The sequence below is a fragment of the Streptomyces sp. NPDC042346 genome (assembly GCF_055581845.1).
Window position 1 is genome coordinate 284,460 of the sequence record NZ_JBVJEH010000009.1, and the last position, 110,503, is coordinate 394,962.

Below are 110,503 nucleotides of genomic sequence, written 5' to 3' on the forward strand. Positions count from 1 at the left end.
AACAAGTTCGCCTCGCTGAACACGGCCGTGTGGTCCGGCGGCTCGTTCATCTACGTGCCGAAGGGCGTCCAGGTCGAGATCCCGCTCCAGGCCTACTTCCGTATCAACACGGAGAACATGGGCCAGTTCGAGCGGACGCTGATCATCGTCGACGAGGACGCCTACGTCCACTACGTCGAGGGCTGCACCGCCCCGATCTACTCCTCGGACTCGCTGCACAGCGCCGTCGTCGAGATCATCGTGAAGAAGGGCGGCCGCTGCCGCTACACGACCATCCAGAACTGGTCGAACAACGTCTACAACCTGGTGACCAAGCGCGCCGTCGCCTACGAGGGCGCCACCATGGAGTGGGTCGACGGCAACATCGGCTCCAAGGTCACCATGAAGTACCCGGCCGTCTACCTCATGGGCGAGCACGCCAAGGGCGAGACGCTGTCCATCGCCTTCGCGGGCGAGGGCCAGCACCAGGACGCCGGCGCCAAGATGGTGCACATGGCCCCGAACACCTCCTCGAACATCGTCTCCAAGTCGGTGGCGCGAGGCGGCGGCCGCACCTCCTACCGCGGTCTCATCGAGATCGGCGAGGGCGCCCCGGGCTCCAAGTCCAACGTGCTCTGCGACGCGCTGCTCGTCGACACGATCTCCCGCTCGGACACGTACCCCTACGTGGACGTGCGCGAGGACGACGTCTCCATGGGCCACGAGGCCACCGTCTCCAAGGTCTCCGAGGACCAGCTCTTCTACCTGATGAGCCGCGGCCTCACCGAGTTCGAGGCCATGGCGATGATCGTCCGCGGCTTCGTCGAGCCCATCGCCAAGGAGCTCCCGATGGAGTACGCCCTGGAGCTCAACCGGCTGATCGAGCTGCAGATGGAAGGCTCGGTCGGCTAAAGCCGCCCCGCAGCCCTTCGCCCCGCAGCGACCGACTTCGTACGTACGCAGGAAGAGAGCAAGACGACAGCCATGGCTGAGGCTCAGAACATCCCGGCGGGCTCCACCACCGCCGGCTCGATCGCGGTGGCCGCCGAGTCCACCGTCGCCACGCGCATGAGCGCGCCCCCGTCCTTCGACGTCGCGGACTTCCCCGTCCCGCACGGCCGTGAGGAGGAGTGGCGGTTCACGCCGCTGGCGCGACTGCGCGGCCTTCACGACGGCACCGCCGTCGCGTCCGGCGAGGGCGTCAAGGTCGAGATCGAGGCCCCCGAGGGCGTCACCGTGGAGACCGTCGGCCGCGAGGACGAGCGGCTCGGCAAGGCGGGCAAGCCCGTCGACCGCGTCGCCGCCCAGGCGTACTCCTCCTTCGAGAAGGCCTCGGTCGTCACCGTCGCCAAGGAGGCCGTCCTCACCGAGCCGATCCGCATCGCCGTGCGCGGCGAGGGCGGGGTCGCCTTCGGCCACCAGGTGATCGAGCTCGGCGCCTTCGCCGAGGCCGTCGTGGTCATCGACCACACCGGTGACGCGGTGCTCGCCGCCAACGTCGACTACGTCCTCGGTGACGGCGCCAAGCTGACCGTCGTCTCCGTCCAGGACTGGGACGAGAAGGCCGTCCACGTCGCCCAGCACAACGCGCTGGTCGGCCGCGACGCCTCCTTCAAGTCGGTGATCGTCACCTTCGGCGGCGATGTCGTCCGCATCCACCCCCGCGTGTCGTACGCGGCCCCCGGCGGCGAGGCCGAGCTCTTCGGCCTGTACTTCACCGACGCCGGCCAGCACCAGGAGCACCGCCTCCTGGTCGACCACAACACCCCGCACTGCAAGTCCAACGTGGCCTACAAGGGCGCGCTGCAGGGCCAGGACGCGCACGCCGTCTGGATCGGCGACGTGCTCATCCAGGCCGCCGCCGAGGGCACCGACACGTACGAGCTCAACCGGAACCTGGTCCTCACGGACGGCGCCCGGGTCGACTCCGTGCCGAACCTGGAGATCGAGACCGGCGAGATCGCCGGTGCCGGTCACGCCTCGGCCACCGGCCGCTTCGACGACGAGCAGCTCTTCTACCTGATGTCCCGCGGCATCTCGCAGGCCGAGGCCCGCCGCCTCGTCGTCCGCGGCTTCTTCGCGGAGCTGGTCCAGCAGATCGGTCTGCCGGACGTCCAGGAGCGCCTCCTCGCCAAGATCGAGGCCGAGCTGGAGGCCTCCGTCTGATGGCCTTCGTCCGAGTCTGCGCACTGAGCGAGCTGGAGGCCGACACCCCGAAGCGGGTCGAGGTCGACGGCACGCCGGTGTCGGTCGTGCACACCGAGGGCGAGGTGTTCGCGATCAACGACATCTGCTCGCACGCGAACGTCTCCCTCTCGGAGGGCGAGGTCGAGGACTGCGCCATCGAGTGCTGGCTGCACGGGTCGAGCTTCGACCTCCGCACGGGCAAGCCCTCCGGCCTTCCCGCGACGCGCCCCGTGCCCGTTTACCCCGTCAAGATCGAAGGGGACGATGTGCTCGTCTCCGTCACCCAGGAGTCCTGAGTCACCCATGGCAACGCTTGAAATCCGCAACCTGCACGTCTCCGTCGAGGCCGAGAACGGCCCCCGCGAGATCCTCAAGGGTGTCGACCTGACCATCAAGCAGGGCGAGACCCACGCCGTCATGGGCCCCAACGGCTCCGGCAAGTCGACCCTGGCGTACTCGCTCGCCGGCCACCCGAAGTACACGGTCACCGGCGGCACCGTCACCCTCGACGGCGAGGACGTCCTGGAGATGTCGGTCGACGAGCGCGCCCGCGCCGGCGTCTTCCTGGCCATGCAGTACCCGGTCGAGGTCCCCGGTGTCTCGGTCTCCAACTTCCTGCGCACCTCCGCCACCGCCATCCGCGGCGAGGCCCCCAAGCTGCGCACCTGGGTGAAGGAGGTCAAGTCCGCGATGGAGCAGCTCCAGATGGACCCGGCCTTCGCCGAGCGCAACGTCAACGAGGGCTTCTCCGGCGGTGAGAAGAAGCGCCACGAGATCCTCCAGCTGGAGCTCCTCAAGCCGAAGATCGCGATCCTCGACGAGACCGACTCGGGCCTCGACGTCGACGCGCTGCGCCAGGTCTCCGAGGGCGTCAACCGCGTCCGCGAGACCGGCGAGGTCGGCACCCTGCTGATCACGCACTACACGCGCATCCTGCGCTACATCAAGCCCGACTTCGTTCACGTCTTCTCCGAGGGCCGCATCGTCGAGTCCGGTGGCGCCGAGCTTGCCGACAAGCTGGAGAACGAGGGCTACGAGGCCTACAGCACGAAGGGTGGCGCATCCGCGTGACATCTGCCCATCAGGGGCTCTCCGGCCTCCTCGACACCGAGGCGATCCGCAAGGACTTCCCGCTCCTGGATCGCGTGGTCCACGACGGCAAGAAGATCGTGTACCTGGACTCCGCGGCGACCTCGCAGAAGCCGCGCCAGGTCCTCGACGCGCTGAACGAGTACTACGAGCAGCACAACGCCAACGTGCACCGTGGCGTGTACCTGGTCGCCGAGGAGGCGACGGCGCTGTACGAGGGCGCCCGCGACAAGGTCGCGGCGTTCATCAACGCGCCGAGCCGCGACGAGGTGATCTTCACCAAGAACGCCTCGGAGTCGCTCAACCTCGTGGCCAACATGCTGGGCTGGGCCGACGAGCCCTACCGCGTGGACCACGAGACCGAGATCGCCATCACGGAGATGGAGCACCACTCCAACATCGTGCCGTGGCAGCTGCTCTCGCAGCGCACGGGCGCGAAGCTGAAGTGGTTCGGCCTCACCGACGACGGCCGTCTCGACCTCTCGAACATCGAAGAGGTCATCACCGAGAAGACCAAGATCGTCTCGTTCACGCTGGTCTCGAACCTGCTGGGCACGATCAACCCGGTCGAGACGATCATCCGTCGCGCCCAGGAGGTCGGTGCGCTCGTCTGCATCGACGCCTCGCAGGCGGCTCCGCACATGGTCCTGGACGTGCAGGCGCTCCAGGCCGACTTCGTGGCCTTCACCGGCCACAAGATGTGCGGTCCGACGGGCATCGGCGTCCTGTGGGGACGGCAGGAGCTCCTGGAGGACCTCCCGCCCTTCCTCGGCGGCGGCGAGATGATCGAGACCGTGTCGATGCACTCCTCGACCTACGCTCCGGCCCCGCACAAGTTCGAGGCGGGTACGCCCCCGATCGCCCAGGCCGTCGGCCTCGGCGCGGCCGTGGACTACCTGTCGGCGATCGGCATGGAGAACATCGCGCGCCACGAGCACGCGATCACCGAGTACGCCGTCCGGCGCCTCCAGGAGGTCCCGGACCTGCGGATCATCGGCCCCACCACGGCCGAGGACCGCGGCGCGGCGATCTCCTTCACGCTCGGCGACATCCACCCGCACGACGTGGGTCAGGTGCTCGACGAGGAGGGCATCGCGGTCCGGGTCGGCCACCACTGCGCGCGGCCGGTCTGCCTGCGGTACGGAATTCCTGCGACCACGCGGGCGTCGTTCTATCTGTACTCCACCCCGGCCGAGGTCGACGCCCTCGTCGCGGGTCTGGAGCACGTACGGAACTTCTTCGGGTAGGGGTTGGGTCGTGAAGCTGGATTCGATGTACCAGGACGTCATCCTGGACCACTACAAGCACCCGCACGGGCGCGGTCTTCGGGACGGCGATGCCGAGGTGCACCACGTCAATCCGACGTGCGGCGACGAGATCACGCTCCGCGTGAAGTACGAGGGCTCGCGCATCGCGGACGTCTCGTACGAAGGTCAGGGCTGCTCGATCAGCCAGGCTTCGGCCTCGGTGCTGAACGAGCTGCTCGTCGGCAAGGAGCTGGCAGAGGCGCAGAAGATCCAGGGCACCTTCCTGGAGCTGATGCAGTCGAAGGGCCAGATCGAGCCCGACGACGCGATGGAGGAGATCCTGGAGGACGCGGTCGCGTTCGCGGGCGTCTCCAAGTACCCGGCCCGTGTGAAGTGCGCGCTGCTCAGCTGGATGGCGTGGAAGGACGCGACCGCCCAGGCGCTGGGTGACGCGGAGAGGAAGTCGGCATGACCGAGAACGCTGGGGCCACGATGAAGCCGGCCTCCGAGGAAGAAGTCCGCGAGGCGCTGTACGACGTCGTCGACCCCGAGCTGGGTATCGACGTGGTCAACCTCGGGCTGATCTACGGCATCCACATCGACGACTCGAACGTCGCGACGCTGGACATGACCCTGACGTCGGCGGCCTGCCCGCTGACCGATGTGATCGAGGACCAGGCGAAGTCCGCGACGGACGGCATCGTCAACGAGCTGAAGATCAACTGGGTCTGGATGCCGCCGTGGGGTCCGGACAAGATCACGGACGACGGCCGCGAGCAGCTGCGCGCGCTCGGCTTCAACGTCTGAGACACGGATGTGCGAGAACGGCCGTGCCCTTCGGGGCACGGCCGTTTCGCATGTCCGGACACCCGGCCGCGGGGATCCGGGAAGCCGTTAGTACAGGCCGGCGGAGCGGGCCAGGTCCGGGGCCAGGTTCTCCTTGCGGATGCGCAGGTCGACGTAGAGCAGGGCCGTCACCATCGGGGGAAAGACGGAGACGACCAGCTGGCTGACGATCTGTCCGGCGAGCAGGAACGCGATGACCACGGCGGAGGCGGCGATCATCGCGCTCGGGTCGTCGCCGGAGAAGTCGATGGCCGCCATCGGCGCCGACGCCACCAGCGAGAGGACCTGCTGGATGATCCAGCCGACGAAGCTGGTCGCCACCGCCACGAGCAGCAGGATGCCGAACGCGCGCCACCAGGTACCGCGGACGAGGGCCGAGGAGCGGCGCATCGAGGCGATCGCGCCCTGGCCCTCCATCACCGCGGCCGCCGGGGCCAGGCTGAACTTCACCCAGATCCAGAGCGCGAGCGGGGTGACGAGCAGCGCCAGGAGGAAGGCCAGGGCGGGCACGAGGATCCAGTTGCCGTCCGCGAGGCCGCTCGAGGTGTTCGAGGCCGCGAACAGGGCCAGGAGCATGCCGACGAAGCCCACGACGAGGAGCGCGAAGGGGATCACCAGGGCGAGGCTCGTCAGGAACACGGTGCCGAGGACGGCCGGCATCCGGGACCAGGCGCGGCGCCAGAGCGCGCGGAAGGTGACCGGGCGGCCGAGGACGGCTTCCTGGATCACGGCCGGGCAGGCCGCCGCCATCAGGGCGTTGGCGCAGAGGAGCGCGAGCAGGGCGGCGATCCAGACGCAGACGAAGGCGACGATCATCGGCCGGACGTCGTCCCACGCCGGTTCCTGACCCGTGGGCAGGTCGAACACGGCGTCGAAGAGGTCGCCCACGGCGGCGAACGCGATGCCGATCGCCGCGACGACGAACAGGAGCGTCGTGCCGTAGACGGCGGCGGTGAAACCGAGCAGCTGCTTCCAGTGGCGCCCGAAGGCGGAGAAGGTGCCGGAGAGGATCGCGCCGAGGGTGAGCGGTGCCAGGGGTATGACCCCGGGTCTCGGGGGCGGAGGCGGGTAGCCGTAGCCGTAAGGCGGCGCTGGGGGAAACGTCATGCCGGATACCGTAGCGGTCGCCGATGTGTACGCCCGTACGCATGATGTGTACTCTCGTACACATGGGTTACGGACTGCTGGCGGGCGCCATCGTGGCGGAAATCCTCGCCACCACCTCGATGAAGTACAGCGACGGCTTCTCCAAGCTCTGGCCCTCGCTGATCACCGGCGCGGGCTACCTGATCGCCTTCGCGCTCCTCGCGCAGGCCCTCAAGACCCTCCAGGTCGGCACCGCGTACGCCATCTGGTCCGGGGTCGGCACCGCCGCCGTCGCCACGATCGGCATCCTCTTCCTCGGCGAGACCCTCAGCCTCGCCAAGATCGCCGGGATCGTCCTCATCGTCGCCGGGGTCGCCGTCCTCCAGCTCGGCGGCGCGCACTGATGGCCCGCGCCCGCCGCCACGACCCCGAGCGGCGCGAGCGGATCGTCGGCGCGGCCCTCCGGGTCGTCGGGCGGTCCGGCATCGCCGGGCTGAGCCACCGCACGGTGGCGGCCGAGGCGGACGTGCCGCTCGGCTCCACCACGTACCACTTCGCCTCCCTCGACGAACTCCTCGTCGCCGCGCTCCGCCAGGCCAACGAGGGCTTCGGGCGGCAGCTCCGCGAAAGCCCCGCCCTGGCCGAGCCCGACGCCCCCCTCGCCGCCCCCCTCGCCCGGCTCCTCGGGGAGTGGATGGGCGGCGAACGCACCGGCGTGGAGCTGGAGTACGAGCTCTACCTCGCGGCCCTGCGCCGCCCCGCCCTGCGCCCGGTCGCCGCCGAATGGACCGAGGCCGTCGTCGCCACGCTCGCCGCCCGGACCGATCCCGCCACCGCGCGCGCCGTGGTCGCCCTCATGGACGGCATCTGCCTCCAGGTGCTGCTCACCGACGGCACGTACGACGAGGAACACGCGCGCGAGATGCTGGCGCGGGTCCTGAACGAAGCACCCAAGGCACCGGTCCGGGACTCGTCGGAACCGCCGACGCGCTCGACCGACACCTGAGACCGGTTGGCCCGCGCGGGGGCCCGACCGTTAGGTTTTCCGTCATGACCACTGCTCCTCGCACCACCGGCGCCGTCGCCGCCGGCCTCGCCACCATCGCCGGTGACGGCTCCGTTCTCGACACCTGGTTCCCCGCCCCCGAGCTGACCGACGCGCCCGGCCCCGCCGGCACCGAGCGGCTCACCCCCGAAGAGGCCGTGAACGCCCTCGGCGACGGGGCCGCCAAGGCCCTCGGCGTGGACGCCCGCCGCGGCGTCGAGGTGGTCGCCGTCCGTACCGTCATCTCCTCGCTCGACGACAAGCCGCTCGACGCGCACGACGCCTACCTGCGCCTGCACCTGCTCAGCCACCGGCTCGTCAAGCCGCACGGCCAGAGCCTGGACGGCGTCTTCGGCCTCCTCACCAACGTCGCCTGGACCTCGCTCGGCCCGGTCGCCGTGGACGACATCGAGAAGGTGCGGCTCAATGCCCGCGCCGAGGGCCTGCACCTCGCCGTGACCAGCATCGACAAGTTCCCGCGCATGACCGACTACGTCGTGCCCGCCGGGGTCCGCATCGCCGACGCCGACCGTGTGCGCCTCGGCGCCCACCTCGCCGCCGGTACCACCGTCATGCACGAGGGCTTCGTCAACTTCAACGCCGGCACCCTCGGCACCTCGATGGTCGAGGGCCGGATCTCCGCCGGCGTCGTCGTCGGCAACGGCTCCGACATCGGCGGCGGCGCCTCCACCATGGGCACCCTCTCCGGCGGCGGCAACGTCGTCATCTCGATCGGCGAGCGCTGCCTGATCGGTGCCGAGGCGGGCGTCGGCATCGCCCTCGGTGACGAGTGCGTCGTCGAGGCCGGCCTGTACGTCACGGCCGGCACCCGGGTCACCATGCCCGACGGCCAGGTCGTCAAGGCCCGTGAGCTCTCCGGCGGCTCGAACATCCTCTTCCGCCGCAACTCGGTCACCGGCGCCGTCGAGGCCCGCCCGAACAACGCGGTCTGGGGCGGACTGAACGAGATCCTCCACAGCCACAACTGATGTGGTGACTCTGCGTTAACAGGGCGCGCGCCCGGCAGGGCGCGGAGTCACTGGACGCAGACAAGGCGAGGAGTCGACATGAGGACGAAGCCCACGGTCGCCGGAGTGCTCACGGCGGTGGCGGTGCTGCTGCCGGCCGGCACGGCCCAGGCGGACGAGACGCACACGCACAACGGCCCGACCGTCACGAACGGCCCCAGTCTCTCGCTCCACACCGGGCAGATCGACGACCCGCTGGAGGACGTCCTGGAGCACGCCGCGATCCTCGGCCGGACCTACACGACCGACTCCGCCTGAGCTCCTCGCAGCAGCGCTTCGAGCGCACCCCGCAGCCCGTCGACCGTCTCCCGGTCGGCGGGCTGCAGCGGTTCCCGCACCGGTCCGCCGAGCAGCGCCTTGGCGGTCACCGTGCCGGGCAGCCCCGAGGCCATCATCAGCTCGGCGAGCGGCAGCGTCAGGGCGTTGAGGCGGGCGGCCTCGGCGGTGTCCCCGGCGTCGAAGGCGTCGAGGACCGCGCGCAGCTGACGGGGGGCCACGTTCGCCACCGTACTGACGTAGCCGGCGCCGCCGACCGCGTACAGCGGGAGGTTCAGCTCCTCGCAGCCCGAGTAGTACGCCAGCCCGGTCTCCGCGATCAGCCGGGCCGCGGCCAGGAAGTCGTACGAGCAGTCCTTCACCGCGACGATCCGCGGGTGCTCGGCGAGCCGCCGCATCGTCGCCGGTTCGACGCGCGTGCCGGTGCGGCCGGGGATGTCGTAGACCATCACCGGCAGCTCCGTCGCGTCCGCGACCTTCAGGAAGTGCGCCTCGACGGCCGCCTGCGGAGGGCGGCTGTAGTACGGGGTGACGACGAGCAGTCCGTCGGCGCCCGCCTTCTCGGCCTGGCGGGCCAGCTCCGCGGTGTGCCGGGTGTCGGCGGTGCCGATGCCCGTGAGGACCGACGGGACCGGGCCGATCGCCGCCCGGACGGCGGAGACGAGCGCGGCCTTCTCGGCGTCGGTGGTGGTCGGCGACTCGCCGGTGGTGCCGTTGAGGACCAGGCCGTCGCAGCCCTCCGCGACGAGACGGGCGGCCAGCTCGCCCGCCCGGTCGAGGTCGAGCGTGCCGGCGGGGGAGAAGGGCGTGACCATCGCGCAGAGCGCGCGGCCGAAAGGACGTTCAGTGCTCATCAGGGAAGTCTGTGCGCAACGGACGGTGAAGGTCCACTTAGATCTGCTTGGTTCGAGCGATAAGCGCTACTGAAGGGTGGTGCCGGTCTGACATGATCGGCGGGCGCGACAGGGGGACATGGAGAACACCACAGCATGAGCTCACACCGCACGACCGAAGAGCGCGTCGCGCTCGTCACCGGCTCGTCCTCGGGGATCGGGGCCGCCGTCGCCCGCCGCCTCGCCGAGGCCGGCATCCGGGTCGTCGTCAACTCCGCCCGGTCCGTCGAGGCCGGGGAACGCCTCGCCGCCGAACTGCCCGGCGCCGTCTACCTCCGGGCGGACGTCTCCGACGAGACCCAGGCCAAGGAGCTCGTCGAGCGGACCGTGGAGCGCCTCGGCCGCCTCGACCTCCTCGTCAACTGCGCGGGCACCACCCGCTTCATCCCGCACGACGACCTCGAAGCCGCCTCGCCCGACGTGTGGCGGCACCTCTACGACGTCAACGTCATCGGCGTCTGGCAGACCGTCACCGCCGCCGTCCCGCACCTGCGGAAGACCCGCGGCAGCGTCGTGACGATCTCCTCCCAGGCCGGCGTCCGGCCGGGCGGCAGCTCCATCCCGTACGCGGTCTCCAAGGCCGCCGTCAACCACATGACGAAGCTCCTCGCCAAGGCCCTCGGCCCCGACGTCCGGGTCAACGCGGTCGCGCCCGGCCTCATCGACACCCCTTGGTTCGACGGGGTCGACGGCGCGGACGAGGCCAAGGAGCACGTCGCGGGCGTCGTCCCGCTGCGCCGCGTCGGCCGCCCCGAGGACATCGCGCAGGCCGTCTTCGACCTGGCCCACGCCTCGTACATCACGGGCGAGGTGCTCCTCGTGGACGGCGGCGGGCACCTGCTCGGCTAGTCGGGCTCCGCGCGGTCGACGTCAGAAGCGCAGCTTGAACCCGTCGTGGCTGCGCGCGAAACCCAGCGAGGCGTAGAAGCGGTGGGCCTCCGTCCGCCGCTTGTCGCTGGTCAGCTGGACGAGCGCGCAGCCGCGTGCGCGGGCCCGCGCCACGGCCCCCTCCATCAGCCCCCGCCCGAGACCGCCGCCCCGCCGGTCGGCCCTGATCCGTACCGCCTCGATCAGGGCCCGCTCGGCGCCGCCCTTGCCGAGCCCGGGGATGTACGTGATCTGGAGGCAGCCCACGACGAGTTCGCCGTCCACGAGGACCAGCATCTCGTTGCGCGCATCGGCCTCGATGTCGGCGAAGGCCCGCTCGTACGCCTCGGTGACGACGACCGAGGCGGGGTCCACGACCGTGTCCTCGTCGGCCAGGAGCGCGAGGACGGCGGGAAGTTCGGCACGGGTCGCGGGGCGCAGGGTCAGGTCGCGAAGAATCATGGCGCGAAGTCTCGCACGGGAACGGGGGTTGACCTCAACCAAGGTTGAGGGACGACGGTGGAGTCATCCGAGGAACCCCCGAGGAACAGGAGACCCCCATGAACGCCGTCGCCCACCCCGATGCCCGCCCCGACCTCCACCGCCCCGGAGTCGGCGCCGTCCTCGTCAGCACCTGGCGGGTCGGCACCCCCGAGCGCCAGCGCGCGGCCGTCGACGCCATCCGCAGGACCTGGGAGAGCAGGGAATGGCCCGACCTCGGGCTGCTCTCGTACAGCGTCTACGCCGGGACCGACGGGGACACGCTGCTGCACTACTCGCAGTGGACCGCCGAGCAGGCCTACGAGGACTTCCTCCGCACCTACCGCGACGACCGGAACGCCGAGATCGACGCCGCCGTGCCCGGCATCGAGCGGGTGGAGCTCCGCCGTTACGCGCCGATCCACCGCTCCGCCGTCCGCGACGGGTCGGGCACGGGGCAGCTGCCCGGGATCGTCGTGGTCGTCGAGGCCGACTTCGGAGGGCCCGAGGCGGGGAGCCGGGAGGACTGGGTGGACACCGTGTTCACCGCCATGGACGAGGACACGACGATGCGGCCGGGGTCCGGCGGAACCAGCGTCCAGTTCCATCTGTCCACCGACGGCGGCCGGGTCCTGAACTACGCCGAGTGGGAGAGCGAGCGGGCCCATGTGGAGTGGCTGGCGGACGACGCCCGGCTGGGCGAGGCCTGGACGCGGGTGCGCCACTACCCGGCGCTCGTGGGCGGCCGGGTGAAGCGGTACACGCCCGCGCTCAGCCTGAGCGCGGGCGTGTGACACGGCCGGACGGCCCGGAGCGGCTCGTCGCCGCCCCCGGGCCGCCCCGGGTGACTACGGGCGGAAGCGGACGACCTGCGGGTCGTGGTCGCTGTCCTGGTCGGCGAACTCCGCGTTGATGTGGACGCTGTCGTACACGAAGTGGTGCACGCCCGGGCTCGTCAGGATCTGGTCGAGGACCTGGCTGTTGCCCTGGTACACGTACGAGTACCGCTCGGAGCGCGGCAGCGACTTCACGGCCGGGTACAGCGCGCCGCCGTCCGTCAGCGCCTGCGTCGTGCCGGAGAACTCGAAGTCGTTGATGTCGCCGACGACGAGGACGTCCGCCTGCTTCTCCAGGGCGACGATGTCCTTCACGAAGGCGTTGACGGCCTGCGCCTGGAGCAGTCGCTTCGCCTCGGAGGAACGGTTCGGCGGCTGGTGGTGCGAGACGATGGACTCGTCCCCGCCCTTCGAACCGAAGTGGTTGGCGATCACGAAGACCGTGCGGCCACGGAAGACGAACTCGCCCGCGAGCGGCTTCCGGCTGCTCTCCCAGGCGGTGTTCGCCGGGTCGATGCGGCCGGGGGAGAGGGTCAGCGCGGCGCGGCCCTTCTCGCCCGTCACGGCGGTGCCGGTGACGGCGTCGCCGCCCGCGCGGTCCGTGAAGGAGACCCGCGCGGGGTTGAAGAGGAAGACCTGGCGGATGTTGCCGCCGGGCTCGCCGCCGTCCTTGTTGTTCTGCGGGTCGACGGAGCGCCACTCGTACGCGGGGCCGCCGGCCGCGACGATCGCGTCCGTGAACTTCTTGACCGTCTGGTCGGCGGCGACCGTACCGTCGTTCTTGGCGCCGTTGTTGTCCTGGATCTCCTCCAGGGCGAGGATGTCGGGCGACGCGAGGTTGTCGACGACCGCCTTCGCGAGGGCGTCGAACTTCTCCTGCGGGTCGCTCGGGTCGAGGTTCTCGACGTTGTACGTCGCCACGGCCAGCTCGTTCTTGTGCTGCTTGTCCGTGGTCTCGCGCTCCAGGCCGCGGTCCTCGACCGTGCCGAGGGTCCGCGCGGTCAGCGTGTAGCCGCCGAACTGGTTGAAGTCGAGCGGGCCCTCGGTCGTGCCCGTCAGCCGGTCGCCCACGTTCGCCTTCGGGAAGGGCTGCTGGGCGAGCGGGGTCAGCGACTGGATCTGGAGCCGGCCGGTGTTCTGGGACTCGTACGAGCCGTAGACCGTGCCGCCGCGCCAGTTGCGGTTCTCGAACGGCTTCACCGTCACCCACAGCTCCGCGTACGGGTCGGTGGCGCCGACCACCCGCGAGGAGCCGATCCGGACGTTGGTGCCCTCCAGGGACTCGTAGTAGTCCAGGGCGTACGTCTCCGGGTCCAGCGGCAGACCGTTGATCGAGCCGGCGGCGGCCGGGTCGCCCTTCGGGGCGTACGCGTCGGGGACGGACCAAGCGGAGATCGTCACCGGGGCCGGGACCGGGTTGCCCTGCGAGACCACCGTGACGACCGGCTTGGAGAGCTGCGTCAGCGACTGGTTGCCGGAGGTCAGGCCGCCCGGGACGTACTCGGTGACCGTGCCGTTCAGGCTGACCGCGTCGCCGACGGCGACGGTCGGGACCGAGCTGGTGAAGACGAACAGGCCCTCGCTGGTGGCCGGGTCGGCGTCGGCCTCGGGGTCCTGGATCCAGAAGCCGCGCGAGCCGTACGTGCGGACGCCCGTGACGATGCCCGTGACACCGGTGACCTGCTTGCCCACGAGGGGGGAGACGCGGGTGGTGCCCTGGATGTCGTGGATGCGGACGCCGGCGGCGCTGTCCTCGGTGGCGGCGCTCGCCGAACCGGCGAGGAGGCCGGCGGCGAGAGCGGCGGCGACGACGGCCGAGATGGAGGCGTATCTCGGTATGGAGGAAGGCATCAGGGCTCCGGAGGGTGCTTGGAGGAACGGCAGATGAATCTACGCGCGTCAATCTCTTGTGAGAGTGGGGAACTTGTCAAGAGTCGACGGGTGTACGAAGGCTGACGGATCCGTGAACCGGCGGACGCCCTCCCGGATGCGTCTACGCTGAGTACCGCTCTTTCCCCGCAGTCCCCCACCCCCGTCCCACCCGTACGCGTCGAGGAGACACCCCACATGTCAGCGGAGCAGCCCACCCTTCCCCCCGTTCGGCTTCCCGCGGACGCGGAGCTGGCGCGGGACGCCCTGGCCGCGCCCCTCCTCGCCCGCGCCGTGCGGCTCGCCCGCTGGGCCGGGCCCGAGACGCGGGTCGGCGCGGGCGGCGAGCTCGTCGACGCGCAACTCCCGGACGCCGTCGAGGTCCTGGGCCTCACCGTCGACGCCGACGGCACGGACGGGGCCGGCGGCGGCTCCTTCGCGGACACCGAGGCCTTCGAGGAGGCCGTCGAGGAGGCCGAGATCCTGGCGGCCGACGCCTGGCGGCTCGCCGTCGACACCGGCCTCGTGACCGTCGAGGACGGCGCGGACGACGAGACTCCTGGCGGGGCGGGGCCCGGCGAGAACCTGGCGCTGATCACCGGCGGTTCGCCGCAGGACGTCCTCGCGATCTGGCTGGACGGCTTCGACGCCGTCTTCGCGGACGCCGTCGTGCCCGTCCTCGACGACCTGGAGACCCTCGTCGGCGAGGACGGCGAGATCGACCTGGAGTCGCTGGACTGGGACCCCGAGATGGAGGGCGAGTTCCTGGAGGGCGTGCTCGGCAACCTCTACCTGCTGACCGTCAGCGAGGGCGGACCCGGCGACGGGCCCGTACCGCTGCCCGCGCTCGCCGCGTCGATGGTCGTCCCCGACGACATGGGCGAACCGACCGACGACGTGCTGGAGCAGGTCTCGGACGCGATGATGCGGCTCGACGAGCAGTTCCGCCTCCTGGAGGCGATCGGGCTCGTCGAGTACCAGCCCGTCGACGAGGCCCTGATGGCCGAGGAGGGTGAGGAGCCCGCCGCGCCGGTCGACGACGAGGACGTCTCGCGGTACGGCATGGTCCGGCTCACCACGCTCGGGCTCTACGGCGTCCGGGCCCGGATGCTCGACGCCGGTGTCGACGCGCCCGCCGTGGGCGACCTCGCCGACAAGGGCGCCGACGCGCTCCTCGGCGGGATCGCCGGCTACCCGGAGGCCGCCGCGCGCGCCGAGACCACCGCGTGGCTCTCCGGCCGCGACGTGGTGACCGCGGCGCGGGAGCTGCTGCACGCGGCCCGGGGCGCGGACGCGGGCTCGCCGCTCCGCCGCCTCCACTGCCAGCAGGCGCTCTCGCTCGTGGGCGCGGAGGCGGAGCCCGCGGTCCGGGAGGTCCTGGACGACGCGGAGCTCGGCGGCCTGGCGCGGGTCTGGCTCGCGGAGCGAGGCGCGGCGGACGTGCCCGCGCCCTCGGAGACGATGATCTTCTGGCTGGCGATCGACACGATCGCGGCGCAGCTCGACTCGGACGGCGACCTGGAGGAGCTCCAGGAGCTGATCGAGGGGCTCACGGGCCGGCACAGCGGCTTCTTCGAGGCGGCCTGGCGGGTGGAACACCCGGCGACGGCCGAGGTCCTGGAGGCGATGGGCCGGCTGCACCGCGACAAGACGGCGGCGAAGGAGGCCCGCAAGTCGGCCTTCAAGGCCCGCTCGCGGTCGGGTTCCTGAGCTCGCTGGCCGGGTGGCCGGGTGGCCGGGTGGCCCGGTGACCCGGTGACCCGGTGACCTGGTGGCCGGGTGGAGCCGGTGGGCCGGTGGCCCGGTGGGTCCGTTGGCCCGGATCCGGTGATCTCCCTCGGCTGGTTCTCGCTCGTGTGGCGCCCGGCGGGCGTTCCCGCGGTGTTTAGCTCGTGTTCGCGGGGGCACGGGAGGGTGGCCCCGCGAGATCCGGCCGTCACAGGGAGACCCGTACACCATGCCTCTCCACCGCAGGGAGTTCACGAAGCAGTCCGCCGTCGCCGGTGCGGGGCTCGTCCTCACCGGCGTCGTCGGCGCTCTCGCCACGGCGCCCGAGGCGCTGGCCTCCGACGAGCCGGAGGTGTACGGAGCGGGGCACGGCGAGGGACACGGGCACGCACACGGGCACGTGCTCGGCTACGGGCCGCTCGTCGCCGACCCCGAGGGGATCCTCGCCCTGCCCGCCGGGTTCTCGTACCGCGTCGTCACGCACAGCGGTGTCACGCGCCTGGAGAGCGGCGAGTTCACGCCGAACAACCACGACGGCACCGCGGCCTTCGCCGGCCCGCGCGGCACCACGTACCTGGTCAACAACCACGAGCTCTACGGCCCCCGCGCGAACTGGCCCCACCCCGTCCCGCTCACCGAGGGCCTCGTCTACGACCCGACCGCCCCCGGCGGCTGCACCGTCGTCGAGGTGCACCGGGACGGCACCGTCGCCGAGTGGGTCGGACTCGCCGGCACCTCCACCAACTGCGCGGGCGGCAGCACCGCCTGGGGCACGTGGCTGACCGGCGAGGAGAACTCCGACCTCGCGGGCGTCAACGGCATGACCAAGGACCACGGCTACGTCTTCGAGGTCGACCCGCACGACCGGCGCGCCAACCTCGACCCCAAGCCGATCAAGGCCTTCGGCCGCTACGACCACGAGGCCGTCGTCATCGACCCCAAGCGCGGCCACGCCTACCTCACCGAGGACGCCGCGCTGCCCTTCGGCCTGTTCTTCCGCTGGGTGCCGCCGAAGGGCTTCGAGCACGGGCGCGGACAGCTCCGTACGCTCGCCGACGACGCCGGTGTGCTCCAGGCCTTCAAGTGCACGGACTCCGGGGGCCGTTTCGTCGAGGACCTGTCCCAGGCCACCCGCATCGGCACGGTCTACGGTGTGGACTGGGTCGACGTCCCCGACCGCGACGCCCGCACCGTCGCCGTCCGCCGGCAGTTCGGCCCCGGCCAGGTCACCCGCGGCTGCAAGCTGGAGGGCATGTGGTGGGCCGACGGCGGTGCGTACGTCGTCTCCTCCTTCGCGCGCGAGGAGTGGAGCCCCGGCCCCTCGCACGACGGCCAGGTCTGGTTCTACGACCCCCGGCGCCGCACCCTCACCCTGAAGGTGCTGCTCGGCGTGAACCCGGCGCCCGGTGAGGACGGCGTCTACGACGGCCCCGACAACATCACCGTCTCCCCGTACGGCGGGATCGTCATCGCCGAGGACGGCCGGGGCGTGCAGCACCTCTTCGGCGCCACCGACTCCGGCCGGACGTACCCGATCGCCCGGAACGAGCTCAACGACGGCGAGTTCACCGGGGTCTGCTTCTCGCCCGACGGCGGCACGCTGTTCGCCAACATCCAGACTCCGGGCATCATGGTCGCGATCACCGGCCCCTGGCGCCGCCAGCCCCGCCGCTGAACCCCTCTGACCCCTGGTCAGGTCCATGGGCTGACATCTAACATGTCAGCCCATGGACGCACTGCGGCCCGTGGGCCGGACCCTTCTGCGCGACCGGGCTTACGAGGCACTGCGCGAGGCCATCGTGCGCGGCGACCTCGCCGCCGGCGCCTCCCTGAAGGACGCCGACCTCGCCGACCGCCTCGGGCTCTCCCGCGCACCCGTGCGCGAGGCCCTGGCCCGGCTCTGCGACGAGGGCCTCGTCGAGACCAAGCCGCAGAGCTACACCCGGGTCACCCGCCCGGTCAGCCGGGTCGTCCGCGACGCCGCCTCCGTCGTGCGCGTGATGCACGAACTCGCCGCCCGCACCGGCGTACCGCTGCTCGGCCCCGAGGGCGTCCGGGCCATGCGCGAGGCCAACGAGCGCTTCGCGGCGGCCGTCCGCGCCTCCGACGTCGAGGCCGCCCTCCGCGCCGACGACGAGCTCCACCAGGTCCTCGTCGTCGCCAGCGGCAACCACGCGATCGCCGCCACCATCGCGCGCTACACCCCACTCATCCGCCGCGTCGAGCGGCGGCTCTTCGGCGACTCCGGCAGCTGCGGATCGGCCGAGCTGCACGCCCGGCTGATCGACGCCTGTGCGAGCGGGGACGCGGAGGCGGCGGTCCGGATCACCACCGAGATCTGGGCGGCGCTCGAACAGCTCGCGGACGAGGCCGTCGAGGTGGCCGAGGTCACCGGCATCCCGGCCCCTCAGGCCCCTCAGTCACCTCAGGCCCCGCGGGCCCCTCAGGCTCCCCAGGTTCCTCAGGACACCCTCTAACAGCCTCACCCACCGGGAGCCGTCTTGCCGATCACCGATTTCGCACGCTACCCGCTCCTCTTCGGACCCTCCCCGGTCCACCCCCTCGAACGGCTCACCCACCACCTCGGCGGCGCCACGCTCTGGGCCAAGCGCGAGGACTGCAACTCCGGTGTCGCGTACGGCGGGAACAAGACCCGCAAGCTGGAGTACCTGGTCGCCGACGCCCTCGCGCAGGGCTGCGACACCCTCGTCTCCATCGGCGGGGTCCAGTCCAACCACACCCGCCAGGTCGCCGCCGTCGCCGCCCGCGCCGGGCTGCGCTGCGTGCTCGTGCAGGAGAGCTGGGTCGACTGGCCGGACCCCGTCTACGACAAGGTCGGCAACATCCTCATCAGCCGCCTCGCCGGCGCCGACGTGCGCCTCGTGCGGGCGGGCTTCGGCATCGGCTTCAAGGAGAGCTGGGAACAGGCCCTGCGGGAGGTCGAGGAGGGCGGCGGGAAGCCGTACGCGATTCCGGCGGGCGCCTCCGACCACCCGCTCGGCGGTCTCGGCTTCGCGAACTGGGCGTACGAGGTGGCCGAGCAGGAGCGCGAGCTCGGCGTCTTCTTCGACACGGTGGTCGTCTGCTCGGTGACCGGCTCCACCCAGGCCGGGATGGTCGCCGGCTTCGCCGCGCTCGCCGAGGAGGGCGGACGGGCCCGCCGGATCGTCGGCGTCGACGCCTCGGCGAAGCCCGGCCCGACGCACGAGCAGATCACCCGGATCGCCCGGGACACCGCCGCCCTCATCGGTGTCGAGCGCGAGGTGACGGCGGCCGACGTCGAGCTGGACGACCGCTACCACGGCGGGGTGTACGGCATCCCGGACGAGGCCACCCTCGAAGCGATGCGGCTCGCCGCCCGCACCGAGGGCATGATCACCGACCCCGTGTACGAGGGGAAGTCGATGGCGGGCCTGGTCGACCTGGTGGACCGGGGAGAGATCGGCCGGGAGTCGACCGTTCTCTACGCCCACCTCGGCGGCCAGCCCGCCCTCAACGGTTACAGCGCCCTGTTCTCGTAGGGGCGGCGGGGCCTGCCGCTCAGAGCGACTGGGCGGCCGGCTTCACCATGCCCCGGACCGTCTTCGACTTCACGAACTCGCCCATCGCCGTCATCTCCCACTCGCCGGTGAACTGCTTGATCAGCTTGGCCATCATCACGCCGGTCTGCGGCTCGGCGGTGGTGAGGTCGAAGCGGACCAGCTCCTCGCCGGTCGCGGCGTCCATCAGCCGGCAGTAGGCCTTGGCGACCTCGGTGAACTTCTGGCCGGAGAAGGAGTTGACCGTGAAGACGAGGCCGGTGGCGTCGGCGGGCAGCCGGCCGAGGTCGACGACGATCACCTCGTCGTCGCCCGCGCCCTCGCCCGTGAGGTTGTCGCCGGAGTGCTTGATCGAGCCGTTGAGGATCGACAGCTTGCCGAAGTAGCAGCTGTCCAGGTGGTTGCGCTGCGGCCCGTACGCGATGACGGAGGCGTCCAGGTCGATGTCCTTGCCGCGGTAGGCGGGCTCCCAGCCGAGGCCCATCTTGACCTGGGAGAGCAGCGGCCGGCCGCCCTTGACCAGGGACACCGTCTGGTTCTTCTGGAGGCTGACCCGGCCCTTGTCGAGGTTGATCTTGCCGGTGGAGACGGGGGCGGCGGCCGGGGGAGCGGCCGGTGCCGGGGGCGCCGAGGCCGCGATCCGCGGGTCCAGCGGGGTGCCGGCGGGCGGCGTGGGCGGCGCGGGCGGGACCGGCGGGGCGACGGGGGCCGCGGCGACGGGCGCCGGGGCGACCGGCGTCGGAGCGACCGGCGTCGGGGCCGGGGCGGCGGCGGGCGCGTCGTCCACGGAGACGCCGAAGTCCGTCGCGATGCCGGCCAGCCCGTTCGCGTATCCCTGGCCCACGGCGCGGGCCTTCCACGCGCCGTTGCGCAGGTAGATCTCGACGACGACCAGGGCGGTTTCGGTGGCGAGCTGCGGCGGTGTGAACGTGGCGAGGACGCTGCCGTCGTCCGCGTTGCGCACGGTGGCCGTGGGCTCGATGCCCTGGAAGGTCTGGCCCGGGGCGTCGGGGCTCGCCGTGACGACGATCCTCTCGATGCCGGCCGGGAGCGCGCCCGTGTCCACCACGATCGCATCGGGCGCGGTGCCGCCGCCGGAGCGGTAGGTCACACCGGGCCCGGCGGGCTGGTTGTAGAAGATGAAGTCGTCGTCCGAGCGCACCTTGCCGTTGGCGCCGAGCAGCAGGCCCGAGACGTCGAGCCGCACCGGGGCGGCGACGTCCACCGCCACGCGCGCGGCGGTGAGAGGGATGTTCGAGCCGGGGGTCATAGCGGTCATGCCAGGGGTAACGATCCGGACGGCTTTGCCGTTCCCTTACCCGCGCCCGGTTCGGCCACCCTGGTTACGCGGATGGCTCCTGGCCTGCCGTTCGTTGCCGAAGCGGTACGCGCCCGTCCACCGGGCCATGACCAGCTGGGCGTCCCCCGACTCCACCTCCGCGAGGAACTTCTCGGCCCGCCCGCCGCGCAGCACGCCCGCGGCACGCCCGTGGTGGGTGAGGACGACGGAGCCGTCGCGGCGGCGCTCGTAGGTGAATCCCTGGGGTCTCGGCATGGCGGGCATCCTGCCGTTCCCGGTCCGATCCGTCATACGAATATTCTTTTGCATACTCTTTCGGCCCATGGGTGCAGTGGGTGGGAGTTCGTTCCGCACGGGGGACGTCGACGAGGCGCGCGAGGAGCTCGACGCGCGCTACTACGCGAACCGGATGGACGTCGTCGACCGGGAGCGGCGGCCCTTCGCGGCGCGGTTCGACACCGTCTCGCTCGGGCCGCTGGTCATCGGCGACCTGAGCTGCGGGGCCGACGTGCGGATGAGCTTCGGGGAGCTCGGCGCGTACCACCTGAACGCGCCGCTCAGCGGGACGATGGAGATGCGCCAGGGCAGCCGCCCGCCGGTCGTCGCGACGGCCACGGAGGCGCTGCTGCTCGACCCGGCAGGGGACACCTTCCTCGACCGCTGGAGCGGGGACTGCCGGACCCTCTCGGTGAAGATCGGCGCGGCGGAGCTGCGCGACCGCCTGGAACGGCTGCTCGGCCGCCCGGCGACCGGCCCGCTCACCTTCGTGCCCCGCCTGGACATCACGCGCGGCCCCGGCCTGAGCTGGGTCCGCTTCGCCCGCCAGGTCGCCTTCGAGGCGCTCGCGGGGGAGGGGCTCGCCCGGCACGAGCTGGTCGCGCGGCCGCTCCAGGAGGCGCTGCTGAACGGGCTGCTCCTGGCCGCCGAGCACCCCTGGCGCGAGGCGCTCGCCCACCCGGGGGAGGCGCGCCGCCCGGCCCCGGTCAAGCGCGCGATGGACGCGGTGCGGGAGCGCCCCGAGCACCCGTTCACGACCACCGAGCTCGCCGCCCTGGCCCGGGTGAGCGTGCGCCGCCTCCAGGAGTCGTTCCGGGAGTACGTGGGGATGTCACCGATGGCGTACGTACGGGAGGTCCGCCTCGACCGGGTCCGCGAGGAGCTGCGGGCGGCCGCGCCGGACGAGGTGACGGTGAGCGAGGTGGCCTGGCGCTGGGGCTTCGCCCACCAGGGCCGGTTCGCCGCTCGCTACCGGGAGAAGTACGGCGAGTCCCCGTCCCGTACCCTGCGCGCGTCCGGCTGAGGGGCGGATCGGCCGAGCGGGCCGCGCAATCCGGACAGAGGCCGCGTTCCGCGGCTCGCGATGATCTTCGTCGGCACTTAACGTGGACATGTCCGGTCTGCCAGCGCGCGCCGTGACCCGGGCCCCGGCCGGCTCCCCCGTATTAAGTCCGGCCGGGTCCTGTGTACCCCCTGCTCAGGCCAGACCGCCGTTGCTCATCAGCAGCTGGCCGTTGATCCACTGCCCCTCGGGCGAGCAGAGGAAGTCCACCAGGTGCGCGGTGTCCCGCGGGGTGCCGAGGCGCCCGAGCGGTGTCTGCCGGACCATCTCCTCCCGCAGTCCCTCCGTCATCCAGCCGGTGTCCACCGGGCCCGGGTTGACGACGTTGGCGGTGACTCCGAGGTGGGCGAGCTCGCGAGCGGCGGCCAGGGTGATGCGGTCCAGGGCGCCCTTGCTGGCCCCGTAGGGAAGGTTCCCCACGGTGTGGTCGCTGGTCAGGGCGACGATCCGGCCGGCGCCGTGGGGGCCGGCGAAGCGCCGGCCGTACTCCCGGATCAGCAGCCACGAGGCGCGGGCGTTGACGGCGAAGTGGCGGTCGAAGCTCTCCACCGTCGTGTCGAGCAGTCCGGAGTCGACGGACTCGCAGTGGCACATGACCAGGGCGGTGACCGGGCGCCCGAGTCCCTCCTCGGCGGCGTCGAAGACGCGCGCGGGGGCCTCGGGGTCGGCGAGGTCGGCCTCGACGGCGAGGGCCGTCGCGCCCCGGTCGGCGAGGTCCCCGGTGATCGCCTCCACGGCCTTCGCTTCGACGCCCCAGGGCATGCGCAGGTCGTAGGGGGTCCAGTAGGTGAGGGCGAGGTCCCAGCCGGACTCCGCGAGGCGGTGGGCGATGCCCGCGCCGATGCCGACGGTCCGGCCGACTCCGGTCACCAGGGCGAGGGGGCGGGGGCCGGGCACGACGGCCCTCCTTCCGTTCCGATCCGTTCCGTTCCGTTCCGGGGCAACCCCGGGTCCGGCGGTTCAGGTCTACCGGATCAGTGCGGCCAGCGGGGCGGGTTCACGCAGAAGTGGCCGCCCAGGTAGAGGTCGTCGGCGCTGCCCTCCTCGGGGAGGCCCTGCTCGGCGATCAGTTTCTCCGCGTAGGCCTCCGAGTCGTCCTGCGGGTCGAAGCCGAGCGCCCGGGCCGTGGAGAGGTCCCACCACAGGCGGGTGTTGGCGGAGGAGCCGTACACCACGGTGTGGCCCACGGGCGCGGCGGTGAGCGAGGCGTGCAGGAGGCGGGCGCAGTCCGCGGGGCTGAGCCACATCGAGAGCATCCGCACCGAGGTGGGCTCGGGGAAGCAGGAGCCGATGCGTACGGAGACCGTCTCGATGCCGTGCAGGTCCCAGTAGAGCTGGGCCAGGTCCTCGCCGAAGCACTTGGAGAGGCCGTAGAAGGTGTCGGGGCGGTGCGGGGTGCCGACCGGGACGAGCGGTTCGCCGTCGCGCGGGCGCGGGGTGAAGCCGACGGCGTGGTTGCTGGAGGCGAGGACGACGCGCCGGACGCCCTCCTCGCGGGCGGCCTCGTAGAGGTGGTACGTCCCGGCGATGTTGGCGGCCATGATCTTCTCGAAGTCGGCCTCCAGGGAGATCCCCGCCAGGTGCACGATCGCGTCGACGCCCCGGACCGCCTCGCGCAGCGCCGCGCGGTCCGCGAGGTCGGCGACGATCGCGTCCGGCTCGCCCCGCACGGGGGCGACGTCCAGGAGGCGGAGCTCGTAGCCGTACGGGGGCAGCAGCTCCCGCATCAGCGTGCCGACGCCGCCGGCGGCGCCGGTGAGGAGGACGGTGCGGGGTGCGGACATGGAGTGGTTCTCCTCCGTCGAGTGCCAGGGGCCGGATGTCGTGGAGTCGGGTCCCGTGGAGCTGAGTGCCGTTCACAACCGTGGACACGCTAGGGAGCGGGCCGACGGGGCGTCAAGAGGGTGCGATAGGGCGTGCTTTCGCCTTGACCGGCGCTTCGACGCTGTTCTAGCGTGCGGAACGTTGGTGTTCAAGCATATGGATGACAGTCAGAACTGTGCACGACGGACTTCCCTGGGAGCGCCCGTGACCACTGCCCCGCTCGCCGGCCGGCTCGACGGCCTGCTGTTCTTCCCCGTCACCGCCTTCGGGCCGGACGGCTCCCTCGACCTCGACGCCTTCCGCGCCCACGTCCGCGCCGGCGTCGACGCGGGCGCCGCGGCCGTGTTCGCCTGCTGCGGCACGGGCGAGTTCCACGCCCTCACCCCGGAGGAGTTCCGGGTCTGCGTCGCCGCCGCCGTCGAGGAGACCGCCGGCCGCGTCCCCGTCGTCGCGGGAACCGGCTACGGCACCGCGCTCGCGATCCAGTACGCGCGGCTCGCCGAGGAGGCCGGCGCCGACGGGCTCCTCGCCATGCCCCCGTACCTCGTCGTGGCCGACCAGGCGGGTCTGCTCCGGCACTACACCGAACTCGCCGCCGCCACCTCGCTCGACGTGATCGTCTACCAGCGGGACAACGCGATCCTCACCCCCGAGACCGCCGTCGCCCTCGCCCGCACCGACGGCGTCATCGGCCTCAAGGACGGCCTCGGCGACCTCGGCCTCATGCAGCGCATCGTCAGCGCCGTCCGCGCCGAGGGCCTCGACCTGCTCTACTTCAACGGCCTGCCGACCGCCGAACTCACCTGCGCCGCCTACCGGGGCATCGGCGTCACCCTCTACTCCTCCGCCGTCTTCTGCTTCGCCCCCGACCTCGCCCTCGCCTTCCACCGCGCCCTCGCCACCGGCGACGACGCCACCGTGGACCTGCTCGTCGACGGCTTCTACCGGCCGCTCGTCGAACTCCGCGACCAGGGCCGGGGGTACGCCGTCTCGCTCGTCAAGGCGGCCGTACGGAGGGGAGGCCTGGACGTCGGAGAAGTACGGCCGCCGCTGAGCGAACCCGCCCCCGAGCACCTCGCGGAACTCGACCGGCTCGTCGAGCGCGGCCGCGCCCTCCTCAAGGAGGCCGGAGCGTGAGCACCGAGGGGACGCGCCTGCGGGCGGGAGCCTTCCTCTACCCCTGGGACGTCGACGGCGACCCCGCCGCGCCCGGACTCCTCGCCGAGCTGGGCCTCGCGCAGGTCACCCTCGCCGCCGCCTACCACTCCACCAGGGCGCTCGGCCCCCGCCACCCGGCCCACCGGATCGTCACCGCCGAGCACGCCGCCGTGCTCTACCCGCCGGACCCAGGCCGCTGGGCCGGCCGCGCGCTCCGCCCGTACCCGGCGGGGGAGTGGGCCCCCGGCGACTCCTACGGCCGGGCCGCGGAGGCCCTCGCCGTCACCGGCCTCGACGTCCACAGCTGGGTCGTCCTCGCCCACAACTCCCGGCTCGGCGCCGAACACCCCGAGACCTCCGTCGTCAACGCCTACGGCGACCGCTACCCCTGGGCGCCCTGCGTCGCCCGCCCCGACGTCCGCGCCCTGCTCGTCGACCTGGCGGCCGAGGCCGCCGTCCGCCCGGGCGCGGCCGGCACCGAACTGGAGTCCTGCGGCTGGTACGGCCTCGCCCATCTGCACGCCCACGACAAGACCACCGGAGTCCCGCTCGGCGAGCGCGAGCAGTTCCTGATGTCCCTCTGCTTCTGCCCCTCCTGCCGCGAGGGGTACGGGAACGGGGGCGCCGACCCCGACGCCCTGGCCGCCGCCGTCCGCCACGCCCTCGCACCCGTCTGGTCCGGCTCCGGCCCGGCGCGCGGACTCGGCGACCTGGAGGCCCCCGCCCTGGCCTGGCGCGCCGGCACCGCCCGCTCCTTCCAGGAGGCCGCCGTGGCCGCCGTACGGGCCGCCGCCCCGCCGGGCTTCCGCGTCCTGCTGCACGCCGACCCGGACCCGTACCGCTGCGGCGCCGACGCCGGCACGGACCCGGCCCACGTCCTGGCCCTCGCGGACGGGGTGGTCGCCCGGCCCCCGAAGGTCGCCGCCTTCGCCGCCCACGCCCGCCCCGACACGGTCCTCGCCGCCAACCTGTCCGTCGTCAGCGGCATGGGCGGCGCCCCGGGACAGCTCACCCACGACGCCGAACGGGCCCGCGACGCGGGCGCCACCGAACTACGGCTCTACCACGCGGGACTGGCCTCGGACGCCGACCTGGAGGCGGTCCGCACGGCCCTGCGGAAGCTGGGCTAGGGGGTGTCTTGTCGATCAGGCCGGATCAGGGAGCGGCGTCTGGTGCCGTGGATCGCAAGGCGGAGGAGGGAGTCATGGCGGAGCCATGGCGAGTGACGACAACGCGGCGAGGCGCGGTGCCAGGCGTCGCGAGCCCGGCTTGATCGGCAAGACACCCCCTAGGGGGTGTCCCGCCGGTCCTTCAGCAGGCGCAGGGCCGAGGCGCGGGTGGCCGCGACGTGGGCGCGGGCCAGGGATTCCGCGGCGGCCTCGTCGCGGTCGCGGATCGCCGCGTAGAGCCGTTCGTGGGCGCCGCACATCGGTTCGCCGTCCGACTCGGCGGAGGTGAGCCGGAACAGGCGGCGCAGGCGGGAGTCGAGCGGGGCCATCAGCTCCACCAGGAGCGGATTGCCGGAGAGCCCGACGACGGCCCGGTGGAAGTCGGCGTTGAGCGAGACGGCCTCGCGGAGACGGCCGGACTCCGCCGCCGCCCGCGCCCGCGCGAGGAGCTCCTCCAGGGCGCGGAGCTCCTCGGGGCCCGCCTGTCGCGCGGCGAGGCGGGCGGCCAGGCCCTCCAGGTTCTCCCGTACGTCGAAGAGGTGTTCCGCGTCCTCCGGGCCGAACTCCGTCACCACCGAGCCCCGGCGCGGCCGCACCGAGAGGAAGCCCTCCGATTCGAGGCGCTGCATCGCCTCCCGCACCGGCACCCGGGAGACCCGCAGCTCCTCGGCGATCTCCCGCTCCACGAGCCGCGTCCCCGCCGGGAGCTCCGCCTCGACGATCCGCTCGCGCAGCTCCTCGTAGACCCGCTCCCGCAGGGACCGGGGGGTGTCCCCGGCGGGTGGGGCGGCGGGGCGGGGGCTCGTCATGGGGAGGGCTCCAGTCCGGAGAACACGGGGCAGGCGGGGGGTGGGTGTCCGATCCTCGCAGACCGGAGGAGCGCCCCGGACCTCGGACCGGAGAGCGCCCCGGACCTCAGACCAGGCGCCCGTCCCTCGCCACCACCCGGCCCGCGCGGACCACCAGGTCGCGCCCGGGCTGGTCGACCACCACCTGCGGGAGGCACTCCCCGTCGACGAGCATGAAGTCGGCGGGGGAGCCCGCGCGCAGGTCGGCCTTCGGGAGGCCGAGGAGCTCCGCGCCCCCGTCGGCCGCGAGCCGGAAGCAGGCCTCCAGTTCCTCGTCGAGCCGCGCGTCCAGGGCCCAGGCGGCGAGCCAGGCCCGGTGCAGCATGTCCGCGTTGCCGAACGGGCTCCAGCTGTCCCGGACCCCGTCCGAGCCGAGCCCGACCCGTACCCCGCGCTCGGCGAGCCGCCGGAACGGCAGGATCGTCGTCACCGACAGGGCGACCGTGGTGAGGGAGATCCCGGCCCCGGCGAGCAGGTCCGCCGTCTCGTCCAGCTCCTTCGCGGTCAGGCCGGCGACCGCGAAGGCGTGCGCGACGCTCACCCGGCCCTGGAGGCCGAGGGCGCGGGTGCGGGCGGCGATGTCCCGCAGCGGGGCGAGGCCCTGCTCGCCCCGGTCGTGGAGGTGGATGTCGAGCCCGAGGCCGTGCCGCTCGGCGAGCGCGAAGACCGTGCCGAGCTGGTCGCCCTCCCCGTCCCCCTCCGCGTCGAAGCCGGCCGGGTCGATGCCGCCGATGTGGCTGACGAGACCGCTCGCGGCGGCCTCCGCGAGCAGCTCGGCCACCCCCGGGGTACGGACCACGCCGTGCTGCGGGAAGGCGACCAGTTCCACGTCGACGATCCCGGCCAGCCTCCGGGCCGCCTCGGCGACCCCCTCGATCCCGGAGAGACCGTAGGCCGGGGCGACGTCCGCGTGGGCGCGCATCGCCCGGGTGCCCCGGGCCGCCGCGTGGGACATCAGGCGCAGCGCCCGCTCGGCCACCGGGGCGGGGAGCGCGCGGGCGAGCTCCACGTCCCCGGCGACGTACTCGGCGATGCCGTGGGCCGGGCGCCTGCTGTGCCAGGGCTCGCCCCAGGACGTCTTGTCGGGGTGGATGTGCGCGTCGACCAGGGTCGGCAGGGCCAGCCGCCCGCCCCCGTCGACCCGCTCGACGGCGGCGCCCGGCGGGACCTCGTCCACGAGCAGGCCGTCCACGGCGATCAGCTCGCGGGCCGGGCCCCCGAAGGGCCGTACGTCGTGGAACACGGTCGCGGTACGGGGCGGCGGCGGGGTCACGGAGTCTCCTCGGAGGCGATGTGCGCGGCGGACTGGTATACCAAGGTTGGTATACCACGGCGTCGGCGGCTCCCGGGGCCCCCGCCCTCACCAGGCCAGGTCCTCCAGCGCGTCCAGATCCGGTTCCACCGCCGCCGCCCTCGGCTCCGCGTCCAGGCCGTCCACCCGCAGCTCGGCCCAGATCGTCTTGCCGCGCCGGCCGTACCGCGTGCCCCAGCGCTCCGCGTACTGCGCCACCAGGTAGAGACCGCGCCCGCCCTCGTCGGTCGTCGTCGCGTGCCGCAGGTGCGGGGACGTGCTGCTGGCGTCCGAGACCTCGCAGATCAGCGTGCGGTCGTGGAGCAGGCGCACCCGGACGGGATCGGCGCCGTACCGCACCGCGTTCGTGATCAGCTCGCTGAGGATCAGCTCCGCCGTGAACGCGAGCCCGTCGAGCCCCCACTCCGCCAGCTTCGCCGCCGCCGCGTTCCGCACGGGCGAGACCGCCGACGGGTCCCGCGCCACCTCCCACTCCGCGATCCGCTCCCGGTCGAGCACCCGGGTCCGCGCCACGAGCAGCGCGATGTCGTCGCGCGGCGACGGCGAGAGCAGCGTCGCCAGGACGTCCGCGCAGGTCTGCTCCGGGGTCCGGTCCTGGCGCGCGAGCGTGGACCGCAGCAGCGCGAGGCCCGTGTCCAGGTCCCGCCCCCGGTCCTCCAGGAGCCCGTCCGTGAAGAGCACCAGCTTGCTGCCCTCCGGCAGCCACAGCTCCGTCGTCTCGAACGGCGCGTCGCCCAGACCGAGCCCGAGCGGCAGCCCCGGCGACAGCTCCGGGAACTCGACCCGCCCGTCCGGTGCCACGAGCGCCGGCCCCGGGTGTCCCGCGCTCGCCACCGCGCACCGCCCGGAAGCCGGGTCGTAGATCGCGTACAGGCAGGTCGCGCCCGTGATGCCCTCGTCCCGCCGCCGCTCCTCGACGTCCGGGCCCTCCAGCTCGCGGAGGTCGATCCGGGCCGTCAGCTCGTCGAGGTGGCCGAGGAGCTCGTCGGGCGGCACGTCGAGCGTCGAGAAGTTGTGCACGGCCGTCCGCAGCCGCCCCATCGTGGCCGCCGCGTGCAGCCCGTGCCCCACCACGTCCCCCACCACCAGCGCCACCCGCGCACCCGGCAGCGGGATCACGTCGAACCAGTCGCCGCCCACCCCCTCCTTCGCCGGGAGGTAGCGGTACGCCACGTCCACCGCGCTCTGCTCCGGCAGCACCCTCGGCAGCAGGCTCCGCTGGAGCGTCACCGCCATCGCGTGCTCCCGCGTGAACCGGCGCGCGTTGTCGATCGCCACCGCCGCCCGCGCCGCCAGCTCCTCCGCGAACGACAGGTCCTCCTCCCCGAACGGCTCCGGGGTGTCCGCGCGCCAGAAGTTGGCCATCCCGAGGACCACCCCACGGGCGAGCAGCGGCACCGTGAGCAGCGAGTGCATCCCGTACGCGAGCGCCTGCGCCGCCCCCTCCGGGTCCTGCGCCCGCCAGCCCTCCGCCGAGGCCAGCTCCGCCTGCGCCACCGCGTGCCCCGCGGCCAGCGCCGTCGCCATCGGCGTGCTGGGCACGTCGAAGCGCACGGTGTCCCCGACCGGCTGGAGCGGCTGGTCCGGCCGCAGCCCGCTCAGCGCCGTCCGCCGCATCTCCGTGGTCAAGGCCTCGTCGTTCGGGGGCTCCTCCCCGCGCAGCACCGGTTCGAGGAGCTCCACCGTCGTGAAGTCCGCGAACCGCGGCACCGCCACCTCCGCCAGCTCCTCCGCCGTCCGTACGACCTCCAGCGTCGTCCCGATCCGCACCCCCGCCTCGTACAGCAGCTGGAGCCGGCCGCGGGCCACCGCCGCCCGGCCGGTCACCGCGGCCAGCTCGGTGGTGTCCCGCATCGTCATGACGCTGCCCGACTCGGCGTCGCCGGGGAGCGTGGGGCGCACGCTCACCGCGAGCAGCCGGTCGCCCGCCCGGTGCACCTCGTCCGTGGCGGCCCGCCCCGACGTGAGGAGTTCGACCGTACGGGGATCGAGGCCGAGCTCCGAGACGTGCCGCCGCTCCGCGTCCGCCGGCAGATCGAGCAGCCGGCGCGCCTCGTCGTTGGCGAGCGTCAGACGGTGGTCGGGACCCACGATCAGGACCCCTTCGCGGACGGCGTGCAGGACCGCCTCGTGGTGCTCCTTCATCCGGGTCATCTCGGCGGGGCCGAGGCCGTGCGTCTGCCGCCGCAGCCGCCGGCTCACCAGGGCCGCCCCGCCCACGGCGAGGACCAGCGCGCCCGTCCCCGCGGCCGCGAGCACCAGGAGCCGGCCCTCCACGGACTGCGCGATGTTCTCCACCTCGATGCCGCTGCTGACCAGGCCCACGATCCGGCCCTTGTCGTCCACCACCGGGACCACGGCCCGTACCGCGTCGTTCGGCGCGCCCCGGAAGACCTCGGTGAAGGAGTTGCCGTCCACCGCCGCGCGCGAGAGGTCCCCGGTCGCCTTGGAGCCGATCAGGGAGGGGTCCGAGTCGGTGTACCGCACCCCGTCAGGGCTCAGGACCGCGACGAAGTCGATCTTCGTGGCCAGCCGGATCTGCTCCGCCCTCTTCTGGAGCGCCGCCGTCGGATCGGGCGAGACCAGCGCCTCGGCGATGCCCGGGGAGAGCGCGACGGACTCCGCGACGGAGAGGGACCGGATCCGGGCGTCCTGCTCGGTGTCCTGCCGGGCCTGCTGGAACGTGATGAACACCGCCGCCACGATCACCAGCAGGGCGATGAGCGCCTCCAGGGCGAACACCTGGCCGGCGACGCTCCGCAGCCCCGTCCCGCCGTCCCGGCCCGACTTGCCGTCCCGGCCCGTGCCGGCCCCGCCCGACTTGCCGTCCCGGCCCGTCCCGCTGTCCCGGCCCGACCTGCCGTCCCGGCCGTCCCGGCCCGCGCGGGCGTTCATCCCGTGCTCCGGGCGATGAGCAGCGCCACGTCGTCCTGCGCGCCCGGCCGCCGCAGCGCCGTGAGCAGCAGGTCGCAGGTCTCCTCCAGGGGGCCGCGCGCCTTGTCGAGCAGTCCCACGAGCACCGCGAGCCGGTCGTCGATCGCCTCGTCGCGGGTCTCGACGAGACCGTCCGTGTAGAGCACGAGCACGTCCCCGGGGCGGAAGGGGACCCGGGCCGTCCGGAATGTGCCGCCGCCCACCCCCAACGGCACCCCGGTCGAGAGCCGCACCAGCTCGGCCGGGCCCTCCGCCGGGATCCGTACGGGCGGCAGATGGCCCGCGTTCGCGATGCGGCACCGGCCCAGGCGCGGATCGTGCACGGCGAAGAGGCAGGTCGCGATGTAGTGCTCAAGGCCCGCCGTGATCCGGTCCAGGTGCCGCAGCACCTGCGCCGGCGACAGGTCGAGATCCGCGAACGCGCAGGTGGCCGTGCGCAGCCGCCCCATCGTCGCCGCCGCGTCGATGCCGCTGCCCATCACGTCCCCGACGACGAGCGCCGTCTTGTCGTCGGGGAGGGCGATCACGTCGTACCAGTCGCCGCCGACCTCGCTCGACGCCTGCGCCGGCTGGTAACGGGCGGCGATCTCCAGCCCAGCCCGCTCCGGGGGCGTGCCCGGCAGCAGACTGCGCTGGAGCGTCACCGCCGAGTTCCGCACGCTCTGGTACCAGCGGGCGTTGTCGATGCTGACCGCCGCCCGGGCCGCGAGCTCCGTCGCGAGCAGCACGTCGTCGCCGTCGAAGGGCAGCGGATTGCGGTCCCGCTTGAGGTCGAGCGCGCCGAGTACCTCCCCGCGCGCGATCAGCGGGACCGCCAGGTACGAGTGGACCCCGGCCCGGCGGAGCTGCTCCGCCGCTTCGGGGCTCCGGGCGATCCGGGGCAGGTCACCGGGGCCGACGTGCTCGACCAGGACCGGAAGGCCCGTGTGGACGCAGCGGGTGACGAGCCGGTCCGCCCCGTACATCGCCACCGCCCCGGGCGGGTCCGCGGCCGGCAGCGCCTCCGTCGGGCCCGAGGCCTTCACCGCGAGCGCGCGGAACAGCTCGGGGCCCGTCTCGGGAGCGCCGGGCCTGCGCAGCGCCAGGACGGAGTCGAGGACGTCGACGGCCGCGATGTCCGCGAGCTCCGGCACCACGACCCCGGCCAGCTCGGCGGCCGTCCGGTCCACCTCCAGGGTGGTGCCGACCCGCGCCGAGGCGTCCGCGACGAGCGCGAGCCGCCGCCGCGACCGGTCGGCCTCCGCGTCCGCGTCGTGCCGCTCGGTCACGTCGATCACCGAGGCCGCGACCCCCAGGACCCGGCCCTCGGCCCCGTCCAGACGGTAGAAGGACACCGACCAGGCGTGCTCGTGCTCGGGGTCCGCGGGGGTCCGCCCCACCGTCGGGTAGTCGAGGAGCGGCTTGCCCGTGGCGAGGACCGTGCGCAGCGCCGCCTCCAGCGCCGCCGCGTCGACCCGCGGCAGCATGTCGCTGATCCGGCGGCCGAGGTGCAGCGCTGCCGGGACGCCGTTGATCCCCTCCAGCGCCGGGTTCACGAGGACGTACCGCAGGTCGGTGTCCAGGACGGCGAGACCGATCGGCGACTGCGAGACGAGCCGGTCGGAGAGCGCGAGGCCGGTCTCGGCCCGCTCGACGACGGCGCGGTCGGCGGCGATCCCCAGCGCGTACAGACCGCCGAGATCGTCGGTGAGCCGCATGTTGCGGAACTCCACGGCGAGGGTGCTGCCGTCCTTGTGCCGTACGGGGAAGGTGCCCGCCCAGGTCGTGCCGCCGTGCAGCACCTCGCCGAAGAGGCGCATCGCCTCCTCGCGGTGCTCGGCGTCGACGATCAGCCGGGCCACGTACCGGCCCAGGGCCTCGTCCGCGCGATAGCCGAAGAGGGCCTCCGCCTGCGGGCTCCACAGCACGATACGGCCGCGTGCGTCGATGACGACGGCGGCGACCCCGAGGATGTCGAGGAGCCCCTTGCCGTCGAACGGCACACCCGCCCGTCCCGCCGTCTCCGGGAAGGAACCGGCCGTCACACTGCCCTCCTCCCGCCGCGCTACGCGCCTCCCTCCATGCTCCCCGCCCCCTGGCCACGCCGCACTGCGAGCCCGCCGCCCTGGCCCTCGGCCGGGCCCTGGGCCGGGCCGCCGCCCGGGCTTTTGGCCTGGCCCTGGGCCTGGCCCTGGGCCGGGTTCTCGCCCGTGCCGCTGGTCGTGCCCTTGCCCGGGCCCTCGCCATCGCCCTCGCCCGGGCTCCGCTCCTCGCCCCGCCCGGCGCCCCGGAGCGCCAGTCCGGCGGCCCAGGCCGTGCCCGCCACCGCCAGGACCGGCAGCAGGACCCGGACGTCGACGACGGCGACCAGGCCGGCGCCGAGCGCGATGGCCAGCGCGTTCGGGGCGAAGATCAGGCTGTTCGCGGTCGCCGCCACCCGGCCCACCGCCTCCGCCGGGGCCTCCCGCTGGACCGCCGTCATCGTGGCGACGAGCACCCACGGCATCCCCAGGCCGATCACCGCGCTCGCCGCCAGGGCCGTCGCCTCGTACGGCAGGGCCCGCACCCCCACCGCCACCGCGAACAGTGCGAGGCCGACGGCGGCGAGCACCCGCTCCGGGACCCGGCGCAGCAGCGGGCCCGTGAGCAGGCCCGCGAGGACCGAGCCCACGCCCTGGACCGCGTACAGCACACCGGCGTACGCGGGGGAGCGCCCGAGCCCGCTGTCCACGACGGCGTAGATCGCCGCCCCGTTCACCCCGGCGAGCAGCATCGTGAACCCGCCCGTCGCCACCAGCGGCCGCAGCACGGCCGAGGCCCGCAACAGCCGGACGCCCTCGGCCGTCTCCCGCCACCAGTGCCGCTCCGCGGCCCGCTCGGGGCGCTCCTCCCGGACCGGCATCAGCGCGAACAGCACCGCCGCGAGCGCGAAGCTCGCCGCGTCGAGGAGCGCGACCGGGCCGCCGCCGTAGCGGGCGAAGAGCCCCGCCGCCACGAGCGGGGCGATCAGCTTCATCGACTCGTTCGCGGTCATCCGGAGCCCGTTGAAGGTGCCGAGCCGCCGTTCGTCGAGGGTCGTCGCCACGAGCGCCTGCTCGGCCGCCTCGTGGACGGTGCCCTGGGCGCCGTACAGCACGAGCACCGCGAACAGCAGCCACACCCGGTCCGCCGACTCCACCCACAGGAGCACGGGCAGCAGCAGCGCCATCGCGAGGTTCAGGACGACGAGGAGGGGCCGCCGCCGCACCCGGTCGGCGAGCGTGCCGAGCAGTGGCCCGAGGAGGACGGGCGCCCACAGGGCGAAGGCGGCGAGCGCCGCCAGACTGTCCGAACCCGTGAGGGACTTGACCCAGATCCCGGAGACCAGCCACATGGCCGTCGTACCGAATCCGGACACGACGATGCCTGTCAGATACCAACGCATGGCCGAAGACTGGCCTCTGAGGAGGCCCTGACGGATCGGTCACCTGCCCTAGGACTGGCGATGGGGCAGGGCCGGACCGCCCTACGCGGCGGCCACGGAGCCGCCCCGCTTCTCGTACCGCAGCGCGGCCCCCGTCACCACGGCCCCGAGCCCCTCCCACAGGCCCACGCCGAGGAAGCCGGCCGGGGCGCGGCCGGTGACGACGGCGAGGGTGAAGACCGCGCAGGTGAGGAGCCGGAAGGGGACCGTCCAGCGGAAGAAGGGCTTCCAGTCGGCGAGCGCGGCCAGGACGTAGTAGACGCCCATGTTGAGCGCGGCCATCGAGGAGGCCGTGAGGAAGACCAGGGTGTGGTCGCCGTCCGCCCGCCCGCCGTCGGGCACCGGCTCGAAGCCCATGACCGTGAGCAGGGCGTCCGGGGTGACCAGCCCCACCACGCCGAGCGCGGCGGCGAGCACGCCGAAGACCGCCATGGTCCAGCCGGACAGGGAACGGGGCAGGCGCACGGCGGTCCTCCGCGAGGGAAAGCAGGGTCGGTCATTCGAATGCACGCTCGGTCGCGAGCGTGCCCCTGCATATCGTGTGACGGGGGCCCAGAGCCAATCGGGCCCCGGCCGACGGGATCTCTCCCCCGACCGGCAACGGCCGGGACCACTTCGTCCGGACCGGGCCCCCGCGTCACCTCACTTCAGCGCCGCCGCCATCATCTTCTGCGCCACCGGGGCCGCCAGGCCGTTGCCGCTGACCTCGGAGCGGGCCGCGCCCGAGTCCTCGATCAGCACCGCGACGGCGACCTGCTTCCCGGTCGAGGGGTCCTTCGCGTAGGACGTGAACCAGGCGTACGGCGTCTTGCTGTTGTTCTCGCCGTGCTGCGCCGTGCCCGTCTTGCCGCCGACCTCGGCCCCGGCGATCGCCGCGTTGGTGCCGGTGCCCTTCTCCACGACCGTCCGCATGGCGCTCCGCAGCTGCTCCGCCGTCGAGGAGGACATGATCCGCTCGCTGTCCCCGTCGTCGAAGGTGGTCAGGGCGTCGCCGTCGGAGTCGACGACCTCCGAGACCATGTGCGGGGCCGCCAGGAGGCCGTCGTTGGCGATCGCGGCCGAGACCATCGCCATCTGGAGCGGGGTGGCGGTCACGTCGAACTGTCCGATGCCGGTCAGCGCCGTCTGCGCGGAGTCCATGCCGGACGGGTACACGCTCGCGTAGGCGCGGACCGGGACGTCGAGCTCGGCGTCGTTGAAGCCGAACTTCTCCGCCGTCGCCTTCACCTTGTCCTGCCCCAGGTCGGCGGCGATCTTGGCGAAGACGTTGTTGCAGGAGTACTGGAGCGCGGTGCGGATCGTGGCGTTCTCGCAGGGCGCGGAGGGGTTCTCGTTCTTCAGCACCTTCCGGGTGTTCGGCAGCGTGTACGGGTTGGGGCTCTTCGTCGCCGTGTCCACCGAGTCGTACAGACCGTCCTCCAGGGCCGCCGCCGCGACGACCAGCTTGAAGGTGGAACCGGGCGGCAGCGGCTGGCGCAGGGCCCGGTTGACCAGCGGCTTGTCCTTGTCGCCCATCAGCTCCTGCCAGTCGGCGCCGTCCGTCGTCCCGGCGATCTTCGACGGGTCGTACGACGGGGTGGACACCATGCCCAGGATCCGGCCGGTGGCGGGGTCGATCGCGACCGCCGCGCCCTTCTTGTCGCCGAGGGCCTCGTAGCCGGCCTTCTGCACGGCCGGGTCGATCGTGGTGACGACCGTCCCCGGCTCCTGCTGCTTGCGCGTGACGGCGTCCACGGGGTTCTTCAGCCGGTCGTCGGTGCCGTCGAGGACGTCGCCGTAGATGCCCTCCAGCTGCGTGGCGCCGTAGGCCTGCGAGCTGTAGCCGGTGACCGCCGCGTACAGCTCGCCGTCCGTGTAGGTGCGCTTGTACGCGAGATCGTCTGCCTCCGTCTTCTTCGAGCCGGTGACCGGCGAACCGGCCACGACGATGTTGCCGAGCGGCTGCGCGTACTGCGCGATGGTCTTCCGCCGGTTCTTCGAGTCGTCCGCGAGCGCCTTGCCTTCGTACGCCTGCACCCAGGTGGCCCGCCCCAGGAGGGCGAGCACCAGGACCAGGACGAAGACCGACGTGTGCCTGATCGTCTTGTTCATCGCACATGGAGGGACGAACGGGGCGGTGGCGGCCGTTCCGGATGTGTCCGGTTTCTCAGCGAACCTTCATCCCGGCGGACCCGGCGGACCCGGCGGACCCGGCGGACCCGGCGGCCCGGCGGGCCCGACGACCCGGCGGGCCCGGCGACCAGGCCGCACGCCACCCCGTCACCCCGTCACCCCGTCCGTACGAACCCCGACTCGTACGCCAGGATCACCGCCTGTGTCCGGTCGCGGGCGCCCAGTTTCGCCAGGACCGCCGCCACGTGCGACTTGACCGTCGCCGGGCCGACACCGATCCGCTCGGCGATCTCGGCGTTCGTGAGGCCCGTCGCCACGTGGCGCAGCACCTCCGACTCCCGCTCCGTCAGCCGCGCCACCCAGGGCGGCGGCGCCGGAGCGCGCCGGGCGTGCTCGGCGGCCAGGCCCCGTACCGCCGCCGGGTAGAGCAGCGAGTCGCTCCGCGCGACCAGCCGGACCGCGGCGACCAGCTCCTCCGCCGCCGCCCGCTTCAGCAGGAAGCCGGCCGCGCCGACGCGCAGCGCGTCGTACACGTAGGAGTCGTTCTCGAAGGTGGTCACGACCACGATCCGGGGCGGCTCGGCCATGCCGCCGAGGATCTGCTCGGTGGCCCGGATGCCGTCGATCTCGGGCATGCGGACGTCCATCAGGACGACGTCCGGCCGCGCCGCCCGCACCACCGACACCGCCTCGGCGCCCGTGGAGGCCTCGCCGACGACCTCCAGGTCGGGCTCCGCGTCCAGGATGACCCGCAGGGCCGTCCGCACCATGCGCTCGTCGTCGGCGAGCACCACCCGAATCGCCGCGCCGGCGGCACTCGCCGCGCTCGCGGCGCTCACTGCGTTCACCGCGTCGCTCACCGGGGGATCCTCACCGCGAGCCGCCACACGCCGTCCGCCGGGCCCGCCTCCGCGGTGCCGCCGAGCAGCCTGGCCCGTTCGCCGACCCCGCGCAGGCCGCGCCCGCCGTGCGGGCGGGCGACCGGGGGCCGCTCGGGCAGGGGGTTCTCCATGACGATCTCCAACTCCTCGGTACGGGCGTCGAGCCGTACGGTGACGGGTGTGCCGCCCGCGTGCCGGGCCGCGTTCGTCAGCCCTTCCTGGACGATCCGGTACGCCTCCCGCGACAGCGCCTCCGATACGGGGGCGAGGTCTCCGCCCACCGTCAGCGCCACCCGCGGTCCGGCGCCCCGCACGAGGGCCTCCAGGGCGTCGAGCCCCGGGCCCACGCCTTCCTCGACCTCCTCGCCGCGCCGCAGCAGGCCGAGGACCCAGTCCAGCTCCCCGACCGTGCGCCGGGTGGTCTCCTCGATCGCGGTCAGCGCCTCCCGGACGAAGTCCAGGTCGGCCGCGGCACCCGTGTCGAGGACCCGGCGCGCCGCGCCCGCCTGGAGGGTGACCGCGCTCAGGGCGTGGCCGACCGAGTCGTGCAGCTCGCGGGCGAGCCGGTTGCGCGACTCCGCCTCCGCCGCGCGCCGCTCGGCGGCCGCGAGCCGGTCCGCGGGGCTCGGCCCGAGCAGCCGGGGCGCCTGCCCCGCGAGCAGGGCACCGGTCGCGGCGGCGGTGGCGGCGAGTGCGAGCAGCATCAGCAGGCCCGCCGGGAGCGCCGCCCAGACCCACCAGTCCTGGTCGAGCCCCCAGCGCCGGCCGATCTCCGACTCCCGCAGGGCCGGCGAGAAGGGCAGCGCCATCACCGACACCGCGAACGGCGGCAGGGCCAGGGACGCCCCGCTGATCAGCGCGCCCGCGCCCACGTGCAGCGTGAACCAGCCGGCCGTCCGGGCCTTCGCGTCCCGGCCGCGGGCCGGGCCGTCCGCGAGCCGCTCCGCCGGCACCCCGCACAGCGCCCGGACCGCCGCCACCGACATCGGCCGGACCAGCGGGAAGAGCGCGGTGACCGCGGCGAGCGGCAGCCCGACCGCGTACGCCCCGAACTGCACGGCGAGACTGCCCCCGAACACGCCCGGCGCGTCGAGGAAGACCCCCACCACGACCGTGCCGACCAGCCAGTACGGCATGAACAGGGCGCCGCCCAGGATCAGATGGACCCAGCGCAGCCGGGCCCGCTGCCCGAACAGGGCGGCCGCGCACCGCCTCACGCCTCGGCGCTCCGCCGCCGCAGGTACACGGCCACGCACGCGGCCAGCAGGAACCCGGTGATCATCTGGCCAGCGTAGGACAGCTGTGCGAGGGCCGTGACCTGCTTCGAGGGATCGGGCTCCGGCAGGAGGCAGACGAGCGACATGTACGCGCCCCAGCACCCCATGGTGCCGGTGGAGACCCAGGCAAGGGAGAGGACGGGCCGCACCCTCAGCCGCGCGGGCCGCCGCAGGACGAGGAAGAGGGTGAAGACGACGGCGGCGGCGAGGAAGACGAGGTGGACGCCGCCCAGGACGTAGAAGTCGGAGTCCCGTTCGGCGGCCAGCCGGGCGGAGAGGCCCGTGGTCGAGCCGGAGAGCCAGATCAGCTGGACGGTCGCGGGGACGAGCGCGACCACCGCGCCGGCCAGGGCGGTGGCCCGCACGCCGCGCCCGGACGTACGGGCGGCGAGCTCGCCGAGCCGGCCGTGCCAGACGTGGCCCCAGCGGTCCCGCGCGTACAGGACGAAGAGGGTGCCGAGGGAGAGGCCCTGGAGGATGAAGCCGCCGTAGACGACGGCGAAGACCCAGTCGTCCAGGAAGGGTTCGCTGGGGGCGGCGGCCCGTTCGTCACCGGTGAGGAGGGCGACCGCGAGCTGCGCCGGGTACCCGGCCATGATCGGGGCGAGGAGCCCGGTCGCCGCCCACATGGGGAAGGCGAGCAGCCAGGCCCGTACCCGCAGGCCCCACGCCTGGGTGAGCAGCAGGGCGAGGACGATCACGGCGGCGTCGGCGAGGACCGAGAGCGAGTTGGCGACGGCGAGCATCGTCCGGTGCTCCAGGAGCACGCTCCCGGCCGGGATGCCGATCTCGCCGCCCGCCACCCAGACGACCTTGAGCGAGATGTACGGGAGGCAGGCGACGATCGCGAGGACGCGCAGCACCCGGCGGAGGACGGTGGGGCGGTGCGCGGCGGAGTGCGCCGGCGTGAGGGAGTGCGCGGTCGATGTCATGGACTCACGCTCCCGCGGAGGGCGCCGGTGCCACGTCCTGCCGTGTGGTGAACCGTCTCCGCCGCGCGGGGGAGAGGCCCTCCGACCCCCGTCCCGCCACTCCTCCGCGGAGGGCGGAATTGACCCATGATTCTCATGATCGATTGACCCATTCCTTCGGGTCAATGACTCACTAAAGTAGTGATCATGAACGAGAACGCGACCTTCGCCCCGCTCCTGACCCGCGCCGCCACCGCCGAGACCACCGCCGATCCGAGCAGCGTGATGACGCTCCTCGCCGACTCCGACACCACCGGCGGGCAGCTCACGAGCTACCGCTCCTCGTTCGCGAAGGGCGCGGTCGGCGCCCCGGCGCACTTCCACACCAAGGCCTCGGAGATGTTCTTCGTCCTCGGCGGCTCGCTCCAGGTCCTCGTCGACGAGCAGCTGACCGTCCTGGAGCAGGGCGACTTCCTCCTGGTCCCGCCGCACACCCCGCACGCCTTCGCGGCGGCGCCCGGCGCCGAGGCCGACGTCCTCTTCGCCTTCACCCCCGGGATGGCCCGCTTCGACTACCTGCGCCTCCTCGGCCGGGTCATGCGCGGCGAGGCGAGCTTCGAGGAGATCAAGGCCTCCTCGGAGCAGTACGACAACCACTACGTGGACAGCCCGGTGTGGCAGAAGGCCCTCGCGGACCGCGCCTGAGCGAGTGACCGCCTGGCCGCGTCACCGCCTGGCCGCGTCACCGCGTGGCCGCGTGACCGCGAGGCAGGGTGCTCAGAGGCGGCGGGTCGCCAGCGTCAGCCGGTCCCGCGCGTCGAACAGCGCGTCCTTGATCATCTGCTCGTGGGCCGGGGTGAGCCGCGCCACCGGCACCGAGCAGCTGATCGCGTCCCGCGCCGGGGTCCGGTAGGGGATCGCGATCCCGAAGCAGCGCAGCCCCAGCGTGTTCTCCTCGCGGTCCACCGAGAAACCCTGCTCGCGGATGACGTGCAGCTCCTCGATGAGCTTCTCGCGGTCGGTGATCGTGTGCTCGGTCAGCGCCGGCAGGGTCTCCGGCAGCAGCTTGCGCACCTGCTCGTCGGTGTGGGTGGCGAGCAGCGCCTTGCCGAGCGAGGTCGAGTGCGCGGGCAGCCGGCGCCCGACCCGGGTGAACGGCCGCAGATAGTGCTGGGACTGGCGGGTCGCCAGATAGACCACGTTGGTGCCGTCGAGCCGCGCGAGGTGGATGGTCTCGGTGGTGTCGTCGGAGAGCCGGTCGAGCGTCGGCCGGGCGGCGGCCACGACCTCGTCGCCGTCGATGTACGAGGTGCCGACGAGCAGCGCCCGCACCCCGATGCCGTACCGCGTGCCGGTGGCGTCCGTCTCCACCCAGCCCAGCTCGACCAGCGTGCGCAGCAGCATGTACAGGCTGGACTTGGGGTAGCCGACGGCCTCCTGGACGGCGGCGAGCGAGTGCATGCCGGGCCGGCCGGCGAAGTACTCCAGCAGCTCCACGGTCCGCACCGCGGACTTCACCTGCGCCCCACCCGCGTCGGCAGTCGCCATGACCCTCGCCCCTTTTCCGTTGTCCGGTCGCCCCGGCGGTCGCCCCGGTCCGCCCCGGCCGCCCTGGCCGCGCGGACCCCTCGTGCCGGGCGGGCCCCTTGTGGAGACGGCCGGGCCGTCAATAGAGTCCCTCGCAGACGCGTTCATCTACGGGAACGGCGTTCAGAATAGCGAACAGGGGCGTGGCGGTGGCGGCAGAACCAGTGTGGAGTGTGGACCCCCGGACGGGGAAGTCGCGCGAGCAGGTTGCGGTGGAGGCCACAGCGGAGGAGGTCGACCGGGCCGTCCGGGCCGCGCACGGCGCCCGCGCCGCGCTCGCCGACCGCACGGTGCGGGCCGCCTTCCTCCGTACCGCCGCCGACCTCCTCGACGAGGCGCGCGAGCACGTCATCGAGGCCGCCGACGCCGAGACCGCCCTCGGGCCCGTCCGCCTCACCGGCGAACTCGCCCGGACCACCGCGCAGTTGCGGGCCTTCGCCGAGGTCGTCACGGAGGGCTCCTTCCTCGACATCCGGATCGACCTCCCCGACCCGGACGCCACCCCGCCCCGGTCCGACATGCGCCGCTGGAAGATCCCGCTCGGCGTCGTCGCCGTCTACGCCGCCAGCAACTTCCCGCTCGCCTTCTCCGTCCCCGGCGGCGACACCGCGAGCGCCCTCGCGGCCGGCTGCCCCGTGGTGGTCAAGGCCCACCCCGACCACCCGGCCACCTCCGAGCTCTGCGCCGCGCTGCTGCGCCGCGCCGCCGCCAAGGAAGGCCTGCCCGAGGACGTCGTCGTCCTCGTCCACGGCTTCGACGCCGGCGTGGAGCTCGTCCGCCACCCGCTCGTCGCGGCGGCGGGCTTCACCGGTTCGGTACGCGGCGGACGGGCGCTCTTCGACGCCGCGGCCGCCCGGCCCGTACCGATCCCCTTCCACGGCGAACTCGGCTCCCTCAACCCCGTCGTGCTCACCACCGCCGCCGTCGAGGAGCGGGCCGAGGCGATCGGGGCGGGCCTGGCCGGCTCCATGACCCTGGGCGCCGGCCAGTTCTGCACCAAGCCCGGATTCGTCCTGGCCCCCCGGGGCGAGGCGGGCGACCGCTTCCTCGCCGCGCTCACCGCCGGGGTCAGCGAGACCGAACCGGCCGTGATGCTCGACCACCGCATGCGGGACGCCTTCGTCAGCGGCGTCGCCGAGCGCGGCGCGCTCGACGGGGTCCTGACCCCCGTCACCCCCGGCGCGGGCGGCGAGCACACGGTCAGCGCCGGCGTCCTCGCCGTCGACGCCGACCGGCTCACCGCGGCCACGGACCACCACCTCCTCCTGGAGGAGTGCTTCGGCCCGGTCACCGTCGTCGTCCGCTACGCCTCCCGCGAGGAGATCACCGCCGTCCTCGGCCTCCTGCCCGGCAACCTCACCGCCACCCTGCACATCGCCGAGCAGGACGACGACGGCGACGCGGCCCCGCTCCTCGCCGAACTCACCCCGCTGGCGGGCCGCGTCCTCGTCAACGGCTGGCCCACCGGGGTCGCCGTCGCCGCCGCCCAGCACCACGGCGGCCCCTACCCGGCGACCACCTCCACCAGCACCTCGGTCGGCGCGACCGCGATCGAGCGCTGGCTCCGCCCGGTCACGTACCAGTCGACCCCCGACCACCTGCTCCCGCCCGAGCTCCGCGACGGCAACCCGCTGGACCTGCCGAGGCGTTGACCCGTAGGGCCTGTCCGGCGGGTGTCCTGCCTCAGTGCCGCACACGCACCACGATCTTCCCGGTGTGCGTGTTGGACTCCATCAGCCGATGGGCGTCGGTGATCCGCTCCAGACCCTCGAAGGTCTCGGCGATCACCGGCGCCAGGGAGCCGTCCCGCAGCCCCGAGCCGATGAACCCGGCCGCGCGGCGGCGCCCCTCCTCGGTCCTGGCGAGCGCCCCGTTGGCGTATCCGTGCGTGGTCAGCGGCCAGTTCATCGACAGCTCGACCGGTCGCGGGTCCAGCCAGCCGTACAGCACGGCGGTGCCGCCGGGCCGCAGCGCGTCCCCGAGCCGGGCGAAACCGGGCCCGCCGATCGCGTCGAACGCCAGGTCCGCGCCCGCCCCGCCGGTGATCCGCCGCACCTCCTCCACCACGTCCTCGGTGTCCGTCACGATCACGTGCGCGGCCCCGAGCTCCAGGAGCCGCTTCCGCTTCTCCTCGCCGCGCGTGGTGGCGATCGGCACCGCGCCGATCCGCAGCGCCGTCTGGATCGCGGCCGTCCCCACCCCGCTCGACGCGCCCGTGATCACCACGTGGTCGCCGGGGCGCAGCCCGCCGGTCAGCACCATCCCGCCGTACGCGGTGAAGTACGTCAGCCAGACCGCCGCCGCCGTCACCGCGTCCACCCCCTCGGGCCGGGCCACCACGTACTCCTCCGGCAGCACCACCCGCTCCGCGTACACGCCGTACGTCCCGAAGTCGAAGTTGGCCGCCGCCATCACCGGGTCGCCGGGGGCGTACGCGGTGACCCCCGCGCCGACCGCCTCCACCACACCGGCCGCCTCGTAGCCGAGCCGCGAACCCGGCAGCGTCGCCGGGTAGTAGTAGGTGCCCTCGCGGAACAGCGCCTCGGCGCGGTTGAGTCCGATCGCCTCGACCCGTACGAGCACCTCACCGGGCCCGGGGGCGGGCAGCGCCACCTCCTCCACCGTCAGCACCTCGGGGCCACCGGTCTCGTGGAAGAGGACCGCCTTGGTCGTCCTGCCTGTTGTCGTCGTCATGCCTCGACCGTAGGAGGGCGCGGCAAGACGATCCATATCCTCATGACTCCCGTCCATGTCCGATCGTCTCGCCGCCCTCGACGAGGAGTGAGGCGTGAGGAGTACGGTGCCGGGATGGACGTACTGAGCGATGCCATCGCCGCCATGCGCACCGGCCGGCCCCACTCCTCCCGCACGGTCCGCTTCGCGCCCTGGGGATTCCGCTTCTCCCCGAGCAGGGGCGCCGGATTCCACGTCGTCCTCCAGGGGACCGCCTGGCTCCTGCCCCCGGACGACGCCCCCGTCAGACTCGGCCCCGGCGACGTCGTCCTCCTCGCCCACGGCACCGGCCACGGCCTCGCCGACCGGCCGGACACCCCGCTCGTCGACGCCCTGCCCGCACCCGACGGCTCCTGGCCCACCGCGCCCGACCGGGGCCCGATCGGCGCCGAGGAGACCCTGCTCCTCTGCGGCGCCTACCAGCTCAGCCGGACCCGCGCCCACCCGCTCCTCACCGAGCTCCCCCCGTACGTCCACCTCCCCGCCCGGATCGGCGCCCACGGCCGGCTGCGCGCCGCCGTCGACCTGCTCGGTGCCGAACTCGCCGAACCCCAGCCGGGATCCGACGCGATCGTGCCCGCCCTGCTCGACACCCTGCTCCTCTACCTGCTGCGCACGTGGTGGCTCGGTGTCGGCGCCGATCGCTCCACGGGCTGGTCGGCCGCCCTGAGCGACCCGGTCGTCGCCGGAGCCCTCCGGGCCCTCCACGACGACCCGGCCAGGGCCTGGACGGTCGAGGAGCTCGGCGCTCTCGGCGGCCTCTCCCGGGCGGCCTTCGCCCGCCGCTTCACCGCCCTCGTCGGCCGTTCCCCCCTCGCGTACCTCACCTGGTGGCGCATGACGGCGGCCGGCCGCCTCCTGCGCTCGGACGACCTCCCCCTCCGCGCCGTCGCCGAACGCTCGGGCTACTCCTCGGAGTTCGCCTTCGCCAAGGCCTTCAAGCGGGAGTACGGCGTGGCGCCGGGTCAGTACCGCAAGGGCGCCTGAACCCGCATCCGCTGGGCCCGTTGGATCTACCGCACGTGCTGGATCCGCTGGATCCGCTGCACCCCCCGCCGCACCCGCTCAGCGGGTCCGGCGGCCCGGCAGGCACAGCGAGGCCAGGGCCGTCAGGGTCAGCAGGCCCGCGCTGATCAGCAGGCTCGCCCGCAGGGCCGTCGCCATGTCGGTCATGTCGCGGGCCGCCAGCGAGCCGAAGACCGCGATCGCGAGCGCGCCCGCCGTCTGCCGGATCGCGTTGAGCAGCCCCGCCGCCGTGCCCGCGCGCTCCGCCGGGACCGCCTCCATCATCGAGGCGATCAGCGGCGGCAGCGAGAAGCCCGCGCCCAGCGCCATCGGCACGAGCAGCAGGGCCTGGGCCGCGCGGGAGGAGTCCGCGTCCACGGTGAGCAGGCCGAGCAGCCCGGCCACCGCGACCACCTGGCCCACCACGATCGGCAGCCTCGCCCCGTGCCGCGCCGCGACCTTCGCCGACAGGAGGTTCACCCCCGCGAGCAGCCCCGTCATGGGCAGGAACATCAGCCCCGCGCCCAGCGCCGAGAGCCCGAGCACCTGCTGGAAGAAGAGGCTGAAGACGAACACCGTCCCGTAGAAGGCCACGCTGTTCGCCGCCCCCGCCGTCACGGCCACCGCCACCGTCCTGTTCCGGAACAGCCCCAGCGGCACCATCGGATGGCGCCGCCGCGCCTCGATCAGCAGGAAGGCGGGCAGGGCGACGGCCGCCACCGCCAGCGCCCAACGGCCTTCCGCACCCCCCTCGATGGCCGCGAAGGTCAGCGCGCCGACCGCCGTCATCGCCGTCAGCTGCCCCGGCACGTCGAGCGGCGCGGGCCGCCGCTCGGAGCGCGCCACCCGGGTCAGCAGGACGAGCGCGAGGAGCCCGAGCGGCAGGTTCACGAAGAAGATCCCGCGCCAGCTCCAGGCCGTCGTCAGCGCCCCGCCGACGACCGGGCCGAGCGCCACCGCGACCGTCCCGCCGGCCGCCCACAGCGACACCGCCCGGGCTCGCCGCCCCGGATCGCCGTACGCCTCGCGCACCAGGGCGAGCGAGGCCGGCAGCATCACGGCCGCCGCAGCGCCCTGCACCGCCCGGGCGGCGAGCAGGGAGGGGAGCCCGGGGGCGAGACCGCAGGCGGCCGAGGCGAGGGTGAAGACGACGACTCCGATCCCGTACGCCCTGCCCGCCCCGACCCGGTCGGCGAGCGCCCCGCTGGACAGCAGGAGCGCGGCGAACACCAGCGTGTACGCGTCGACCACCCACTGGAGACCGGTCATGCCCGTGCCCAGGTCGGCGCCGATCGCCGGGAGGGCGACGTTGACCACCGAGGTGTCGAGGGTGATGAGGGCGAAACCGAGTGTCGCGGCGGCAAGGGCCGGAGCCGGGGAGGGTGTTCTGCCGGGAGTGCGGGGGCGGACGGTGGGGGCTTCGGTGAGGTCGGTCGATGACATGTCCCCACCTTCGTGACCGGCGCGGACGTAGAGTAGTGGCCCGAATGCCATATGCCCGGAGGTTCTGGCCATGCCGGCCCCGTCCCCTGCCTCGCGCTCCCATGCTTCCCATGCCCCCCGTGCCTCGCATGACTCCCGTGCCTCCCGCACTCCGCGCGTCCAGCGCGTCGCCGTGATCGCCGCCCCGCCCGTCTCGATGTTCAACCTCGCCATCCCCGAGATGCTGTTCGGCAAGGTCGAGATCGACGGCGGACCCGGGTACGAGACGGTCATCTGCGCCCCCGACCCCGGTCCCGTCGCCACCACCGGCGGCCTCGACCTGCTCGTCCCGCACGGCCTCGACGCCGTGGACACCGCCGACACCCTGGTCCTCGCGGGCAGCGGCTCGTACAAGGACCCCGACCCCCGCATCCTCGACGCGCTGCGCCGCGCCGCCGCCGCGGGCAAGCGGATCGCCTCCATCTGCACCGGCGCGTTCGCGCTCGCCGAGGCCGGGCTGCTCGACGGCCGGGCGGCGACGACGTACTGGGCGTACCGGGAACTGCTCGCCGAGCGGCACCCGGCCGTCGACCTCCAGGACGACGTCCTCTTCGTCCAGGACGGCCCCCTCCTCACCTCCTCCGGATACGCGGCGGGCATCGACCTCTGCCTCCACGTCATCCGCACCGACCACGGCGCCGCCGTCGCCAACACCGTCGCCCGGCTCGCCCTCGTCGCGCCCGTACGGCCCGGCGGCCAGACCCAGTTCACCCAGACCCCGCTGCCGCCCGAGCGCGGGATCTCCTTCGCCGACACGCGCGCGTGGGCCATGGGACGCCTCGACGAACCGCTCACGCTCACCGACCTCGCCCGGCACGCCGGGACCTCCGTCCGCACCCTCTCGCGCCGCTTCCACGCCGAGACGGGGGTCAGCCCGCTCCAATGGCTGCTCCACCAGCGCGTCGAGCGGGCCAAGGAGCTCCTGGAGGCGACCTCCCTCGGCATGGAGCAGGTGGCCCGCGCGAGCGGCCTCGGCACGGGCGACTCGCTCCGGCAGCACCTGCTGCGGCGCACCGGCCTCACCCCGAGCGCGTACCGGAGCTCCTTCAGCCGCCTCACCGCCGTCCAGGGCGAGCCCTCGGGAACCGGATCGCGCGCCGCCGCGTCCTGAACCTTCATGATCCGATACGCGACCGCCACCGATCTCGACGCCGTCACCGCCCTCCACGCCGAGGCCCGGGCCACCTACTACCGCGGCCACCTCCCCGAGTCCGACTACGCGGGCCCCGAGGAGCTGGCCCGCAGCCGGGCCGGGTGGGCGGGCGCGATCGAGCGCGGGGCCGTGCTGTGCGCGGAGCTGGACGGCGAGAGCGATGAGGGCGGCAAGGGCGGCAAGGCGGGCGAGGGCGGCGAGGCGGGCGAGGTCGCCGGGATCGCCGCCTACGGCGAGCGCGACGGCGTCATGTTCCTCTCCCAGCTGCACGTCGCCCCCGCCCACTGGCGCCGGGGCGTCGGCAGCGCCCTCCACGCGGCCTGCGTCGAGGCCTGGCGGGCCGCCGGTGTGACCACGGCCGTCCTGGAGGTCTTCGAGAAGAACGACCGCGCCCAGGGCTTCTACGCGGCCCACGGCTGGACCCCCGACCCGGACTCCCCGCGCTCCGGCGACCACCTCGTGCTCCGCCTCACACTCGCGCCGAAAGCGGAATGAACCGGACCGGTGGGGGCGTTCCCGTCGACGAACACCCCCACCGGCAACCCCTCGGAGAGAAGTCCCATGCGCGTCGAGATCTGGTCCGACATCGCCTGCCCCTGGTGCTACGTCGGCAAGGCCCGCTTCGAGAAGGGCCTCGCGGCCTTCGCCCACCGGGACGACGTCGAGGTCGTGCACCGCTCCTTCGAGCTCGACCCGCACCGCGCCAAGGGCGACACGGGCCCGGTCCTGGAGATGCTGGCGAAGAAGTACGGCCGGACCCTCGACGAGGCCCGCGCCATGGAGGCGCACGTCGCCACGAACGCGCACGCCGAGGGCCTCGGCTACCGCGTCGACGGCCGCGACCACGGCAACACCTTCGACATCCACCGGCTGCTCCACCTCGCCAAGGAGCGCGGCCGGCAGAGCGAGCTGCTCGACCTGGCCTACCGCGCCAACTTCGCCGAGGAGCGCTCCGTCTTCGACACCGAGACCCTGGCGGCGCTCGGCGTGGAGGCCGGTCTCGACGAGGCCGAGGTCCGGGCCGTCCTCGCCGACGAGTCGGCCTACGCCGACGCCGTACGGGAGGACGAGCGCGAGGCCGCCGAACTCGGCGCCAACAGCGTGCCGTTCTTCGTCCTCGACCGCCGCTACGGCGTCTCCGGCGGCCAGCCCGCCGAGGTCTTCACCCAGGCCCTGGAGCAGGCCTGGCAGGGCCGCGCCCTCCAGCCGGTCGGCGGCGACGCCGACGCCGAGGCCTGTGGCCCGGACGGCTGCGAGGTCCCGCAGGCCTGACGGCCGCACGGGGCCGGTCCAGGCCGGCACCGGGCCGGTCCAGGCCGCACCGGTCCAGGCCGCACCGCACCGGGCCGGGCCGGGTCGCATCAGGCCGGATCGCGCCGTACCCGGCCGTACTCAGCCCCACCCGCTCTGACCTGCGCAGATAAGCGCGGCTTGGGGGTTCCCCGCGGTCGAATCGCCATTGACGGGTGATCGCGGGGACTTCAGGGTGGGGACATGGATTCCCTGGACCAGCCGCTCGGCGGCGCCGAGTTCGCGCCCAAGAAGACCTATCTGAACACCTCCGCCTGCGGGTTGCTGCCCCGCCGGACGATCGACGCCGTCACGCTCCTCGCCGAGCAGACCGCCGACGGCCGCTCGGACGGCGCGGGCAGCTTCGCGATCGTCGACGAGGCCCGGGCGGCCTTCGCGCGGCTCGCCCACGTCCCGCACGAGCGCGTCTCCGTCGGCAGCTCCGTCGCCGTGCACTGCGGGATGATCGCCCAGTCGATGCCCGCGGGCTCCGAGATCCTCTTCCCCGAGGGCGAGTTCTCCTCCGTCATCACCCCGTTCACGATCCGCGGCGACCTCAAGACCCGCTTCGTGCCCCTGGAGCAGCTCGCCGAGTCCGTCCGTCCCGAGACCGCGCTCGTCGCCTTCTCGGCCGTGCAGTCGGCGGACGGCCGCACGGTCGACTTCGCGGCGGTACGGGCCGCGGCGGCGGCCCACGGCGCCCGGACGCTCCTGGACGCCACGCAGTCGGCCGGCTGGCTGCCGCTGCACGCGGGGGAGTGGGACTACACGGTCGCCGGCGCCTACAAGTACCTGCTCTGCCCGCGCGGCGCGTCCTTCCTCACCGTCACCGAGGAGGCGCAGGACTCGCTGCTCGCGATCCACGCCAACTGGGTCACGGGCGAGGAGCTGTGGGTGAACAGCTACGGCCCGGTCCGCGAACTGGCCCGCTCCGCGCGCCGCTTCGACGAGCCCGTGGCCTTCTTCTCGTACCACGGGGCGGCCCGCTCGCTCGCGCTGCTCGAAGAGATCGGCATCGACCGCATCGAGGCCCACAACAAGGGGCTCGCGGCCCGCTTCCGCACCGGACTCGTCGAGCTCGGCCACGCGCCGGTCACGGACGACTCGACGGTCGTCGCCATCCCCGGCCTCGGCGACCGGGCGGACGCGCTCCGCGACGCCGACGTGCTGCTCTCCGCCCGCGCGGGCAACCTGCGGGCGTCGTTCCACCTCTACAACACGGCGGCGGACGTCGACCGCGTCCTGGACGTCCTCGCGGGCTGAGCCCGTACGGGGCGGGAGCCCCCGCCGCGCACGGCGAAAGCCCCCGCCCGCAAGGCGTGAGCCCCCGCCCTCAGCAGCCCTTCGGCAGGGGCGGGCAGTCGCCCTCCTCGCCCGCCTCCTCGCGCAGGTTCTCCGCGACCAGCCCGAGCAGGCGGGCCAGCTCGTCCCGGTCGGCCGGGCCGAGCCGGCCGAGCGACAGTTCCTCCAGGCCCTGCCAGGCGCCCTCGACCCCGGCGCGCAGCGCCAGGCCGTCGTCCGTCGCCTCGACGAGGACCGCGCGCCGGTCGGCGGGGTCAGGGCGGCGGCGGACGTGGCCGCACTGCTCCAGGCGCTGGAGCATCTTCGTCACCGTCGAGGGGTCGAGGCCCAGGGACTGGATCAGCTCGGACTGGCGGACCGGCCCGGAGTCCCACAGGCGCATCATCATCAGCTCCTGGCCCGGGTAGAGGCCGAGCTCCCGCAGCCGCCTCCCCATGGCGATCCGGTGCATCCGGGCGACCCGCGCCAGAGCGTGGCTGACGGGTCCGCCGCGGGCGGCGGTCGGCAGCGGTTCGCCGCACACACCGACCGGCGCCGCGGCGCGGGGCTCGGTACAGACGGGGTCGGTTCCGTTCATCGTGGCTCCTCGGGACGGCTCTCCCAGAAGATTACCTTGGTCGGCCAATGAATGCGTTACAGTGGCAACGGCTCAATTAGTTGGCCGACCACATAATGATGTGAGGGAACCGCCATGACCACTGCCTTCGACCCCGTAGACCTCGCCGGCACCCGTCTCGCCAACCGCATCGCCCTGGCCCCCATGACCCGCAGCCGGGCCGAGGCCGACAGTCGCACCCCCACCGCGCTCGTCGCCGAGTACTACGCCCAGCGCGCCTCCGCCGGCCTGATCATCACCGAGGGCGCCCAGCCGACCGCGATCGGTCAGGGCTATCCCAACACCCCCGGCCTGCACAGCGACGAGCAGATCGCGGCCTGGCGCGAGGTCACCGACGGCGTCCACGAGCGCGGCGGCCGGATCTTCGTCCAGCTGATGCACGCCGGGCGGATCAGCCACCCCCAGGTCCTCGGCGGCGGCCTCCACCCCGTCGGCCCCTCCGCGGTCGCCCCCGCGGGACAGCTCTTCGCCGGCTCCGGCCTCATCGACTTCGTCGCCCCGCGCGCACTCGCCGCCGACGAGGTACAGGAGACGATCGCCGGCTTCGCCACCGCCGCCCGCAACGCGATCGAGGCCGGCTTCGACGGCGTCGAGATCCACGGCGCCAACGGCTACCTGATCCAGCAGTTCCTCTCCACCAACTCCAACCTGCGCACCGACGAGTGGGGCGGCCCGGTCGAGAACCGCATCCGCTTCGCCGTCGAGGTCGTCAAGGCCGTCGCCGCCGAGATCGGCCCCGAGCGCACCGGCCTGCGCATCTCCCCGGCCAACACCTACAACGACATCGCCGAGACCGACACCGCCGACATCTACCCGGCCCTCGTCGAGGCCATCGACCCGATCGGCATCGCCTACCTGCACCTCACGGAGCCCACGCCCGAGGTCCGCGAGCTGACCCTCGCCCTGCGCAAGGCCTTCTCCGGCACCTTCATCCTGAACCCGGCCAGGGACCCGGGGCCGACCGGGGCCGACGCCCTGGCCCTGATCGAGGACGGCACCGCCGACCTCGTCGCGTACGGGGCGCTGTTCCTCGCCAACCCCGACCTGCCGGCGCGGCTCAAGGCCGGCGGCCCGTACAACACCCCCGACACCGCCACCTTCTTCGGCGGCGACCACCGCGGCTACACCGACTACCCCGCGCTGTAGGTGTCGTCCCGCCCGTGCCGCACACGACGAAGGGCGGGGTCCGGCCGCCGGACCCCGCCCTCGCTGTCGTCCCTCCTACTTCCAGGCCTCCGTGACCGCGCGCCGCGCGCCCTCCAGATCCACCGTGCGGCCCGTGTCGCCGAGCGCCGCGCCCAGCGCGGCCAGCGAGGACTGCACGACACCCGGAGTCGCGTCCACCCCGTAGTGGTTGACCCGGATCATCTCCCCGGCCAGCGCCCCGCCGCCCGCGATCAGCGGCAGCGACGGATCGGCGGCCAGCGCCTTCGCGACCAGCTCCGAGGCGTCCACTCCCGCCGGCGCGCGCAGCGTCGTCGCGACCGGGGCCGCGTCCCTCGCCTCGTGCACGTACGGCGCCAGACCGCCGCCCAGGGCCAACGCACCCGCCCGGGTCGCCGCCGCCGCCGAGGCGTGGCGGGCCATCAGCGCGTCAAGACCCTCCGCCTCGATCCGCTCCACGCAGGCCTCCAGGGCCAGCATCTCCAGCTGCGCCGGAGCGTGCAGCAGCGCCTTCCGGCCGCCGTCGATCCACCGCTCCTTCCAGTCCAGGAGGGAGAGGTACGAGCGGCGCGGCGCGGCCGGGTTCGCGGCGAACCGCTCCCAGGCCCGCGCGCTCACCGAGACCGCCGACACGCCCGCGGGGCCGCCCATCGCCTTCTGCGCGCCGATGATGCACATGTCCACGCCCCACGCGTCCGGCAGCACCGGCTCCGCGCCGATCGACGCCACCGCGTCCAGGTAGAACAGCGCGCCGTGCGCCCGGACGACCTCGCCGATCTCCGCGACCGGGTTGGTGTTCCCGGTCGCCGCCTCCGCGTGCACGAGCGACACGAAGTCGATCTCCGGGTGCTCGGCGAGCGCCTGCTCCACCTGCGCGGCCGTCACCGCCGTGTGGAAGGGCACCTCCAGGTCGACGACGGTCGCCCCGCAGTCCCGCAGCCAGTTGCCGAAGGTCTGCCCGTACGGACCGGTGACGACGTTCAGCGCGGTCGAACCGGCCCGCGCCCCGCTGCGGATGCACCCCTCCAGGGGAAGCAGCGCCTCGCCCTGGGTGATCACCACGTCCTGCTCCGTGGAGAGCAGCGCGGCCACCCGCCCCTCGATCGACGCGAAATGCGCGGCGGTCAGCGGGGCCAGGTCCAGGAGCGGATGTGTCACGGTCACGGCGGTGCCTTCTTCGACTCGGTTCGGTGCGGGCGTAACTCCCGATCAGACTACCGACGGACGGCCCCGCGCCCCCTTGGCCCACCTGTACAAAAGGGATCTTCGTCCCGGCGAAACCGTCAAGGGACATCAGCTGCCCAACAGGACGACGGCCCGGGCACCCGCCCTCGTACAGTGCAGACATGAGCGATCACGCGGTGCTGCATGTGAAGGGGCGGGTGCTCGTCGGCCCTGAGGACGTACGGGACGAACTCTGGTGCGTCGACGGGCGGATCACCTACGACCGGCCCGCCGCCGAGGCGGTGACCGTCGAGGGCTGGGCGCTGCCCGGCCTGGTCGACGCCCACTGCCACGTCGGACTCGACCGGCACGGTCCGGTCGACGAGGCCACCAGCGAGAAGCAGGCCCTCACCGACCGGGACGCGGGCACGCTGCTGATCCGGGACGCCGGTTCGCCCTCCGACACCCGCTGGATCGACGAGCGCGAGGACCTCCCGAAGATCATCCGCGCGGGCCGGCACATCGCCCGCACCCGCCGCTACATCCGCAACTACGCCCATGAGATCGAGCCCGCCGACCTCGTCGCGTACGTCGGCCGGGAGGCCCGGCGCGGCGACGGCTGGGTCAAGCTCGTCGGCGACTGGATCGACCGCGAGGCGGGCGACCTCACCGCCTGCTGGCCGCGCCCCGAGGTCGAGGCGGCCATCGCCGAGGCGCACCGGCTCGGCGCCCGGGTCACCGCGCACTGCTTCGCCGAGGACTCGCTCCGGGACCTCGTCGAGGCGGGCATCGACTGCGTCGAGCACGCCACCGGCCTCACCGAGGACACGATCCCGCTCTTCGCCGAGCGCGGCGTCGCCATCGTCCCGACCCTGGTGAACATCGCGACCTTCCCGCACCTCGCGGACGGCGGCCAGGAGAAGTTCCCGCGCTGGTCGGCCCATATGCGCCGGCTGTACGAGCGGCGGTACGACACCGTCCGCGCAGCCTTCGACGCGGGCGTCCCCGTCTTCGTCGGCACCGACGCGGGCGGCTCCCTCGCCCACGGGCTCGTCGCCGAGGAGGTCGAGGAGCTGACCCGGGCCGGCATCCCGCCGATCGACGCGCTCTCGGCCACCGCCTGGGGCGCCAGGGCCTGGCTCGGCCGCCCCTCCCTGGAGGAGGGCGCCCCCGCCGACCTCGTCGTCTACGGCGAGGACCCGCGCGCGGACGTCCGCGTCCTCGCGGCGCCGCGCCGGGTCGTCGTCAACGGCCGGGTGGTGGGCTGACCACCCCGCCGGTCAGCGCGCCGGTCAGCGGGTGAGGAAGGCGAGCCGCGCCCGCTTCTCCGGGATGAAGACCTCCGGCAGGTCCACCTCGGGCAGGACGACCTCCGGGCCCAGCGCGAAGCCGAGCCGGACCATCCGGGCGATCGCCTTCTCGTTGGCGGCGTCCGGCTCGACGACCACACGGGTGTGGTCGCGCAGCGAGAAGTCGATCAGCACCCCGAGGAGCCGCGCCGAGAAGCCCGGCTCGGGGGAGGCGCTCGGGGCGAACATCAGGTGGACGCCGATGTCGCCGGGACGGACCTCGTAGCACTCGCTGACCCGGTCGGCCTCGGGGTCGTACGTCTGGAAGAGCGCGACCGGCTCCCCGTCCCGGCTGACCAGGTAACCGTGGTGCGTGGTCAGCGAGTCGAGGTGGGCGTAGATCTCCCGCACCTGCTCGACGGTGGTGCCGCCCATGCCCCAGAAGCGGGCCCGGTCCTCGTTCACCCAGGCGTGCAGGAGGGGGGCGTCCCGGTCGGGGTCGACGGGGGAGACGCGGACGGTGCCGAAGCCTTCGACGGCCTGCTCGTACACGCTGGTGGCGGTGGTCATCGTGATTCCTCGTGCTCTGCGGTGTGTTCGGGGGCGGGTTCGGGGGCGAGTCGGTTCCAGTCGGTGGTGACGGGGGCGAGTTCGCCCCGCAGCCACAGGGGGAGCTGGTCGCGGTGGTGCGGGTCGCCGGGCACCCCGGACGCCCCGAACGGCACGATCCAGCGGCTCCGTTGGCGGTCGGCGAGGTCCCAGACGTAGCGGGCGGCCGAGGCGCGGGCGCTGCGGTCGGTCCAGCCGGGCACGCTGGACGTGGACAGGACGCAGTCGTGGTCCCCGGCGAGCCCCGGCCACTGCGCGTCGTCGGCGTCGGGGAGCGCCTGCCAGGGCGCGAGGCGGTGGGTCACGGCCCAGGCGGCGGGCGGCTCGCCGGCCCCGGTCTCCTCCAGGGCCTCGCGCACGATCCGGTCGACGTCCCCGGCCGGCACGGGACCGGCCGTGAGCAGGGTCTCCAGGGCGAAGGCGACCCGGGGCCCGAGGGCCAGCCAGGGGCGGAACAGCTCGGGGTACGGGGCGGGTTCGCGCAGCGCCGCGAAGGCCTCGTGCCCGGCGAGCCGCCGCACGACGGCGCCCCGGACGGCCGCGTACAGGCCCGCGTCGGTGCTCTCCGCCGCCATCCGCCGGTCCCAGCCGAGGAGCCGCCCGCGCACGGCGGACGCGGCGGGGGAGAGGCCCTCGGTCACCCGCCGGACCACCGCGAGGAGGCGGGCCGCCGAGGGGTTGTCGGTGTCGGTGTGGACGGCGGTCGTCGTCTCCGGGGTCCACTCCGCCGAGGCGCCGAGGAGCGCGTCGATGCGGGCCGCCCGGTGCGGCGGGGCGAACTCGACGCCGAGGGGCGCGGCGAGCCCCCGGGCGTTGGCCATGACGGCGTGGCCGCGGACCTCGGCGCGGGGCAGCGGCGCGGGCCCGGGCTCCCAGGCGTGCGCCGGCTCCCAGGCGGGCACGAGCCGCAGCGAGTTGGCCCGGTCCCGTACGGGTACGTGGCCGGCGACCCGGTGCAGCAGGCCGCCGCGGGTGTCGGCGGCCTGGACGACGTTCACGGGTTCGACCCAGCCGTCGAGGGCCGCGTCCACGTCCGCGACGGTCCGGGCGCGCAGCAGCCCGGGCAGGGTGCCGAAGCCCAGCTCGCCGGTGACCCGGGGCGGGTACCGCAGACTCACCGCCTCCCACGTGGCGGCATCACCGGCGGCATCCCCGGCGCCATCGGCGGCGATTTCGGCGGCGGAACCGCCGGGGGGTTCGTCGTCCGTCCCGATGATCACGGGGCCCCGGTCCGTCTCCACCACCTCGATCACGACGGGCTCGCCGCCCGCGACCTCGATCGTCTCCGTGTGCGCCGCGGCCGGGCGCCAGCCCTCGGGGCCGAGGGCCTCGACGCCCCCGCCGGGGAGCCGGCGGAGCCGCTCGCGGTACAGGTCCTGGTAGTCGGCCATGGCGTTGGTGATCGCCCAGGCCACCGAGCCGGTGTGGCCGAAGTGGGCGAGCCCGGGGACGCCGGGCACGGCGAGTCCCACCACGTCGTACGCGGGGCAGGCGAGCCGGATCTGCTGGTAGACGCCCGGCGCCTCGATGAACCGGTGCGGGTCGCCGGCCACCAGGGCCGCGCCGCTCGCGGTCCGTTCGCCGGACACCACCCAGCCGTTGGAGCCCGCGGTGCCGGGGCCGTCCGTCGCGAAGAGCTCCGTCCACTCCTCGCCGAGCCGCGCGGCGACCTGCTCCCGCCACAGCTTGGTGGGGAAGCCGGCGAAGAGGATGTGGGTGGAGAGCCAGACGGCGAGCGGGGTCCACGGCTCCCACCGGCCGGGCGCGAGGCCGGTCTCCGCGAACTCGGGTGCGCGTCGGGCCCCGTCGGCCAGGCCGGCGTTGACCCCGTCCACGTACGCCCGGACCCAGGCGGCCGTCGGCGCGTCGGAGGCTTCGAGCCGCTCGTGGCAGCGGCGGGCGGTGTCGGCGAGCCGGGCCCGCCGGGCGAAGGCGTCCCAGCCGAGCTCGCCGGCGCCGAGGAAGGCGGCCGTGGTGCCCTGGGCCCGGTGCCGCTCGACCTCCAGCTGCCAGGCGCGGTCCCGGGCGGTCACCCGCCCCTGGGCGAAGGCGAGTTCCTCCGGATCCGCGGCGCGCAGATGGGGGACGCCCCAGGCGTCCCGGTAGACCTCGATGCTCACGGAGACCCCGCTCCCGTCCGTAACTTTTCCAGAACCTTAGGTTAGGCTGACCTAAGTAAATCTACAGGAGTCCAGGGGAGGAGATCACGGTGGGGCATGGCTGGCAGGGGGCGGTCCTCAAGCTGTTTCGGGGCAAGGACTTCACGTTCACGGTGACGGGGGCCGAGCAGGTCACCGAGGACTACCGCAGGGTGCACTTCACGGACGGCGGCCTGCTCGCCGCGGCCGGCATCCACCCGACGATGTGGGTCCGCCTCTGGTTCGACGACGCGGGCAAGCCGCACCAGCGCGCGTACACCCTGGTCGACCCCGACCTCGAGGCGGGCACCTTCAGCCTCGAATTCGCCCTCCACGACGGCGTCGCCAGCCACTGGGCCCGCACCTGCGCCCCCGGCGACACCGTGGACGCCACGCTCCAGGGCACCGGCTTCGAGGCGCCCGACCCGCTCCCCGAGCGGCTGCTCGTGGTCGGCGACCCGGCCTCCCTGCCCGCCGTCAACTCCCTGCTCGACGCGCTCCCCGGCGTCCCCGCCACCGTCTGGTTCGAGACGCAGCACGCCTCCGACGACGAGCTGCCGGTCCGCCTCGACCCCGACCACCACGAGCTGCGCCGGATCCCGCGCCAGGGCGGCGGCGCCGGGCTGATCGTCCGCGTGAAGGCCGAGCTGCCCGAACTCGCGGACGCCGCCTCGTACGTCTGGATCGCCTGCGACACCACGACGACCCGCACCCTCGCCGCGTACGCCCGCAAGGAGCTCGCCCTCCCCAAGGAGCGCGTCCACGCGCTCGGGTACTGGCGCGCGAGCTGACAGCGCCCGAGGCGTCGGGTTGACGATCCGTTACCCGAAGCCGCGGCGGCTCGTTTTCACCCTTCCCCGCGCTCCCCTGGATGCCCCTGGATGCGCCCGGATGCGTCCGCTCGTACGAAAGACGCGGGGCGTGCGGGAACGGTTGTGTCGAGAAGAATCGAATATGAACACGGAAACCCCCCTTTGGAGTGAACTCACGTCAGGCGACTGTCGGTTCACTCTCCGTGCGTAAAGATTCCGGTGTCTCAAGTCGCCGAGGCCGCGCCGACCCACCGTCCCCGTGGTGAGCGGCCGGCGACGCCATGTCTCTTGTGGGGGTTCCACCATCTTGAACAGCAACACCTTCCGCGCGCCCGTACGCCGCACCGCCGCCGCCGCGACCGTCGCCGCCCTGGCCGTCGGCCCCGTGCTCCTCGCGGCCCCGGCGGCGCACGCCACGGGCGGCGAAGGGCGTGCCACCGCCGTCGTCCTGCGGGCCGGCCTCGACGTCTCCCTCCTCGGCGAGACGGTGAAGGTGCCGGTGCGCGCCTCCCTCAACGAGGTCAAGGCACCCGAGACCGAGAGCGAGACCGCGCTCACGGTGAAGGTGCAGGGGGCCGAGGGCGGAGAGCCGATCGACATCCTCGCCGCCGATGTCGCCACCTCCAAGGCCACCGTGGACGAGGAGAAGGCCGAGGGGTACGTGAACCTGGTCAAGGCGCAGGTCCACGTCCCCGGCATTCCGCTGCTCTCCCTCATCGAGGTCGAGAAGGTCACGTCCAAGGCGCTGTGCGAGGTGGGGAAGAAGCCGGTCGCCGAGTCCAACGTCCTCGGGCACGTGACCGTCTTCGGCAAGAAGACCACCCTCTCCACCGCAGGCCGCACCCAGGTGACCGTGCCGGGCATCGGCCAGGTCACCCTGGACCTCTCCCGCACCTCCACGACCTCCCGCACCGCGGCGGCGACGGCCCTCGAACTCAAGGTGGAGGTCGACCCGCTGAAGCTGGGCGTGGCCAAGGTCGACGGCACCGTGACGCTCGCCGAGGCGACCTGCGAGACGCCCGAGGGCCCGGCCCCGACGGAGGAGCCCACCAAGGAGCCCACGGAGCAGCCGACCGAGAAGCCGACCGAGCAGCCCACCCAGGAGCCCAGCGAGCGGCCCTCCGAGCAGCCCACGCAGCGGCCCACCGTCGAGCCGAGCAGCGACGGCGGCGTGAAGACCAACAACGGCGGCACCACCCCGACCGAGAACCTCGCCGAGACCGGCGGCAGCTCCTCCACCACCTACATCGCGGCGGGCGCGCTCGCCCTCCTGGTGGCAGGCGGCGGCGCGCTGGCGGTCACCCGCTCGCGCCGCTCGCGCGGCTGACGGCCCGAGGGGGAGGCGCCGGGGGGTGCCGGAGACGTAGGGGAATCAGGGGAAGCAGGGAAAGAGGGGAAGCACGGGAAACGGGGGAAGCAGGGGTGGGGGGGGGGGGGGGGGGGGGGGGGGGGGGCGCCCCCCCCCCCCCCCCCCCCGCCGCGATGCCTCCACTCTACCCACATTCATAGTGTTAAGCAATTTCGGAGGGGTCGTGATCCGTCCCTCTAGCTCGCCGGAGGCCGTGGGGGCATCCATTTCTGGGCCGCAGGGCTCCAGCGGGCCTGCGAGAAGACCCTGTTGAAGTCCGGCATGTAGTCGGCCCCGTAGTCCACGGCGTCGGGCATGGGCTCTACTGGCACCCACCCCTCGCCGGGGCGGAGCGCGGCGAACCAGCCGAAGCTCACTGCGGCGTCCTCGCCGGGAACGAGGCCGGTCCACACCCCGCCGCCGCTGTGGCCGTGCCGGCCAGGGCAGATGGCCTGAGGGAGGCCCGTCCGCGGACAGTGGCTCTCCCGGCAGCCGGTGGTGTGCTCCGTACCGACCTGCGCGCCGCAGCCGATGCAAGGTTCACCGCGCGAGAGAGTGAGCTCGGTCGCCATCAGCGCCCCCCGTCCGGGAGATGCGAAGGGGAGAACGCGCGAACGCGCTCGGTCGGGGTGGGGCCGGTGGGGCCGACGCTCGACATGAAAGCACCTCTTGACGTTGGTGGTTGGGCGGGCGGGGCGCGGCTGCGCCCCGCCGGACGGTGGCCGCTACGCGGCGGTGCGGAACTCGATGCACGCCGGGAAGTCCGGCTTGATGTCCGGGCCTCGCCGACGCTGGGCCTTGATGGCGCACTTCATGCGCGCCTTGCCGTCTCCGGCCACCCGTTCCACGAGGAAGGCGCACGTCCCGCAGAGGGAGGTCGGCGTGGTGGTGCCCGGCTCCAGCAGCGGCTTGAGGGTGGCCGGGTGGATGCCTCGGTCCAGCTTGATGCGTATCGCTCCGCGGCCGACGATCGCCGGCGGAATGGTCAGACTCATGTGACTTCGTTCCTTCGAAAGGTGCTGATGGGGAGGGGGCGGCCCGGGCGGGGCGTCTGGCCCGGGCCGCGTCGCGGGAGTCGGTCGCGGCCGATGTGGCCGTGCTACTGCCGGGCGATCCGCTTGCTCTCCCGCACGGCCCGGAGGCGATTGACCATCACGGGGTGGCGGGCGAGGGCTGCTTCGCTGTCCAGCAGCCCGTTGAGCAGCTGGTAGTAGCGTGTCGGCGAGATGCCGAGGTCCGCTCGGATCGCCGCTTCCTTTGGACCTGGGGCGACGGCGATCGACCTGGGCCAGTATCGGTACTCGAAGTCCAGAAGGGCGGCGTCGCGCTCGCCAAGGGTCAGTCTGGCCGTGGGGGCATCCTCGGTCTCGGGTCTGCCGCCGCTCGCGTCTCCCGGCGCCGACGGGGGCGGCGGGACGGTGTCCGGTGACGTGCTCAATGGGTGCTCTGCCACTCGCCGAGGCCGATGGCCACCACGATGGCCAGGCACATCAGTTCGGCCTGGCTGTAGATGAACATCCCCGCGGCGGTCATCCATGCGAGGTAGCGGAAGGCGTCCAGCACGATGTTCGAGGTGCTCTTGCTCAAGGGGGTCACTCCACTGGAAAGGTGGGCCACTGCGGCGCACGACTCAAACCATAGATCAACTCATAGCGTTAAGCAATATCCGAGGTGGATTCGCCTCCCGTGCGGTACTTCTCGGCTCCCTGGCGCAGACGGTCGAGTGCCAGCCGCTGGTGGACCGCCTCCTCGATCGCCCTCCACACCAGGCCCTGGGACGGGTCCTCCGGAACCCCGGGCTCGCCCCGGTTGCCGCGGATGGCGATCACAGTCTCCCCCTGCGGGGGCCTCGCCCTGTGGACCATGATCAGCGTGGGCGTCCCATGACCGGGGATGTATGCGCCCGACGTGTCGATCACCCAGGCCAGGTCGAGGCGGGACAGGTACTGCTCGATGTACTTCTTGCCGAACTCGCGCTTCATGAACGAGTTGGCCGTGAGCTGGGCGACCGTTCCGCCCGGTCGGGCCAGTTCGGTCATCAGGGCGGTGAACGGCAGCGCGAGGCTGTACTTGCCGCTGCACACCTGCGGGTAGGCGCGCCGGATCTGCTCGCGCACGTGGGGGTCGCGGACCGTGATGTAGGGGGGGTTGCCCACCACCGCGTGGTAGCGGCCCCGGTGGAGCAGCGGCTCGTCGGTGTTGAGCAGGGCGTCGGCTGCAGCCACCCGCACGGGCCAGCCGGCGGGCACGGCCGCGATGGGGCCGCCCAGGATGTCGGCCGTCGTCGCGAGGAGCCGGTAGCGCGCCATGACGGCGGCATAGGGGTCGAGGTCGACACCGTGTACAGCCTGCAGGGCGCGTTCCAGGGAGTGTTCGATCGTGGCCCCGGCGTATGGAGCCCGCCCCCGCGGCCGGTAGGCCCGGATGCGGTGGAAGGCGGCGAGCAGGATGTGCCCGGTCCCGCAGGCCGGGTCGATCATCCGGACGTGGTCCGCGCCGATGTCGTCGAGCGCTGGCTCGAGGGAGAGATCGAGCAGCAGTTCTGCGACCCAGGGCGGGGTCTGGCACAGCGCTCTCGACTTCCGGGCATCGGCCGACAGCGCCTGGTAGGCATCTCCCAGGCGGTACCCGTCGATACGGTGACCGTCGTCGGCGATCGGCGCTGCGCTCCACATCCGAGCGATCAGCTCCCAGCCGGCCGGGCTGATCGAGTTCTCCCAGAGGGGAACGACCTGCGGATCGGCGAGCGGTTCGAGCGCCGGATGGGCGCCGGCCAGCGCGCCAAGGACGCGCCTGGTGTGATCGGGGCCGGCGCCGCCTGGGGACGGTGGGGGGACGAGGCTGTGTGCGGTGGCGTGCTTGGCCAGTGCGGCCGCGTGGGCCCAGGAGACGGCGGCCCGAGCGCCGACCTCGTTGGTGAGATCGGCGACCAGGCGCTCGCAGGCCCGGAGGGAGAGCGCTGTGGCAGAAGACATGGAGTTCCCTTCGCTCGGAGGCGGCCGCCGCGTCGGGTGTCGCGGAGACCGCCTCCAGGTTGTTCAAGTCGGTGTGGAGAGCGCGTTGGTGCGAGGGCTTCTCACGACCCGTCTGCTCTGGTGCTGATCGTGCTGATCCGGGCGGTCCGGCGGCTGTCGAGACCGCGGCCCTTGGGGCCGTTGACGTGCGCCTTGACTCTGACCTTGATCTTGGGGCAGGTCCCTCCTGCTTCGACGATGGCCTTGTGGTCGCGGGGGTTCGGGCACCGCCAGCTCCATCGGGCGTCGACGCTCCAGCGCAGCGTCTCGTCGGCCCACCTGCGGTCGTGCTCGGCCGGGACGTGCTCGCCGGTGTAGCGGGTCGCGGCCTCGCGGATCACGCGGACGTCCCGGAACTTGACGCGGAGCTTGCGGCCCTTGCCGCTCTTCCGCGCCACGGTCTGTTCGTCGTGCTCGAACGCGGGGCGCAGCGACCAGAACGCGAGGAGGAGGCCGACCAGGATGGACGCCGGGGGCGCGCCCCAGTGGGGGTGGTGCCCGTAGCTCTGGATCTTCGTGCTGACCTGAGGGACGGCCAGGACCAGTGCGTTGGGGGCGTAGGGGCAGCGGGTCCAATGGGAGGGCAGGAGGGGCGGAGGGAGGGCCTCGTACAGGTCGGGTGTGCTGGTGAGTGCGGTCACGGACAGCTGGAGCTGGTCCCCGCTTCCTGCGGATTCCCAGGCCAGGCCGTGGATGGGGAGTTCGGAGGCGGCGGTGATCGGGACGGGAAAGTGCACGACACCGACTGGGGCAGGGGCTTCGTCGGTGTTCTCCAGGAGGTAGCCGTCGGGGCTGGTGACCAGTTCATGGTCGGCCATGGCCGAGGTGAGGGACGGCGAGGCGACCCAGACTTGGGCCTGGTCGAGGTTCTTGGACATCTGGATGACGTGGTTCAAGTGGAGTTCGACGGCCTGCCGGTCGTCCCCGAAGTCCTTGCCGGTGCGGCTCAGGTTCATGGCCTGGATGAAGTCCAGGGCTACAGGGAGGCCGCGGACGGGCTTGCCGAAGAAGTCGGCGAGGTCGGCGCGCATCTGCTCGGCGGTCTCGGCGCTGTGCTCGATGCTCACGGGCTCACCTGCTCGGCGAGGATCAGCTTGCCGATGCGGGCGGGGTCGAGACCGTGGGCCTCGAACAGGCTGATGAACAGGGAGACGACCAGGTCGGCGGCGGGCTGCTCGCGCAGCGGGAGAGCGCGGTTGCAGTTCGCACAGTGGAGTTCGACCTCGTCGGTCTGGATGTCGGTGATCTCCATGCGCGTTGCGCTGGGGGTGTCGGCGTCGACGATGTTGATCCATGCCGTGGCGGCGATCGAGGGAGCGGTTTCACCGCACTCCGGGCAAGGGCCGAACATGATCAGTACCTCCGTGAGGTGGCTGGTGGGTGGGGCGGGGTCGGCGCCCGGCCTTGCGGCGGCCGGGCGCCGTGTGAGAACGGGTCAGCGGGCGGGCTGCGCCGGAAGCTCGGCGACCTGCTGTCCGAGGGTGGTGCGGAACGGGTAATGGACTGCGCCGGAGACGCCGGTGTCGCCGTCGGTCGGCGTGGGGTTCCCGTTCGCGTCGCGGTACTCGGCGAGTCCGAGGTCGACGAGGGAGCTTGCCGTCTGCCAGGTGACGTTCGGCGCCAGACGGCCGTCCGGTCCGACGTGGCGGGTCAGGGCGTTCAGCTGCGGCGTGCTCAGGACGGCTCTGCGGCCCTCCACCGTGATGAAGACCGGTCCCGCGGTCTCGGCGAGAGCGTCCTTGACCGAGAGGCGGTAGTTGTCGCGGTCCGGGCGGTAGGCGTATCCGTCGGTCAGCAGCGCGTGGAGGATCTTGTTGCTGAGCTTGTCGGGCAGCCGGCCGTTCGGGTCGGTGCACGCGGTCTTGAGATGCTTGATGGCCCGCGGTGTCGGGGGTTCGGGGGAGGTCGTGGTCATGGGAGGCGTCTCCGAGTTCTCGGGTCGGGCGGGGCGCTACAGGCCCAGGGCGCTGATCAGGGCCCGGAGTCGGTCCAGTTCGGGCCGGGGGTTTCTCCGGATGGTGCGGACACGGAGGACCGGGACCGCAAGGTCCACTCCCAGCAGCACGTTCGGCCGGTCCGGGGCGGTCTTGACCCGGTAGTGGGAGGTGTCGATCATCCAGGCGTCGAAGTCGTCGGCGGGACGTCCGGAGCGGGCGGAGTGGCCCTGGTCGGGTGCAATGTCCAGGCAGGGGCAGTTGGGGTCGTCGCACGGGCGTCCCGCCGGATGCTTGGCCAGCGGGGAACTGGTGCGATACGTCGCGGCGGTCCCGTTGAGCATGGGGCACCGCAGTTTGCTGTAGGCCAGGCACTCCGGGTGGAGTGCGGGCTCGGACGCGAAGCCGAACCGGACGTCCATCGGCCGGACAGCCAGGCAGAAGCGCTCCTCCAGTTGTTCCCCGCAGACCTGGCACAGCCGCTCGGACAGCGCCGTCTGGGCCTTGACGGCGTCGATGGTGCCGAAGGCGGAGTGCCCGCCGTGCTGGTACGAGATCCAGGGGACGACAAGGCCGCCCACGCGCTTCCGAGAGAGGCACCGGATGGGCACCGACGGCCCCGCGGCCTGAACGGCGCGCCCGTCTGAGGCCGGGCACCGCGGTGAGGCAGGGTGCTGCGAGGAGGCTTCGGGGATGGTGCTGGGCATGAGGATTCCTTCACGCTGGCGCGGTGCTGGGGCTGCCGATGAGCGGCGGGCGCCACCAAGTCGGGCATGGCGCCGGGCGCGACGATTACCGGGCAGGCGCCTGTGGATGGATCGGCGGCACAACAGACACATTACCGCTAGCCATAGACTTAAGCAATTACTTATCGGTGGTGATGTGGAGGGCGCCATCGCCCGCCGGGACCACCGCGTAGCCGCGATCGGCAAGGAGTGCCGCGCACAGGAGCCGCACCCCTCCTTCGACCCACAGGCTCGGGCCGCCCGCCGCGTGCGATTCCCACCACGACACGACCACCGTCGCGTCCCTGCCGTCGACGACGACACCGATGGTCCGCGGGTCGCTCCAGTCGGCCATCCGAACATGCTGGGCGAGCAGCTCGCGTACGGCGGCGCTGCGGCGCACCGTCGCTTCCTTGCGCTCGCGGGCTGCGCCCCTCATTCGGTGTGCGACTTCCGGGCTCACTGGCCGGAAGACCGTACTGCCGGAGCCCACGGAGGTGATCACGACCGCCCCCGTGGGTCCGACGGCGACGCGGGCGCTGCCGACGGCGGTGGCGAGCTTGAGAAGCTCGGCGCGGCGGGAGACCTGCGCCGTGCCGCCGCCGGCGCCTTGGCCGACCGCCAGCCGGAGGTAGTGGTCATGGCGGACGGCTTCCAGTGCGTGGCGGGCGTCGGCGAGTCGGCGCCCGAGCTCTGTGGCGCCCAGACCTCGGCCCGACGCGTACGCGTCCAGGCGGCGCAGCGCCTCGGCCCCGACATCGAGCGGGCTCCGGGCCCGGTCGGCCTCCTGCTGGACCGATCGGCGGATCCAGTCGATGGTCTCGCCGAGGTACGGGGCGGAGAAGGGGGCGCTGCGCAGCAGGCTGAGCAGGTTGTTCGTGTCCACTTCGGACATGACGGGGCTCGGCATGGCGTACTCCCGGGGGATGGGCGGCGGCGCGCGGGGGGGTGATCGGCGGGGCACGCGCCACCGCCGACACCATAACCATAGTCATATTCATAACGTTAAGCAATTATCTGTCCAGGAGGTGCCGTACGTCGACCAACTGCCCTGCGCGGATCTCCTCCAGGCCGGTCCAGCGGGCGCACCGCGCCATGACCTCCTCGGACCCGTCGGGCAGCGCCAGCCGGATCGCCTCATGGGCGAAGGTGCGGGCCAGGTACATGTGCTGCGGTCGCTCCTGGGCCACCAGAGGTGACGACGGCCGGGTGGCACGGTCCTTGCGGTAGCGCGCGTTCGGATTCAGGAGGAACGGGCAGCCGGCCGCGGGGTGGGTGGCGGCGAAGACCGCGCACGGTACGCACATCGGCGGATCCATCGCGAGGTGGTGCTCGACCACCTGCGGCCCTCCGATCACCGCCCGGACCAGCGGCAGCCGCTGGCCGCACAGGCCGCACAGGTGCTCGATGATCGCCTTAGCCCGCCGAGGCCCGTCGAGCTCGGTGAAGTCCGGCGCCCCGCCGGCCCCCAGCGCGGTCACGAAGCTGATCGGAAAGCCGCGCGCGTCCTTCGGCCGGGCGGCGATCGGGTCCGGCAGCTCAGCCGCGAGGCGGCGCTCGATTGCGGAGCCGGACTCCGTGCTCACGCTCCCTCCCGCCGGTGCGCCACGATGAAGGCAGTCCACGCGTCGTGCTCCTCCCCGGTGAAGATGAGCGCCGGACCCTGCTCGGACAGACCGAAGCAGGTGCCGCACTCGGGCGGGACGGGGCCGGTTCCGCCGTCTGCCGCTCGCTCGGACACCCATCGTCCGCAGACGGAGAGGGCGCGGTCGGCGTCGAACGCTCCGACGGCCAGGTGCAGCTCCTCACCGTCCGAGCTCAACCCCGGCGTGACCGGGACGAAGCCGGCTGCGGGGGCGGGGTGCGGCGCATCGCCGCCTGCGGCATCACGCGCTTCCTCGGCGTGGACCTGCAGAGCGCCGCCCAGGAGCCGCAGTGGGTCGTCCACGTGCCACAGGGCGAGGTGCAACAGGGCGCTGGCTGCTCCCCGGATGCGGAGCTCGGCTTCGGCGGGCGCGGGGTGCGGCGTGAACCGCTCTCGTTCTGCGAGTAGGAGCAGCAGCAGCCGTCCGCCCCCCTGTCCCCGGACGCGGGCGTCCAGGAGATGGGCGAGGCTGCTGAGGCCGTCCCGGGCGGCAGCCGCTACGGCGGGCGAGTTGCCGAGGTCGTCCCGCTTCAGCAGCCCGCTGTCCAGGAGAGCGGACTGCACGGCGTCGGCGCGGCGTGCGTCGTCCTGGGGCAGGGGGGCGGGCAGGGAGTCGATCAGGCGTTGGGCGTCCGCACGGGAGTCGGCGGTGGTTCGCATGGGTCTGTGTTTCCTCTCGATCGGGGCGGCTGCGACCCTTCAGGGACCGGGCCGCCAGACAGTTCCGCGGTAGGCGTGGCCGGGATAGCCGGCCCGCGCCTTCGCCAGGTGGTCCTCGTACGTGCGGGCCCCGCATTTGCACGTCATGGCTCTCTCGTCGTCCGGGGGCGCCTGCGCGCCCGTACGGTGGCGGCCGGCCTACAGCGTGGGGGCGTGCTCGGCCAGCCACTGCTTGGCGGCGATCCGGTGGGCGTTCTCGGGGAAAGCCAGGTAGAAGTCCAGCGGCCCCCTGCTGCGGGCGGCCGGATCCCTGTACGGGAACAGGTCGTAGATGAGGGTGTACTCGGCGGAGACGCCGGTCATGCGGCGCTCGCGGAGGCTGTAGGTGCGCGCGATCGTCAGCTCGACGTCCTCGGCCGCCGCGAGTATCGGACAGACCATCAGCGCGTACGCCGCGCACCGAGGGTGGACCGGGGGCTCGATGTAGAACGCGGCGTTCGGGCCCCCGATGAACACCAGGCGGCTCGTCGCCTTGATCGCCCTTCCGCAGATCCCGCAGAGGCGCTGCGACATCAACTCCCTCTGGCGGGGCGGGCACTGGTCGCCGAACGCGGCCGTTCCACGGCCGGGCTCGCACGGGCACACCACGTGCTCGCCCAGTTCGGGGCTGGCTCCGACAGTCAGCTGCCCGTCACCGGAGGCGGAGCCGTGCCAGGGCGTGTTGCTGGGGACGGGCCGCCCAGCGGTGTTGCGCGGGAGCCGTGCGACGTTCGGTGGCATGGGGATGGATCGCCAGTGGGCGGTCAAGGCTGTTCCTCCGTCGAAGGGGCGGGTGCCTCCGGGCGCGTGGTGCCGCTTCCACTGCCCGCGGGGTCGGCAATGACGCTCGCGCTCAGGGCGAGGACCACGCAGTCCACGACCTCGTCGGCCAGTTCGGCCTTCGCCTCGGTGCGGGCGATGCTGAGGTCGGTGTCTCCGTAGTCGGGCTTCGGGGGCGGCGTGTACCAGGCAACGGCGTCAACGGCCGCCAGGACAGCGGCCGCGAGCCGGTCGCGGCTCGCCTCGCGGACGAGCCGGGCCAGGTCGGGGACGGGCATGTCGTACTCCGGTCTGATCTCGGTGCGGCGCTGCTCCGGCCGGCGCCAACGGGCGAGGGCGCACCTGGGAGGAGCCAGCCTGCCGCTCGCGGATCTGCAAGCCGCAGCCTGCTCCGCTGAGTTCCAGGGGCATCCGGGAGCTCTTCACTCGCCGGACGATCTCGACCATACGCAGACTCATAGCTTTACGCAACTTCGCCAATGCCCTTGACGTGCGCTGTGACGCTATGACAACTTGTCAATGCGTCGCAGCGGACAGCTCGCGGCCCGCCCGGCCCCTTCCCGAGCCGCGGCCCCTTCCTTCCCGGCTCCGCCCGCGTGCGGTCGCCGCCCCAGGCCCCAGCGGCCCCGCAGAAAGAGACCCCCATGCCTTCCTCCTCCGCCTCCCCCCGCCCCTACGCCGACCTCGGGCCGTGGCCCACCGCCACCGACCCCGCGCCGCGCCTGGACGAGAAGGCCATGGACCGCGCCGCCGGCGTCATCCTGGGCGCGGCGTCGGGCGATGCGCTGGGCGTCCCGTACGAGTTCAAGCCCAGCATGAGCGACAGCCAGTTCCCGGAGATGAAGGGCGGCGGCCCCTTCGCCTTCGCCCCCGGTGAGTACAGCGACGACACCCAGATGCACGTGTGCATCGCCGAGGTCGCTGCGACCGGCGCCGATCTGCGCACCCCGGAAGCACTGGACGCGATCGCCACGAACTTCCTCCGCTGGTACGGCGGCGGACCGGCGGACGTGGGCAACCAGACGCGCAGCGTCCTGAGCGCCACGGCGCGGGGCAAGGGGAGTTCACCCTCCGAGGTGATGCTGGCCGTCTCCCGCAAGTACGCGGCCGCCAACCCGAAGAGCAGCGCCGGGAACGGCTCGCTGATGAGGACCGGTGCCGTCGCGCTCGCCTACCTGGACGACGCGAATGCCATGGCCGAAGCCGCGAAGCTGGTCAGCGAGCTGACCCACGCCGACCCCGACTGTGCCGAGGCGTGCATCCTGTGGTGCTCCGGCATCAGGACCGCTGTCCTGACCGGCACGTTCGATGGTGTCCGGGAGGGCCTTGAGCTCCTGCCCGAGGCACGCCGCAGCGTCTGGGCGGCTCGCCTGGACGAGGCCGAGGCCCACCCTCCGCGTTACTTCCAGCGCAACGGCTGGGTGGTCGAAGCCCTCCAGGCCGCGTGGTCCGCGATCGTCCGCACGCCGGTGCCCGAGGACCAGCCGGAGCAGGGCGGCTTCGCCGCGCAGCACTTCCAGCTCGCGCTGGAGGCCGCTGTGCGCACCGGCCGCGACACCGACACCGTCGCTGCCATCGCCGGTGCTCTGCTCGGCGCACGCTGGGGCTGCTCGGCCATCCCGCTGGCCTGGCAGCGAAGGGTCCACGGTTGGCCCTCCAACACCAGCGTGGACCTTGTCCGTCTCGCTGTGCTGACGGCCCGTGCCGGGCAGAGCGACCGCGACGGCTGGCCCTCCGCACCCCGGGTCACCACCCCGCTTTCCTCGGGCAAGGCGTTCTCCGTCCGGCACCCCCGCGACCCTGGGCTCTTCCTGGGCAACCTGGCCCTGACGGAGTACACCGGTCCCGCGCCGGTCGACGCGGTTGTCTCCCTGTGCCGTGTCGGCTCCGACCCGATCCTGACCGGCGCCGATGTCGAGCACTCCCGGGTGTGGCTGGTCGACAAGTCCGGCGCGAACTCGCACCTCCACTTCACCCTCGACCAGGCCGCCCGCGAGGTCCTCCGGCTCCGGCAGGAGGGCAAGCGCGTCCTGCTCCACTGCGTGGCCGGACGCAGCCGCACCCCCGCCATCGCGGCCCTCTACAGCCACCTGGCCCACGGCGTGCCGCCTCTGGACGCGCTGCGAGAGGTCAACCGGGCACTCGGCAACTACTGGACGCTGCCGAACCACCCGGAGATGCTCGACGCGGTCTTCGAATTGGCCGGTGAGGAGCCCCAGCGGGCCGAGTTCCGCCCGGCTCGGCGGTCGCGGTGGCGCGAGCTGATCCACCGTCACTGAAACGCCGTGCAGCTGAGCTGCCAAAACGGGGTGGGCCCCCAGGGAATCTTCCCTGGGGGCCCACCCCGTTTCCGTGCCCCGCCTTCCAGCCGGTCAGCTCTTCTTCCGGTTCGTTCGCCGCGTCCGGCCGGCACGCACCCGTCCCTGCCCCCTGCGGGAGTAGACGTGCCGGGTGATCGTCTCCAGGTACCACATGTCCTCGAACACCTCGGGCCGCTTCCGGTCCCCCGGGGTCCGGTCCGGGGGCTCCAGGTGGCCTTGCCGCTTGTAGGTCTGCGCCGTTCTCCGGGGCAGCGGCTCGCCCCGGGTCGCGTTGCCGAGGATCAACCCGTATCCGCTGACGTCGTAGAGGTCCTTCGGGTCGCCCTCTGGAGGCGGGATGACGACCTTGGGGCCCTCGCCCTTGAACTCCGCCCAGACGTGCGCCCGGTGATCCTCGACCCAGGCGTCGACCTTGTGGGCGCGCCACCGGCCGGGTTCCGCCTCATCCGGGAAGCCCTCGACCTTGGTCCAGGTGTCCACCGTCGTCTCGGAGACCTTGTACCGCAGCGCCAGGCCGGACTTCCCCAGCAGCTCGTCCTCTTCGGCAGCCTCCTCCGCTCCGGCGGTCTCCGCCTGCGCGGCCGCAGGGGATTGCGCTGCGGAGGCAGTGGCGCGGCCGGGCCAGGACTGCGGCCGGCTGACCTTGACCCAGGCGTCGACCTGCTGCGCGTCCCACTGCCCGTCAGCGACCGGGGCGGGGAAGTTCAGCAACCTCACCCAGGCGTCGACCGCCCGCTCACCCTCGCCGTAGGTCTCCCCGATCCCGTCCCGGGTCAGCCGCGCCGCCGGGGGCTTGCTGGTGCTCATCACTCCACCGTCCTGTCGTGCCGAGCGCCGGCCGCAGGGGCCGGAGCGGTGTCTGCCATCAGCGGGCTCCGCCGAGCTTGCCCGGACGGCGGATGAAGGTGTAAGCCGTCGAGCGGTACCACTTGGGCTCGTCGACGGCCGGCTCCTGCCCGTCGCCCGGCGTCCGGTCCGCCGGCGCCAGCAGCCCGCTGTACAGGTACGTCCGCATCGACGCCACGGTGGTGGCCTTGCCCCGGCCGCGTACCTTCCCGTCGAGCTTGCCGATCTCCTGCAGGGTGAACAGGTCGGTGTCCGCGCCCGCTGGCAGCTTCAGGTCGTCCCGCAGTGGCCCCGGAGCCTCGGCATCCCGGCGGGGAGTACGTGCCGCTGCGCCCAAGCGTCCGGGGCGGCGGACGAAGGTGTAGGCGGTCGAGCGGTACCACTTGGGCTCGTCGACGGCCGGCTCCTGCCCGTCGCCCGGCGTCCGGTCGGCCGACGCCAGCAGCTTCTGCGACAGGTAGTTCTTCAGGGTGCCGACGGTGGTGGCCTTGCCCCGCCCGCGGGCCTCGCCGTCGAGTTCGCCGATCTCCTGCAGGGTGAACAGGTCGGTGTCCGCGCCGGCCGGCAGGTCCAGGTCGAGCAGTTCGCCGGTGCTCTGCTTCGGCTCGGCCGGCCGCTCGGCCGTTTCCCCCTTGGTCGCTCGGCGCGTGCGCCGCGGCCGGGTGATGTAGGCGTAGGCGGTCTCGCGGAACCACATCGGCTCGGTGACCGTCGGCTGGCCGCCGTCGTCCGGGGTCCGGTCGGCCGGCGCCAGGATCTTCTTGGACAGGTAGGTGCGCAGGGTGGTGACCGGGGTGGCGTCCCGATTCAGGGCCCGGCCCTCGAGCTCGCCGATGCGGCGCAGCGTCAGGAGGTCGCGAGGACCGCCCTTGGGCAGGTCGAACGGGTTCTTCTTGCCCTGCTGCAGCTGCACCCACGTGCCGAAATGGTGCGTGCACAGCCACGCGTCAACCTCGTCCTCGTCATAGATGTGCTGCCCGCCCTGGCCGGCCGTGAAGAGGACCTCGGGGAAGCCTTCCTCCTGGGACCACTTGGCGGCCGACGTGCGGTCCACGTTGTACCGCTTCGCCATCTTGTCGAAGTTGGTGTGCTTGCGCTCGTAACCTGCGGGAATCATGATCGCTCCATCGGGGCCAGCTTGGCCGGCGGTAGTGCCGGCTGCCCACGGGGGCGGCCGGGCTCTGTCTGTTGTCACGGCCGGCGGATCCGTCCGCCGGCAGCTCTTGTGCGCTGGCCGAGGGCCGCAGGGAGCGACCTCGCCAGCGAGATTACCCAAACTCATAGACTTCCGCAATGTGGCGGGTGGCGTGTCCCCGTAGTGCGGAACGCCGCGAGGGCGGGCCCAGCTGAGTGCTGGACCCGCCCTCGCGCCCATGTCAGGCATCCGGTCACGATGCCAGGCGGTATGCCTTCTCGGTTTCGCGCTGATTCTTCTTCGCATCCAGAGCTCTCTGGCGGCTGGAAAATGTGTCCGCGCCCTGGAGCTTGAGAAGATGCGGAATCCTATTTGCTGGAATTCCGACGAGGGGTGAATCGCTGAGCACCGACAGGAGGTCGGACTCGGTCTGGTCGGAATATCCGGCGGCGATGAGCGCCTCCACATCGGGAAAGACGTCGGCATGCCTCTCGTTCTTGAGGTCGATGAGGTGATCCTCGCGTCCGCCGAGGCTGTAGCACCAAAGGAAATTATCGGGGGCGTCGCCCTCGACCAGCCGCCGGAACCGGGAAATTTCCTTGGTGTAGCAGTAGAAGCGAACGTTCGGCGCTCCCCTCATAATGCGCATCCATGCCGACAAGTAATCGTCCGAGAAAAAGTCTCCGGAATCGTGCAGGCGAATCCACTTGCCGTCGTATCGGGAATGCGTAAGCTCCTTCGCCATGCGCTCCTCCCACTCCTTCGGGGAATCCCGGCACAGTAGAAGATTGCGAATGTGCGCGGCGCGGACGTTCTTGAACCTGTAGGCCCCGACTCGGGCATAGCAAAGAGATGCACACGCGCCGGCTTGGCTGCACACATTGAAATTCTTCCCGTCGGGAAGTTTGATGACGAAAGCCGGTAGGGTCCAGTTGAAAATACCCTCCTTGCGCAGCTGTGAATTCTGCGTGAGAAGCCTTTTTTCGGCAGGCTTCTTCTTGGCCGGGGCGGTTTCAATCGTGGTGGTCATTTCATCGTCTCGCAGAGGTCGGGGGTGGTGGCTCGCTCGCCGGGGCAGTAGGGGTGCGGGGCGGTACAGGCGTGCACGCCGAGCGCGGTGACCCCGCCCTCGGCGCGGGCCAGGACGGCGAAGCCCTTGGCCAGTGCGGTCCGGGACGAGCTCTGGTACCTGCCTCCGAACTGGAGGTCGTCGCCATGGGAGGCGATCTGCTCCAGAGCGTCGGAGCGGGCGCGGTCGATCTCGTCGGCAGTCGCGTTCCGCTGCTCCGCGATGAACATCGGGACCATGAACAGCAGCCAGTCGGCCAGTCGCTCGCGGAACCCGTCATCCGACGGCGCGCCGGTCCGGGCCTTGGGGTCGAGAAGTACGAGGCCGAAGGGGCCGTGGGAGTCACCGGCCATCGCGGGCTCCCGTGTCGGCGCCGTGGCCTGACGGCTCGATGCCGAGGATGTCGACGAGCGCGACGTCGGTGACCCGGTCCAGCGTGGTGTCGGTGCACGCGGCGGACAGGACGCCCGGCTGGAGGTCTTCGATGTAGCGGCGGATCGCCGCGGGATCGGCACTCGAACCTTCGGGCAGGCTGAGAAGGAGGGTGAGGTCGTAGAGGGCGGTCCGGGCCGCCTTCACATGCACAACGACGGTGGCAGGGGTAGAGGGGTTCACTGCTGCTCTCGCTTCTCGTGGAGGCGGGCGACGTCGGCTCGCGGCCGCCGCGACGGGGACAGGTCGGCGCTCGCGGCCCGGACGGGTTCCACACCAGATGGGATGCGCCGGCGTAGGGGGTGCGGCGCGCCGTTCATGCAGGGTGCCCCCGGCTCGAAGAGCCGAGGGCACCTGGGAGTTATCGGGGCGCCGGGGCGGCGCTGGGGCGAGCCGGTCAGTCGCCGCGCACCGGGCAGTGGGCGCGGTGGACGGGCGAGGAGCGGAACTGCGGGGCCTCGCGCTGGTCCCGGGCGTCCATGAGGAAGTCGCCGAAGTCCGCCAGGGAGTCGATCGCGACGGAGGGGACCGGAGAGAGGCAGGCGTAGCACGGCGCGATCACGCTGAAGCCCAGCCGGGCGCTCCCGGCTTCGTAGGCGGCGATGAAGAAGTAGCGCCGTCGGCCGTGCGAGAGCTGGACGCGGGCCGCGCGGTAGTGCTGCGCGCCGGGGAACAGCGGGTGGTTGGCGTCCTCGTACACGCTCAGCCGGATGCTGTCGTCCAGCCCGAGCCGGTGAACGAGCAGTGCGGCCACGCCCTCCAGCTCGGAGTCCGAGTCCAGGATCATGGGCTCCGGGCCGGACGGGATGCCGCCTTCCAGGCCGGTCGCGCGGGCGATGGCGGCCCGGAGAGCGGCGTCCTCTATCGCGTCCAGATCAGGGCTGATGGTTCCGGGCATGTCGTCTCCTCGACGGTGATCGCAGAAGGGGGGTGAGGCCCGGACCGGCCGGGAGGGGGTGGCCTGGTCCGGGCCTCGTGGCCCCGCCGCCCGGGGGGAGTGGCGGAGGGGCGAGCCGCGCAAGGCGGCTCCTACGGAGTGGTCTTCGCTGTGAGGGGTTCTCCCGCCCTCACAGCAATGACTATACGCACACTCAACGACTTAAGCAACATTCGGGGTCATCGTTTCCGGCGATCGGCACCGGTGCCGATCCGCTTCCAGGAGTCGGGCCGTGCTCGGCGCCTCCGAGGGCCGGAGGCGCCGAGCACGGGGTCGCCGCGCAGGCTATGCAGCGAGCGAACCGACCCGGTCCAAGATCTCCTGCGCACAGGCGAACGCTTCCCGCTTGTGCCCGTAGGAGGGGACCCGCAAGTGCATGCACTCGTGGGCGAGCGCGCGGTCGGCGTCCTCCCTCGTCGGCACCATGTTCAGGTTCATCACCATGAGCGGCGTCTCCAGACGGGCGCCGGGCTCTCCCCGGTAGACCTGGGCAACGTAGTGGGGGTGGAAGGCCAGGCCGGTGACCTCGGCGTACCAGGCGGTGTCGAAGGTGAGGACGAACGGCCGCTCCGCCGCCTGGCGGAACAGTTCGGCACGCCCCCGGAGCCAACGCGTGTCCACCGGCAGCTGGGCCTCGCAGGGAGGGAGCCGGCTGAGCAGGGCCTCGTGCCGGGCGACGGTCAGCGGGTGCCCGCGGTGGTAGGTCATCGGGACTCACCGCCCTCGCCGGCCGCCAGACGCTGCGCCAGGTGGAGCAGGTCCTGGGGGGCCATCCCGAAGTGGCTCGCCAGGCCGTCCAGAAGAGCGCCCTCCAGGACGAGGGGTGCCGGCCGAGACGCCTGGCCGGCCACCGAGGCGGCGTGGGCGGCCTCCACGGCATCGCGTTCCACTCCGAAGAGCGCGGCGAGACCCTCGGCCGCCTCCGGCACCAGAGTCTTGGTGCGCCCCTGCTCGAGCATCCCGTACGCGCTGCGCTTGTACCCCGCGGCCGCGGCCGCCTCCGGCTGGCTGGCGCCCGAGCGCTCGCGCAGCTCCCGCAGCGTCACGACGGTCGGCCGGCACAGGTCGGCGACCTGGCAGCCGAGGATCTTGGCCAGGCGCACGAGCGTGCCCGGATCCGGCAGACGCTCCCCGGCCTCGTACTGGTTCAGGACCGTCACGGTGATGGCGGTCTTGGAGGCCAGCTGGCTCGGGGTCCATCCACGCTGACCGCGGGCCAGCGCCAGGCGCCGGCCGTCGAAGCTGCTGACGCCGCGTCGCGTGGTCCGCATGCTGGCCCCTCCTCCGTTCCTTCGGCGCCGGCCCGGGTGCCGGCGGAGCGCCGCCGGCGAGCTGCCGGCGGCGGGACCATCATGCCAAGACGCTGCGAGCCGGCCGGATGCCGTTGCCGCGGTCACGAGAACTGCCCGTGCCACGAGTCGGAGTCCAGGGCGTCGAGCTGTGCTTCCTCCTCACGGGTAAGCCGGTCGGTGAAGCGGTCCCAGCGCTGCAGCTCGGCCAGGAGGTCCCCTTCGGCCGGCTGCACGATCGCGGTCTCGCCGGACCGCAGGAGCAGTGCGACGTCGCCGTTCTCCTCCAGGTGGGCCCGCGTCCAGCTCAGCCCCCGGCGCCGGGCCGCGCTGAGGTTGAACAGGTAGCCGAGTTCCGCGGACTCCGCTCCGCCGACCAGCGGCCGTATCCATATCAACTGCGGATCGTCCTCGTCGACGCGGTGGTGACGGGCGAGGGCCTGCAGGAACACCTCGGTGCCCTCGTCGTCGAACACCCTCAGCTGCGCGCCGGCATCGACCGGATCCCCGCTGCTGCTGTGACGGCCGGCGATGAGATCAGCGAGCCGGGTCTGCCAGGTAGTGCTCATGCGGACATTCTCCTTCTGGGCGGGATGGGCCGATGGCCTCAGTGGTTGCTCTTCACGACGTCCTCGACGGGCTTGCCGCCGAGATGGGTGATGCCGCGGGCCTTGAACGACTCCAGCAGTGCCGTGCGCTGGTGCGCGTAGTGGCAGACGATGCGGCTGGGGGCCTCCGCGCCCAACAGGTCGATGCCGTCGCGGAACATGATCTCGTTGTTGGACGCGTTGTGCGTGGCGATCTTCAGGGGATCGCGGGTCAGTCCTGACGCTTTCTTCTTGTCCGGGCTGACCCCGTACTTGTCGCCGTTGTAGGCGTAGTAGTCGGACCGGCGCATCAGGACGGACGGGTCGTCCCAGATCAGCTGGCCGCCGTAGCCCGACGCCGGGGTGCTCGAGACGCGGAGGAAGACGGAGTTCGCCCCGCCCGTGTACTTGTCGGCCTGCTCGGACATGCCGATGCCGCCGCCGATGCCCATGACCGCGCGCTTCTCCGTGGAGGCCAGCACCCCGGTGCCGAACAGCGCGACCATGTCGCCACTGCCGATGCTGTGCGTCAGCGACCGGCCCTTGTACGCCTCCTTGATCTGCGCCGTCTTGCCCGTGACGTCGAACCGGGACCAGGTCAGCCAGCCACCGGACGTCGCAGGCGTGGGGTCGTACCCGGCGCTGGCCGCCAGCGCGTCCCCGCTGTCGAAGCCGGTCGCCTTGGCGACGGCCTCCCGGAGCACCTTCACCTTCTTCGGCAGGACCTTCTGCGCGGCTTCCAGCTGGATGCGCTTGACCTGGTAGTGGAGCTCGTCCTCCCCCAGGCCGATCAGCGACTCGGCGCGCTGGTGCACGATCTCCTGGACCTGCAGGTCCTCCAGCCCCTTGGCCTCCTCGAAGGCCGCCTTCATCCCGGGAGCGTTCGCCAGGTTCTGCGCCGTCACGTTGTTGGACAGGTAGGTCCATTCACCCTCGGCGGCCGTCATCGGTGCGTTGACCAGGTGCAGCTGCTCCAGCCGGTCGACGAGCTGCTTGCCGTGGCCGGCGCCGACGGGCGCATGGACCTCGAGCTGGCCACGCATCGAGAACTCGGTGCTGTTCGGGTCGTTGGCCGCGTACGGCCGGTAGACCGCGCTCCAGCCGTCGCCCAGGTCGATCGCGTACTCCTTGCCGTTCGCCTTGCTGCGGCTCTTCCCGTCCCAGGACGACTCGCCGCTCTGCCCGTCGAGGGAGGCCTGGATACGGCTGGCGTCGCGCAGCTGCGCAGTGAGCGTCCCCGGCTCCGGCTCGTCCGCCGGCGCCGGTATCTGCTTGGTCACCATCTTGGTGACCGGCAAGCCGTGCGGATCGAAGTGCGCCATCGGCGCACCGCCGTTCTGGATCTTCTCGCCGACGGTGTTGACCTGGTCCAGGTAGTACTGGGCCATCGTCTTCTCGTCGTCCGTCAGGTTCGGCGAGGCAAGGACCGCGTTGACGGCGGCGAGGGCCTTCTGGTGCTTCTGGATCGAAGCCTCCGACATCGGGCCGCCGCCCTTGAGCTTGTGCTGCACCGAGGTCGTCGCCGCGGTCACCAGCTCGGCGAGCTTCGCCTTCTTGTCCAGCGCCAGCCGCTCCTTGGTCTCCTCCTCGACCTGGACGTCCACCATCTTGGTCCCCGACACGCTCAGCGCGTCGAGCAGCTTGCCCTCGGCCTCCTCGCTGACGTGCGCGAGCAGCACCTCGCGGGGACCGTCGGGGGAGAGGTAGGAGACCAGCGCCGCCTGCGAGTTGAGGAAGTCCTCGCCGCCGACCAGGATCGGCGTGCCGAGGGCTGCGCCGGCCACCGGAGCATCCGGAACGGGCGTCAGCGGCGGATCGACATCCTCCGGCTCCTCCTCCGGCTCGTCCTCGACCTCCTCCTCGAACGCAGGCCCGGCTCCGGCTGTGCCTTCGGCGTCCTCCTGGGCGGCGGGAGCGAAGGCGGCGCCCTCCTCCTCGGCCAGCTCGTGCGCGGCCTCGTGTTCATCAGCCTCGTCCACGGGGGCGCCCGCGACCTCCGGCTGCTGCTCCTCGGGCTCTGTAGCCGGCGGCATCTCACCGCCCGCCTGCTCGCCGAGCACCGGCTCACCGTCGGTGGTCCACACGCCGCCCTGCTCGCCGAGCGGCACCTCGCTGGTGAAGTCGGGCATCAGCATCGACGCCAGCAGCGCCGGGTCGATCTCGCTCACCGGCTCGGGGCCGGTAGCCGAGAGGTTCGGTGGCGCCGGGGGTGCCTCGGTCGAAACCGTCGGGGAGACGGCGTAGGACTCGTGGCTGCTCTTCGAGTTGGTGCCCATCACTCAGCTCCGTGCTTCAGCGACGCCGCCTGCGGCATCTTCAGGTCCTTGACGAAGAACTCCGCGAACGCCTTGCGGAGGTTCTGCTTGCGCTCGACGGCGTGGTCGAGGAACGCCTCGGCGATCTGCTCGGTGCTGACCTTCGCGGCCGCGATGCCGTGCTTCTTGGCGGCCTGCTTGCGCATCGCGGGCACCCAGTGCACGCCGCTGCCGGCCTTCGCGCCCTCATACGCGGTGGAGTGCAGCATGGAGCGCCACTGGCTGTCCGGGATCGCCTCGAAGTTCTTGATCACCGGCTGCACGACGGCGTGATTCACCTTGACGCCGTCGGCCAGGCCGCCGCTGAGCGCCGCGGAGTAGAGCTTCTGGTGGACCGGGTCGTACGACCCTCCCCCGGAGGGGGCGTAGCCGAGGGAGAGCTTGTCGCTGCCCCAGTGCTTGAACGCCTGCCCACGGTCAATCTGGACCAGGCCGCCCGACGCGGTCCGCAGCACGTTGGCCTGGTGGCCGTCGTGGTCGCCGATGATCCATGAGCCGACGTGGGAGCGCACGATCGAGTCGACGTCCGACTGCGACCACTTGTGCGGGTCGGAGGAGAAGTGGGTGGCGCCCTTGAGCATCGGCTGGACACTGCCGACCTTGCCGCCGACTTCCTTGACGTACACCGGGACGGCGGGGACGCCACCGAGCGAGAGGGCGTGGGAGGCGGCCGCCTCCGAGTGGGCGATCACCCCGCCGTTGTGGTCCGCCTTGAACAGCCAGGAGCTGCCGTCCGGCGCGGAGTGGAGCGACTTGCTGTAGGTGCCGCCGAGGTTGGCGGGCGTCCCGGCGCCGAAACTCCAAGAGCCGACGACGTCCGAGTCGATCCGGGCTGGCACGTCCTGAGCGGTGGCCTTGACCTGCTGGAGACCGGCGATCAGCGCCTGGACCTTGCCGTTGAACGATCCCGGGGCGGCCGGCTTCTTCGGGGCCTTCGGGATCGGCTTCGTCGGTCCCGCCGTGGCGGCCTGGGCCAGCTTCTGCGCCTGCACGGGGCTGGCGCCCATCTTGATCGCGGCCTCGACCTTGCTCTCCTGGGTCAGACCGCCGGCGCCCGCGCCTCCCGCAGGCGGGGCGGACGTGGTGCCCGTGCTCGTGAGCTTGGACTTGAGGGCGTTGACCGCCTCGTCGGAGGCGAGCGGAGATGCGGCCTTGGCGGCCGCGGCCGCCTGCTTCTTGGCCACCGCCGCCTGGACCTTCGCGTTGATCGCGTCCTTGTCCAGCGCGGGGTTGAAGCTGGCGGCGATGTAGCCCTGAAGCTGGGCACGGTTGGCCTTGCCCGGGTCCGGCATCCCCAGTTCGCCGGCCACCGCGCGCAGATCACCGACCTTCTGGTTCTTCGCCCAGGCGTTGAACTCGGTGGTCAGCGCCTTCGGGTCGACCTGGTGGGTGTTGAGGAGCGCGGGGTTGGCGAAGCCGATGTCGACGGGAGACTGCAGGGTCTCGTGGATCCACCCCTGCGCGTCCTGCTGCAGCATGTGCAGCTCGCCGGTGCTCTTCGCCCAGGAGGCGACCTGGGCAGCGGCTTCGGGGTTGCCGGCCAGATCGGGCAGGGTCAGCTCGGTGTGGATGTCCTGCTTGCCGCCCTGATGGACGTCCAAGGCGTTGTCGAGCGCCTTGAGCTGGTCCTTCCGTGCCTGAGCAGTCGCCTTCAGCGCCTCCTTCTCAGCCTCGGACGTCCCGGTGCGCAGCAGGCCGACGAGCTCGACCGGCTTGAGGTGCTGGGCTTCGGTCAGGGACATCTCCCCCGAAGCCACAGCCTCCTGGACCAGCGGCATCACGGTCGACTGGTTGATCTTGGCGACAGCAAGGGGGTCGCCGGTCCACACCTGGATCTGGTTCTTCTGCGTCTCCAGGTCGGGGGTGTCGGGCGAGTGCGCGGTGAGGACCTGCTTCTCCGCGTCGAGGAGGTTCTTCAGCTTGTCGCTGTCCAGCACCCCCTTGGCGTAGGCCGCCTCGTGGCTCGCCTGGGTCCACGCGTCCACCGCGGCCTTGAACTGCTCCGGCGTCGCGGCCCACGTTCCAGCCGGCGCGTCGGGGGCGCCGCTGGTGCCCTCGATCTGCTGGAGGTCGGCCAGGGTCATCCCGCCGACCGTTTGTCCAGCCGCGAGCTGCTCGTACCTCGTCTGCGCGGCGGCCTGGATCTTCTGCTTGGAGGGGATGTCGTCGTTGTAGTACGGGTCGAGCCAGTGGACGAGGGGGTGCTGGCCCTTCCCGGACAGGCCGACCAGGGCAGGATGCTCGAACCCCTTGGCTGCGGCGATCTGCTGCAGTTCCTCTGGGTCGAGCGCGGTGAGGTAGGCCAGGGACTGCGCGCGCAGGGCGTCGAGCTGTGCCTTGACCTCCTCCTCGGAGGCGCCCTCCTCCTTCATCTGCTCGATGGCCTCCCGGGCGGCCTTGATCTGGTCGGCGAAGATGTCGTACCGCTCGACCGGGTCGTCGGGCAGCTCCGGGTAGTTGCCGGTCGCCACGCCGTTGCCGACGGCGAGGGCGTCCAGGTTGTCCATGGCCACCATCAGGTCGGTCGTCGCCTTGACGAGACCGTCGCTGAGCTCTGGCTCTACCGGCGCGGCGGCCAGGCCGACGTCCTCGATCCCCTCGACGGTCTCCGGAGCGCCGGCCGGCGCGATGGCGTAGGACTCGTGGCTGCTCTTGGAGTTGGTGCCCATCACGCACCGGTCCGCGGAGGCAGCGCGGGGATGACCTCGCCGAGGAGCTCGTCCAGGAGGAGATCAGCGGCGTGCCGCAGGTCCAGGGCGCCCTCGGGCAGGTCGACCGCGGCGATCTGGCACGCACCCGCCTCGGCCTCCCACCGGGCGATCCGCTCGGGCGAGACTCCCTCGGCCAGCCGCTCGCGCCAGGGGTTGGCCTCGTCGTAGACCAGGGGCACCCAGACGACGTGGTGCGCCGGCTCGGCGTCTTCGGCGGTGTCCAGCGCGAGGACGGCGACGGGGTCGACGGGCATCCCCAGGGCGGGGTGCCAGACCATCAGGATCCACAGCTTCCAGGTGGTCTCGGCCTCGGGTGCGGTGTTCGTCGGCTGTGGCGCGGGCGGTGTCGACATGGCGGAAGCCCTCCTTTTTCGGGTTCGACAGATAGAGGTGTCGAACCCGGCCTCCGTGTGACCGACCCGGGGAGAAATCTCCGCCCACCCCGGGAAGCACGACCGCCCGCCGACCGGGGACGGTCGGCGGGCGGCTCCGGGCGCGCGGCGCGGTCGATCACACGCCGGCCACCGCCCTGTGCCGGCCGGCTGGCTTCGAGGCGGTGTACAGGGGAGCAGCGGGGGAGGTCAGGCCGTGCAGGCGGGCCCGGTACAACAGGGCGATGGTCAGGCCGTCGGTGATCTGGCCGTCGCGGACCATCCCTTCCGCCTCCTCGACCGTCACGGTGAGCGCCTTGCGGATGCCTTCGGAGGCGGCGAGCGCACCGACCGAAGTGATCAGCGCGGCGAAGAGGCGGACCTCGTCGCCCAGGGCGCCGGTGTCGGGGTGGACCCGGCCCAGGGCCAGCAGCTCGGGGGCGTGCGCACCGATCTCCTCGCCCAGTTCCTTGGCCGCGGTATCGGTCGAGGTTAGACCGGCCGCACCGAATCCGCGGGGAGCTTCCAGATGCCAGGACCGGGTGGCGTGCCGGAAGTGCTCGACGAGCACGAGACTTCCGTCGGGGAGCATCGGGAGGACGGCGGCGCCGGGCTGGGGCGAGGCGCTCATCGTGCGCAGGTAGGTGCCGGGCCGGCCGCCGGGGAAGGTCACGGCGTCGCAGAGCACGATCCGCCTGGTGTCCTGGTAGATGACGCCTCCGGCGCGGGCGACCGCGTCGGGGGAGGTCTCGATGTCGATCCCGCCGGGCGTGTTCGTGAACCACTCGGGCCGGGCGGCCCTGAGAGCGTCGTACTCGTGCATCGTCGGTGTCCCTTCGGATGGAGATGGAGGAGCAGGTGGCCGGGCGTACAGGCCAGCTCGCGACCGGACAGCGGTGGTAGGTGCCCGGTCGAGGGCGGGTACTGGAAGCCCTGGCCCGGGGTCGGCAGATAGAGGTGCCGCGCGGGGCCTCCGTGTGACGGCTGCTCATCGGGGCGGCAGGAGCGAGGCCATGAACTGGACTGTGGAGGCGAAGGCGTCGCCCGGCCGGGCGTGGACGTCCTCACGGCCGTTCGCGGTCATGATCGCGCCGTGCAGCGCGTACTGGTGGGGATTCTGGCTGACCAGGGTCAGGCGGTTGCCGAAGAGCGCGACCACCTGGGCGATCCTGTCGATCCGCGACAGGCCGGTGAGGATGATCGGCATGTCGGCCGGCAGGTTCTCCGCGAGCCAGTAGAGACCGGGCAGCGCCCACGTGTCCCAGTTCGAGTTCTCCCTGACGGTCTGCAGGTTGACGGCGATCGCCGGCGGCGGCGCGTCCTCGATCCAGGAGATGTAACGCTCCAGGTCCTCCAGGCGGAACCAGTAGATGTTCGGAACGGTGGGCACACCGGCCTCGGCGAGCTCCTGGGCGATCAGAAGGCACCGGCGCATGTTGAGCAAGTGCTCGGCTCTCGGCCAGTTGCCGTAAATCGAGTAGTTCGGGGCGAGGACCAGGTCCCAGCCCTGGGCGGCGATCTCCTCCACCAGGCCGTCCCGCTTGCGGTACGTCCAGAGCGCTTCGACCAGCGGGTCCTCTCCGTAGCCGACGAGGACGGCCTTCTGGCCCTCGCGCAGGGCGAGGACCTCACGGGCCTGCTTGCCGGCGAAGCGCGGGTAGATCGAGTGCGTGTCGGGCGAGAAGACGCGGCGGAGGCCAACCCCGTACGCCGGCCAGTGAAGGCTGGCGTCCAGCTGGGTCACGTTCGAGCCGTCGGTCATCGGGATGAAGGCCGGAAGCTCGGGCAGGGTGCCGTCGATGGTGATGTCGTCGAACGTGAGGGTTCCGCCGACATCGGCCATCCACTGCGCGATGTCCGTGCGGGATCCGCAGCGGATCGGGCAGCCGCCGCACGCACCGGAGGGTGAGCCCGCCTCGGTCGCGGAGCAGCCGCAGTACGAGCAGTCCGAGTTGCTGCCGGAGCACAGCGGCTCGACGGTTGCTGGGCCGCCCCGGCCGTCCGGGCCGGCCCAGAACGCGCAGGCGCGGCAGTCGCACCCGCGGCCGGGCAGGGGCAGGGGCAGGGGCAGCGGCTGGCCGACTCGGGGCATCTGAAGGGAAACGGTGGTCATGCGGCGGTCTCGCTCTCTTGGATCGGGGTGGGGTTGGCGGCGTCGGCCAGGTGCTGTTCGAGCTCGCGGAGCGCCAGGCGCAGTGACCCGCGGTCGTACCGGGGGACTTCACGTCCCGCGCGGACCTCGGCCAGCAGGCCGCGGAGTCCGTCGAGGGCGCTGCGGACCACCTGGGAGTCCGCAGCGGGAGCCGGAGGGGCAGCCGGTGGCGTGTCCTGCGCGGGGGGAGTGAGAACGGCGGCGACAGCTGGGCGCTCGACCTGGCCGTCAGGCCCGGCGTCCTGGGTCTCCTCCTGGGCGTCGTCCGCTCCGTCGGTCTCCTCGTCGGCGGGGTTGAGGGGCTCGGGGACGCGGGTGAGCGCGCGGCGGCGGCCGGCGTTGGCCCGCTCCAGGCGTTCCTCCGCGGCCTCGATCACCTCGTCGGGCTCGAGTTCCGGTGCCGTCAGGCCGATGTCGACGGCACTGGGCAGCAGGTGCAGTCGGCTGCTGCCCTTCAGCGCCGCCCAGATGTCGGCCGCCGCCGCCTCCCGCCCGCGGCGCAGCGCCGCGAACTTGATCCTGGTGTTGAGACGGATGGCCTCCTCGTCCATCTCCTCGGTCAGCTCCCGAGGCAGCTCCCGGAAGGCGCGCACGAGTTCGGTGGCCTTGCGCTGGGTGAGCTGGAGGCCGAGTCGGCTGAGGACCTCGGTCCAAGGTGCCGCGCAGCTCTGGTCCGTACCGCGGATCTTCTCCAACGCCTTGAAGCGCTCGACGCTGTCGGTGATGGCGTAAACGTGGCCTGGGACGGGTTTGCCGGAGCGCAGCAGCTTGCCGACCAGCACGGCGCACCGCTGGTACATCAGGGCGGCGGCCTGCTCGCCCGGGCGCAGGGGCTCCCGGGCGAAATTTTCCACGAACCTCCACATGTGCCGCTCTTCGTCGCTGAGCGGGCCCGGGCACACGACGGCGGCCAGCGCCGCGAAGTGCGGGTTGTCCGGCAGGTTCTGGGCACCCCAGCGCATGGCCCGCAGACGGCGCTCGCCGGTGACCAGGCGGATGGTGGGGGCGCGGCCGGCGACGGTGATCTCTTCCGCGAGGACGGGTTCGAGCATGCCCACGACCGACATCGACGAGATGAGGTCGGACAGCTCCTCCGGGGCGGTCACGTCGCCGGGCTTGCGCCCCTGGGGTTCGGTGAACGGGCTGCCCGGTCCGCGCATCGGCAGCATCTCGAAGCGGCGCTGCCTCAGCTTGGCGCTGCGGTGCAGGATCTCGGTCAGCTGGATCATGCTGCCGCCCTCGGGCGGAGCGTCTTCCACCGTGGCGATGGTCATGAGCTGGTGTCCTTCGTGCGGTGGCCGGCGCGGCCGTGCGGGCCGCGCCGGCTCACTGAGCGGTCTTGAGGTACAGGTCGGTCAGCGGAGGCCGCTGCTCGGGGGTGCCGCGCAGGAGCGGCGTGAAGATTGGCTCGAACGGACCGCGCTCCCGCAGGAGCTGCAGCGTGGTCACGCCGATCGACAGCCGACCGGACAGGCGCGAGAGCCGCGGATCCGCCCGGGTCAGGGTGTAGAGGTCCTCGGTCCGCGCGGCGAGCCGCGAGGCGAGCGTGGGTGAGGGCCTGCCGTCCAGGACCACCAGGAGCCGGGGGAAGACGGGGTAGGTGTACTGCCACGCCGGCCGGCTCGACGCCGCCGACCGGCGCGCCCGGTCGGGGTGCTGCGGCACGTACTCGTGCATCCGGCCGTACGCCGCGATCTTGGCCGCCAGCCGGGCGGCCGTCATCGTGGCCCGGTCCAGCTCCAGGAACAGCGTCATCATCGCCCGCTGTCCCCGGCGCACATGCACGTAGCTCAGGACCGCGTCGCTGATGACGTGGTCGTCCTCGAACCGGCGCTGCCCGTCCCGGATCCGGTGGGCGACCTCCGGTGTCCAGTCGAGCGGCCCGCACTCGTGCCCCAGCCGAGCCGCATGCCGCACGAAGGCGATGCCCGTCTCGTTGACCGCCAGGGTGTGCAGCTGCCGGGCACCGGCGACCGCCTCCGGCGTGATCCGGTAGGGCCGCGGCTGAAGCTCCCCGCCGTCCTCCACGGACTGTGCGCCCTCCTCGGTCAGAAACCACAGGTACGGCGGCTTGGTCGGGCGGCGCGTCTTGCGTTCCCCTTGCCCGGCCGCCTGGGGCTGGTGGCTGGCCCAGATGCGCTGGACCAGCCCGGCCGCCAGGAGGCCGCGCAGCTGACGGCGCAGGTAGGACGGGTCCGCCGTCGGCAGCAGCAGCCGCTGCAGCTGATCGGTGGACATCACCCGGTGCTGGTACAGCGCATGGAGCACCCGGGTGCCGATTGAATGGAAGCTGGCGCGCTGCTCCACGCTCGGAGCAAGGGCGTCGGTGATCATGCTCATACGACCACCGAGCCGCCGGCCGGGCCGTCGTCCTCGTCGTACGGCGGCTCTTCCTCGTCGTACGGCGGCTCCTCGTCCTGGGGGCCGCTGATCACGGTGCCCGGGTCCTTGCTGATCCGAACCCGTCCACCCTCGGCTTCATCCTCGGTCTGGGCAGGAGCGCCTTCCTCCGCAGCACCCTCCTGGTCGCGGCCGCGGGGCACCTCGTCGTCATCGTCCGGCTGCACCTGGATCGAGGCGAGGGCACGCATGATCCGGTTGTCGAGGCGGCGGAGGTCGTCGAGGATGTCCCGGACCGGGCGCCGGCGCAGGTTCTGGTCGACGGACGCCGACAGCTTCGGCAGATCGTCGGGACGGTGGTAGTCCTCGTACAGCTCCTCGACGCTGGCACCCCGCACCCGGAAGGGGTCGGTGCGCCCGTCGGCGAGGGTCACCGACATCACGTAGTTGTACGGCCGCAGGGCGGTGATGGTGTCCGGCTCTACCTTCTTGCCCCAGCGCCGGGTCACCAGCAGCGCCTCATCGACGTCGCTGGCGGTCGTCGAGAGCACCGACAGGTTTTGGAGCAACCCCTGCCTGGTCGTCGGGGTCAGACGCTGCGCCATCTGCGTCATCGCCAAGAGCTTGACCCGGAACTTGCGCAGCTGTTCGGCGATCGCAGCCAACGTGCCCTTGCTCGCGCCGTCGACGGCGGTGAGCTCGTCGATGAAGCAGTAGAAGTCCTTGCGGTCCGCCACGGGTATGTCCCGGCGCGACAGACCGGCCCGGAAGAGGTCGTAGATCAGCAAGCACGACACGATCCGGTCGGTGTCGCCCGTGCCGGACGGGCAGATGAAAACGACCTTGCCCTGGTCCATGGCGGTGCGGATGTCGTAGGTGGACAAGGACGACCCGAGGAACGCCTTCACGGCGTTGCTGCTGTCGAGGCGCTCGATGATGTTGGTGACGACCGGCGTCGCCTCGCCCGGGTACTTCTTGTAGGTCTTCTCCCAGAAGTCCCGCAGGTTCTTCGACAGGTAGGGAACGACCGCATCCCGCCACTCCTCGTCGGTGAGGATCGTGCGGATCTGGAAGATCGTAGGGGCAAGTTCGGGCTTGCCGGCCTTCGCGAGCAGCAGGGACAGCTCCACGAGCGACTCGACCGACCGGGTGAGGATCGTCTTGGCACGGCCGGCCGAGTCGCTCCAGTTCAGCGCGCTGGAGAACCCCGTCACCACGTACTGCACGATGTCGGGGATGTCTTCCTCTTTGCGGTTCTGCATCGACAACGGGTTCCAGGACGCGACCATGGCGTTCATGTCGGGCGAGGTCAGGTCGATCTCCCAGATCCGCGGCGCGAGCTCACGGTGCGCGAGGTAGGGCCGGGCCCTCTGCCAGCCGTCCCCGTGCGGATCCAAGAACAAGATGCCGTGCCCGTTGTGGGCCAGCGCGATGGCCTGGACCAGTGACATCTCCGTCTTGCCATAGCCGGCCTTGCCCAGGAACAGGGCGAACAACAGGTAGCGCAGCGGAATGCCGGCCAGGCGCTCTCCGCCGCCGGGCCGGGAGACCCAGCCGAGCGGCAGCAGGTCGGGCTGGCCGGTCCACGAGGGAAGTCCCGGGTGGGGCGGCGGGACCACACCACCGGAGCGCATCACGTTCGCCGCCGAGTTGTGCTTGGTCGGGGGCTTCAGCAGCCCGGCGATCTCCTCGCCGGTCACCCACCCGCTCCGGCGCGGGGCGAAGAGCCCCGTCTCGAAGCGCCGGTCGAAGTGCTGACGGTAGAACACCGAGTCGGCGCGCAGCCGGGTGATGCCAAGGTTCAGCCCGACAGGCCGCAGGTAGTTGTCGCCCGCCCAGCCCTCCAGGGCCGCGAGGAGCTGATCCAGCAGAAGACGCGGCCGGTGCGGGTCGGTGGAGCAGGTGCGCAGGAGCAGCTGAAGGTCGAAGACCGGATCGACGCCCGGGTGGAACTTCCCCATCGCGGCCTTCATGTCGGTCGCATTCAGCATGCGCTGCGCCCGGGGGCGGCTGCCCGCGGACGGGCGCTTGGCCTGGGCGCCGCGCATCTCCGCGGCTATCTCCGAGCCGATCGAGGACAGCCGGTCGAGGCTGAAGCCGGAGCCGCCCCCGCCCTGGCGCGGCATCCCGGGGATGGCCGGCATGTCGTTCGGCGAGCGCCGGGCCGCGGCCAGGAGCCGACTGCGCCGGCGGGCAACCTTGCCCGCTGCCACGGGGACCAGGTCCAGGACGAGGTCGGCTCGCTCCTGGAGGGAGGTGCGGACATCGGCGACCGCGGCGGCCAGGGCCTCGAGCGGGTCGGGCTTCAAGGGGACGTCCCGCAGGGCGAGGTGGTCCGGCAGCGCCAGGGCCAGCTCGGCACGTGCGACGTGGAGTCGGCGCTCGGCGGCCGGGGGGGTGTTCTTCGACAGGCTCACGGCCGCGTCGGAGTCGGACGACTTGCTCATGATCGTTTTTTCCTTTGTGCGGGCGGTCAGGCCGCGGCCGTGGTGCCGGTGCCGTCGTTGTGGACGCCGAGCCGGATCTTCGGCCGCTCAGGCTTGCTCTCCTGGCCGGTGACCGCGCGCAGCTCGCACTGGGCGTAGCCCTGGTGGCGCAGCACGGTCGTGGCGCGGGCGGGCCCTTCGACGCGAAGGGTCAGCGGCCCGCCGACGGACACCAGCCGCACGCGCATCGCGGTGCCGCGGGCCGGCAACGCCCAGCGGGACGTGCTGCGCTGGGCCCGCGCGATCTGCTTCGCGAAGCGCAGGACGTCCTCGAGCGCCGGGTCGAAGCCGTTGGTGGGGAGCACCTCGAACGCGGTGCGGTTGCTCAGCGTGGACCGGCTCATCAGCCGCTGCACCGTGCTGACGGTGAGAGCGAGGGCGAGGGCGCAGGCGGCAACCCACCACAGGTTGTTCATGGCCCAGTCCTGGGCCTGCTGGGCGAGCTCGGGCAGGTTTCCGACGCCCGAGACGATCTCGTCGATCATGTCGTTGGTCGTCATCGGCGCTCGGCCTTGCTGAGCGAAGCGGTCTTCGGGCACTCGGGCATGGGATGGCTCCAGGTGGCATCAGTCGGAGTTCGGCGGATGCACATAGAGGTGCCGAAGTGCCCAGGGGTGTGACAGTCCGGGCCGAGAACCTCCGGACCGTTTCCTCCCGTGCCGGGCCGCGCTGGGCGGCGGCCCGGCACCGGAGGCCCGGGGGTCACCCGATGTGGCGCATCTCGACGATCGTGTTCATCGGGCCTGCGGATCCGGTCCACTGCGACAGGGGCGTGATCCGGACGGGCTTTCCCGTACGGGGCGCCTCGATGACCTCGTTGTTGCCGATGTACATGCCGACGTGGCCGGGGGAGGAGGCACTGCCGTCTGATCCGGGCGTGAACAGCAGGTCGCCCGGCGCCAGCCGGGACACGTCGCTGACGTGCGTACCGGACTTGACCTGGTCAAAGGTGACCCGGGGGAGGTTCACGCCGGCCGATGCCCACGCGAACTGCATGAGGCTGGAGCAGTCGCAGCCGTTGTTCCGGGCGTGGTCGAAGGGGGGCTTGCAGTCCCCGCCGTACTGGTACATCGTGTCGAGCGCGGTCCTGGCGGTGGCGATTGCCTGCGCGGCGCCGCCCGATCCCTGAGGCAGGGGAACGTTCCCGCCGCTGTCGAGGGCGGCCCACTTCCCGGCCAGGTCCCGGATCGCCTTGACGTAGTTGCGGGTCTCGGTGATCGGCGGGATGCCGCCGGCCTTCTGCACGGCGTAGGGGCCGGCGTTGTAGGCGGCGAGCATGTTATCGGTCTTGTCGCCGCCGACGTCCTTCACCTGGTTGGCGAGGTAGCAGTCGTAGGCGATCGCCGCAGGGATGGCGTCTTGGGGGTTCCAGACGTCCTTGACACCGTCACCATTGCCGTCGACGCCGTGCTCAGCCCAGGTTGCGGGGATGAACTGCGCGATTCCGTCGGCGATCGGCTTCTTGACCTTCTTGCCCGTGTCGGGATCCGTCACCCACTCGAAGGACTGGGCGGTCGGATTGAAGCTGCTCTCGCTGTAGATCTGCGCCGCGATCAAGGACGCGGTCACCTCGGCGCACCCGTACTTCCCGATGTTGTTGCTGATGAGCGCCCTGTACTCGGCGGGCACGGGTGCGTCGTCTGCGATGCCTCCGCCGAAGCCGACGTTCTCCATTCCGCCGCTGGTGTTGTCGCTGCCCACGGCCATCGCGACCGCGATGACCGCAGCGATGACGATGGTGATCAGGAGGGCGCCCAGGCTGGTCAGGGCGAACATGATCTTCTTCATCTGCGCTCCCCGCTCACGCGTCGGGCAGCGCGGTGACCAGCCAGGTGCCGGCCTGGCTGCGCTGGAGCTTGAGGGCGACCTGCTCGTCCGTGCCGGACGGCTTGTCGGCCGCAGGGGTGACGGTCAGCCGGTACCAAACCCGCACCCAGGCCGTGTCGGCCGTCGGAGCGGGGGCGCCGTCGGGAACGGCGACGCGGGAGACCTCAGCTGCTACGAGCGCCTCGGCCTGGGTCCACTGCTGCCACTGGCGTGCGCTGCCTGCGGAGGTGGTCGTCAGCTGCTGGGCCAAGCCCTTGCTCGTGTAGACGCCAGCGCGGCGAGCGGCGTCGTCGTAGGAGCTGTCCTTGCCCGGCCGGGCGTCGTGTCCGGTCCAGGCGAGGACGAACCGGCGGGCGACGGTAGCGACGTCCTCCGGCACCGGAGAGACGCTCGGCGCGTCATCACCGACTGCCGACGTCGGGGAGGGGCTGACAGCGGAGGAAGACGTCGCCGCCGGAGGCGCAGGGGCGCTGCCCGAAGGGTCAGTGCTCTCCACCCGGGTCGCGGCCGCCGACGGAGCCGACGCTGACCGCAGCGCGGGCGCCGGCTTGTGCGTCAGCAGCGCGATGCCGACACAGGCGAGAAGGGCTGACGCCGTGAGCAGGGCCACAGTGCCCGCGGTGCGGGGGCGTCGCTGGCGATCGGTGTGCGGCATGGGGGTACCCCGTTTGGTGGTTCGACGTGGTCGCGCGACGACGGCGCGAGAAGGGAAGCGGGGCTGGTGGGGCCCGTGGTGCGGGCCCCACCAGCGGGAGGATCAGGACTTCGGGCGCGGCGGTCCGGCAGGCCGGGTCGCGCGGCGAATACGGCGCGGCGTTCCTGCGCTGGGGCTCGGAGCGGCCGGCGTGCTGCCGGTGTCCGGGCCGGCCGGCTTGGGCGCCGGCGCCGGCGCCGGCTTGGGCGCCTTCGGCGGGTGAGGCAGGGTCGGAACCGAAGCCGGCCCCGCGGACTGGCCCTTCGGGGGAGCCGCCGGCGTGCTCTTCGAGGCCGCCTTGGGCGCGGCCTTCGGAGCGGATGCGCCCGGGCGCGGAGCCGTTCCGGGAACGCGGGGAGCGGTGGCCGCGACCCTGGTCCCCATCGGCGTGGACGGCTTGGGCGGTGCCGTGGGCTGCGCCATCCCGAGCTGGATGTTCGCGCCGTGGCGTCCCACGAACCGGCCGGCCGTCGCGACGTTGCGCACGTACTCGTCCTTGAACGCCACGGCCTCGCCGACCTTCTTGTCCACCCGGGCGGCCGTCCGGTCCTTGACGGCGGTGAGCTGGCCCTTGACCTGGTCGGCGCGGGCCTTGGCGGTCGCTGTGCCCCGCTTGGCCGCGGCGACTCCCCGAGGGATGCCGACCGGCGCGCCGACGGTGGCCAGGGCGGTGAACTTGGTGGCCTTCCACCCGTACTTGCCGGCCGCAGCCGCCACCTTGCCGGTGGCCATGGTGGCCCGGCCGCCCCTGGTCTGGGACATCTTGTTCGCGGCAGCCGTGGCCAGGCGCTTCTTCAAGGTCTGCTTCGCCACGTTCTGCGCTGCGATCTTCGCCGCCGTCGCGGTGCCGCCGGTGCCGACGGCGGTCGCGACGTTGGTGGCCAGCCTCGCGGCCGCGCGCACCCGCCCGCCCTTCTTCCCGGCCTGCGGCGGACCGGTCCACAGCTGCTTGGCGGTGCGGCCGACCTTGCTGAGGGGTGTGGTGACCTTCCGCGCTTCACCGCGGGCCTCACCCCAGACCTGCTTCAGGCCGGGGGCGGTCTCGGCGTACCGGCCGGGGGTGTTGAAGACGCTCTGCCGCGAGCCGCCGACGCGCGCGTTGGCCAGGCGCCTGTTGAGGTTGACGGAGATCTGCCGGGCGGTCTCCTTGATCTTCTTGTGCCCGGCCAGCCCGGCGATCGCGGTGATGTCGATGGCGATGAACTTGACCGCCAGGATCGAGCCGGTGTCGGCACGGACGAGCGCGATGATGATCAGGATGAAGATCGCCAAGAAGAGGATCGACAGGACCACGGCCAGCACGGCCTTGGTGATCGCCGACACCCAGCGCCACAGAACGGCGCGGCCGCCGCCGGGCAGGATGCCGGCGCACAGCGCCCAGTGGCCGCGGATGCCCTCGAAGGCGATCCAGCCCTGCGCGGTCAGGAAGCCGCCGGTGACCAGGACCACCAGGACCGAGACGATGATCGCGGCCAGGGCCACGAACGCGGCGCTGAAGGTGAGGTCGGCGGACGCCTTCTTCGCCTGGATCTTGGTGTTCTGGCCCTGGCACGCCTTGGTGAACTGGTCGCCGGCGTTGAGGAGCTGGTCGCTGTAGGACGCGCCGCCGGGGTTCGCCCGGGTGGCCTCCCAGAAGTTGAGGCCCTTCTGCGACCAGTTGTACTCAACGAGCTTGGCCTGGGCGAACGCCTCGGCGCACTTCCCGTCGAAGACCTGCCCGTAGAGCATCAGCTGGGTCGGCTTGACGATGAACGCGTCGACGAGCGCGTCGGTGATGGGCTTGCTGACGGTGGCGGTCTGAGCCTGAGTACGGCTGGGGTCCTCGGACAGCACCAGGCTGGAGATCTGCAGGGACAGGTCCTTCGACTTGCCCAGCAGACCCTCCTGGGACAGCAGCATCGTCGACCCGCCGGGGCTGGGCTGGTCCTGGGTCCCGAGCAGCACCTGGGCCGGCGAGAGCAGCACCGTGGTGGCGATCGCGGCCACGACCAGGGAGACGCCGGCCTCGGCGAAGCCCCGCGACTTCTGCTTGAACATGATGTGCCAGCCCGCGTAGACGCCCGCGAAGGTCAGGAACAACCCGGGCAGACCCAGCCGGTTGATGACCTGGTCGCGGATCGTCGTGGCGATGTGGTCGACCGGGCCGACGAGGATCTTGGCCAGGCCGAAGTCGAGCGCCCACTTGATCAGCCAGCACGCGAAGCCGATGAACCACTTGGCGATGCCGAAGAACAGCTGGGCCAGGATGTTCCAGATCTTCAGGTCGATGTCGGTCCAACCGCCGGTGTCCGCGCTGACGGTGTAGGCGGAGATCGGGACGCCGTACTGGTCCTTGACGTTGAAGGGCTGCAGGAGGCCGTCGGAGCCGTCCGTCGGCGACTTGCTCAGGTCGTCGACGGGCTTACCGTCCGGCGGTGCCGGGGACAGGCCGGGCCGCGGCTCGGTGATCGGGTTCGTCGGCGTCGGGTTGGGCGCCGGCGTCGGTTTGGGCGACGGGGTGGAGCCCGGCGCGGAGGGGGCCGGGCCCGGCGACGGCGTCGGGACCGGGTCGGCCCACGCCAGGGCGGCGAACAGTGCGAGGAAGACGGCGATCGGAATCGCGAGGAGCCAGACCCGGCGGCGGCCGGTCTGCGGGCGGCGCACGGTTGCGCGGCGGGCGCTCATGCGAAGCTCTTCTCAAGCACCGGCACGGCGTCCAGCTCGTCGGCGTCGGCGTCCTTGCCACCGGGGGTGGTGTGGATCGCGTCGGCCGCGCGCTCATCCGCCGGGATCAGGACCTTCATGCCGCCGATCCGCTTGCGCAGGTCGCGGTACAGGCACTCGCCTGCCCGCAGCAGCCGCTCGGTGTCGGAGACGTTGATCGGGCTCAGGTTCTCCGTGATGACCTTGAGCATCTGCGGGTCGGCCGGGTCGAGGTCCAGGAACTCCAGGCACCGGCTCGCCAGGGTCTTGCCGCGGTGGCGGAAGACGAAGATGTGGCTGAGCAACGACCGGATCTTGTCGCCGATCTCGTTCCGCGGCCCGATGTCGTACGGGTCGTGGCTGCCGGCGAAGACGCCCGCGAAGTGCTTGCGCCCGTCCGCGATGATCTCCAGCAGGAGGTTGGAGCCCTCCGCGCTCGAGGTCAGCCACCAGCACTCGTCCAGGAAAACCCCGCAGAACTCGGCCGGGTTGGAGAAGGCGATCTCCCGGCACAGGGCCGTGATCAGGTACATCAGGCGCCAGCCGAAGAGCTTTTCGATCTCCAGGCTGCCGAGCCGGTGCTCGGCCAGCTCCTCCTTCGTCGGCAGGCCGATGCGGTCGACCGCGAACACGATGCTGTCGGCGTTGGTGATCTGGACGACGGGCAGCGTCGGATCGAAGATCACCTTCCCCAGGTCCTTCTTCGCCAGCGCGCGCAGGGTGCGCACCAGCTCCGACGCGGAGGCACGCACCGCGGCGTCGTTGGGCTCGTCCGGGTCCGGGGTCTTGGCCCGACGGGCAAGCGTGTCGACCAGGGCGTTCATGCTCGGGTTCGGCGCAAGGCGGGTCGCCTCGATGGCCTCGGCCAGCGTGACGCCCTCGACGCTCATGGAGCCGATGCCCAGAAGAGGGGTCAGGAAGGACTCGCAGTACCGCGCGGCCCGCGGTCCGCGGAAGACTCGCAGGGGGTCGAGGGATATGCCGGCCGTCTCGTCGACCCGGATGATCTGCGTGGTGCCCGGGCACGCGGCGGCGAAGCGGCTCCATTCCTGCTGCGGGGTCCGGTCGATGACCAGCGCGCGGCCCCGGCTGCCGGCGGTGCCCTCGCGGTGGCCGGTGGCCAGGATCGAGTGCATGGCCGTCTTCATGGCGACGCTCTTGCCGGAGCCGAGCTCGCCGACGAACGCCGCGGACGCCGAGGCGTTGACCTTCGGGCCGTGGCTGAAGTCGACCAGGACCGGCCGCACGCCGCCGCCGTTGAGCTGCAGGCCGTACAGGCTGCCGGTGTCATCGCCGAGGGCGGCGCCGCAGAAGGGGAGGGCCATCGCGAAGTCTCTGGCGAGGAGGTACTGGGTGTAGTCCATGACGGGCTTGGGCGTGGGGACGCCGGGGAGCATCGCGTGGAAGAGCGCGGCCTGGTCGCCGACCGGCCGCACCAAGGTGTAGTCGTTGCCGCCGAAGTGGGCGGCCAGGCTGCTCGCCTTCTCGTTGGCCTCGTCCGCGTCGGCGCCCCACACGCACGTCATGACAGTCGCCCGGATCTCGACCTCGGTCGAGGAGGAGGTCAGGCGGTCGCGGTACTCGTCGAGCTGGAACGAGGCCTTGTCCAGGGAGGCCGGGACGCCGGCGGTTTCTCCCTCGTACTCGCCTCGCTGGTGGGCGAGCTCGCGCTGCTGGCGGCGCGATCGCGGCTCGGCCTTGGAGCCGGCCTCGATGTGCAGCCGGACCGCCCAGTCCACGGGGAACCCGAAGTCGTCGAGGGCGCTGAGGTATTCGCTGCCGGGGAAGACGAAGCTCTCGGGCATCTCGGACAGGACGCAGAACGCCTGGTAGGAGTCGCCGTGCTCGGTCGACGACTTCAGGTAGCGGCGGCGGAAGGGGTTGACCGGCGCCTTGGATCCGTTGTCGCTGCGGGCCCCCTCGTCCAGGATCACCTGGGTGTGGGCGGTGACCGTGTGGCCGCGGCCGCGCAGGGAGCGGGCGGCGCCCTCCTCGGGCAGGAGCGGCTCGCTGACGCCGCGACGGGCGCTGTGTCCGTATATCCAGAGGATCTCGGCCTCGGTGGCCGGCCTCATCTTGATTCCGGTCGGCCAGGAGGCGGCCATCCGCCGGGCATCGGCGAATCGTTTCTCCTCCTCGGTGATGCTCACCGGCGGTACCGGCATGCCGAGCGTGGAGAGCAGCTCGCCCTGGGCGGAGGCGAACACGGCCTTCGCCGACTCCTTGAAGTCGGCGGTCGGCAGCGGAACCGCGATGAAATCCACCCGGCCCGTCAGCTCCCAGTCCTCCAGCTGGTCGAGGACCCGCAGGGACAGGTCGATGTACTCGGGCGACTTGTCGAGGTCGACACCGGAGGTCATGCGCGTGACCACCGACGCCGCGTCCACCTGCGGGCACAGCGACAGCAGCAGGACCTCGCCGCGCAAGGACTTGAAGAGCGCTTCGAGCGCGTCCAGCCGTTCCCGCTTCGTGGCCCGCGAGGCGTGGGTGTAGTTCTCGGAGTCCACCTTCCACACGCCCCACACGGCGGCGTTCTTGGTCCAGAGGAGGTGGCCGCTGATGTGCCGGACGGGGAGGCGCATGGGATTCCTGCTTTCGGTGCGAAGTACGAGGGGGTGCCGCGCCGGTCGGCTCCGGAGGCCGGGCCGGCGCGGCGAATGGTGAGGAGGTCAGGGAGCCGGGACGGTGCCGGCCGGGGCCTCGTAAGGAGCGGTGATCCGGTTCAGGGCGGCGCGGACGCGCGCGGCGTTGCCGTTGATCCAGGAGGCGAAGACCTCCTCGCTCACCTGGCCGCGGCAGGCCCGGGCCTCCTCGGCGGGGCTGCCGGCCCGCGCGGCGGCCGCTTCGAGGTGCCACATCGCGGCGACCAGGTCAGTGATCAGCGGCGTCTCGATGAGGGCGACCTTGCGCACGTGGTCGCAGGTGGCGGCCGGGATGAACGTGGCCGGGGAGGTGGTGGTGTTCATGCGGGTAGTCCTTCGGTAGGAGGGGTCATCGCTCGTCGAGCGAGGCGAGTAGTGCCTGCAGGCCGGACTTGGCCGGCGGGCGGGTCCGGGGCGCCGACGCGTCAGCGGCCGGAACGGGCTGTGCGGCGGGGGCCGGGCGCGGAGCCGGCCGGGCCGCTGGCCTCCGGGCCGCGGGGACGGCCGCCGGGACCGGCTTGGCCTGAGCGGCCCGAGGGGCAGTGCGCACGTGGACGGTGCAGGTGGCGCCGGCCAGCCGCGGCCGGCTCCGGTGCTGGGGCGAGCCCGCCAGCCGACCGTCGGCCGGGGTCGACGCGTAGACCAGGAGGCTGCGCAGCGCCCGGGCGGGATCGCGTCCGTCCAGGCGGGCGTATCGCAGGACCCAGGCCGTGCCCCAGGGCAGGATGACCATCGCCAGGACGTTCATGGCGCCGAAGTGCGCCCAGAGCTGCCGGGTGATGACCAGGAGCAGGAAGGTGGCGACCATCGTCACGATCTGCGTGATCGTGTACGGGCCGCCGGGGAGCCGCCCAGCGCCCGGGAGCTTCCCGATCACCAATGGATGCTTGCGCGCCCGGGTGTAGGAGTGCCCGATCAACTGCTCCTCGTCGGCGCTCACAGCACGGGCCCGTCGCCGACGGCGGCCGGCTTGGCCACCGGCGGGACCACGAGGTGGATGGCCTTGGTGCCGGTGTCGTTGATCTCGGAGCCGACCTTGCCCTGGAGGCTGGGCATGTTGGCGATGCCCCACAGGACAAGGGCGCCGAGCAGGAACGCCACGGCGGTGGCCACCCAGGACTTGGTGCGCCAGTAGGCGCCGATGATCGCGACGACGACCAGGACGCCGGCGACCAGCTTGACCAGGGTGCCGACCTGGTTGGTCTTGGTCGTGGCCCAGGTGAGGATGTCGCCGGCCAGCAGGACGGTGTTCGGGTCGGTGGTGGTGTGCATCGTTCTTCTCTCTGGATCACAGGGTTAGGAGCTCGACGGCGACGGCGACGGCGAGGAGCTGGCCCCCGCGTCGTCCGTGCCGCCGGAGTTGGGGGAGGGAGAGGCCAGCTCTGGCGCGCCTCCGCGCTGGAGCACCGGGGCGGACCCGAGGGAGGCGACCTCCCAGCGGCCGCCGCGCGAGCGCAGCGTCAGCGCGTAGGTCAGCGGGTACGTCGCGCCGGAGGCGTCCTTGGCGTTGACCGTGGCCAATGCCTGGCGGACGGCGCCGTCGGTGGGGACCGTCGTGCTGCTGGCGTTGCCCGAGTCGTCGGCGACGTCGGTGATCTCGACGCCGGTGTACGGCGCCGGGGCGACGGCCCGCAGGGTGACGCCGGGGGAGGTGTACCGGTCGAGCTCGCCCTTGCCAGCGAGGTACGCGCTGAGGAACCCGGCGATCGTCTGCGTCGCGGGGTCGGCCGGGTTGCTGCCGCGGTCGGTTCCGTAGCCGAGCCCGCTGGGCTTCAACGCGCCCGGTGCGGCGACCTGGGCCGGCAGGGCCGTCGCCGCGTAGCCCGCCGCCCCGTCCTCGGACTTCTTGCTCCCGCCCGCGGACAGGGGGCCCAGCACCTGGACGGGGACCTGGTAGTACTGCAGGCCGGCGTCGGACCAGGCGCCCTTGGAGTCCTTCTGCGCCACCCGGGCCGCGACGGTCACCGTCCAGTACCCCGGCTGCACTTCACGGCTGGCCACCGCCACGGTGCGCGTGGTGCTGCGCGTCCCCGGCTGGTTGGTCAGCGTGATCGACCCGGCGAAGTAGGGGCTGAGCGAGTTCTCGGTGCCCTGCCCGGCCTCGATGTAGGCCGCCACGTACAGCTGCGCGAATCCGTTGGGCCCGGTGTCGGCGACCGACTGCGCGGCCGGTGCCGCGGCGGGCGCGCTCTGGGCCGGAGCGGAGGTGCCGAGCAGTGATGCGACCCCCAGCAGCGGGCCGGAGGCGATCAGGACCCAGGCCCCGATGCGGGCGAGCCGTGCGGCGCCGGACAGGCTGGCGGTGCTGGTCTGCCAGCCGGTCTCGTCCTCGCTGTCGACGAGGTCCGGCTCCGGCTGCGCCGCGGGGACGTCGTCCCACGTCTCGTCCTCGGCCGCCGGCCGACGGCGGCGGAACTTCACGACGCCCTCCGCTCGGCCTGGGCGGTGATGACGGCACGGATCCGCTCGCGCAGCTCATCGGGGGTGCGCTGGAGCATCGACTCCCAGGACTGCAGGGCGGGCTCGGAGTCGCGCTCCATGAAGCGGCGCAGGGCCTGGTGCACCCCGCGGTCGAGTGGAGCAAGGACGAGCGCGGTGCCCAGCTCGGTCAGCTGGCGACGAGCTCGGGCGACGCGGGTCTCGTCCTCGTCGAGGAGAGAGTCGGAGGGTCCGTGCGGGCCGGCGAGGGAAGTGGACACAGTGGTACTCCCGGTCTCGGTGGAGGGGGCGGAAAGAGGTCGTGGATGCGGATCGCCACTAGAGGTGCCGATCAGGGCCGCGGTGTGACGGTTGGCGGCCGGGAACTTCAGACGGTGGCGAGGTAGCCGTTTTTCAGATCGGCGTCGCGCAGCGGGCGGACCGCTCGGCTGGCGCGCTGGCGGAGCCTGGCGCCCTCGGTCCCCATGGCGCGGGTGGTGCGGAACGCCTGGTCGGGGTCGAGCGAGGTGCTGAGGTAGTACTCCGTGATCCGCTGGGCGTCGGAGACCTTCAGCGCCTGGATGTCGACCGCCCACATGACCAAGGCCAGGAGCTCGGTACGGGCGTCGCCGTCGGTCAGCTCCGGCTCGTCCTGGCTGACGAGCTCAAGCTCGGCGGCGTGCGCCAGGAGATCGGCGAGCTCGAACTGAAGGAGGGGGTCCGGCGCCTCGGTGCCGATCAGCGGCACCTGCGGGTCACCGGCCAGCGGCGCCAGCGACCGGGTGATCTTGCGGAGCTCGCGGCGGTCGTCGAAGTCGTCGGCCAGCGTGCTCTGGGCCAGCATCAGCGTGTCCATCGACAGGTTCGCGAAGATCGCCCGGGGACGGCGGGCCAGCGGGTAGGTGCGCACCACCTCGAACAGCGCGCTCAGGACCGTGCTGAAGATGACCTCCCAGTCGACCCCGGGCCGCAGCTGGGTCTTGGCCATCAAGATCGCCTTGGGCAGGAGGATGCGGACGGCGACCCGCCAGGCCACCTGCCCGTCGAAGTCGTCGGTGGTCGCCCGTCGCAGCAGCGCGGCCAGGGCCTGGTCGTGTCCGGCCCAGTCACCGCGGCGGAAGAGCTGGACCAGGCGCTCGACGACGTCCTGGGGGGTACGGACGCCGGCGAGCTGGTCGTCCTCCTCCGCCCAGCAAGCGATCCGGTCGGCAGCGCGGGGGTCGCGGCTGAGGACCTCCCAGTCGCGGTTCATGCGCTGCAGGGCGCCGTACCCGGACCCGGGGAGAGCAGTGGCAGAGGCGGTGCGGTTCTTGGTGGCCACGTCCGTGCCCGTCCTTTCGCGTCATCTGGCTGATGTCGCTCACGCTCTTCGCACCCCCCTTGTCCGCGGCCTGATCGCCTTCCGCGGCCGGTGCGGTCCAGGGGAATCGCCGGCGCGGTCCGGCTGGACAAGGGGGTGCGCGGACAAGGGGGTGCGGTGCGGTGCGGTGCGCGGACAAGGGGGTGCGGTGCGGTGCGGTGCGCGGACAAGGGGTCCGCACCGCACCGCCGGCCCCGACCGCACCGCACCACCGGGGTGCGGTCCGCTGATGGGTGCGGTGCGGTGGTGGTGGTGCGGGAGGTGCGGTCGCCGTTCCGCACCACCGCGATCCAGGGCGTCGTCCTGGGTGCGGTGCGGTGGTGCGGTTGTGCGGTGCGGACGCTGCACCGCACCGGGTCCGGCACAAGACGGCCCGGGCTGGAGGAGCCGTGGTGGACGCGGAGGGTGACCGGAGGGAGAGATCTCTCCCCGGGCGAGGAGCTTCCGGCCCGGGCCGGCGCCTTCGCGGCTGCGGGCGCCGGGCGGGCCGGGCGGCCGTCCGGACGGGCGGGAGCTGACCCTGTCCAGGAGAAACGTGACTGGGGCTGACCTGGACAAGGGGGCGGTCAGACGCTGGACAAGGGGGCCGGGCACCTGCCGGGACCCGGACAAGGGGGTGCGGCCGACGGCGGTTGAGCTGGACAAGGGGTGCTGCCTGGAGCTGGACAAGGGGGTGACTAGTGAGCACCGCTCTCGGACAAGGGGGCTGGCGACTACGTTCCGCAGTCACCGATACCGAGCCGGGAGGGAGGTTCGCTCCCGCGCACGGGGCTGTCGACGGGCCCGGTTGCCCGCCGCACCACCGACCGCACCACACGCGGTGCGGTCGGCCCACTGGGGGCACCGCACCGTCCGAACCGGCCTCGACCGCACCGCACCGCACCTCCGCACCGCATCCCCTGGTGCGGCGGTGCGGAGGTGCGGTGCGGTCGAGCCGCAGGCACCCGACCGGCCGGCGCACCGCACCATCGGTCCGTGCCTCGGGCCCCGTGGTGCGGTGGTGCGGCCCTCGGTCGATCGGCGGTCCTGCGACGGCCGCGGGTGGTGCGGAGCACCCGCACCACCGGCCGCACCGCCCCCAGCCGGGCCGTCCCGGTCCGAGGGTGGCTGGTCCGGATCAGGTCCGGGCGTGCGCGTCAGACCGCGGTGGCGATCTCCACGATCCGGTGGCGGACACAGATGTTGCGGGCCGGGAGCGCGGGGCGGTCGCACGCCGAACCGTCCGCACCGCCGACGCACGTCGCGGGTTCGACGGCCGGACAGGAGGAGCGCGCCGCGACCGGCGGCAGCCCGGACACCTCGCAGCGGCAGAGCTGGCAGAAGCTGTCGACCATGGCCTGACCGATCAGGAAGATCCGGGCACCGCACCCGGTGCACGCTCCGCGCGGCGGTCCGACGGGCGCAGGCCGAGGGGCCGGGACAGGGTGGCGGATGGCGTGGTCCAGGACGCAGTCCGTGCAGGATCCGGCAGGCCCAGGCCGGGTGCCGTGCTCAGGACACAAGCCCTCCGCCAGGCGCTGATCGCGTTGACGCGCCGCGGCCCGGTCGGCAACGACTTCCGCGCACACATCGCAGCGCTGCCCGTTCGACCACATGACGCCGCTCTCGCAGTCCTGGTGTCCGCAGCCCCAACGCGGAAGAGCCACGCCGAGCAGCCAGCGGCCCGGATCGCGGATCTCCGAGGCCATCGTCCGGGCCGCGCGGATGGTGAGGCGGTGGCTGATCCGCTCCGCGGCCATCCCTTCGCGCAGCTGTCGGCCAACCTCCCGGGCGATCTTCCGTGCGACGAACGCGCTGTCGACCCGCTCCAGCAGCCAGTGGACCGGCTCCAGCACCGTGTAGATCGCCGGGCTCAGCGTCAGCTGGGGGCCGCTGTACGCCCGCCGGGACTCCGTCGACGGACTGGTCCTCGGCTTGGGGATGACGGGCTGGTTGTGTGCATCCGCGCGCAGCGCGAGAACCGCCGAAGCCCGGCTGCGCGGCTTGGGGACCGGCCGGTTTTCCACAGGCGCAGCGCCCTCTACTACCTGAACCTCGCCTACGGCGGGTGAGCCAAGCGCACCCGTCTCCTCCGGTCGGTCAGTCCTAGGTGTTTCCTCATTCGCGAGGGATCCCTCATCAGCCAGCGGACCCGATCCCTCACCAGCCGGGGAACTGTCCGTCTCAGCCGCAAGGGCGTCCGGCAACCCCTGTTGGGCCTGTTCCGCGTTGCCGCCGGAGGCCGTGCCGGCCGTGCCAGAGACCTCTTCGTCCTGCGGAGCAGCGGTAGGAGCGATGTCGTGAGCGGTGAACAGGTGGCGTCCGCGGGCTCCGGCGCGGCGCCGAACCGTCAGCCACCGTGCCGCCTCGAGCTCGTCGACCACCTGGCCGGCAGCCGTCACGGTCAGCTGCTGGCCGGCCTTCTTGCCGGAGTGGTGGAACAGGGAGCCGGCGAGCTCCCCCTCGGTCAGCTGGATACCCACCGCCTGCGCGTACGCGATGATCGCGTACGCGCGCAGCTGGCGGGGCGTGAGGTCCTCCGCGGCGGCCACCGGTACCCACACGAAGGTCTCCGTCCGCGACACGGGCCTGGTCCGGCGAAGCGCCGAGGTCCCTTGTCCGCCGCGCAGCGTGCGCCGCTGGGAGAGCAGCTCCACAATCTGGTCCGGGGCAGGCCGCGACAACTGCGCGAGGCCTCGCTCCACGGAGGCCTTCGAGAGGTGCAGGTACGAGGCGATCGTCGACGACCTCGCCTGGCACCCCTCCTCGCGCATGCCGAGCGCCTTCACCTTCACGTATACCGCCAGCGCGATGTCGGCGTAGAAGGGCGAGGTGACCAGTCGCATCGGCACCTTCACCCGCTGCCGTCGGACGGGCGCGCCACAGTGCGCCGCGGCGGGTCCCGCTGCCGCCGCCGGAGCGGGGTGCTCGCGTGAGGCGAGCGGTGAATCAGAGGAAAGAGCGGTGGTGGGCACACTTCTCCTGGCACAGCGGCACACGGCTCACTGCGCTGGGTTTCGCAGCCCCCGCCGGTCGCAGAGGGGGCTGTTGTGTTGTCGATGTGGGCGCGGTCCTCGGCCGGTCAGAGGTGGGTGTCGGCCATAGAGGTGTGCGGGCCCGGTTCGGTGTGACGGGGAAGGCGGAAGAATTCGGCCCCCCTTGTCCACACCCGGACCCGTTGTCTCCGCGGCGCCTCTCGGACCTGGCCGGAACCAGGGGCTGACCTGCAGGACAAGGGGTGCGGCAGCGCCGTTCTCCCCTCGTCCGCCGTACGGGCCGGCGAGTCAGCCGAGAGCGGGACGAACCACGGGCCGGAGACGGCGTGGCGGAAGGCTGCCAGCAGCCGGACAAGGGGTGCGGGCCGCTGCAAGAAGCCGTTCCAGGGCGGGCCCGTGCATCTCGGCGGCGGACATGCGCGAGGAGCCTTGGCGCGCGGATCTGGTCGCGCTGGCCAGGGCAGTGGCCGGGATCAGACCCTGCCGGCGGGGTCTGAGCTGACAAAGGGCATGGCGGTACTGCAAGATGTACTCCGTCCTCTCCGGGCCTGGCCCGGGGTACGACAAAGCCCCGCTTGGGGCAGCTGCTGGTGAGGCAGTGATCATCAGACCGCGAGGTCTGAACCTCGCTCAGGGGAGCGGCAAACTCCTGCTGAGCGGTGAAGGCCGGATCGAGGAGCGGCAAACTCCGTGACCGGCGGAGAAGGGCGAGGAGCGGCCTGGCAAAAGGCGCCCGCCCGGCGAACTACGACATCCCGCCCCCCTCAACCGGGGCAGTGCGCCCATCGCGCGAGCCGCACAGCAGAACAGCCCGCCGCGGCGACGTCGAAGACGTCGCTCGATCAGCAGGCTGACTGAGTGCTTGCGCGTGGGTGCGGGTACGCTTCACCACGAGACACCGCCTTATCGGTTCTCGGTTCGATAAGCCCCCGCGACTTGCTCAAGGTCGCGGGGGCATCGTGCATTTTCGGGGCCGATGCTAGATCGACTGGATGTCACCTTATCCCCATACCTGTCGTATGTGGACAGCCGATTGATGGTCGCCGCACATGGCGCGCACACACCAAATACCTGTCATGGCTCGGGCATTTCAGGCGGACTCCCGACTGACCGCGACAGATGCACGCGATCGGCGCGAACCGTCGTCAGCTCGCAGAAGACAGGTTCGCCCTCGTGGAAGCCGGTCCGCTGGACGAAGTGCACGGGAGCAGGGCCGGACTTCAGAACGCGGGTCTCCTCGACAGTTGCGCCCCTGGTCGACCAGCAGCTGCGGACGCCGTCCTGCGCCATCCCGTGCTCCGCGAGCAAGCGCTCCTCATCGACCATCTTCGGTTCCAGAAGCTGGCGGGCCACGTCGGCCACCGACCGCGGGGTGAAGAACTCCCGAAGTGCCCAGGGCGTCCCCTCGTGGCAGTGCACGGTGCTGCGCACCGCGACCGTCATCCCGTCCGGGCCCTGGAGGAGGCGGGCGATCGCGGCCGGTGCTTGGCGAACCTCCGTGCGCAGTTCCTCGCCGTGGCCGAGCTGCTCCTCGCCGGCGGGCAGAAGCTGTCCGCCCTGCGTCCAGACGACTTCGAAGGCCGACGGGAATCCGATCACCCGGTAGCCGCGCTTGGGGAGCGCCTCAACCAGCCCTTCCTCGACCAGCGTCGCGAGGCCGGCCATGAGGGTGTTCCGGACCACGCCGAACCGTGGTGCGAGCACGCGGCTGGACGGCAGGAAGCTGCCTCGGGCGAACTCCTCGGCCGCGATCGCGCGGCGCAGTTCGGCAGTGACCTGGTCCTGCGGGCTCGGCTGCGACATGGGGCTCATCTTGCCGTACCGGCGCGGGCGGCCCCGGGTCCTGGTCCGCTTCATCGGGCATCCCCCTTGACGTGAGCGATCTTCAGGTGCACCATCATCACACATCTGGCTCATCTGGAGTGAGCCAGATGAGCCAGATGTTTCTATGAGTGATGGAGCCCCGCCATGAACACCCGAACCCGAACCGCCGTCGCCGCCGCCCTCGCCACGATGCTGGCCCTCGGCGCCACCGGCTGCGCCCTGGACGGAAGCAAGGCCGACCAGCCCTTCATGGACGCGCCGAAGGGCGCGATCAACAAGCAGCCGATGGACATCGTCGTGATGAGCGACGGCTTCTCCAACGTCGGCGCGAAGTGTGACGGGCCGAACCGCGTGTACGTGATCTTCCACGGCAACGACAAGTACGGCTCCGTCGCCGTCGCCCCGAACGACCCGCGCTGCACCACCCGCTGACCTCAGGCCGTGCTCAAGCACGGCGCGGGCCGGGGCACCCCCCGTCGAACGGCCCGCCCGATCCGCGCGCTCCACGCAAGCGGCCTCCGGGGCTGGACCCCCGGAGGCCGTGCGGAGCGCGTCGCCCCCGCTTCGCAGGAGACGACAATCCATGAACAGCATCATGATCGCAGGCCAGCCGGCCCATGCCGAGACGCGATCGGCCGCCGACGGCACCGACGAGGCGAGCATCGCCCTCTATCTCGCCCAGGCGGACCCGATCGACGTCCTCGCCGGCGGCGGATACCTCGCCGGCCGCGACGGCAACCTCATCGCCCGAGAGCTGCGCCGGCCGCAGCTGCGCAAGGCCCTGGAGCACTCCGTCTGCCACACGGTGGCTCCCGACCCCGACCACTTCTACCAGGGCGACGAAGAGCCCGACGCCACCTGGCGCCGCCGCAGGGCCGCCACCATCCGCGACCACTGCTCGGTCTGCCCCGTCCGCGCCGTATGCGCCGAGCTCGCCCTCCGGGACGACGACCCGCACGGCGTCCGCGGCGGCCTGTCCCAGAAGAAGCTCGCCGTCCGCCTCAAGACCGAGCACGAGCGACTGGAGAGCGCCCGCGCCGAAGACACCCGATCCGCCCTCGCCCAGACCGACCGGATCCAGGCCGGCGCCGATGTCCAGCGCATCGCCCAGCAGTACACCGGCAACTCCATCCCGGCCACCAGGCGAGCCGAGAACACGGCCGCGATCCTCGCCGCGGTCCAACACCGCGACAATCTCCGCCGCACCCACCGGATTGCGGCCGGCTGGACGGAGGCGGCGTGATCCACCACCTGGCCCTCCCCCCTGCTGCGCCGACCTTGAGTCCCGACCGCGCCGCCGCCACCCAGCAGCTGGCCGGCCGGCCGTGCCGCGGAGGTGACCGATGATCCGCTTCATCCGCAAGGGCTCCCTCGTGGGCCTGCTCCGGGCGGCGGCGACCGCGCGCCACGAGGCACGAACCGCCCGCCGCGAGCTGACCGACCTGCGCAGCCGCCACCGCCGCCTGATCAGCCACCTTGCTCGGCGCGAACCCGCCCAGATCCTGGTCGTGCCTGTCCCCGCCGCTGCCGGCACCGACCAGGTCAGCCCGCTGGCCGTCCTGCTGCTCGCGCTGTGGCACCAGGCCACCCTCGAGCGCGAGGCGTTTCGCACCTGGGTCACCGAGGAGCCCGCCCTCGTCACTGCCGCAGAGCTGCAGGCGCGCGCCGCCGAGGCCGCCAGCGAGGCCGCCCGGAGGGACAGCCCGTGACTTTCGACCAGCTCCCGGGAACGACGCTCCCCATCACCGAGCTGCTCACCTCCTGGCAGTTCGTCGCCGGCGCGATCGTTCTCACCCTCGGCCCGGCGCTCGCCCTGCGCCGACGGCGGGCCGTCCACGCCGCCCTCGACGACAAGCAACGCTCCGCTGCCGCCGACTTGTACGGACGGCGTCTCGAAGACCGCCTGACGATGGTGATCGCTGCCGCGGCAGCTGCCCTGTCGGCGACCGGGCTCCGCCGTGTGGGCCGTCACCAGATGGGTCTGAGCGACCCGTTCGACCTTCTGCCCTTCGTCGCCCTCGACGTCGCCGCGATGGTCTGCGGGCGCCGCGCGCGCCGCCGTGCCCGCGCCGGCGAAGGACCGGGGCTGTCCGGGGTCCTGTTCTGGGTCCTGGCCGGCACCAGCTCCCTGTTCTCCGCGGCCGAAGCCGCCTCGCTGCTCGGCGCGGTCGTCCGCGCGGTGTGGCCGGTCCTGGCCGCGGTCCTGTGGGAACTCGGTTCCCTGGAGGAACGCCGTGCCGCCCGCAGCAGCCGCGCCCGCCCGGACCGGCGTCTGGCGCTGGTCCGCCTCTTCCACCCCGTCGAGGCCGTCCGCGTCGCCCTGCTCCTGGCCGCCCGCCAGGACCTGGCCCAAGAAGAGGCCACCGCCGAGGTCCGCGTCTCCCGGGCCGCCTTCCGCTGGTACCGGCTGCGCCGCGCCCAAGAAGCGGTCCGCAAAGCCGGCCGACCGACCCGCTGGGCATACCGGCTCCTGGAGGCACGGGCCGACAGCCGCGCGCAGACCGCCAGCGAGCGCGCCCGGTGCGCCGACCCGGCCGTGCTGGAACAGGTCGTCGGCCGACTGCAGCTCCGCGTCCGGCAAGCGGAATGGGCCGGTATGAACCTGCGCTCCGCAGCGGCCTTCGAAGCCATGCGCAGCACGCTGATCGGAGCCGCCGGAACCGTTCCACCTCATACCGGCACCACCCATACCGGCACCCCGGACGACCCGGCCTCCCCAGAAGAACCGCAGGTGGGGAGCGGTATGGGGGCTGCCGACGGTATGACCGACGTCCTGACGGACGCGGAGGTGGAGGAGCGGTTCGTCCGCCTCGTGCCCCTACGCAGCGACGGCAAGCTCGCGTGGGGCATCAACAAGTGCGCCAGCGCCGTCGGCATCGGCACACCCCGCGCCCGCAAGTTCCACAAGTCCCAGGACACCTGGCTCCCGGCCGCGGTGACCCGGTATGGCGCCGGCACGGCTGCCCCGATGGAACGGCACGTCGACCAAGCCCTGGCCCTGGCCAACCAGGCTCCCGCAGCACCCGACACCGAGGGCCAGCCGACAGCCCAGACCTTCGACGACGAGCTCCTGCTGGCAGGCCTGGCCGACGGCTACCAGGTGCTTCCCGGCTCGAAGCTCCTCGTCCCTGCGGGCGCCGGCCGACGCTGACCCGCCCCGCCCCACCTGCCTCGCTCTGCGGACGCCGGCCCCGGCCGCCCGCGAACTCCCGAATTCTCGTGAGGACCCAGCCATGCCCAGCCCCGCCAACACGCCGGCCCAGTCCTTCGACGACCATGTCGCGGACGTGCTCGCTCTTGTCGCCGACCGGCGGCCCGCACCCTCCCCGCGCGTCCCCGCGCGCCCGCGGCACGTCGGACGCCCGCACCTCACGCTCGTCCCGCCTCTGACCGGCCGCGCCGCCGAGGACCGCGAGGCCCGACGATGAAGATGATCTCGACCGGGCGCCGCCGAGCAGAACCCGCCGCCGCGCCCCGGAGCCAGCCCGGCACCGACTCCGCCGCGATCGGCGGAGACGAGCTCAGGGCCCGGGCCTACGTGAAGGCCGCCCTGGGGGAGACGGACACCCTCGCCCCGACTCGACGGAACCACCACACCGCAGCCGAGGGAGAAGGGGAACCCCCAGCCGTCGCCCCCGGGGTTGAGGTCCATCACCACCACTACTACTACGCCGAGATGCAGGCCCCGACCGCCAGCCGGGACCGGATGTTCGACTTTTCCTGGATCGTTGCCGACAAGGCCCGCCTGAGTGCAGTGGCCGCAGGGGCGCTGATCCAGCCCGCCCTCTACGCCCTGGCCCACGACGCCGGCACGGCCGCGCCCGTCGGCATGGCGTTCATGGCCGCCCTGATCACTGGCTCCTGGCGGCTGCGCTACCCCAGCGCGATCACCCGATGGCTGTTCACCCTGAACATCTCCGCCGCCGTGCTCTACGGACCCACCTTCCTCCTGATCGTCACCGCCCTGACCGGAGCCTCCTGATGTTCACCACCGCCACGTACGTCACGATCGGCGGCCTCACCGTGGCCCTCTCCTTCCTCGTCTGGCGCGGAGTGCGCTTCTTCCGCCACGACCACCGCAGCTGGAAGGCCCTCATCCCCTTCCTCCTCGGCCAAGCACTCGGCATGCTGTCCGTCCTGTGCACCGGGGGAGCCCTCGGGTACTTCTTCGGCTTCGTCGCCCACGTCATGAACATGGGCGGCGACAAGGTCCTGGCCGGCGCGACCGGATCGGCCACCCCCGCAATCCACGGCGGAGCCCACCCCGGAGTGATCACCCCGTCCGGCGCCATGGTGCTCGTGCTGCTCTGCGTCGGCCTGGCCACCGCCTGGAAGTCGATCACCAAGTCCGTCTCCCTCGACTTCGGGCTCGGCGCCGCCTCCGGCAGCGGACTCGGGCTGTCCGCAGGTGGCGCCGGCCTGGCCGCAGCCACCCTCGTCCCCCTCGTTAACGGCATCGGCATCCAGATCACCGGCGCCTTCAACTGATCCACGCCGCGGTTGCCGCCGCCCGCCCGGCCGGCAACCGCGGCACCGCCAGGAGCAGCAGCATGTCCGCCTCCCCCGCATCCTTCGACGAGTCCGACAAGGAAGCCGTCGACTCCGGCCCCCGCGACGATCCCAACGAGCCGCCGCTACCGGACCGGCCGGCCCGACGCGCCGCCCTCACCGCGTACGTACACAAGATCGCCGTCCGGGAGCGCTCCGTCCTCGCCGACGGCACCCGCCACACCGCGCGGCAGCTGAGCCGCTGGTGGAACGCCCAGGACCTCTCCCCGGAGTACCTGACCGCCTTCCACCTCAATCACCAGCACACCCAGTGGAAAGACCGCCGCACCGCCGACCTGCGGGAGATCAACACCCAGCTCAAGCACTGGAAAAACTCCAGCGACCATCAGGCACACCGCCAGCGCGCCCTCTACTCCCGCGAGGCGAACGCCGTCCGCGGCGAAACGTTCACACCCCGCCCGCCCAGCGGCGCCGACCTCGCAGCCACCCGCACCGCCCGGGCCCGCAACCGGCGCCTGGGCACCACCGTGCTGGTCGCCATCTCCGTCGCCCTCGCCACACAGAACCCCGCCCCCGCCGGCTACACCGCT

Annotated in this window: 109 protein-coding genes (2 of these 109 only partly in view); 40 read left to right on the forward strand and 69 right to left on the reverse strand. The window is 72.4% G+C overall.

Features of this window, described 5'->3' with window-relative positions; all coding sequences use genetic code 11:
* From sufB to ACZ6K0_RS31175, 7 genes are all read left to right on the forward strand, one after another.
* Positions 1–891, forward strand: the 3' portion of a protein-coding gene (gene sufB, locus ACZ6K0_RS31145; protein ID WP_376394946.1) for a Fe-S cluster assembly protein SufB. The gene continues 525 nt to the left of window position 1, outside the view; 891 of the gene's 1,416 nt are visible here — the last part of the coding sequence; its start codon lies beyond the left edge, outside the window; it ends in the stop codon at positions 889–891.
* Between the two features lie 72 nt (positions 892–963).
* Positions 964–2,145: a Fe-S cluster assembly protein SufD gene (gene sufD / locus ACZ6K0_RS31150; RefSeq protein ID WP_376394943.1), complete on the forward strand. Its 1,182-nt coding sequence runs from the start codon at positions 964–966 to the stop codon at positions 2,143–2,145.
* Positions 2,145–2,462, forward strand: coding sequence for a bifunctional 3-phenylpropionate/cinnamic acid dioxygenase ferredoxin subunit (locus tag ACZ6K0_RS31155; protein ID WP_030322524.1), 318 nt, complete (start codon positions 2,145–2,147; stop codon positions 2,460–2,462). The genes sufD and ACZ6K0_RS31155 overlap by 1 nt, the downstream gene beginning before the upstream one ends.
* Positions 2,463–2,469: 7 nt before the next feature.
* On the forward strand, positions 2,470–3,237 hold the full coding sequence (gene sufC, locus ACZ6K0_RS31160) for a Fe-S cluster assembly ATPase SufC (RefSeq protein ID WP_024757174.1): 768 nt from the start codon (positions 2,470–2,472) through the stop codon (positions 3,235–3,237).
* Positions 3,234–4,502, forward strand: a complete 1,269-nt coding sequence (locus ACZ6K0_RS31165; protein WP_024757175.1) for a cysteine desulfurase — start codon at positions 3,234–3,236, stop codon at positions 4,500–4,502. Before sufC ends, ACZ6K0_RS31165 begins: the two co-directional genes overlap by 4 nt.
* Before the next feature lie 10 nt (positions 4,503–4,512).
* Positions 4,513–4,974: a Fe-S cluster assembly sulfur transfer protein SufU gene (gene sufU / locus ACZ6K0_RS31170; protein WP_376394938.1), complete on the forward strand. Its 462-nt coding sequence runs from the start codon at positions 4,513–4,515 to the stop codon at positions 4,972–4,974.
* Positions 4,971–5,309, forward strand: a complete 339-nt coding sequence (locus ACZ6K0_RS31175) for a metal-sulfur cluster assembly factor (protein WP_024757177.1) — start codon at positions 4,971–4,973, stop codon at positions 5,307–5,309. Before sufU ends, ACZ6K0_RS31175 begins: the two co-directional genes overlap by 4 nt.
* Before the next feature lie 87 nt (positions 5,310–5,396).
* On the opposite strand, the gene ACZ6K0_RS31180 is transcribed toward ACZ6K0_RS31175, so the two are convergent.
* The gene (locus ACZ6K0_RS31180; RefSeq protein ID WP_469228146.1) at positions 5,397–6,455 is read right to left on the reverse strand and encodes a DUF7847 domain-containing protein; all 1,059 of its coding nucleotides are present in this window, start codon (positions 6,453–6,455) and stop codon (positions 5,397–5,399) included.
* Positions 6,456–6,517: 62 nt separating this feature from the next.
* On the opposite strand from ACZ6K0_RS31180, the gene ACZ6K0_RS31185 reads away from it, so the two are divergent.
* The 4 genes from ACZ6K0_RS31185 (at position 6,518) to ACZ6K0_RS31200 (ending at position 8,765) form a co-directional block, all read left to right on the forward strand.
* Positions 6,518–6,838, forward strand: a complete 321-nt coding sequence (locus ACZ6K0_RS31185; protein ID WP_329624136.1) for a DMT family transporter — start codon at positions 6,518–6,520, stop codon at positions 6,836–6,838.
* The gene (locus ACZ6K0_RS31190) at positions 6,838–7,440 is read left to right on the forward strand and encodes a TetR/AcrR family transcriptional regulator (protein ID WP_469228143.1); all 603 of its coding nucleotides are present in this window, start codon (positions 6,838–6,840) and stop codon (positions 7,438–7,440) included. Before ACZ6K0_RS31185 ends, ACZ6K0_RS31190 begins: the two co-directional genes overlap by 1 nt.
* Before the next feature lie 44 nt (positions 7,441–7,484).
* A complete protein-coding gene (gene dapD / locus ACZ6K0_RS31195; protein ID WP_469228141.1) occupies positions 7,485–8,468 on the forward strand; it encodes a 2,3,4,5-tetrahydropyridine-2,6-dicarboxylate N-succinyltransferase in 984 nt (327 codons plus the stop codon).
* Positions 8,469–8,546: 78 nt separating this feature from the next.
* Complete coding sequence (locus ACZ6K0_RS31200; protein WP_055644201.1) at positions 8,547–8,765, forward strand: hypothetical protein; 219 nt, start codon at positions 8,547–8,549, stop codon at positions 8,763–8,765.
* On the opposite strand, the gene dapA is transcribed toward ACZ6K0_RS31200, so the two are convergent.
* Positions 8,744–9,637: a 4-hydroxy-tetrahydrodipicolinate synthase gene (gene dapA, locus ACZ6K0_RS31205; RefSeq protein ID WP_376394923.1), complete on the reverse strand. Its 894-nt coding sequence runs from the start codon at positions 9,635–9,637 to the stop codon at positions 8,744–8,746. The two genes, ACZ6K0_RS31200 and dapA, sit on opposite strands and share 22 nt — an antisense overlap.
* A gap of 135 nt (positions 9,638–9,772) precedes the next feature.
* Between dapA and ACZ6K0_RS31210 the strand changes: the two genes are divergently transcribed.
* Positions 9,773–10,525: an SDR family NAD(P)-dependent oxidoreductase gene (locus tag ACZ6K0_RS31210; protein ID WP_469228139.1), complete on the forward strand. Its 753-nt coding sequence runs from the start codon at positions 9,773–9,775 to the stop codon at positions 10,523–10,525.
* A gap of 21 nt (positions 10,526–10,546) precedes the next feature.
* On the opposite strand, the gene ACZ6K0_RS31215 is transcribed toward ACZ6K0_RS31210, so the two are convergent.
* The gene (locus ACZ6K0_RS31215) at positions 10,547–11,005 is read right to left on the reverse strand and encodes a GNAT family N-acetyltransferase (protein WP_376394916.1); all 459 of its coding nucleotides are present in this window, start codon (positions 11,003–11,005) and stop codon (positions 10,547–10,549) included.
* 98 nt (positions 11,006–11,103) lie between these two features.
* Between ACZ6K0_RS31215 and ACZ6K0_RS31220 the strand changes: the two genes are divergently transcribed.
* A complete protein-coding gene (locus tag ACZ6K0_RS31220) occupies positions 11,104–11,817 on the forward strand; it encodes an antibiotic biosynthesis monooxygenase (RefSeq protein WP_469228137.1) in 714 nt (237 codons plus the stop codon).
* A gap of 54 nt (positions 11,818–11,871) precedes the next feature.
* On the opposite strand, the gene ACZ6K0_RS31225 is transcribed toward ACZ6K0_RS31220, so the two are convergent.
* Entirely contained in the window at positions 11,872–13,710 is a 1,839-nt protein-coding gene (locus ACZ6K0_RS31225) for an endonuclease/exonuclease/phosphatase family protein (RefSeq protein WP_469228135.1), read from the reverse strand.
* A gap of 216 nt (positions 13,711–13,926) precedes the next feature.
* Between ACZ6K0_RS31225 and ACZ6K0_RS31230 the strand changes: the two genes are divergently transcribed.
* The 4 genes from ACZ6K0_RS31230 (at position 13,927) to ACZ6K0_RS31245 (ending at position 18,977) form a co-directional block, all read left to right on the forward strand.
* Positions 13,927–15,438, forward strand: coding sequence for a hypothetical protein (locus ACZ6K0_RS31230; RefSeq protein WP_469228133.1), 1,512 nt, complete (start codon positions 13,927–13,929; stop codon positions 15,436–15,438).
* Between the two features lie 247 nt (positions 15,439–15,685).
* Entirely contained in the window at positions 15,686–17,131 is a 1,446-nt protein-coding gene (locus ACZ6K0_RS31235) for an alkaline phosphatase PhoX (protein WP_469228131.1), read from the forward strand.
* A gap of 52 nt (positions 17,132–17,183) precedes the next feature.
* Positions 17,184–17,933 (forward strand): GntR family transcriptional regulator, encoded by a 750-nt coding sequence (locus ACZ6K0_RS31240; RefSeq protein ID WP_376394901.1) that lies wholly within the window; start codon positions 17,184–17,186, stop codon positions 17,931–17,933.
* Between the two features lie 24 nt (positions 17,934–17,957).
* Positions 17,958–18,977 (forward strand): 1-aminocyclopropane-1-carboxylate deaminase, encoded by a 1,020-nt coding sequence (locus ACZ6K0_RS31245; protein WP_376394898.1) that lies wholly within the window; start codon positions 17,958–17,960, stop codon positions 18,975–18,977.
* A gap of 19 nt (positions 18,978–18,996) precedes the next feature.
* On the opposite strand, the gene ACZ6K0_RS31250 is transcribed toward ACZ6K0_RS31245, so the two are convergent.
* Both ACZ6K0_RS31250 and ACZ6K0_RS31255 read right to left on the reverse strand, forming a co-directional pair.
* A complete protein-coding gene (locus ACZ6K0_RS31250) occupies positions 18,997–20,274 on the reverse strand; it encodes a TerD family protein (RefSeq protein ID WP_376394895.1) in 1,278 nt (425 codons plus the stop codon).
* A 36-nt stretch (positions 20,275–20,310) separates the two neighbouring features.
* Positions 20,311–20,550 (reverse strand): hypothetical protein, encoded by a 240-nt coding sequence (locus ACZ6K0_RS31255; RefSeq protein WP_376394892.1) that lies wholly within the window; start codon positions 20,548–20,550, stop codon positions 20,311–20,313.
* 67 nt (positions 20,551–20,617) lie between these two features.
* Here ACZ6K0_RS31255 and ACZ6K0_RS31260 point away from each other — a divergent pair, with 67 nt between their 5' ends.
* Entirely contained in the window at positions 20,618–21,595 is a 978-nt protein-coding gene (locus tag ACZ6K0_RS31260) for an AraC family transcriptional regulator (protein WP_469228127.1), read from the forward strand.
* A 174-nt stretch (positions 21,596–21,769) separates the two neighbouring features.
* On the opposite strand, the gene ACZ6K0_RS31265 is transcribed toward ACZ6K0_RS31260, so the two are convergent.
* On the reverse strand, positions 21,770–22,531 hold the full coding sequence (locus ACZ6K0_RS31265; RefSeq protein ID WP_469228125.1) for an SDR family oxidoreductase: 762 nt from the start codon (positions 22,529–22,531) through the stop codon (positions 21,770–21,772).
* A 77-nt stretch (positions 22,532–22,608) separates the two neighbouring features.
* A complete protein-coding gene (locus tag ACZ6K0_RS31270; RefSeq protein WP_376394883.1) occupies positions 22,609–23,418 on the reverse strand; it encodes an NAD-dependent epimerase/dehydratase family protein in 810 nt (269 codons plus the stop codon).
* 244 nt (positions 23,419–23,662) lie between these two features.
* Here ACZ6K0_RS31270 and ACZ6K0_RS31275 point away from each other — a divergent pair, with 244 nt between their 5' ends.
* Positions 23,663–24,595 (forward strand): 5-dehydro-4-deoxyglucarate dehydratase, encoded by a 933-nt coding sequence (locus ACZ6K0_RS31275; protein ID WP_376394880.1) that lies wholly within the window; start codon positions 23,663–23,665, stop codon positions 24,593–24,595.
* A 17-nt stretch (positions 24,596–24,612) separates the two neighbouring features.
* A complete protein-coding gene (locus ACZ6K0_RS31280; protein WP_469228814.1) occupies positions 24,613–25,746 on the forward strand; it encodes a hypothetical protein in 1,134 nt (377 codons plus the stop codon).
* Positions 25,747–25,904: 158 nt separating this feature from the next.
* Here the strand turns inward: ACZ6K0_RS31280 and ACZ6K0_RS31285 are convergent, their stop codons facing one another.
* The 10 genes from ACZ6K0_RS31285 to ACZ6K0_RS31330 all read right to left on the reverse strand — a co-directional run bounded on the left by ACZ6K0_RS31285 (position 25,905) and on the right by ACZ6K0_RS31330 (position 39,523).
* Positions 25,905–26,594 carry a GntR family transcriptional regulator gene (locus tag ACZ6K0_RS31285; protein ID WP_469228123.1) on the reverse strand — a complete coding sequence of 230 codons (690 nt, stop codon included), beginning with the start codon at positions 26,592–26,594 and terminating at the stop codon, positions 25,905–25,907.
* 106 nt (positions 26,595–26,700) lie between these two features.
* Positions 26,701–27,945 (reverse strand): amidohydrolase, encoded by a 1,245-nt coding sequence (locus tag ACZ6K0_RS31290; RefSeq protein WP_469228812.1) that lies wholly within the window; start codon positions 27,943–27,945, stop codon positions 26,701–26,703.
* A 48-nt stretch (positions 27,946–27,993) separates the two neighbouring features.
* Positions 27,994–30,840: a SpoIIE family protein phosphatase gene (locus ACZ6K0_RS31295; protein ID WP_469228121.1), complete on the reverse strand. Its 2,847-nt coding sequence runs from the start codon at positions 30,838–30,840 to the stop codon at positions 27,994–27,996.
* The gene (locus tag ACZ6K0_RS31300) at positions 30,837–32,903 is read right to left on the reverse strand and encodes a SpoIIE family protein phosphatase (protein WP_376394868.1); all 2,067 of its coding nucleotides are present in this window, start codon (positions 32,901–32,903) and stop codon (positions 30,837–30,839) included. Before ACZ6K0_RS31300 ends, ACZ6K0_RS31295 begins: the two co-directional genes overlap by 4 nt.
* Before the next feature lie 20 nt (positions 32,904–32,923).
* Positions 32,924–34,282, reverse strand: coding sequence for an MFS transporter (locus ACZ6K0_RS31305; RefSeq protein ID WP_469228120.1), 1,359 nt, complete (start codon positions 34,280–34,282; stop codon positions 32,924–32,926).
* A gap of 81 nt (positions 34,283–34,363) precedes the next feature.
* Positions 34,364–34,753, reverse strand: a complete 390-nt coding sequence (locus tag ACZ6K0_RS31310; RefSeq protein WP_376396103.1) for a hypothetical protein — start codon at positions 34,751–34,753, stop codon at positions 34,364–34,366.
* A gap of 210 nt (positions 34,754–34,963) precedes the next feature.
* The gene (locus ACZ6K0_RS31315) at positions 34,964–36,412 is read right to left on the reverse strand and encodes a peptidoglycan D,D-transpeptidase FtsI family protein (RefSeq protein WP_469228118.1); all 1,449 of its coding nucleotides are present in this window, start codon (positions 36,410–36,412) and stop codon (positions 34,964–34,966) included.
* A gap of 176 nt (positions 36,413–36,588) precedes the next feature.
* A complete protein-coding gene (locus tag ACZ6K0_RS31320) occupies positions 36,589–37,233 on the reverse strand; it encodes a response regulator transcription factor (RefSeq protein WP_469228811.1) in 645 nt (214 codons plus the stop codon).
* Between the two features lie 56 nt (positions 37,234–37,289).
* The gene (locus tag ACZ6K0_RS31325; protein ID WP_469228116.1) at positions 37,290–38,531 is read right to left on the reverse strand and encodes a sensor histidine kinase; all 1,242 of its coding nucleotides are present in this window, start codon (positions 38,529–38,531) and stop codon (positions 37,290–37,292) included.
* Positions 38,528–39,523 (reverse strand): hypothetical protein, encoded by a 996-nt coding sequence (locus tag ACZ6K0_RS31330; protein ID WP_469228114.1) that lies wholly within the window; start codon positions 39,521–39,523, stop codon positions 38,528–38,530. Before ACZ6K0_RS31330 ends, ACZ6K0_RS31325 begins: the two co-directional genes overlap by 4 nt.
* 186 nt (positions 39,524–39,709) lie before the next feature.
* Here ACZ6K0_RS31330 and ACZ6K0_RS31335 point away from each other — a divergent pair, with 186 nt between their 5' ends.
* Positions 39,710–40,207 (forward strand): cupin domain-containing protein, encoded by a 498-nt coding sequence (locus tag ACZ6K0_RS31335; protein WP_469228112.1) that lies wholly within the window; start codon positions 39,710–39,712, stop codon positions 40,205–40,207.
* Positions 40,208–40,279: 72 nt separating this feature from the next.
* On the opposite strand, the gene ACZ6K0_RS31340 is transcribed toward ACZ6K0_RS31335, so the two are convergent.
* Positions 40,280–41,050 (reverse strand): IclR family transcriptional regulator, encoded by a 771-nt coding sequence (locus ACZ6K0_RS31340; RefSeq protein WP_024761148.1) that lies wholly within the window; start codon positions 41,048–41,050, stop codon positions 40,280–40,282.
* A 188-nt stretch (positions 41,051–41,238) separates the two neighbouring features.
* Here ACZ6K0_RS31340 and ACZ6K0_RS31345 point away from each other — a divergent pair, with 188 nt between their 5' ends.
* Entirely contained in the window at positions 41,239–42,741 is a 1,503-nt protein-coding gene (locus ACZ6K0_RS31345; protein WP_469228111.1) for an aldehyde dehydrogenase (NADP(+)), read from the forward strand.
* 31 nt (positions 42,742–42,772) lie between these two features.
* Here ACZ6K0_RS31345 and ACZ6K0_RS31350 read toward each other — a convergent pair whose 3' ends face one another.
* Entirely contained in the window at positions 42,773–43,783 is a 1,011-nt protein-coding gene (locus tag ACZ6K0_RS31350; protein ID WP_376394845.1) for a zinc-dependent alcohol dehydrogenase family protein, read from the reverse strand.
* A 114-nt stretch (positions 43,784–43,897) separates the two neighbouring features.
* Here ACZ6K0_RS31350 and ACZ6K0_RS31355 point away from each other — a divergent pair, with 114 nt between their 5' ends.
* Positions 43,898–44,809, forward strand: coding sequence for an AraC family transcriptional regulator (locus ACZ6K0_RS31355; RefSeq protein ID WP_376394842.1), 912 nt, complete (start codon positions 43,898–43,900; stop codon positions 44,807–44,809).
* Positions 44,810–44,887: 78 nt separating this feature from the next.
* Here ACZ6K0_RS31355 and ACZ6K0_RS31360 read toward each other — a convergent pair whose 3' ends face one another.
* A complete protein-coding gene (locus tag ACZ6K0_RS31360) occupies positions 44,888–46,270 on the reverse strand; it encodes an MFS transporter (RefSeq protein WP_469228107.1) in 1,383 nt (460 codons plus the stop codon).
* A 196-nt stretch (positions 46,271–46,466) separates the two neighbouring features.
* On the opposite strand from ACZ6K0_RS31360, the gene ACZ6K0_RS31365 reads away from it, so the two are divergent.
* The 4 genes from ACZ6K0_RS31365 (at position 46,467) to ACZ6K0_RS31380 (ending at position 50,015) form a co-directional block, all read left to right on the forward strand.
* Entirely contained in the window at positions 46,467–47,420 is a 954-nt protein-coding gene (locus tag ACZ6K0_RS31365) for a GlxA family transcriptional regulator (protein WP_376396098.1), read from the forward strand.
* 6 nt (positions 47,421–47,426) lie between these two features.
* On the forward strand, positions 47,427–47,957 hold the full coding sequence (locus ACZ6K0_RS31370; RefSeq protein ID WP_376394836.1) for a GNAT family N-acetyltransferase: 531 nt from the start codon (positions 47,427–47,429) through the stop codon (positions 47,955–47,957).
* A 66-nt stretch (positions 47,958–48,023) separates the two neighbouring features.
* The gene (locus ACZ6K0_RS31375) at positions 48,024–48,734 is read left to right on the forward strand and encodes a DsbA family oxidoreductase (RefSeq protein WP_469228105.1); all 711 of its coding nucleotides are present in this window, start codon (positions 48,024–48,026) and stop codon (positions 48,732–48,734) included.
* Positions 48,735–48,956: 222 nt separating this feature from the next.
* On the forward strand, positions 48,957–50,015 hold the full coding sequence (locus ACZ6K0_RS31380) for an aminotransferase class V-fold PLP-dependent enzyme (RefSeq protein WP_469228103.1): 1,059 nt from the start codon (positions 48,957–48,959) through the stop codon (positions 50,013–50,015).
* A gap of 70 nt (positions 50,016–50,085) precedes the next feature.
* Here the strand turns inward: ACZ6K0_RS31380 and ACZ6K0_RS31385 are convergent, their stop codons facing one another.
* Positions 50,086–50,631, reverse strand: a complete 546-nt coding sequence (locus ACZ6K0_RS31385; protein ID WP_376394829.1) for a MarR family winged helix-turn-helix transcriptional regulator — start codon at positions 50,629–50,631, stop codon at positions 50,086–50,088.
* 114 nt (positions 50,632–50,745) lie between these two features.
* Here ACZ6K0_RS31385 and ACZ6K0_RS31390 point away from each other — a divergent pair, with 114 nt between their 5' ends.
* Positions 50,746–51,816 (forward strand): alkene reductase, encoded by a 1,071-nt coding sequence (locus ACZ6K0_RS31390; protein ID WP_376394826.1) that lies wholly within the window; start codon positions 50,746–50,748, stop codon positions 51,814–51,816.
* Between the two features lie 75 nt (positions 51,817–51,891).
* On the opposite strand, the gene ACZ6K0_RS31395 is transcribed toward ACZ6K0_RS31390, so the two are convergent.
* Positions 51,892–52,992, reverse strand: a complete 1,101-nt coding sequence (locus ACZ6K0_RS31395) for a pyridoxal-phosphate-dependent aminotransferase family protein (RefSeq protein WP_376396095.1) — start codon at positions 52,990–52,992, stop codon at positions 51,892–51,894.
* A 188-nt stretch (positions 52,993–53,180) separates the two neighbouring features.
* Here ACZ6K0_RS31395 and ACZ6K0_RS31400 point away from each other — a divergent pair, with 188 nt between their 5' ends.
* Entirely contained in the window at positions 53,181–54,266 is a 1,086-nt protein-coding gene (locus tag ACZ6K0_RS31400) for an amidohydrolase family protein (RefSeq protein WP_469228101.1), read from the forward strand.
* A 24-nt stretch (positions 54,267–54,290) separates the two neighbouring features.
* On the opposite strand, the gene ACZ6K0_RS31405 is transcribed toward ACZ6K0_RS31400, so the two are convergent.
* Together ACZ6K0_RS31405 and ACZ6K0_RS31410 are read right to left on the reverse strand one after the other, a co-directional pair.
* Complete coding sequence (locus ACZ6K0_RS31405) at positions 54,291–54,857, reverse strand: GNAT family N-acetyltransferase (RefSeq protein ID WP_469228098.1); 567 nt, start codon at positions 54,855–54,857, stop codon at positions 54,291–54,293.
* Positions 54,854–57,016, reverse strand: a complete 2,163-nt coding sequence (locus ACZ6K0_RS31410; RefSeq protein ID WP_469228096.1) for a penicillin acylase family protein — start codon at positions 57,014–57,016, stop codon at positions 54,854–54,856. The genes ACZ6K0_RS31405 and ACZ6K0_RS31410 overlap by 4 nt, the downstream gene beginning before the upstream one ends.
* A gap of 89 nt (positions 57,017–57,105) precedes the next feature.
* Between ACZ6K0_RS31410 and ACZ6K0_RS31415 the strand changes: the two genes are divergently transcribed.
* Both ACZ6K0_RS31415 and ACZ6K0_RS31420 read left to right on the forward strand, forming a co-directional pair.
* A complete protein-coding gene (locus tag ACZ6K0_RS31415; protein ID WP_469228094.1) occupies positions 57,106–57,825 on the forward strand; it encodes a siderophore-interacting protein in 720 nt (239 codons plus the stop codon).
* Positions 57,826–58,153: 328 nt separating this feature from the next.
* Positions 58,154–59,173, forward strand: coding sequence for an SCO1860 family LAETG-anchored protein (locus tag ACZ6K0_RS31420; protein ID WP_469228092.1), 1,020 nt, complete (start codon positions 58,154–58,156; stop codon positions 59,171–59,173).
* A 218-nt stretch (positions 59,174–59,391) separates the two neighbouring features.
* On the opposite strand, the gene ACZ6K0_RS31425 is transcribed toward ACZ6K0_RS31420, so the two are convergent.
* The 14 genes from ACZ6K0_RS31425 to ACZ6K0_RS31490 all read right to left on the reverse strand — a co-directional run bounded on the left by ACZ6K0_RS31425 (position 59,392) and on the right by ACZ6K0_RS31490 (position 68,269).
* Positions 59,392–59,766 (reverse strand): hypothetical protein, encoded by a 375-nt coding sequence (locus ACZ6K0_RS31425; protein ID WP_469236197.1) that lies wholly within the window; start codon positions 59,764–59,766, stop codon positions 59,392–59,394.
* 153 nt (positions 59,767–59,919) lie between these two features.
* Positions 59,920–60,189 (reverse strand): hypothetical protein, encoded by a 270-nt coding sequence (locus tag ACZ6K0_RS31430; protein WP_469236198.1) that lies wholly within the window; start codon positions 60,187–60,189, stop codon positions 59,920–59,922.
* 104 nt (positions 60,190–60,293) lie between these two features.
* Entirely contained in the window at positions 60,294–60,632 is a 339-nt protein-coding gene (locus ACZ6K0_RS31435) for a DUF3263 domain-containing protein (protein ID WP_469236199.1), read from the reverse strand.
* Entirely contained in the window at positions 60,629–60,781 is a 153-nt protein-coding gene (locus tag ACZ6K0_RS31440) for a hypothetical protein (protein WP_469236200.1), read from the reverse strand. Before ACZ6K0_RS31440 ends, ACZ6K0_RS31435 begins: the two co-directional genes overlap by 4 nt.
* Before the next feature lie 68 nt (positions 60,782–60,849).
* Positions 60,850–62,169 carry an Eco57I restriction-modification methylase domain-containing protein gene (locus tag ACZ6K0_RS31445; RefSeq protein WP_469236201.1) on the reverse strand — a complete coding sequence of 440 codons (1,320 nt, stop codon included), beginning with the start codon at positions 62,167–62,169 and terminating at the stop codon, positions 60,850–60,852.
* A gap of 101 nt (positions 62,170–62,270) precedes the next feature.
* Positions 62,271–63,275: a hypothetical protein gene (locus tag ACZ6K0_RS31450; RefSeq protein ID WP_469236202.1), complete on the reverse strand. Its 1,005-nt coding sequence runs from the start codon at positions 63,273–63,275 to the stop codon at positions 62,271–62,273.
* Positions 63,272–63,559, reverse strand: a complete 288-nt coding sequence (locus ACZ6K0_RS31455) for a hypothetical protein (RefSeq protein ID WP_469236203.1) — start codon at positions 63,557–63,559, stop codon at positions 63,272–63,274. The genes ACZ6K0_RS31450 and ACZ6K0_RS31455 overlap by 4 nt, the downstream gene beginning before the upstream one ends.
* Positions 63,560–63,643: 84 nt before the next feature.
* Positions 63,644–64,123, reverse strand: a complete 480-nt coding sequence (locus tag ACZ6K0_RS31460; protein WP_469236204.1) for a hypothetical protein — start codon at positions 64,121–64,123, stop codon at positions 63,644–63,646.
* A 36-nt stretch (positions 64,124–64,159) separates the two neighbouring features.
* Positions 64,160–64,723: a cell envelope biogenesis protein OmpA gene (locus ACZ6K0_RS31465; RefSeq protein WP_469236205.1), complete on the reverse strand. Its 564-nt coding sequence runs from the start codon at positions 64,721–64,723 to the stop codon at positions 64,160–64,162.
* Between the two features lie 283 nt (positions 64,724–65,006).
* Positions 65,007–65,777 (reverse strand): hypothetical protein, encoded by a 771-nt coding sequence (locus tag ACZ6K0_RS31470; protein ID WP_469236206.1) that lies wholly within the window; start codon positions 65,775–65,777, stop codon positions 65,007–65,009.
* Positions 65,778–65,880: 103 nt separating this feature from the next.
* Entirely contained in the window at positions 65,881–66,453 is a 573-nt protein-coding gene (locus tag ACZ6K0_RS31475; RefSeq protein ID WP_469236207.1) for a hypothetical protein, read from the reverse strand.
* Entirely contained in the window at positions 66,450–67,172 is a 723-nt protein-coding gene (locus ACZ6K0_RS31480) for a hypothetical protein (protein ID WP_469236208.1), read from the reverse strand. Before ACZ6K0_RS31480 ends, ACZ6K0_RS31475 begins: the two co-directional genes overlap by 4 nt.
* Before the next feature lie 198 nt (positions 67,173–67,370).
* Positions 67,371–67,952: a hypothetical protein gene (locus ACZ6K0_RS31485; RefSeq protein ID WP_469236209.1), complete on the reverse strand. Its 582-nt coding sequence runs from the start codon at positions 67,950–67,952 to the stop codon at positions 67,371–67,373.
* A 23-nt stretch (positions 67,953–67,975) separates the two neighbouring features.
* The gene (locus ACZ6K0_RS31490; protein ID WP_469236210.1) at positions 67,976–68,269 is read right to left on the reverse strand and encodes a hypothetical protein; all 294 of its coding nucleotides are present in this window, start codon (positions 68,267–68,269) and stop codon (positions 67,976–67,978) included.
* A gap of 366 nt (positions 68,270–68,635) precedes the next feature.
* Here ACZ6K0_RS31490 and ACZ6K0_RS31495 point away from each other — a divergent pair, with 366 nt between their 5' ends.
* Positions 68,636–70,270, forward strand: a complete 1,635-nt coding sequence (locus ACZ6K0_RS31495; protein ID WP_469236211.1) for an ADP-ribosylglycohydrolase family protein — start codon at positions 68,636–68,638, stop codon at positions 70,268–70,270.
* 93 nt (positions 70,271–70,363) lie between these two features.
* Here the strand turns inward: ACZ6K0_RS31495 and ACZ6K0_RS31500 are convergent, their stop codons facing one another.
* The 30 genes from ACZ6K0_RS31500 to ACZ6K0_RS31645 form a co-directional block, all read right to left on the reverse strand.
* Positions 70,364–71,119, reverse strand: coding sequence for a hypothetical protein (locus ACZ6K0_RS31500; RefSeq protein WP_469236212.1), 756 nt, complete (start codon positions 71,117–71,119; stop codon positions 70,364–70,366).
* A 58-nt stretch (positions 71,120–71,177) separates the two neighbouring features.
* Positions 71,178–72,275 carry a hypothetical protein gene (locus ACZ6K0_RS31505; protein WP_469236213.1) on the reverse strand — a complete coding sequence of 366 codons (1,098 nt, stop codon included), beginning with the start codon at positions 72,273–72,275 and terminating at the stop codon, positions 71,178–71,180.
* Between the two features lie 271 nt (positions 72,276–72,546).
* A complete protein-coding gene (locus ACZ6K0_RS31510; protein WP_469236214.1) occupies positions 72,547–73,323 on the reverse strand; it encodes a GP88 family protein in 777 nt (258 codons plus the stop codon).
* Positions 73,320–73,715 carry a hypothetical protein gene (locus ACZ6K0_RS31515; protein ID WP_469236215.1) on the reverse strand — a complete coding sequence of 132 codons (396 nt, stop codon included), beginning with the start codon at positions 73,713–73,715 and terminating at the stop codon, positions 73,320–73,322. The genes ACZ6K0_RS31510 and ACZ6K0_RS31515 overlap by 4 nt, the downstream gene beginning before the upstream one ends.
* Positions 73,705–73,977: a hypothetical protein gene (locus ACZ6K0_RS31520; RefSeq protein WP_469236216.1), complete on the reverse strand. Its 273-nt coding sequence runs from the start codon at positions 73,975–73,977 to the stop codon at positions 73,705–73,707. Before ACZ6K0_RS31520 ends, ACZ6K0_RS31515 begins: the two co-directional genes overlap by 11 nt.
* A 214-nt stretch (positions 73,978–74,191) precedes the next feature.
* A complete protein-coding gene (locus ACZ6K0_RS31525; RefSeq protein WP_469236217.1) occupies positions 74,192–74,692 on the reverse strand; it encodes a hypothetical protein in 501 nt (166 codons plus the stop codon).
* Between the two features lie 324 nt (positions 74,693–75,016).
* Complete coding sequence (locus ACZ6K0_RS31530; protein WP_469236218.1) at positions 75,017–75,439, reverse strand: hypothetical protein; 423 nt, start codon at positions 75,437–75,439, stop codon at positions 75,017–75,019.
* Positions 75,436–76,002 (reverse strand): helix-turn-helix domain-containing protein, encoded by a 567-nt coding sequence (locus tag ACZ6K0_RS31535; protein ID WP_469236219.1) that lies wholly within the window; start codon positions 76,000–76,002, stop codon positions 75,436–75,438. The genes ACZ6K0_RS31530 and ACZ6K0_RS31535 overlap by 4 nt, the downstream gene beginning before the upstream one ends.
* A gap of 122 nt (positions 76,003–76,124) precedes the next feature.
* Positions 76,125–76,589: a hypothetical protein gene (locus tag ACZ6K0_RS31540; protein WP_469236220.1), complete on the reverse strand. Its 465-nt coding sequence runs from the start codon at positions 76,587–76,589 to the stop codon at positions 76,125–76,127.
* 38 nt (positions 76,590–76,627) lie between these two features.
* Positions 76,628–78,883, reverse strand: a complete 2,256-nt coding sequence (locus ACZ6K0_RS31545; RefSeq protein ID WP_469236221.1) for a hypothetical protein — start codon at positions 78,881–78,883, stop codon at positions 76,628–76,630.
* Positions 78,883–81,591, reverse strand: coding sequence for a hypothetical protein (locus ACZ6K0_RS31550; RefSeq protein ID WP_469236222.1), 2,709 nt, complete (start codon positions 81,589–81,591; stop codon positions 78,883–78,885). The genes ACZ6K0_RS31545 and ACZ6K0_RS31550 overlap by 1 nt, the downstream gene beginning before the upstream one ends.
* Positions 81,591–81,986, reverse strand: coding sequence for a hypothetical protein (locus ACZ6K0_RS31555; protein WP_469236223.1), 396 nt, complete (start codon positions 81,984–81,986; stop codon positions 81,591–81,593). Before ACZ6K0_RS31555 ends, ACZ6K0_RS31550 begins: the two co-directional genes overlap by 1 nt.
* Positions 81,987–82,143: 157 nt before the next feature.
* Positions 82,144–82,827, reverse strand: coding sequence for an NUDIX hydrolase (locus ACZ6K0_RS31560; RefSeq protein WP_469236224.1), 684 nt, complete (start codon positions 82,825–82,827; stop codon positions 82,144–82,146).
* 165 nt (positions 82,828–82,992) lie between these two features.
* Positions 82,993–84,117, reverse strand: coding sequence for a DUF4417 domain-containing protein (locus tag ACZ6K0_RS31565; protein WP_469236225.1), 1,125 nt, complete (start codon positions 84,115–84,117; stop codon positions 82,993–82,995).
* On the reverse strand, positions 84,114–85,430 hold the full coding sequence (locus ACZ6K0_RS31570; protein WP_469236226.1) for a hypothetical protein: 1,317 nt from the start codon (positions 85,428–85,430) through the stop codon (positions 84,114–84,116). The genes ACZ6K0_RS31565 and ACZ6K0_RS31570 overlap by 4 nt, the downstream gene beginning before the upstream one ends.
* 52 nt (positions 85,431–85,482) lie before the next feature.
* Positions 85,483–86,496, reverse strand: a complete 1,014-nt coding sequence (locus ACZ6K0_RS31575; RefSeq protein WP_469236227.1) for a replication-relaxation family protein — start codon at positions 86,494–86,496, stop codon at positions 85,483–85,485.
* Positions 86,493–88,943 (reverse strand): type IV secretory system conjugative DNA transfer family protein, encoded by a 2,451-nt coding sequence (locus ACZ6K0_RS31580; protein WP_469236228.1) that lies wholly within the window; start codon positions 88,941–88,943, stop codon positions 86,493–86,495. The genes ACZ6K0_RS31575 and ACZ6K0_RS31580 overlap by 4 nt, the downstream gene beginning before the upstream one ends.
* 26 nt (positions 88,944–88,969) lie before the next feature.
* The gene (locus ACZ6K0_RS31585) at positions 88,970–89,482 is read right to left on the reverse strand and encodes a hypothetical protein (protein WP_469236229.1); all 513 of its coding nucleotides are present in this window, start codon (positions 89,480–89,482) and stop codon (positions 88,970–88,972) included.
* A 202-nt stretch (positions 89,483–89,684) separates the two neighbouring features.
* Positions 89,685–90,770 (reverse strand): bifunctional lytic transglycosylase/C40 family peptidase, encoded by a 1,086-nt coding sequence (locus ACZ6K0_RS31590; RefSeq protein ID WP_469236230.1) that lies wholly within the window; start codon positions 90,768–90,770, stop codon positions 89,685–89,687.
* A 13-nt stretch (positions 90,771–90,783) separates the two neighbouring features.
* Positions 90,784–91,188: a hypothetical protein gene (locus ACZ6K0_RS31595; protein WP_469236231.1), complete on the reverse strand. Its 405-nt coding sequence runs from the start codon at positions 91,186–91,188 to the stop codon at positions 90,784–90,786.
* Positions 91,189–91,566: 378 nt separating this feature from the next.
* Positions 91,567–94,167 carry a DNA polymerase III subunit gamma/tau domain-containing protein gene (locus tag ACZ6K0_RS31600; protein ID WP_469236232.1) on the reverse strand — a complete coding sequence of 867 codons (2,601 nt, stop codon included), beginning with the start codon at positions 94,165–94,167 and terminating at the stop codon, positions 91,567–91,569.
* Positions 94,164–96,767 carry an ATP-binding protein gene (locus ACZ6K0_RS31605; RefSeq protein ID WP_469236233.1) on the reverse strand — a complete coding sequence of 868 codons (2,604 nt, stop codon included), beginning with the start codon at positions 96,765–96,767 and terminating at the stop codon, positions 94,164–94,166. The genes ACZ6K0_RS31600 and ACZ6K0_RS31605 overlap by 4 nt, the downstream gene beginning before the upstream one ends.
* Positions 96,768–96,854: 87 nt before the next feature.
* Positions 96,855–97,151, reverse strand: coding sequence for a hypothetical protein (locus ACZ6K0_RS31610; RefSeq protein ID WP_469236234.1), 297 nt, complete (start codon positions 97,149–97,151; stop codon positions 96,855–96,857).
* A gap of 25 nt (positions 97,152–97,176) precedes the next feature.
* Entirely contained in the window at positions 97,177–97,767 is a 591-nt protein-coding gene (locus tag ACZ6K0_RS31615) for a hypothetical protein (RefSeq protein ID WP_469236235.1), read from the reverse strand.
* A complete protein-coding gene (locus tag ACZ6K0_RS31620) occupies positions 97,764–98,099 on the reverse strand; it encodes a hypothetical protein (protein WP_469236236.1) in 336 nt (111 codons plus the stop codon). Before ACZ6K0_RS31620 ends, ACZ6K0_RS31615 begins: the two co-directional genes overlap by 4 nt.
* A gap of 24 nt (positions 98,100–98,123) precedes the next feature.
* A complete protein-coding gene (locus tag ACZ6K0_RS31625) occupies positions 98,124–99,248 on the reverse strand; it encodes a conjugal transfer protein (RefSeq protein ID WP_469236237.1) in 1,125 nt (374 codons plus the stop codon).
* Positions 99,245–99,526, reverse strand: coding sequence for a hypothetical protein (locus ACZ6K0_RS31630; RefSeq protein WP_051709007.1), 282 nt, complete (start codon positions 99,524–99,526; stop codon positions 99,245–99,247). The genes ACZ6K0_RS31625 and ACZ6K0_RS31630 overlap by 4 nt, the downstream gene beginning before the upstream one ends.
* Before the next feature lie 107 nt (positions 99,527–99,633).
* Positions 99,634–100,566: a hypothetical protein gene (locus ACZ6K0_RS31635; protein WP_469236238.1), complete on the reverse strand. Its 933-nt coding sequence runs from the start codon at positions 100,564–100,566 to the stop codon at positions 99,634–99,636.
* A gap of 1,175 nt (positions 100,567–101,741) precedes the next feature.
* The gene (locus tag ACZ6K0_RS31640) at positions 101,742–103,430 is read right to left on the reverse strand and encodes a hypothetical protein (protein WP_469236239.1); all 1,689 of its coding nucleotides are present in this window, start codon (positions 103,428–103,430) and stop codon (positions 101,742–101,744) included.
* Positions 103,431–104,654: 1,224 nt separating this feature from the next.
* Positions 104,655–105,437, reverse strand: coding sequence for a GntR family transcriptional regulator (locus ACZ6K0_RS31645; protein ID WP_469577433.1), 783 nt, complete (start codon positions 105,435–105,437; stop codon positions 104,655–104,657).
* A 111-nt stretch (positions 105,438–105,548) separates the two neighbouring features.
* Between ACZ6K0_RS31645 and ACZ6K0_RS31650 the strand changes: the two genes are divergently transcribed.
* The 8 genes from ACZ6K0_RS31650 to ACZ6K0_RS31685 all read left to right on the forward strand — a co-directional run.
* On the forward strand, positions 105,549–105,836 hold the full coding sequence (locus ACZ6K0_RS31650; protein WP_469236241.1) for a hypothetical protein: 288 nt from the start codon (positions 105,549–105,551) through the stop codon (positions 105,834–105,836).
* Positions 105,837–105,987: 151 nt separating this feature from the next.
* Positions 105,988–106,647 (forward strand): WhiB family transcriptional regulator, encoded by a 660-nt coding sequence (locus ACZ6K0_RS31655; protein WP_469236242.1) that lies wholly within the window; start codon positions 105,988–105,990, stop codon positions 106,645–106,647.
* A 100-nt stretch (positions 106,648–106,747) separates the two neighbouring features.
* Positions 106,748–107,113 (forward strand): hypothetical protein, encoded by a 366-nt coding sequence (locus tag ACZ6K0_RS31660; protein ID WP_469236243.1) that lies wholly within the window; start codon positions 106,748–106,750, stop codon positions 107,111–107,113.
* Positions 107,110–108,555, forward strand: a complete 1,446-nt coding sequence (locus ACZ6K0_RS31665) for a DUF2637 domain-containing protein (protein ID WP_469236244.1) — start codon at positions 107,110–107,112, stop codon at positions 108,553–108,555. Before ACZ6K0_RS31660 ends, ACZ6K0_RS31665 begins: the two co-directional genes overlap by 4 nt.
* A gap of 82 nt (positions 108,556–108,637) precedes the next feature.
* Positions 108,638–108,832, forward strand: a complete 195-nt coding sequence (locus ACZ6K0_RS31670) for a hypothetical protein (RefSeq protein WP_468479617.1) — start codon at positions 108,638–108,640, stop codon at positions 108,830–108,832.
* On the forward strand, positions 108,829–109,386 hold the full coding sequence (locus ACZ6K0_RS31675; protein WP_469236245.1) for a hypothetical protein: 558 nt from the start codon (positions 108,829–108,831) through the stop codon (positions 109,384–109,386). The genes ACZ6K0_RS31670 and ACZ6K0_RS31675 overlap by 4 nt, the downstream gene beginning before the upstream one ends.
* Entirely contained in the window at positions 109,386–109,892 is a 507-nt protein-coding gene (locus ACZ6K0_RS31680) for a hypothetical protein (protein ID WP_469236246.1), read from the forward strand. Before ACZ6K0_RS31675 ends, ACZ6K0_RS31680 begins: the two co-directional genes overlap by 1 nt.
* A gap of 62 nt (positions 109,893–109,954) precedes the next feature.
* Positions 109,955–110,503 carry the start of a hypothetical protein gene (locus tag ACZ6K0_RS31685; RefSeq protein ID WP_469236247.1) on the forward strand. It continues 1,659 nt past the right edge of the window, so the window shows 549 of its 2,208 coding nt (coding positions 1–549); the start codon lies at positions 109,955–109,957; the stop codon falls past the right edge of the window.

What these genes read in the sequence shown, in the direction of transcription:
- dapD (WP_469228141.1), top strand. Translation starts at nt 7,485, where the DNA reads ATGACCACTGCTCCTCGCACCACCGGCGCCGTCGCCGCCGGCCTCGCC.
- ACZ6K0_RS31570 (WP_469236226.1), bottom strand. Translation starts at nt 85,430, where the DNA reads ATGACCATCGCCACGGTGGAAGACGCTCCGCCCGAGGGCGGCAGCATG.
- ACZ6K0_RS31175 (WP_024757177.1), top strand. Translation starts at nt 4,971, where the DNA reads ATGACCGAGAACGCTGGGGCCACGATGAAGCCGGCCTCCGAGGAAGAA.
- ACZ6K0_RS31495 (WP_469236211.1), top strand. Translation starts at nt 68,636, where the DNA reads ATGCCTTCCTCCTCCGCCTCCCCCCGCCCCTACGCCGACCTCGGGCCG.
- ACZ6K0_RS31675 (WP_469236245.1), top strand. Translation starts at nt 108,829, where the DNA reads ATGAAGATGATCTCGACCGGGCGCCGCCGAGCAGAACCCGCCGCCGCG.
- ACZ6K0_RS31350 (WP_376394845.1), bottom strand. Translation starts at nt 43,783, where the DNA reads ATGACGACGACAACAGGCAGGACGACCAAGGCGGTCCTCTTCCACGAG.
- ACZ6K0_RS31220 (WP_469228137.1), top strand. Translation starts at nt 11,104, where the DNA reads ATGAACGCCGTCGCCCACCCCGATGCCCGCCCCGACCTCCACCGCCCC.
- ACZ6K0_RS31480 (WP_469236208.1), bottom strand. Translation starts at nt 67,172, where the DNA reads ATGCGAACCACCGCCGACTCCCGTGCGGACGCCCAACGCCTGATCGAC.
- ACZ6K0_RS31655 (WP_469236242.1), top strand. Translation starts at nt 105,988, where the DNA reads ATGAACAGCATCATGATCGCAGGCCAGCCGGCCCATGCCGAGACGCGA.
- ACZ6K0_RS31335 (WP_469228112.1), top strand. Translation starts at nt 39,710, where the DNA reads ATGAACGAGAACGCGACCTTCGCCCCGCTCCTGACCCGCGCCGCCACC.
- ACZ6K0_RS31580 (WP_469236228.1), bottom strand. Translation starts at nt 88,943, where the DNA reads ATGAGCAAGTCGTCCGACTCCGACGCGGCCGTGAGCCTGTCGAAGAAC.
- ACZ6K0_RS31650 (WP_469236241.1), top strand. Translation starts at nt 105,549, where the DNA reads ATGAACACCCGAACCCGAACCGCCGTCGCCGCCGCCCTCGCCACGATG.
- ACZ6K0_RS31565 (WP_469236225.1), bottom strand. Translation starts at nt 84,117, where the DNA reads ATGACCACCGTTTCCCTTCAGATGCCCCGAGTCGGCCAGCCGCTGCCC.
- ACZ6K0_RS31380 (WP_469228103.1), top strand. Translation starts at nt 48,957, where the DNA reads ATGGATTCCCTGGACCAGCCGCTCGGCGGCGCCGAGTTCGCGCCCAAG.
- ACZ6K0_RS31305 (WP_469228120.1), bottom strand. Translation starts at nt 34,282, where the DNA reads ATGCGTTGGTATCTGACAGGCATCGTCGTGTCCGGATTCGGTACGACG.
- ACZ6K0_RS31240 (WP_376394901.1), top strand. Translation starts at nt 17,184, where the DNA reads ATGGACGCACTGCGGCCCGTGGGCCGGACCCTTCTGCGCGACCGGGCT.
- ACZ6K0_RS31505 (WP_469236213.1), bottom strand. Translation starts at nt 72,275, where the DNA reads ATGATTCCCGCAGGTTACGAGCGCAAGCACACCAACTTCGACAAGATG.
- ACZ6K0_RS31585 (WP_469236229.1), bottom strand. Translation starts at nt 89,482, where the DNA reads ATGACGACCAACGACATGATCGACGAGATCGTCTCGGGCGTCGGAAAC.
- ACZ6K0_RS31285 (WP_469228123.1), bottom strand. Translation starts at nt 26,594, where the DNA reads ATGACGAGCCCCCGCCCCGCCGCCCCACCCGCCGGGGACACCCCCCGG.
- sufD (WP_376394943.1), top strand. Translation starts at nt 964, where the DNA reads ATGGCTGAGGCTCAGAACATCCCGGCGGGCTCCACCACCGCCGGCTCG.
- ACZ6K0_RS31455 (WP_469236203.1), bottom strand. Translation starts at nt 63,559, where the DNA reads ATGTTCGGCCCTTGCCCGGAGTGCGGTGAAACCGCTCCCTCGATCGCC.
- ACZ6K0_RS31250 (WP_376394895.1), bottom strand. Translation starts at nt 20,274, where the DNA reads ATGACCGCTATGACCCCCGGCTCGAACATCCCTCTCACCGCCGCGCGC.
- ACZ6K0_RS31425 (WP_469236197.1), bottom strand. Translation starts at nt 59,766, where the DNA reads ATGGCGACCGAGCTCACTCTCTCGCGCGGTGAACCTTGCATCGGCTGC.
- ACZ6K0_RS31215 (WP_376394916.1), bottom strand. Translation starts at nt 11,005, where the DNA reads ATGATTCTTCGCGACCTGACCCTGCGCCCCGCGACCCGTGCCGAACTT.
- dapA (WP_376394923.1), bottom strand. Translation starts at nt 9,637, where the DNA reads ATGAGCACTGAACGTCCTTTCGGCCGCGCGCTCTGCGCGATGGTCACG.
- ACZ6K0_RS31445 (WP_469236201.1), bottom strand. Translation starts at nt 62,169, where the DNA reads ATGTCTTCTGCCACAGCGCTCTCCCTCCGGGCCTGCGAGCGCCTGGTC.
- ACZ6K0_RS31355 (WP_376394842.1), top strand. Translation starts at nt 43,898, where the DNA reads ATGGACGTACTGAGCGATGCCATCGCCGCCATGCGCACCGGCCGGCCC.
- ACZ6K0_RS31575 (WP_469236227.1), bottom strand. Translation starts at nt 86,496, where the DNA reads ATGAGCATGATCACCGACGCCCTTGCTCCGAGCGTGGAGCAGCGCGCC.
- ACZ6K0_RS31360 (WP_469228107.1), bottom strand. Translation starts at nt 46,270, where the DNA reads ATGTCATCGACCGACCTCACCGAAGCCCCCACCGTCCGCCCCCGCACT.
- ACZ6K0_RS31620 (WP_469236236.1), bottom strand. Translation starts at nt 98,099, where the DNA reads ATGCACACCACCACCGACCCGAACACCGTCCTGCTGGCCGGCGACATC.
- ACZ6K0_RS31385 (WP_376394829.1), bottom strand. Translation starts at nt 50,631, where the DNA reads ATGAACGGAACCGACCCCGTCTGTACCGAGCCCCGCGCCGCGGCGCCG.
- ACZ6K0_RS31600 (WP_469236232.1), bottom strand. Translation starts at nt 94,167, where the DNA reads ATGAGCGCCCGCCGCGCAACCGTGCGCCGCCCGCAGACCGGCCGCCGC.
- ACZ6K0_RS31310 (WP_376396103.1), bottom strand. Translation starts at nt 34,753, where the DNA reads ATGGCGGTCTTCGGCGTGCTCGCCGCCGCGCTCGGCGTGGTGGGGCTG.
- ACZ6K0_RS31550 (WP_469236222.1), bottom strand. Translation starts at nt 81,591, where the DNA reads ATGGGCACCAACTCCAAGAGCAGCCACGAGTCCTACGCCATCGCGCCG.
- ACZ6K0_RS31460 (WP_469236204.1), bottom strand. Translation starts at nt 64,123, where the DNA reads ATGACCACGACCTCCCCCGAACCCCCGACACCGCGGGCCATCAAGCAT.
- ACZ6K0_RS31490 (WP_469236210.1), bottom strand. Translation starts at nt 68,269, where the DNA reads ATGCCCGTCCCCGACCTGGCCCGGCTCGTCCGCGAGGCGAGCCGCGAC.
- ACZ6K0_RS31590 (WP_469236230.1), bottom strand. Translation starts at nt 90,770, where the DNA reads ATGAAGAAGATCATGTTCGCCCTGACCAGCCTGGGCGCCCTCCTGATC.
- ACZ6K0_RS31295 (WP_469228121.1), bottom strand. Translation starts at nt 30,840, where the DNA reads ATGAACGCCCGCGCGGGCCGGGACGGCCGGGACGGCAGGTCGGGCCGG.
- ACZ6K0_RS31210 (WP_469228139.1), top strand. Translation starts at nt 9,773, where the DNA reads ATGAGCTCACACCGCACGACCGAAGAGCGCGTCGCGCTCGTCACCGGC.
- ACZ6K0_RS31610 (WP_469236234.1), bottom strand. Translation starts at nt 97,151, where the DNA reads ATGAACACCACCACCTCCCCGGCCACGTTCATCCCGGCCGCCACCTGC.
- ACZ6K0_RS31500 (WP_469236212.1), bottom strand. Translation starts at nt 71,119, where the DNA reads ATGAGCACCAGCAAGCCCCCGGCGGCGCGGCTGACCCGGGACGGGATC.
- ACZ6K0_RS31605 (WP_469236233.1), bottom strand. Translation starts at nt 96,767, where the DNA reads ATGCGCCTCCCCGTCCGGCACATCAGCGGCCACCTCCTCTGGACCAAG.
- ACZ6K0_RS31405 (WP_469228098.1), bottom strand. Translation starts at nt 54,857, where the DNA reads ATGACCACCGCCACCAGCGTGTACGAGCAGGCCGTCGAAGGCTTCGGC.
- ACZ6K0_RS31540 (WP_469236220.1), bottom strand. Translation starts at nt 76,589, where the DNA reads ATGAGCACTACCTGGCAGACCCGGCTCGCTGATCTCATCGCCGGCCGT.
- ACZ6K0_RS31560 (WP_469236224.1), bottom strand. Translation starts at nt 82,827, where the DNA reads ATGCACGAGTACGACGCTCTCAGGGCCGCCCGGCCCGAGTGGTTCACG.
- ACZ6K0_RS31315 (WP_469228118.1), bottom strand. Translation starts at nt 36,412, where the DNA reads ATGAACAAGACGATCAGGCACACGTCGGTCTTCGTCCTGGTCCTGGTG.
- ACZ6K0_RS31330 (WP_469228114.1), bottom strand. Translation starts at nt 39,523, where the DNA reads ATGACATCGACCGCGCACTCCCTCACGCCGGCGCACTCCGCCGCGCAC.
- ACZ6K0_RS31640 (WP_469236239.1), bottom strand. Translation starts at nt 103,430, where the DNA reads ATGCGACTGGTCACCTCGCCCTTCTACGCCGACATCGCGCTGGCGGTA.
- ACZ6K0_RS31535 (WP_469236219.1), bottom strand. Translation starts at nt 76,002, where the DNA reads ATGCGGACCACGCGACGCGGCGTCAGCAGCTTCGACGGCCGGCGCCTG.
- ACZ6K0_RS31530 (WP_469236218.1), bottom strand. Translation starts at nt 75,439, where the DNA reads ATGACCTACCACCGCGGGCACCCGCTGACCGTCGCCCGGCACGAGGCC.
- ACZ6K0_RS31180 (WP_469228146.1), bottom strand. Translation starts at nt 6,455, where the DNA reads ATGACGTTTCCCCCAGCGCCGCCTTACGGCTACGGCTACCCGCCTCCG.
- ACZ6K0_RS31660 (WP_469236243.1), top strand. Translation starts at nt 106,748, where the DNA reads ATGATCCGCTTCATCCGCAAGGGCTCCCTCGTGGGCCTGCTCCGGGCG.
- ACZ6K0_RS31430 (WP_469236198.1), bottom strand. Translation starts at nt 60,189, where the DNA reads ATGAGTCTGACCATTCCGCCGGCGATCGTCGGCCGCGGAGCGATACGC.
- ACZ6K0_RS31190 (WP_469228143.1), top strand. Translation starts at nt 6,838, where the DNA reads ATGGCCCGCGCCCGCCGCCACGACCCCGAGCGGCGCGAGCGGATCGTC.
- ACZ6K0_RS31670 (WP_468479617.1), top strand. Translation starts at nt 108,638, where the DNA reads ATGCCCAGCCCCGCCAACACGCCGGCCCAGTCCTTCGACGACCATGTC.
- ACZ6K0_RS31200 (WP_055644201.1), top strand. Translation starts at nt 8,547, where the DNA reads ATGAGGACGAAGCCCACGGTCGCCGGAGTGCTCACGGCGGTGGCGGTG.
- ACZ6K0_RS31235 (WP_469228131.1), top strand. Translation starts at nt 15,686, where the DNA reads ATGCCTCTCCACCGCAGGGAGTTCACGAAGCAGTCCGCCGTCGCCGGT.
- ACZ6K0_RS31270 (WP_376394883.1), bottom strand. Translation starts at nt 23,418, where the DNA reads ATGTCCGCACCCCGCACCGTCCTCCTCACCGGCGCCGCCGGCGGCGTC.
- ACZ6K0_RS31485 (WP_469236209.1), bottom strand. Translation starts at nt 67,952, where the DNA reads ATGCCACCGAACGTCGCACGGCTCCCGCGCAACACCGCTGGGCGGCCC.
- ACZ6K0_RS31545 (WP_469236221.1), bottom strand. Translation starts at nt 78,883, where the DNA reads ATGGGCACCAACTCGAAGAGCAGCCACGAGTCCTACGCCGTCTCCCCG.
- ACZ6K0_RS31185 (WP_329624136.1), top strand. Translation starts at nt 6,518, where the DNA reads ATGGGTTACGGACTGCTGGCGGGCGCCATCGTGGCGGAAATCCTCGCC.
- ACZ6K0_RS31645 (WP_469577433.1), bottom strand. Translation starts at nt 105,437, where the DNA reads ATGAAGCGGACCAGGACCCGGGGCCGCCCGCGCCGGTACGGCAAGATG.
- ACZ6K0_RS31555 (WP_469236223.1), bottom strand. Translation starts at nt 81,986, where the DNA reads ATGTCGACACCGCCCGCGCCACAGCCGACGAACACCGCACCCGAGGCC.
- ACZ6K0_RS31515 (WP_469236215.1), bottom strand. Translation starts at nt 73,715, where the DNA reads ATGGCCGGTGACTCCCACGGCCCCTTCGGCCTCGTACTTCTCGACCCC.
- ACZ6K0_RS31260 (WP_469228127.1), top strand. Translation starts at nt 20,618, where the DNA reads ATGGGTGCAGTGGGTGGGAGTTCGTTCCGCACGGGGGACGTCGACGAG.
- ACZ6K0_RS31255 (WP_376394892.1), bottom strand. Translation starts at nt 20,550, where the DNA reads ATGCCGAGACCCCAGGGATTCACCTACGAGCGCCGCCGCGACGGCTCC.
- ACZ6K0_RS31400 (WP_469228101.1), top strand. Translation starts at nt 53,181, where the DNA reads ATGAGCGATCACGCGGTGCTGCATGTGAAGGGGCGGGTGCTCGTCGGC.
- ACZ6K0_RS31510 (WP_469236214.1), bottom strand. Translation starts at nt 73,323, where the DNA reads ATGACCACCACGATTGAAACCGCCCCGGCCAAGAAGAAGCCTGCCGAA.
- ACZ6K0_RS31525 (WP_469236217.1), bottom strand. Translation starts at nt 74,692, where the DNA reads ATGCCCGGAACCATCAGCCCTGATCTGGACGCGATAGAGGACGCCGCT.
- ACZ6K0_RS31370 (WP_376394836.1), top strand. Translation starts at nt 47,427, where the DNA reads ATGATCCGATACGCGACCGCCACCGATCTCGACGCCGTCACCGCCCTC.
- sufC (WP_024757174.1), top strand. Translation starts at nt 2,470, where the DNA reads ATGGCAACGCTTGAAATCCGCAACCTGCACGTCTCCGTCGAGGCCGAG.
- ACZ6K0_RS31680 (WP_469236246.1), top strand. Translation starts at nt 109,386, where the DNA reads ATGTTCACCACCGCCACGTACGTCACGATCGGCGGCCTCACCGTGGCC.
- ACZ6K0_RS31375 (WP_469228105.1), top strand. Translation starts at nt 48,024, where the DNA reads ATGCGCGTCGAGATCTGGTCCGACATCGCCTGCCCCTGGTGCTACGTC.
- ACZ6K0_RS31155 (WP_030322524.1), top strand. Translation starts at nt 2,145, where the DNA reads ATGGCCTTCGTCCGAGTCTGCGCACTGAGCGAGCTGGAGGCCGACACC.
- ACZ6K0_RS31340 (WP_024761148.1), bottom strand. Translation starts at nt 41,050, where the DNA reads ATGGCGACTGCCGACGCGGGTGGGGCGCAGGTGAAGTCCGCGGTGCGG.
- ACZ6K0_RS31390 (WP_376394826.1), top strand. Translation starts at nt 50,746, where the DNA reads ATGACCACTGCCTTCGACCCCGTAGACCTCGCCGGCACCCGTCTCGCC.
- ACZ6K0_RS31470 (WP_469236206.1), bottom strand. Translation starts at nt 65,777, where the DNA reads ATGCCGAGCCCCGTCATGTCCGAAGTGGACACGAACAACCTGCTCAGC.
- ACZ6K0_RS31365 (WP_376396098.1), top strand. Translation starts at nt 46,467, where the DNA reads ATGTTCAACCTCGCCATCCCCGAGATGCTGTTCGGCAAGGTCGAGATC.
- ACZ6K0_RS31230 (WP_469228133.1), top strand. Translation starts at nt 13,927, where the DNA reads ATGTCAGCGGAGCAGCCCACCCTTCCCCCCGTTCGGCTTCCCGCGGAC.
- ACZ6K0_RS31225 (WP_469228135.1), bottom strand. Translation starts at nt 13,710, where the DNA reads ATGCCTTCCTCCATACCGAGATACGCCTCCATCTCGGCCGTCGTCGCC.